This window comes from Oceaniferula marina (assembly GCF_013391475.1).
In the GTDB taxonomy this organism is placed as follows: Bacteria; Verrucomicrobiota; Verrucomicrobiia; order Verrucomicrobiales; family Akkermansiaceae; genus Oceaniferula; species Oceaniferula marina.
On the sequence record NZ_JACBAZ010000002.1, the window covers coordinates 865,073 to 973,251 of the forward strand.

At 52.4% G+C, this 108,179-nt stretch carries 79 protein-coding genes (1 of these 79 cut by a window edge); 38 read left to right on the top strand and 41 right to left on the bottom strand.

Features of this window, described 5'->3' with window-relative positions:
- Both HW115_RS07875 and HW115_RS07880 read right to left on the bottom strand, forming a co-directional pair.
- On the bottom strand, positions 1-284 hold the beginning of the coding sequence (locus HW115_RS07875; protein ID WP_178932037.1) for a hypothetical protein. Its footprint begins 3,016 nt before the window's first position; the window shows 284 of its 3,300 coding nt (coding positions 1-284); its start codon is at positions 282-284; the stop codon falls past the left edge of the window.
- 112 nt (positions 285-396) lie between these two features.
- Positions 397-2,208: a C1 family peptidase gene (locus tag HW115_RS07880; protein ID WP_178932038.1), complete on the bottom strand. Its 1,812-nt coding sequence runs from the start codon at positions 2,206-2,208 to the stop codon at positions 397-399.
- Between the two features lie 298 nt (positions 2,209-2,506).
- On the opposite strand from HW115_RS07880, the gene dinB reads away from it, so the two are divergent.
- Both dinB and HW115_RS07890 read left to right on the top strand, forming a co-directional pair.
- Positions 2,507-3,544, top strand: a complete 1,038-nt coding sequence (dinB, locus tag HW115_RS07885; RefSeq protein ID WP_178932039.1) for a DNA polymerase IV — start codon at positions 2,507-2,509, stop codon at positions 3,542-3,544.
- Positions 3,545-3,593: 49 nt separating this feature from the next.
- Positions 3,594-4,238, top strand: coding sequence for a hypothetical protein (locus HW115_RS07890; RefSeq protein WP_178932040.1), 645 nt, complete (start codon positions 3,594-3,596; stop codon positions 4,236-4,238).
- Between the two features lie 140 nt (positions 4,239-4,378).
- Here the strand turns inward: HW115_RS07890 and HW115_RS07895 are convergent, their stop codons facing one another.
- Positions 4,379-5,521, bottom strand: a complete 1,143-nt coding sequence (locus HW115_RS07895) for a lactonase family protein (RefSeq protein ID WP_178932041.1) — start codon at positions 5,519-5,521, stop codon at positions 4,379-4,381.
- Positions 5,522-5,739: 218 nt separating this feature from the next.
- The gene (locus tag HW115_RS07900) at positions 5,740-6,786 is read right to left on the bottom strand and encodes a helix-turn-helix domain-containing protein (protein WP_178932042.1); all 1,047 of its coding nucleotides are present in this window, start codon (positions 6,784-6,786) and stop codon (positions 5,740-5,742) included.
- Positions 6,787-7,382: 596 nt separating this feature from the next.
- On the opposite strand from HW115_RS07900, the gene HW115_RS07905 reads away from it, so the two are divergent.
- A complete protein-coding gene (locus HW115_RS07905) occupies positions 7,383-7,994 on the top strand; it encodes a nitroreductase family protein (protein WP_178932043.1) in 612 nt (203 codons plus the stop codon).
- Between the two features lie 140 nt (positions 7,995-8,134).
- Here the strand turns inward: HW115_RS07905 and HW115_RS07910 are convergent, their stop codons facing one another.
- Positions 8,135-9,325 carry a hypothetical protein gene (locus HW115_RS07910; protein ID WP_178932044.1) on the bottom strand — a complete coding sequence of 397 codons (1,191 nt, stop codon included), beginning with the start codon at positions 9,323-9,325 and terminating at the stop codon, positions 8,135-8,137.
- A gap of 93 nt (positions 9,326-9,418) precedes the next feature.
- Entirely contained in the window at positions 9,419-10,147 is a 729-nt protein-coding gene (locus tag HW115_RS07915; RefSeq protein WP_227021345.1) for an AIM24 family protein, read from the bottom strand.
- 148 nt (positions 10,148-10,295) lie between these two features.
- On the opposite strand from HW115_RS07915, the gene mnmL reads away from it, so the two are divergent.
- A complete protein-coding gene (mnmL, locus tag HW115_RS07920; protein ID WP_319609284.1) occupies positions 10,296-11,285 on the top strand; it encodes a tRNA modification radical SAM protein MnmL/YtqA in 990 nt (329 codons plus the stop codon).
- A gap of 142 nt (positions 11,286-11,427) precedes the next feature.
- Here the strand turns inward: mnmL and HW115_RS07925 are convergent, their stop codons facing one another.
- From HW115_RS07925 to HW115_RS07945, 5 genes are all read right to left on the bottom strand, one after another.
- On the bottom strand, positions 11,428-12,714 hold the full coding sequence (locus tag HW115_RS07925) for a TRAP transporter large permease (RefSeq protein WP_178932046.1): 1,287 nt from the start codon (positions 12,712-12,714) through the stop codon (positions 11,428-11,430).
- Complete coding sequence (locus HW115_RS07930) at positions 12,711-13,205, bottom strand: TRAP transporter small permease (protein WP_178932047.1); 495 nt, start codon at positions 13,203-13,205, stop codon at positions 12,711-12,713. Before HW115_RS07930 ends, HW115_RS07925 begins: the two co-directional genes overlap by 4 nt.
- 12 nt (positions 13,206-13,217) lie before the next feature.
- Positions 13,218-14,240 carry a TRAP transporter substrate-binding protein gene (locus tag HW115_RS07935; protein ID WP_178932048.1) on the bottom strand — a complete coding sequence of 341 codons (1,023 nt, stop codon included), beginning with the start codon at positions 14,238-14,240 and terminating at the stop codon, positions 13,218-13,220.
- A 20-nt stretch (positions 14,241-14,260) separates the two neighbouring features.
- Positions 14,261-15,658, bottom strand: coding sequence for a glucuronate isomerase (uxaC, locus tag HW115_RS07940; RefSeq protein WP_178932049.1), 1,398 nt, complete (start codon positions 15,656-15,658; stop codon positions 14,261-14,263).
- A 109-nt stretch (positions 15,659-15,767) separates the two neighbouring features.
- On the bottom strand, positions 15,768-15,947 hold the full coding sequence (locus HW115_RS07945) for a hypothetical protein (RefSeq protein ID WP_178932050.1): 180 nt from the start codon (positions 15,945-15,947) through the stop codon (positions 15,768-15,770).
- Positions 15,948-16,048: 101 nt separating this feature from the next.
- Between HW115_RS07945 and HW115_RS07950 the strand changes: the two genes are divergently transcribed.
- From HW115_RS07950 to HW115_RS08000, 11 genes are all read left to right on the top strand, one after another.
- Positions 16,049-18,940: a hypothetical protein gene (locus HW115_RS07950; protein WP_178932051.1), complete on the top strand. Its 2,892-nt coding sequence runs from the start codon at positions 16,049-16,051 to the stop codon at positions 18,938-18,940.
- Between the two features lie 223 nt (positions 18,941-19,163).
- A complete protein-coding gene (locus HW115_RS07955) occupies positions 19,164-21,380 on the top strand; it encodes a TIM-barrel domain-containing protein (RefSeq protein WP_227021347.1) in 2,217 nt (738 codons plus the stop codon).
- A gap of 57 nt (positions 21,381-21,437) precedes the next feature.
- On the top strand, positions 21,438-22,241 hold the full coding sequence (locus tag HW115_RS07960) for a glycoside hydrolase family 16 protein (RefSeq protein WP_178932053.1): 804 nt from the start codon (positions 21,438-21,440) through the stop codon (positions 22,239-22,241).
- A gap of 131 nt (positions 22,242-22,372) precedes the next feature.
- A complete protein-coding gene (locus HW115_RS07965; protein ID WP_227021348.1) occupies positions 22,373-23,620 on the top strand; it encodes a carbohydrate porin in 1,248 nt (415 codons plus the stop codon).
- Positions 23,621-23,688: 68 nt separating this feature from the next.
- Positions 23,689-24,930 (top strand): dipeptidase, encoded by a 1,242-nt coding sequence (locus HW115_RS07970; RefSeq protein WP_178932055.1) that lies wholly within the window; start codon positions 23,689-23,691, stop codon positions 24,928-24,930.
- Between the two features lie 106 nt (positions 24,931-25,036).
- Positions 25,037-25,387 (top strand): hypothetical protein, encoded by a 351-nt coding sequence (locus HW115_RS07975; RefSeq protein ID WP_178932056.1) that lies wholly within the window; start codon positions 25,037-25,039, stop codon positions 25,385-25,387.
- Positions 25,388-25,484: 97 nt separating this feature from the next.
- Positions 25,485-26,210: a putative 4-mercaptohistidine N1-methyltransferase gene (locus HW115_RS07980; RefSeq protein ID WP_178932057.1), complete on the top strand. Its 726-nt coding sequence runs from the start codon at positions 25,485-25,487 to the stop codon at positions 26,208-26,210.
- Positions 26,211-26,351: 141 nt separating this feature from the next.
- Positions 26,352-29,462, top strand: a complete 3,111-nt coding sequence (locus HW115_RS07985; protein WP_178932058.1) for a VPS10 domain-containing protein — start codon at positions 26,352-26,354, stop codon at positions 29,460-29,462.
- 73 nt (positions 29,463-29,535) lie between these two features.
- Positions 29,536-30,138: a phosphoribosylglycinamide formyltransferase gene (purN, locus tag HW115_RS07990; protein ID WP_178932059.1), complete on the top strand. Its 603-nt coding sequence runs from the start codon at positions 29,536-29,538 to the stop codon at positions 30,136-30,138.
- Positions 30,139-30,250: 112 nt separating this feature from the next.
- On the top strand, positions 30,251-34,042 hold the full coding sequence (locus HW115_RS07995) for a CotH kinase family protein (RefSeq protein ID WP_178932060.1): 3,792 nt from the start codon (positions 30,251-30,253) through the stop codon (positions 34,040-34,042).
- 117 nt (positions 34,043-34,159) lie between these two features.
- Entirely contained in the window at positions 34,160-35,095 is a 936-nt protein-coding gene (locus HW115_RS08000) for an AAA family ATPase (RefSeq protein ID WP_178932061.1), read from the top strand.
- A gap of 128 nt (positions 35,096-35,223) precedes the next feature.
- On the opposite strand, the gene HW115_RS08005 is transcribed toward HW115_RS08000, so the two are convergent.
- The 4 genes from HW115_RS08005 to HW115_RS08020 form a co-directional block, all read right to left on the bottom strand.
- Positions 35,224-35,676: a Dps family protein gene (locus HW115_RS08005; RefSeq protein WP_178932062.1), complete on the bottom strand. Its 453-nt coding sequence runs from the start codon at positions 35,674-35,676 to the stop codon at positions 35,224-35,226.
- A gap of 91 nt (positions 35,677-35,767) precedes the next feature.
- Positions 35,768-36,676: an SGNH/GDSL hydrolase family protein gene (locus tag HW115_RS08010; protein WP_178932063.1), complete on the bottom strand. Its 909-nt coding sequence runs from the start codon at positions 36,674-36,676 to the stop codon at positions 35,768-35,770.
- Between the two features lie 35 nt (positions 36,677-36,711).
- Positions 36,712-39,222, bottom strand: coding sequence for a sulfatase-like hydrolase/transferase (locus HW115_RS08015; RefSeq protein WP_178932064.1), 2,511 nt, complete (start codon positions 39,220-39,222; stop codon positions 36,712-36,714).
- A 306-nt stretch (positions 39,223-39,528) separates the two neighbouring features.
- Entirely contained in the window at positions 39,529-40,776 is a 1,248-nt protein-coding gene (locus tag HW115_RS08020) for a zinc-dependent alcohol dehydrogenase (protein ID WP_425498138.1), read from the bottom strand.
- Positions 40,777-40,933: 157 nt separating this feature from the next.
- On the opposite strand from HW115_RS08020, the gene HW115_RS08025 reads away from it, so the two are divergent.
- Together HW115_RS08025 and HW115_RS08030 are read left to right on the top strand one after the other, a co-directional pair.
- Complete coding sequence (locus HW115_RS08025; protein WP_178932066.1) at positions 40,934-41,905, top strand: L,D-transpeptidase family protein; 972 nt, start codon at positions 40,934-40,936, stop codon at positions 41,903-41,905.
- 64 nt (positions 41,906-41,969) lie between these two features.
- Complete coding sequence (locus HW115_RS08030; RefSeq protein WP_178932067.1) at positions 41,970-42,308, top strand: zinc ribbon domain-containing protein YjdM; 339 nt, start codon at positions 41,970-41,972, stop codon at positions 42,306-42,308.
- A gap of 46 nt (positions 42,309-42,354) precedes the next feature.
- Here the strand turns inward: HW115_RS08030 and HW115_RS08035 are convergent, their stop codons facing one another.
- Together HW115_RS08035 and HW115_RS08040 are read right to left on the bottom strand one after the other, a co-directional pair.
- A complete protein-coding gene (locus HW115_RS08035) occupies positions 42,355-43,017 on the bottom strand; it encodes a discoidin domain-containing protein (protein WP_178932068.1) in 663 nt (220 codons plus the stop codon).
- Between the two features lie 113 nt (positions 43,018-43,130).
- The gene (locus HW115_RS08040; protein ID WP_178932069.1) at positions 43,131-43,619 is read right to left on the bottom strand and encodes a hypothetical protein; all 489 of its coding nucleotides are present in this window, start codon (positions 43,617-43,619) and stop codon (positions 43,131-43,133) included.
- A gap of 221 nt (positions 43,620-43,840) precedes the next feature.
- Between HW115_RS08040 and HW115_RS08045 the strand changes: the two genes are divergently transcribed.
- Positions 43,841-44,743 carry a TIGR01777 family oxidoreductase gene (locus HW115_RS08045; protein ID WP_178932070.1) on the top strand — a complete coding sequence of 301 codons (903 nt, stop codon included), beginning with the start codon at positions 43,841-43,843 and terminating at the stop codon, positions 44,741-44,743.
- Between the two features lie 290 nt (positions 44,744-45,033).
- Here the strand turns inward: HW115_RS08045 and HW115_RS08050 are convergent, their stop codons facing one another.
- The 3 genes from HW115_RS08050 to HW115_RS08060 form a co-directional block, all read right to left on the bottom strand.
- The gene (locus tag HW115_RS08050; RefSeq protein WP_178932071.1) at positions 45,034-45,600 is read right to left on the bottom strand and encodes a fasciclin domain-containing protein; all 567 of its coding nucleotides are present in this window, start codon (positions 45,598-45,600) and stop codon (positions 45,034-45,036) included.
- 327 nt (positions 45,601-45,927) lie between these two features.
- On the bottom strand, positions 45,928-46,341 hold the full coding sequence (locus HW115_RS08055) for a hypothetical protein (RefSeq protein ID WP_178932072.1): 414 nt from the start codon (positions 46,339-46,341) through the stop codon (positions 45,928-45,930).
- Positions 46,341-47,894, bottom strand: a complete 1,554-nt coding sequence (locus HW115_RS08060) for a DNA recombination protein RmuC (RefSeq protein WP_178932073.1) — start codon at positions 47,892-47,894, stop codon at positions 46,341-46,343. Before HW115_RS08060 ends, HW115_RS08055 begins: the two co-directional genes overlap by 1 nt.
- A 128-nt stretch (positions 47,895-48,022) precedes the next feature.
- Between HW115_RS08060 and HW115_RS08065 the strand changes: the two genes are divergently transcribed.
- Positions 48,023-48,679: a superoxide dismutase gene (locus HW115_RS08065; RefSeq protein WP_227021349.1), complete on the top strand. Its 657-nt coding sequence runs from the start codon at positions 48,023-48,025 to the stop codon at positions 48,677-48,679.
- A 225-nt stretch (positions 48,680-48,904) separates the two neighbouring features.
- Here HW115_RS08065 and HW115_RS08070 read toward each other — a convergent pair whose 3' ends face one another.
- The gene (locus HW115_RS08070) at positions 48,905-49,492 is read right to left on the bottom strand and encodes a lipid-binding SYLF domain-containing protein (RefSeq protein WP_178932074.1); all 588 of its coding nucleotides are present in this window, start codon (positions 49,490-49,492) and stop codon (positions 48,905-48,907) included.
- 163 nt (positions 49,493-49,655) lie between these two features.
- On the opposite strand from HW115_RS08070, the gene HW115_RS08075 reads away from it, so the two are divergent.
- Together HW115_RS08075 and HW115_RS08080 are read left to right on the top strand one after the other, a co-directional pair.
- A complete protein-coding gene (locus tag HW115_RS08075) occupies positions 49,656-50,630 on the top strand; it encodes an amidohydrolase family protein (protein WP_178932075.1) in 975 nt (324 codons plus the stop codon).
- Between the two features lie 116 nt (positions 50,631-50,746).
- Complete coding sequence (locus tag HW115_RS08080; protein ID WP_178932076.1) at positions 50,747-51,376, top strand: HAD hydrolase-like protein; 630 nt, start codon at positions 50,747-50,749, stop codon at positions 51,374-51,376.
- A 10-nt stretch (positions 51,377-51,386) separates the two neighbouring features.
- Here the strand turns inward: HW115_RS08080 and nusG are convergent, their stop codons facing one another.
- A complete protein-coding gene (gene nusG / locus HW115_RS08085; RefSeq protein WP_178932077.1) occupies positions 51,387-51,956 on the bottom strand; it encodes a transcription termination/antitermination protein NusG in 570 nt (189 codons plus the stop codon).
- 59 nt (positions 51,957-52,015) lie between these two features.
- Positions 52,016-52,516: a GbsR/MarR family transcriptional regulator gene (locus HW115_RS08090; protein WP_178932078.1), complete on the bottom strand. Its 501-nt coding sequence runs from the start codon at positions 52,514-52,516 to the stop codon at positions 52,016-52,018.
- A gap of 347 nt (positions 52,517-52,863) precedes the next feature.
- Between HW115_RS08090 and HW115_RS08095 the strand changes: the two genes are divergently transcribed.
- The 11 genes from HW115_RS08095 (at position 52,864) to HW115_RS08145 (ending at position 71,345) form a co-directional block, all read left to right on the top strand.
- Positions 52,864-53,481, top strand: coding sequence for a MarC family protein (locus tag HW115_RS08095; protein ID WP_178932079.1), 618 nt, complete (start codon positions 52,864-52,866; stop codon positions 53,479-53,481).
- Positions 53,482-53,534: 53 nt separating this feature from the next.
- A complete protein-coding gene (locus HW115_RS08100; RefSeq protein ID WP_227021350.1) occupies positions 53,535-56,576 on the top strand; it encodes a hypothetical protein in 3,042 nt (1,013 codons plus the stop codon).
- A gap of 42 nt (positions 56,577-56,618) precedes the next feature.
- Complete coding sequence (locus HW115_RS08105; RefSeq protein WP_178932081.1) at positions 56,619-57,602, top strand: AAA family ATPase; 984 nt, start codon at positions 56,619-56,621, stop codon at positions 57,600-57,602.
- Between the two features lie 47 nt (positions 57,603-57,649).
- Positions 57,650-58,528 carry a DUF58 domain-containing protein gene (locus HW115_RS08110; protein WP_178932082.1) on the top strand — a complete coding sequence of 293 codons (879 nt, stop codon included), beginning with the start codon at positions 57,650-57,652 and terminating at the stop codon, positions 58,526-58,528.
- Between the two features lie 12 nt (positions 58,529-58,540).
- Positions 58,541-60,655 (top strand): vWA domain-containing protein, encoded by a 2,115-nt coding sequence (locus tag HW115_RS08115; protein ID WP_178932083.1) that lies wholly within the window; start codon positions 58,541-58,543, stop codon positions 60,653-60,655.
- 28 nt (positions 60,656-60,683) lie between these two features.
- Positions 60,684-62,933 (top strand): hypothetical protein, encoded by a 2,250-nt coding sequence (locus tag HW115_RS08120; protein WP_178932084.1) that lies wholly within the window; start codon positions 60,684-60,686, stop codon positions 62,931-62,933.
- Between the two features lie 41 nt (positions 62,934-62,974).
- Entirely contained in the window at positions 62,975-65,326 is a 2,352-nt protein-coding gene (locus HW115_RS08125; protein ID WP_178932085.1) for a hypothetical protein, read from the top strand.
- A 39-nt stretch (positions 65,327-65,365) separates the two neighbouring features.
- Positions 65,366-65,770, top strand: a complete 405-nt coding sequence (locus tag HW115_RS08130; protein WP_227021351.1) for a hypothetical protein — start codon at positions 65,366-65,368, stop codon at positions 65,768-65,770.
- Positions 65,771-65,792: 22 nt separating this feature from the next.
- Positions 65,793-66,377 carry a DUF4159 domain-containing protein gene (locus HW115_RS08135; RefSeq protein ID WP_178932087.1) on the top strand — a complete coding sequence of 195 codons (585 nt, stop codon included), beginning with the start codon at positions 65,793-65,795 and terminating at the stop codon, positions 66,375-66,377.
- Positions 66,378-66,496: 119 nt separating this feature from the next.
- Positions 66,497-70,549 carry a HEAT repeat domain-containing protein gene (locus HW115_RS08140; protein ID WP_178932088.1) on the top strand — a complete coding sequence of 1,351 codons (4,053 nt, stop codon included), beginning with the start codon at positions 66,497-66,499 and terminating at the stop codon, positions 70,547-70,549.
- A gap of 46 nt (positions 70,550-70,595) precedes the next feature.
- Entirely contained in the window at positions 70,596-71,345 is a 750-nt protein-coding gene (locus HW115_RS08145) for a polyamine aminopropyltransferase (protein WP_178932089.1), read from the top strand.
- Between the two features lie 12 nt (positions 71,346-71,357).
- Here HW115_RS08145 and HW115_RS08150 read toward each other — a convergent pair whose 3' ends face one another.
- Together HW115_RS08150 and HW115_RS08155 are read right to left on the bottom strand one after the other, a co-directional pair.
- Positions 71,358-72,131, bottom strand: coding sequence for a LamG-like jellyroll fold domain-containing protein (locus HW115_RS08150; RefSeq protein WP_178932152.1), 774 nt, complete (start codon positions 72,129-72,131; stop codon positions 71,358-71,360).
- 66 nt (positions 72,132-72,197) lie between these two features.
- On the bottom strand, positions 72,198-73,673 hold the full coding sequence (locus HW115_RS08155; RefSeq protein ID WP_227021352.1) for an arylsulfatase: 1,476 nt from the start codon (positions 73,671-73,673) through the stop codon (positions 72,198-72,200).
- A gap of 307 nt (positions 73,674-73,980) precedes the next feature.
- Here HW115_RS08155 and HW115_RS08160 point away from each other — a divergent pair, with 307 nt between their 5' ends.
- On the top strand, positions 73,981-74,835 hold the full coding sequence (locus HW115_RS08160) for a GumC domain-containing protein (RefSeq protein ID WP_178932090.1): 855 nt from the start codon (positions 73,981-73,983) through the stop codon (positions 74,833-74,835).
- 144 nt (positions 74,836-74,979) lie between these two features.
- On the opposite strand, the gene HW115_RS08165 is transcribed toward HW115_RS08160, so the two are convergent.
- A complete protein-coding gene (locus HW115_RS08165; protein WP_178932091.1) occupies positions 74,980-75,825 on the bottom strand; it encodes a CvfB family protein in 846 nt (281 codons plus the stop codon).
- A gap of 141 nt (positions 75,826-75,966) precedes the next feature.
- Between HW115_RS08165 and HW115_RS08170 the strand changes: the two genes are divergently transcribed.
- Complete coding sequence (locus HW115_RS08170; protein WP_178932092.1) at positions 75,967-76,206, top strand: YecH family metal-binding protein; 240 nt, start codon at positions 75,967-75,969, stop codon at positions 76,204-76,206.
- A 77-nt stretch (positions 76,207-76,283) separates the two neighbouring features.
- Here the strand turns inward: HW115_RS08170 and HW115_RS08175 are convergent, their stop codons facing one another.
- Both HW115_RS08175 and HW115_RS08180 read right to left on the bottom strand, forming a co-directional pair.
- The gene (locus tag HW115_RS08175) at positions 76,284-77,216 is read right to left on the bottom strand and encodes a hypothetical protein (RefSeq protein ID WP_178932093.1); all 933 of its coding nucleotides are present in this window, start codon (positions 77,214-77,216) and stop codon (positions 76,284-76,286) included.
- Positions 77,217-77,231: 15 nt separating this feature from the next.
- Complete coding sequence (locus HW115_RS08180) at positions 77,232-79,025, bottom strand: FAD-dependent oxidoreductase (RefSeq protein ID WP_178932094.1); 1,794 nt, start codon at positions 79,023-79,025, stop codon at positions 77,232-77,234.
- A gap of 176 nt (positions 79,026-79,201) precedes the next feature.
- Between HW115_RS08180 and HW115_RS08185 the strand changes: the two genes are divergently transcribed.
- Positions 79,202-79,735 (top strand): sigma-70 family RNA polymerase sigma factor, encoded by a 534-nt coding sequence (locus tag HW115_RS08185; RefSeq protein ID WP_178932095.1) that lies wholly within the window; start codon positions 79,202-79,204, stop codon positions 79,733-79,735.
- On the top strand, positions 79,732-81,141 hold the full coding sequence (locus tag HW115_RS08190; protein ID WP_178932096.1) for a FecR domain-containing protein: 1,410 nt from the start codon (positions 79,732-79,734) through the stop codon (positions 81,139-81,141). The genes HW115_RS08185 and HW115_RS08190 overlap by 4 nt, the downstream gene beginning before the upstream one ends.
- Before the next feature lie 10 nt (positions 81,142-81,151).
- On the opposite strand, the gene HW115_RS08195 is transcribed toward HW115_RS08190, so the two are convergent.
- Positions 81,152-83,254, bottom strand: coding sequence for a heavy metal translocating P-type ATPase (locus tag HW115_RS08195; protein WP_178932097.1), 2,103 nt, complete (start codon positions 83,252-83,254; stop codon positions 81,152-81,154).
- 563 nt (positions 83,255-83,817) lie between these two features.
- Here HW115_RS08195 and HW115_RS08200 point away from each other — a divergent pair.
- On the top strand, positions 83,818-86,916 hold the full coding sequence (locus HW115_RS08200; RefSeq protein WP_178932098.1) for an autotransporter-associated beta strand repeat-containing protein: 3,099 nt from the start codon (positions 83,818-83,820) through the stop codon (positions 86,914-86,916).
- A 430-nt stretch (positions 86,917-87,346) separates the two neighbouring features.
- On the opposite strand, the gene abc-f is transcribed toward HW115_RS08200, so the two are convergent.
- The 6 genes from abc-f to HW115_RS08230 all read right to left on the bottom strand — a co-directional run bounded on the left by abc-f (position 87,347) and on the right by HW115_RS08230 (position 96,301).
- Positions 87,347-88,951, bottom strand: a complete 1,605-nt coding sequence (gene abc-f, locus HW115_RS08205) for a ribosomal protection-like ABC-F family protein (RefSeq protein WP_178932099.1) — start codon at positions 88,949-88,951, stop codon at positions 87,347-87,349.
- A gap of 365 nt (positions 88,952-89,316) precedes the next feature.
- A complete protein-coding gene (locus HW115_RS08210; protein ID WP_178932100.1) occupies positions 89,317-90,078 on the bottom strand; it encodes an SDR family oxidoreductase in 762 nt (253 codons plus the stop codon).
- Positions 90,079-90,096: 18 nt separating this feature from the next.
- The gene (gene kduI / locus HW115_RS08215) at positions 90,097-90,927 is read right to left on the bottom strand and encodes a 5-dehydro-4-deoxy-D-glucuronate isomerase (RefSeq protein WP_178932101.1); all 831 of its coding nucleotides are present in this window, start codon (positions 90,925-90,927) and stop codon (positions 90,097-90,099) included.
- Between the two features lie 40 nt (positions 90,928-90,967).
- A complete protein-coding gene (locus HW115_RS08220) occupies positions 90,968-93,175 on the bottom strand; it encodes a glycoside hydrolase family 88 protein (protein ID WP_178932102.1) in 2,208 nt (735 codons plus the stop codon).
- A gap of 138 nt (positions 93,176-93,313) precedes the next feature.
- The gene (locus tag HW115_RS08225; protein WP_178932103.1) at positions 93,314-95,575 is read right to left on the bottom strand and encodes a BNR-4 repeat-containing protein; all 2,262 of its coding nucleotides are present in this window, start codon (positions 95,573-95,575) and stop codon (positions 93,314-93,316) included.
- A gap of 81 nt (positions 95,576-95,656) precedes the next feature.
- Entirely contained in the window at positions 95,657-96,301 is a 645-nt protein-coding gene (locus HW115_RS08230) for a PEP-CTERM sorting domain-containing protein (protein ID WP_178932104.1), read from the bottom strand.
- Between the two features lie 155 nt (positions 96,302-96,456).
- Between HW115_RS08230 and HW115_RS08235 the strand changes: the two genes are divergently transcribed.
- Complete coding sequence (locus tag HW115_RS08235) at positions 96,457-97,209, top strand: helix-turn-helix domain-containing protein (protein WP_227021353.1); 753 nt, start codon at positions 96,457-96,459, stop codon at positions 97,207-97,209.
- A gap of 9 nt (positions 97,210-97,218) precedes the next feature.
- On the opposite strand, the gene HW115_RS08240 is transcribed toward HW115_RS08235, so the two are convergent.
- The 6 genes from HW115_RS08240 to HW115_RS08265 all read right to left on the bottom strand — a co-directional run bounded on the left by HW115_RS08240 (position 97,219) and on the right by HW115_RS08265 (position 107,918).
- Positions 97,219-100,050 carry a tetratricopeptide repeat protein gene (locus tag HW115_RS08240; protein WP_178932106.1) on the bottom strand — a complete coding sequence of 944 codons (2,832 nt, stop codon included), beginning with the start codon at positions 100,048-100,050 and terminating at the stop codon, positions 97,219-97,221.
- Positions 100,051-100,069: 19 nt separating this feature from the next.
- A complete protein-coding gene (locus HW115_RS08245; protein WP_178932107.1) occupies positions 100,070-103,603 on the bottom strand; it encodes a hypothetical protein in 3,534 nt (1,177 codons plus the stop codon).
- 125 nt (positions 103,604-103,728) lie between these two features.
- Positions 103,729-104,214 carry a coiled-coil domain-containing protein gene (locus tag HW115_RS08250; protein WP_178932108.1) on the bottom strand — a complete coding sequence of 162 codons (486 nt, stop codon included), beginning with the start codon at positions 104,212-104,214 and terminating at the stop codon, positions 103,729-103,731.
- Positions 104,215-104,245: 31 nt separating this feature from the next.
- Positions 104,246-104,695, bottom strand: a complete 450-nt coding sequence (locus HW115_RS08255) for a hypothetical protein (protein WP_178932109.1) — start codon at positions 104,693-104,695, stop codon at positions 104,246-104,248.
- A 126-nt stretch (positions 104,696-104,821) separates the two neighbouring features.
- On the bottom strand, positions 104,822-106,546 hold the full coding sequence (locus tag HW115_RS08260) for a hypothetical protein (protein ID WP_178932110.1): 1,725 nt from the start codon (positions 106,544-106,546) through the stop codon (positions 104,822-104,824).
- Positions 106,547-106,589: 43 nt separating this feature from the next.
- Positions 106,590-107,918 (bottom strand): tetratricopeptide repeat protein, encoded by a 1,329-nt coding sequence (locus tag HW115_RS08265; RefSeq protein ID WP_178932111.1) that lies wholly within the window; start codon positions 107,916-107,918, stop codon positions 106,590-106,592.
- Positions 107,919-108,179 lie beyond the last annotated feature (261 nt).

A 108,179-nucleotide genomic window follows, 5' to 3' on the forward strand; every position in this document is an offset into this window, starting at 1 on the left:
ATGGAGGCAATGGGTTTGCCGTCAACCCTTGGCGCATCGTTTTCGTTATGCGAGGAAAAAAACGTATGTGCACGGTCGTTTTTATCGAGGAAGTGCTCCAGCGCTGTCAAGGGGTCTTCCCATGCACGGGCTGAGATGTGGGTATGATTGTTAGCGTGTAAGCCACGATCCGGGCGGGACGTATTCAATGGCTCGCTGGACGAGATGATCCCCCAACTGACCATGATGATGATCAGAAGATTGGGCAAAAGAAGGCCGCTAGAACTGTCGTTATGGTGAGCCATGGTGGTCCGGGGGGGTGGCCGGAGATCGAAACGATCTAAGGAGGGGGGATCAGGGTCACCGTTGTAAGCGGTGACTCCGGGTGATTTATTTTTCAGCAAATGGGGGCAATGTCTAAAAATCGAGATCGTCTGTTTTGAATGGCAACTTGACGCTGTGGCCGAGAATGGATTTCAGCACGTGGTTCATGGTGCGGGTATCGTTATCGAAACCACCGTGGGATCGGCTGCGTGTTGTGCTGCCGCTATTGCCATTGGAGTAGTGGATTTTGGGTAGTCCACCTGAGGACTTGATCTCCTTGACGAAATTCTCCATGCCGACGATGGGAGTCTCCCTGCCGTCGTGTTCGAAGGAATTGCTAACCAGATAAAGCAGCGATTTTCGATAGATGCCTGCAACATGGTCGTCCTCCTCGAGATGGTTTCGTAGTAGATAGAGCTCAAGGCTGTTGAGTTTAAGTTTTCGTTTCTTTTGATAGATCGGTAGGTAGTGGGAGTGGAAGAGTTTGAGCGATGCCGCTGGGGCCAGTAATGAGCAGGTGGCGATTTCGATGTTTTTATTCTGCAGTGCCCGCAGAAGGTGGGCGATGACGATGGCTCCCGTGCTGTGACCGCAAAGGTGAATTTTTTTCTTTTTGCCGGGAGATGCTTTTCCGAGGTGTTTGATGAAGCGGTTCAGGCTGTCCAGTCCATCGCCTTTGGAGGTGAAGGCAGATTGGGCACCTTGCTTCATTTCATCCCAGACCATGGTTCCCGGGCGGCGTAGTAGTCCTTCCAGAAAGCGGTCGGTCCAGTCTGAGAAACCTCCGACCCGTTCTGTGGAGGTTTTGCCTTTGCGTAGGATGAGGTCCTTGATTTCTTCCATCAGTCCGGTGTCATACATGATGTGGAATGGATAGACGCGGTTGCGTTTGAATCCATCCTTCATCGCACGGATACGTCGCGCAGAAGCTTTGGGTGAGTTGAGTCCGCCGTGGAAATAAAAGAGCACATGATCATAATCACTGCTGTTAGCTACGTGTTGGGCGGTTTGCTCGACATCGGCGGCATTGCTCCAATAACGTCCTTTGTCGTGGTACTGGCCATCATCGATATGAACAAAATGTCCAGCGATTTCGGCACGGTTGACTGTTTTAGTTAATGTGGAAGCGGGAGCGTTGGTTTCTTGGTATCCTTTATATGCATGGGCTTCCAGGCCAAAGATTTGAGGGGTAGGAAGGGCCAGGCTGACCACCCATGCATCCATGAGGGTGTCAATCCAGTCCTCGTATAACCAGAGGGCCGTACCTTGATCCCCCCATTGTTTTCCCCATGAGTTTTGAATGATAAATCCACGATCATTGTATCCAACAATGGCAAAGGCATGCCCGCCGCTTATGATGGGGTTTCGTTCAATCACTCCGTTCTTTGGCGATTGCCAGCCACGGTGAACCCGGGCGGAAACGGCGATGATGCCAGATTCGTTGATTGCGCTGTGGAAGTGTGCAATGTCAGGTTTGAGACGGTAGTAGGCACCGATGGTGTTGTGGCGGGCATTTTTAGCCGCATCAATGCTCAGGTAGTCGATACCTCCGTTTACGAGGTATGGCCAATGGTCTTCACTGCACACGCCCATGTTTTTCCAACCTTTGATGGCACCTCGCAAACTGGAGCCGTCGTAGTCTTCACCCGGCCATTCATCATTTTTTTTCGCCATTTCGTAAACCATCCTCGCACTGACCCGCAGATCGGATTTGCGTTTTTGGTTCAGGAAGTCGATGACGGCTGTGAGAGCGAAGCCGGTGCAGGCTCCTTCTTTTCCCTGGTTTCGAATGTGGAGATTCTCCGGTGTTGTTATTTCTCCGGACAGTTGTTTGAGTGAAGGTTGATAGATGAGGTCGCGTGTGTCAGGGACATCGGCTGTAGCATGGGTAATATAGGTTTTCATGATTGTGGAGGTTAGATCTAATCGATTATTGATAGGTAGTGTGTTAGGGTGTGTTGCGTCAATTGTTTTCGGTAAACAATGTTTCATTGACCGTTTGAAACTAGCTGAGAGTTGGGCTTTTCATGTGAAAGAAGGCGAGTGTTTCGGTCTTGCTGATTATGGCTGAGCGCGAAAGAAATGCAGATGCGGGTCCCCTCAACCTGTCATAGAGGAGGATCGGTCTAGGGGCACTCTTGCCAAAAGGTGGCCATCAAATCGGCTTTACGCTCGTGCGAGGCTGTTGCATGTTTTTCTGCGGATGGAGAAGTGCATTCACATCGATATGGATTGTTTTTACGCTGCGATTGAGGAGCGTGAAGATCCGTCGTTGCGTGGTAAGCCAGTTGCCGTAGGGGGCGGTAGCCCCCGTGGAGTGATTTGCACGGCGAACTATGAGGCCCGGAAGTTTGGGTGCCGCTCGGCGATGCCTGGGTTTAAAGCTCTGAAGCTCTGCCCACAGCTGGTTATTTTGCCGGTTCGTTTTGAACTCTACCAATCGGAATCGGCGAGGATACGGGCGATCTTTGGCCGGTTTACTGAGTTGATTGAACCTCTGTCATTGGATGAAGCGTATTTGGATGTCAGCCACTGGAAGAGTAGGGGCTCGGCGATTGCAAAAGAAATCAGGGCTCAAATCTTTGAAGAGACCGGATTGACGGCCTCGGCCGGGATTGCACCCAATAAGATGCTCGCAAAGATCGCGAGTGACTGGAATAAACCGAACGGCCAGTATGAGATTCAAGTAAATCAGATTGATGAGTTTATGCAGAGCTTACCCGTGGCCAAGCTATGGGGGGTAGGGAAGCGCATGCAGGAAAAGCTTCACGCTCTCGGTGTGGAAAGTTGTGGTGATTTACAGGGTTTGGACAAAATTGAGATGTCTCGTCGGTTTGGCAGGTGGGGCTTGGAATTGTATGATCTTTGTCGCGGTAGGGATGAGAGGGAGGTCAAACCGAGACGCACTCGGAAGTCGATCAGTAAAGAGCACACCTTTCCTGAAGATGTCAATCGGGTGGATGACTTGCTTCCGTGGATGAAACAAATGATGGAAGAAATTCGGCAAAGTTTGCAGAGACGCTACCGAAATCGTAAGATTCGGGCTCTGGTGGTCAAATTGAAGTTTTCAGATTTTTCACGCACGACCGCGGAGCGAGCGAACCCGGACCTTGATGAGGGAGTCTTGACTGCTCTCTTGGCCGATGCGTGGGCCAGAGGCAAAGGAAAGTCAGTCCGCTTGTTTGGCGTGGGCGTCCGCTTGGTGGATGAAAAAGAGGATTCCCAGTTGGAGATGTTTTAGTTCTGTTGGGATCTCGACAGCTACCCTCTATGAGGGTATAGGTTTCATTATGTTTAGCTTGATAGCCAGGGCGGTGTTGTTTGTGTTGGCTTTGTTGCCGCCGCTGATGGCTCAGAGCCATGGTGCTGGATCCGGTAAAGATCAGCTTGTTAAGGGAAAGTCGGAACTGCCCGTTGTGGCGGTATTGCCATTTGCAGGTTTTGATTCTGAGTTGACGAAGCTCGTCGTCAAGCAGATCAAAAGCGACTACGCTGTTGTGGTGAAGGTTCTGGCTGTGAAGCCATTGCCTCAAGCTGCTTACTATCCACCGCGGTCGCGCTATCGCGCAGAAAAGTTGTTGGCGTATCTGGAGGGTGTGGCTGGATTTCAGTATGACAAGATCATTGGTTTGACCCATAAGGATATTTCAACAAGTAAGGGGGAGCATCAGGACTGGGGGATTTTGGGGCTCGGTCGTATGGGGGGAAGCCCTTGTGTGGTATCGACGTATCGCTTGCGGGCCAGAGGCGCTGATGAGGCGCGCTTTCGCGAGCGTTTGGTTCGAGTGGCAACGCATGAGATCGGGCACACCTTTGGTTTGCCGCATTGCCCTGAACCTGAATGCAATATGCGGGATGCGATGGGATCTATTTTATCTGTGGACCAAGGTGACGGTAGGTTGTGTGTGAAATGCAAAGCTGCTGTTTCCCGGTAATTTTTCCGCTGTGTTGGCGGATGTGGTAAGACAGATTTTAACCTGTCGGCCGGTCGGGGAATGAGTTGTGCATGTTAGGTTCTTTGCCAAGTTTGTCGACAGATTGAAAATCCGTCCTACTTTGAATGAGTTCGGCCTATTCAAGGTTGGAATGAGATGCACATCGGGGTGGGGAGCGGGATGCGTTGGTGCGCTTCCTTGAGTGTGCCTTTGCCTTGATCGATTTTCATGATCGATACTTCATTGCCTCGTTGTCCGGCTACGAGAAGGAACGTTCCTGAGGGGGCGAGCTGGATGTGGCGTGGGAACCAAACGCCCGGGTGGATGGTCTGAATACGTTTGAGTAGGCCGTCTTTTTGGACTTCGAACACGCTGATGGCATCGCGTTGTTGTTGGCTGAGGTCACGTGTCGCACAATAGAGGAAGCGGCCGTCTGGAGAAATCTGGATTTCCGAGGATGTCATGTCTGTGTTGTCGGTCCCATCGGCAAACATGCTCAGCGACTGACGTGCTTCTAGTTTTCCGGTGGCCTTGATTCTTTTAAAAACCGAAACCGAGGTGTTGAGTTCATTGAGGACATAGAGCATGTTTCCATTTTTGCCGAACTTCATATGGCGTGGTCCGGACCCGGACGGAAGTTTGGTATCGGCAATGCGCTTGAGGGTTCCCGCTTTCGGTGTCATTTCATAGTGGATTACCTGATCGATCCCGAGGTCAGCGGCGTAGGCGTAACGGTTCTCTGGCCCCGGGTAGATCGAGTGCGCATGGGCACGGGTCTGGCGTTTCGGATGACTGCCTGAGCCTTTGTGCTGATGAATGGAGGTCAAGCGGCCGAGTTGGCCGTCGCTCTGCATTTGAAAGGAAACGACTCGCCCTCCACCGTAGTCTGCACCCATGAGCATGTTACCCGAGGTATCGGTGCTGATGTGGCAGAGTCCACGACCCATGGTGGATTGGCGGTTGAGTTCAGTGAGTGAGCCGTCGGCTTGGGGGGCGAATGCGATCACTCCTCCAGATTGGCCCTGCTTTTTTTTTGCCGGATCGAGTGTGGCCGTTGCATAGAGGCGGTTTTGCCGAGGGTGCCACGCTAGAAATCCGGCACCCGTGAGTTTGCTTCTCAGGATCGGAGGTGTGAGGGTTCCTTCGCTTTGATTGAGTTCGCAGCTGTAGATCCCGTCCTGGCCGCTGGCGATGTAGACCCGGGTTGTGGTTTCCTGAGCCAGTGTGAGCTGGGCACTGAGAAGCAGAGTGCTGCAGATGAAATAGTGGAGGCGTTTGAGCATGGCCTGAGAGTCTAGTCAGGCACTTGTTGAGAGCAAGGTCGAAGATGGGCTCGTTGAAGTCACACGCACGCATTGTGTCAGCGCCCTACGGATAGGGTGCGGATAGGATGCGGATAGGATGCGCATAGGATGTTGGTATCGGGTGAATCCCCCGGTTTTTTGGTTTGCAGAGGATTGGTATTTGTTGGGCTTGTGACGGAGCGTGTCTCTGGCGAGGGCTAGTCTGCGAGTGAACGCACCCAGGACTCGTATCCGCGGTCGGGAGCATCGTTGCCCGCTTGGCTTTCGGCGCTTGCCTGATGGTTATTGAGGGCTCCGAGGGCCCGTGCATCCTTGGGAAGCATGCCAAAGGTTTTTTTGAAGTTTCGGGTGAAGGTTCCCGCATCATTGTAGCCCCACTTAAAACCGAGTTCAGTAATGCTGAGGTGGCTTTGCCGTGGGCTTTGCAGTTCTTTCCAGCAACGTTTGAGGCGTTGGTGACGGATGTATTGCATGATCCCTTCAAGAGGATCGGTGATCCGGTAGAGGTGGGCTCTGGAGAGGCCGAAGGCTTTGGCGATGTTGTCCGGAGTGAGGTTGGGGTCGGCCAGGTGTTGGCGGATGTATTTTTTGATTTCCTGCAGCTGGGTGGCGGCAACGATCTCAGCTGAGCGATGCATGTTTTCCGCTGATGCCTGAAAGGCGGTGCTTGTCATGTTCAGGAGTGAACGTTGCAAGCCCGGGCTGGCCTCGATGGTGATGGTCGGTCCAAATTCATAGAGTGAGAGAATGTGGCTACGCAGCAGATTGGTCATCGGGTTGCTTCGTGGCAGGTGTTGTCCATGCCAGTTTGTCGCGGAGGGAACGTATTCATCGATGAGTTCCCTCGGGAAAAGCACGGACAGATTATCAAAGCTGGTATTAAAATTGTTGGTTGGCTTGCTAAGATCGTAGACGGCGATATCGCCGGCTTGAAGCTGGGTAATGCTTCTTCCCGCACAGAACTCGACTTCGCCTTTGATGAAGAGCTGCAGCATGATCATGTCGATGCCGTCGCTGCGGGTGTCTTTGGCTTTTCTTCGGTAGTAGGCTGCTTCTGAGCGAGTCCGGGCGAGCATGACCTGATCCAGCATAAAGGCGTCAAGATGTGCGTCAAAGGGGCGCTTGAGATCCTGCTTTTGTTGTTCGATATCAAAGAGCACGGAGATGGAGTCCCGCCAGACATCGAATCGATGCTCTTCGGGGACCATATCCGTTGAAAATTGAGTATGAGGGATCAACTCCATAAGCTTGGATGATCCTCAATGGTTGGGCTTGTGGCAAGGGGGAAGGCCACTCAAATTATAAAAAATGCATAGAAATGAGACGAATTGACGGTTTTTTGAGATATTTTGCCGAGAAAATATGCGTATGAGTCAGTATAATATGCGCAGATGTTGCCCCCGGAATAAGCCGTTGTATGACGGCTCGATTCTTACCCCCCTTCATCAAAGTTCCCCCCTATGGGACACCGCCAACATGACTGACGTGAGAAGTATTTGGGTCTTCAATACGTCAGTGATGTTGTGTGGTGTCCGAAGGGATTCATCTTTTTGGATTTGGCAGTGTTACTTTATGTGTTTCGTAATGCCTGCCACGTTGCTCTCTTTCATTTCCCTGAAAGGGAGCAACCATTCTCTGTCTTCCGAGTGTATGTGAGGTTCGTGTGCATGGCCGTTAGGTTGATGGTTGCGATCGGGCGCATGACAGGGATTTTTTTTTGACAAGTGCCAATGCTGCTTTAGATGTATTGGGTTATTGAAGCCGACTGGTATCGATTGAGTTGGTTTTGAGTTCTAACATATCCTGTAACAAACAACCCATTGATTGAAAGCAAACCACGATGAATACTCTTGAAGCCATAAGTAGCCGACGCTCTGTGAAACACTACGATCCGGAGCACCGGATGACTGAAGAAGAAATAGAACAGTTAATTGGGCATGCCATTTTGGCGCCGACCTCGTTTAATATTCAAAATTGGCGATTTGTCGTGCTCACGGATCCGGAGCTTCGGCAGAAGGTTCGGGCGGCAGCCTGGGATCAAGCCCAGGTAACCGAGGCTTCGATTACCATTTTGTTGTGTGCTGATTTGAATGCTCATCTCAAGGACCCAGCCCGTTACTGGAAGGATGCACCGAAAGAGGCCGCTGACATCTTGGTGCCGATGATTGAGCCTTTTTATGCGGATAAGCCACAGTTGCAGCGCGACGAAGCGATGCGTTCCTGTGGAATGGCAGGTCAGTCGATTATGATGGCGGCTCGGGAAATGGGATACGATAGCTGCCCGATGATCGGTTTTGACCCCGATGCGGTGGCCAAGTTGATCAATCTTCCGGACGACCATTGCATTGGTTTTATGATCACGGTGGGTAAGGCCCTTAAACCGGCTTGGCCACGTCCAGGGCAATTGCCCTTATCCGACGTGATGGTGCGTGACCAATTTCCCTCATCATAGAGGGTGAATGCTTCCCATACGGGAGGTGACAAAATCTGTGACCTTTTAGAGGTCTCCAAATAAGCGATTCGGCAGGCTGGCAGCCCGGACAGGGTGTCAGTCTGCCGGAGTTTTGTTCAGGCTTGTTTCTCCGATATCCATTATTTGAATTCGACGGTCAGTCCGTTGGCGGCACAATAGGAGGCAAAGGATTTTTGGACGGACTCGTAGCTGCGGCCGTTGAGAAGCGCTTTCTGGGCTTCCTTTTCGGATTTCCCGCGTTGTATGGCTTTGACGTAGTTTTTGATGTTGTGGGCCTGCGGTGAGCCGTCGCCATGATAGAAGTAGTAAGTGAGCAGCAGGGCCATTCCGTAGTTTCGGTTGACCTGCCTGCCACTGGCGAACTGTTGGTAGGACTGGTTCATGAAGGTTTTCAGCGGTGGCATACTCACTCTGGGTCCGAGTTTTCTGCTGGTGTGGGATTTGGATACCTTTTTGGAAATGACGCAGTCGAAGATGTGGCGTTTGCTGCCATAGACGTGGAAGGCGGCATGGGTGTAGCGGGTGTTGGCGATATACTCGGCGCTGCCTTCGATAAACCAGGGGGCTAAGAGGATGCCTTCCATCAGCTGATGGGTGATCTCGTGGCTCAGCACCGAGCTTTGTTTGCTTTTCAAGTATTTCCACTTTTTCCCCGATTTATAGACACCGACGGTGGCAAGTGGGACGATGATGGACTGACTGCGTAGCAGGTAGGCACCTGCCGAGCCGGGAGGGCCTCCGGCGCGGAGGTAGTTTTCATACTGGCCGAAGAGGTAGATAGGAAACTTATGCCCTTTGCTCTTGTATTGCCCCGGGATGTTGAGGGGCAGTTGCATGTTGTAGAGATACGTGGTCTCAAACAAGGTGGCGAGTTTTTGCACGGTTTGGGTATCGAGCTTTTCGTCGCACACAAAGCGGTAGTGGTCGCTGGCGAAGGCGTAGTGGCCGGGTTTGCTTTCTTGTTGGAGGATTTGAACACTGGGCGTGTTTGGTCCGTAGACGGTGCGTGGCCAGGCTTTGGAAAAGGCGCTGTCCGGGCATTTGATCCACGAGGCGTAGTCGAGGTTTCCTCCTTGTTGGCGTGCCCAGAGTTTGATGTTGCTCTGACTTTGATTGGAAAAGGCGCTTAATGGCACGGTGCCGTGGCGGCCGTCGGGTAGCTTGACTTCTACCTTCTTGTTTTGAATTTTATGTAACGAGCCTTGAAAGGATTTACCATTGTTCAGGGTGAAGGTGTCCGCGTGCAGTGGCAGGCAAGAAGCCAAGGTAAAGAGGCTTAACACCGTTCGGACTACCGGAATGCGAAACATGCCGGTAATTTGCTAGATTCGGAATCGCTTGTCAATCCTGCCTCAAGGTCCGTATGCCATACGGACACATGAGTTGGCGAATAAAGAAGAAGATTACGAAGAAGCTTGGTAAGCCACTTCTTCGTATGGCTGGATGGTGACAAATCCGGAGCCTTCGAAGAGCATTTGGAAGGATTCTCCTGATCCCCGGCCGAGGAAACTCTTCAAGCTGACGTCGGTTTTGATCTGAGGTTCGAGTGAGCCGCTCCAGGCAACGGTGGCATTGGGGTCGGTGACGACGGGTTTGCCCGGTTCGACAATCAGAGTGCGCGGTTCGTAGTGGCTGGTGATGGCGACCAGACCGCTACCCTGTAGCCGGATGTTGAACAGGCCGCCACTGAGCATGGCTGCGACCCGTTTCATCATTTTGATGTCGTATTGGATGGTTGGCTCAAAAGCGAGGATATCGTTGCCGTTGACCACGATGCTTTCGTTGCTGAGTTCGATGACGGAGATTTTTTTACCGGCATCGGCGAGGTAGACGGAGCCGACGCCTTCGGCATCGGTGATGCGTGCCCCTTCACCGGAGACTGCTTTTTTCAAGAGGTTGCCGACTCCGCGGCTGAGCAGGGTTTCGCGGGTGAACTTGACTTGTCCGTGGTAGGCGACCATGGAGCCCATTTTGGTGTGCACCTTTCCATTCAGGTTGAGTTCGAGAAGGCGCTCGGTTTCGAGTTCGAAAAGCCCCTGGCCATGATCTTTCTGGGTCGTGGCGTGGATAAACTCTTGCAGGGTGTGACGTTTGGGGAGTGCGGGGAGTGCGGGTGGTGTGGCGCTTGGCATATTCATTGTGTTGATACTTTTATTCGTTTTCTGGAGGTCTTCAATGAGAACCTGAGCTTGGTTTTATAATGGTCTTTTTTTGCTTTTCAGGTGCCGTGAATTAGCACGGGCTTGCGCAATCAGGGGCTCCGGTGCATCAGTGAATCAGGTGAGTGATCAAGAGAACATATCCGGAACGGGTGAGACCCGGTCGGGCAAGCAGGTCGAAGTTGTGGAACCCTACTACCGCGCTTACGGCCCGTGGCTGAGAAAGAAGTTCGGCGGGCAGCGGGTCTACAAGGTGATTGCCGATGCGGGGTTTACCTGCCCGAACCGTGACGGAAGCAAGGGGTATGGAGGCTGCTCCTACTGCAATGTGGATTCATTTACCCCCTCACTGACGCGTTCACTTCCAAGTTTAAAAGAACAGTTGCTCGCCAGTATGGCCCGAGCCAAAGGAAGGTTCGGCGCGGAAAAATTCATCGTTTATTTTCAACCGAATACCAATACCTATGCTCCGGTGGATCAACTGCAGTCGCTCTACGATGAGGCCTTGGCTGTGAACCCGGAGGAAACGGTGGGCTTGTCGGTTGGTACCAGGCCGGACTGCCTGGACCCGGAAAAAATTGCCTTGCTGGAGAGTTATGCTGACCGCTATGCCGTGGATTTGGAGTTGGGGATGGAATCGATTCATGAGTCCACCCTTGCGCAAATCAACCGGGGCTGCAGTCATGCCGAGTTGGTTCGGGTGCTGGAATCATTGAAAGGGTCACCGATGGACGTGTGCCTGCATATGATTTTTGGTTTCCCATGGGAGAGTCACGAGCAAATGTTGGCCTATGCAGAGGAGGTCAATCGCCACTCTGCGGTTGGTTTTGTCAAACTTCATCACTTGCACGTGGTGAAGGGATCCATTCTTGGGGCGCGATATCTAAAGGAGCCGTTTCCGGTCTTCAGCCTCGAAAAATACATGGAGTTTTTGGCTGATTTTCTGCCGCGTCTGCGGTCAGATATCGTTGTGCAGCGCCTGTTCGGCGTGGCAGAGCAGGATCTGTTGATTGCCCCCGATTGGGGGATGCGTAAGGCTGCGGTTCAGACTTATCTGGATAAGGAACTGACTGCACGTGGTGTGGTTCAAGGTGGTGCGGTTCAGAGCTAATCGGAGTGTGTCCGTTAGGAATGTGGGACAGGATTGTATCCTGTCGACAAGCTGTGCTCAGCGGCAGGTCAAGGGATTCGTGTTCCCAAGCTTGCCGACAGATTGAAAATCTGTCCTACGATGTTGTGCTCAGTGGAGGGGTTTAGCCGAAGGTATTGGGAAGCCACAGCGAGATCTCTTCGAAGAAGCTGATCAGCATCAGGGCGATGATCATGGCGATGTAGAAGGGGATCATGGCACGTGAAACCCGCGCGATGTTTCCCTTACCCACACTGCAGCCGACAAAGAGGCAGGTTCCAACGGGCGGGGTGCACAGGCCGATGCAGAGGTTGGTGATCATGATGATGCCAAAATGTACCGGATCGATGCCGAGGGCGGCGGTTACCGGAGCGAGGATCGGGGTGAAGATCAAGACCGCTGGGGTCATGTCCATGAAGATACCGACGATGAGGAGCAGGACGTTGATGGTCAGGATGATGACAACCGGGTTTTCACTCATGCCGATCAGGGCGGCGCTGCACATCTGAGGGATCTGTTCGGTGGTGAGGAACTGGCTCATTGCCCGGCTGGCGGCAACCAATAGCAGGACCACCGCGGTGGTCTTGGCTGCCCGGTAGATGATGCCCTTGAGCTCCACAATCTTGACTTCGCGGAAGAAGACAACGGCAAGCAGAAAGGCCCAGACAACGGCGATGGCCGAAGCTTCGGTCGGAGTGAAAATGCCCGCCATGATCCCCCCGAGAACGAGCACAACCAACATCAGACTGGGCAATGCCATTAGTCCGCTTTTGATGACGCTTTCGGATGTTGTCGATCCTTGGACGATTCCTTTTTTGCGGCTCACCACATAACTGATGACCATGAGCATCAGACCGACGAGGACTCCAGGGATGATGCCGGCCATAAACAGCTTGGCGATCGAGACGTTCCCCATCGACACGGCATAAACGATCATGACATTGCTGGGAGGGATGAGGAGCCCGGTGGTGGCTGAGCTGGTGGTTAGCGCGATATTAAAATCGCGGTCGTAGCCTTTCCGGTTCATTTCCGGGATCAGAGTACCACCGATCGATGACACGGCTGCTGCTGCTGAACCGGAAATGGCGCCAAAGAGCATGCAGGTCAGGGTGTTCACCCAAGCGAGTCCACCGGGGAAACGTCCGACCAGCGCAGAGGCAAAGTCGATTAGTCGGCGCGCCTGTCCTCCGGCACCGAGAAGCTCACCGGCGAGAATGAAAAAGGGAATGGCGAGCAGGGTGAAGCTCTCCGGTCCCGAGGCCATATCCGATGCCACGGTGACGAGCACTTGTTCATACCCCAGTGCCCAGGCTGCAACGACGGTAACGGCGGCGAGGACAAAGGCGATCGGGATATCGATCACCAGGAGAACGACGAAGAGGACCAGTAGAATGGTGATGGCGAGGCTCATGCGTCGGCGCTCCCTTCTGTTTTCGATTGGATGGTGTTGATCAGCATTTCGATATTAAACAAGGCGATGAAGGTTCCGCTGAAGGGGACGGAGAGGTAGAGCCACGCTTTTTGGATGCCAAGCGTCGACATCATTTGGCCGAAGTGAAGTCGCTCCATCGTGAGTTGAATTCCCCCGACGACCATGACGGCAAGGGTAAAGAAGAGCACGATGATCAGGGCGACGATCCGTAGTTTTTTTGCTGCTCCCGGGTGGAGTTTGGTCATGAGGAGGTTGATGCCGAGGTGGGCGTTGTCGCGGTAAGCAATGGCGGCGCCACAGAAGACCAGCCAGACCAGGAGGAAGGTGGCGAGCTCTTCCGTCCAGCGGATCTGGTTGCCTACAAGGTAGCGGGATCCGACGCCGAGCACGACATCGATGATGAGGATTGTAAACACCCCGATGGAAAACCAGGTGAGGATCGCGTGTAAGATGCGGTTGAGTGATTGCATGGTGATGGTGGATTATTTTCGGGTTGCCCGGATTCTGTCGTAAACGTCTTTGATATCACCGGTGGCGTATTTTTTGATGACCGGCTTGCAGGCATCCCGATAAGGGGTGGTGTCGACCGTTAGTATGCTGACGCCATCCTGTTCCATGGCTTTCAAGGATTTTTGTGTGGCTTCGACCCAGAGTTTTCGCTGGTATTCGGTGGCTTCAATCATCGCTTGTTTCAGCCATTGTTGTTCTTGGGCGCTTAATCTTTTCCAGACCCGGTCACTGACGACAACCATGTCCGGGATACGTGAGTGGGCATCCAGAGTGAGGTGCTTGCAGATCTCGCTGTGTTTTGAGGATGTGATGCTGGGAGGGTTGTTTTCCGCTCCATCCACGACGCCTTGTTTCAGGGCGGTGTAGAGTTCACCCCAGGGGATGGGGGTGGGGGAGCCGCCGAGAGCTTCCACCAGATCCATGGCGACGGGGTCGCGCATCACACGGAATTTTTTCCCCACCATGTCGGCGGGTGTGCGGATGGGTTCGGTGGCATAAAAATTGCGGCTTCCCGAGTCGAAATACCCGAGGCCGGTGAATCCGCTTTCTTTGCCGTTGTCTCTTACGGAGAGGCGCTGAAGAAGCTCTTGTCCGATTTCTCCTTCGAGAACTTCCCAGAAGTGGTCGGCATCGTCAAAAAGGTAGGGAAGGCTGAATACTTTCATCAAGCTGACAAAGTTTCCCATCGGGGCCGTGCTGGTTTTGGTCATGGCGAGTGACCCGCGCTGGACTTGTTCGATACAGCGGGTTTCGTCTCCCATCTGGCCCGAGGGAAAGATGACAAGTTTCATTTTTCCGTCTGAGATTTCTTCCAGTCGTTGTCCCATGAACTCGATGCCTTGATGAACCGGGTGGTTCGCTGGTAGCGAGTGGGCGCATTTTAACGTCCCTCGGTCCGGCAGGTTCTGGCTGCGCGAAACGATGGCCAGAATGATGCAGATGAGCAGGACGCCGAGAATGCTGCTGGAAATGATGTTCGAGGATGTTTTTTTCATGCCTTGGAAAAAAGGAGATGTTAGTCGAAGTAGTTTTGGGCGTTGGAGTAGGAGATGTTTTTGACCATCTCGCCGACCATGCCGATATCATGAGGGATCTTACCATCGGCGATATCCTGGCCTAGCAGCTCGCAGAGAAGGCGGCGGAAGTATTCGTGGCGAGGGAAACTCATCATACTGCGGGAGTCGGTCAGCATACCGATGAAGTGGGAGAGTAGGCCGAGTTGGGACAGGGCGTTGAGCTGCCACTTCATGCCGTCGGACTGGTCGAGGAACCACCAGCCACTGCCGAATTGGACCTTTGCCTTGGTGCCCCCTTCGAAGAAATTGCCACACATACTTGCGAAGGCGTAGTTGTCGCGGGGGTTGAGGTTGTAGAGAATGGTTTTGGGAAGCGCCTGGCGCTTTGAGAGTTCTCCGAGCAGGAGGGCAAGGGAGGGGATCTGTTGTTGGTCGCCAATCGAGTCGCACCCGATGTCGGGTCCGAGTTTTTCGAACAGTCCGGTGTTGACGTTGCGGATGGCCCCGAGGTGAAGTTGCATCACCCAGCGTTTTTCGGCGTAGCGTTCACCGAGGAAGGTGAGCAGATTGCCGGCAAAGCCTTCGGCTTCATCTGCGCTGAGTGATTTGCCATTTCTCGCTTTTTGAAAACTGAGATCGGCTTCGGCGTCATCCGCGATGCGGAGTGGGCAGCGTTCCAGCCCGTGATCGGATGCCCGGCAGCCGACGCTATCAAAAAAATCGATCCGTCCGGCCAGTGCACTTTTTAGGTCTTCCAGGTGATGGAGGTCTGAATGGGCAACGGCAGATAGCCGGTCGAGCCAGTGGTTCCAAGCTGTGGGTTGTTGGATGCCCAATGCCGGGTCGGGACGGAAGGTCGGAGCCACGGTGGCCGGGCAGTCTGAGTCCTTGAGAGTGATGTGATGTTCGAGTGAATCCGTAGGATCGTCGGTGGTGCCGATGAAGCGCACGTTTTGTTGTTCGAGGATCCCCCAGGATGTGTGGGACTCCTGCTGCAGCTGATCGTTGGCTTGTTCCCAGATCGACTTGGCGCTGGTAGGGGTGAGAGGCGTGGTGATGCCGAAGTAGCGGGCGAGCTCCAGATGGGTCCAATGGTAGATCGGATTGCGCAGGGTGTGGGGGACGGTGGCAGCGAAGGCTTGAAACTTTTCAAATGGCCCGGCGTCGCCGGTGCAGAATTGCTCCTCGGTGCCGTGCAGACGCATGGCTCGCCACTTGTAGTGATCACCCTCGAGCCAGATGTCGGTAAGGTTGTTGAACCTTCGGTTGGTGGCGAGATCCGCGGGGGAAAGATGGCAGTGGTAGTCGAAGATCGGCTCATCGACGGCATAGCCGTGGTAAAGCTCCCGTGCCGCTTGGGATGTGAGTAAAAAGTCGTCGTGGATGAATGGGTGCATAGCAATGGAGTCCAGCGGATACCAGTGGCTAATGCATACGGGGTTCCCCCCTGCGTGTTAACCAAAAAAAGTTAATTGGTCATTAAATGTTCATTTTTGGATAAAAAACTTAATTGGGGTTCGGATCTTGCCCGGTTTGATCGATGGCGGCGTATGCGGCGGAGGCTTTTTCCATGACCTCAAGCCATTCCTTGCGTTTATCTTTGCTGGTCATCGGGTCTTTGACTTTTTTTGCCGATTCCAACACTACATTTCCTAATTCCCCCAGCACTGTTCGTTTTGCAGCCATAGCGAAGATCTAACATAATGAGTGGATGGCCGCAAGGATTTCCTTTTTCATCAAAATGATATCAAGTCGAGGTTCTTTTTGTTGTTGATGGAGGTAGAATCATGATGATTAGCGCCACGACCTCTTCCCGTTTTACTCTGCTGCTATGTGCCGTATGTGTTCCCATGTTTGTTCCGTTGTCGGCGCAAGTGCCGGCGAACTATCAGCTCGAATCCGACTGGTTGTTGAAAAACGAGGCCTTTGTCGCCGAAGTGACCAAAGACCGGCAAGCTGGTCGGCTGAATTTCAGCAATGGATTGTTTTCGCGTTCGATTGATATTCGGCTGGGCACGACCGTTGAGTATACGAACCTGATGACAGGTGAATCGGTGATTCGCGCGGTGGAGCCGGAAGGCTATGTCACCTTGGATGGAGTTCCGTATGCCATCGGCGGCGCGGATGGCCAGAAAAACAAAGCTTTTTTGACAGAGCCGTGGTTGAAAAACCTGAAGCCGCGTGAGGGTGCCCTACAGTTGGTGAATGTGGCAACCGGGGAGCCGGAACCTCGATTGAAGTGGAAGCGGGTGCGCCACCATGCTCCCGATGCGGTCTGGCCGCCAAAGGGGAAAACTATTCGTCTGGATTACCGTTTACCTGAGTCTCAGACTGAACTGTCTCTACACGATGTGTTGGTGGATTCCGACTTTGGGCGGCCTGTGCTTCTGGTGGATGAGTTTCAGGTATTGGATGCGGCATGGAAGGTGCATGCTACCAAGGCCCATGCCCGGGCCAATTTTGAGAATGAGGGCAAAGCAGGCGAGATTTACACGTTGCCAGACACGGTGGTGTTTGCGGAGCGTCCGCTGCCAGCGGGGGTGGAGGTGGTTGAAGCGACGATTCATGCGGGAACCGATGGCTCGACCAGTTGGGGGCCGGGTATTGGTCTGGTCTTTGAAAATGGCAAGGTGATGAAGTTGAACATACGGCCGGGAGGTTTGGCCAATGTCAACCGGCCGGTGTTGGGTATGTATGACGGCCAGCGTGAGCACCCACATCTTAGCGGCGAGGAAAAGGTCGACGTCGGTAAGCCCATCACGCTCCGAGCGAGATTGATCGACGATAAGGTGCTGTTTGATGCTCAGCAAGAGGGAGGTGTCTGGAAGCATTACCGTGCGGTGACCATTCCGGAGAGCTTTGGAAAAGCAAAAGCATTTCGGGTAGGTAAAATGGCGCTTGATGGTGGCACGGCTGATCGGGGGAGGCAGGGCGAGTTGGTTCGTCTCCGGGTGAACAAGGTGGCAATGTATGGCGGCTTTGATCGCAGCCGATTGGATGATCTGGTAAAAAAACAAAAAATGCTGAGAAACCTGACCGTTTCGGTTCATTATGAAATCTATGATGGGGTGCCAGCCTTCAGTAAGTGGATTACAGTGAAGAATGAAACCGGGAAACCCGTGAATCTGGATCGCTTTTGTGCCGAAACCTTGTCGGTTGTGGAGTATGACAACCAGGTGGAAGTTCGCGACGGTGTGTCCGTTCGCCCGCCGAGAAGTTTGCATGTTGAGACCGATATGGCCTTTGGTGGCATGAGCCAACGCAACGCCAACCGGCACACCGTGCATTGGCTCACCGACAAAAGTTTTTCTACCCAAGTGAACTGGGCGAAGCAAAACCCGTGCCTGTTAAAAGTGCAGCCAACGTTCGGTCCGGATCAGACAATCGAACAGGGGGAGACCTTTGAAAGCTTCCGTATGTTCCAGCTGGTGTATGATTCAGAAGACCGTGAGCGACGTGGGTTGGCGCTCAAGCGCATGTATCGCACCGTCGCTCCATGGGTGACGGAGAACCCACTGATGCTGCATTGTAAATCGTCGAATGAGAAGGTGGTGAAAAATGCCATTGATCAAGCGGCCGCAACCGGCTTTGAGATGGTGATTTTGTCTTTTGGTTCCGGTTTTAATTCGGAGAATGACAACCCGGATTATCTGGCGAAGTGGAAAAAGATAAACGACTACGCTCTGCAGAAGGGAATTCATCTGGGAAGCTATTCACTTTACTCCTCGCGTAGTGCGGGGAAGGGAAATGACATCATTCCACCCAAGGGGATGAAGAACGCCCACGGGCGCTGCCCGGCGATCACCAGTGCGTGGGGGCAGAAGTACATCAAAAAATTGTATAACCTGTTTGAGCAGACGGGCTTTATGGTATTTGAAAACGATGGAACCTACCCGGGAGATGTCGATGTCACCGCACGTCCTCCGTTGCAAAAAGGAGTCAACGATTCACGCTGGGTGCATTGGCGGATTTGGACCGATTTCTACAAGTTTTTACGTGCCCGTGGAGTGTATTTTAATCTGCCGGATTACTACTATCTGAGTGGATCAAACAAGTGTGGCATGGGCTACCGCGAAGTGAACTGGTCGCTGCCGAGAGAGCAACAGCGGGTCATTGCCCGACAGAATATTTACGATGGAACCTGGGAAAAAACACCGAGTATGGGATGGATGTTTGTGCCCTTGGTGCAATACCACGGCGGTGGTGCTGCAGCGACGATCGAGCCACTGCACCAGCACCTCGACCACTACAAGCTGATGATGCAGTCGAACCTCGGACTGGGAGTGCAAGCCTGTTACCGCGGCCCCCGGCTTTATGATACGGAGGAAACCAAGCAGATGGTCACGGAGACGGTTGCCTGGTTTAAAAAACATCGTGAGATTTTGGAGTCGGATCTGGTTCATGGCCGACGGGCTGATGGCCGGGATATCGATTGGATGCTACACGTCAATCCGAAGTCGAAAGAGAAGGCCTTTTTGTCTGTTTATAACCCGACGGATGCTGAGGTCAGCAAGGAGATCTGGGTGCCCTTGTATTATGCAGGGTTGAAAGGCAAAGCTCAGGTGTCTGTTAATGGGGGCGCTGTGGCACCCGTTGCCTTGGATGGCTCTGCACGTGTTAAGCTAAAGGTGCGCGTTCCAGCCCAGGGGTATGGGTATTATGTGTTTGAGAAGCTTTAACGATGGTCCTTTTTTGCCAATGGGAGCTTTACGATCCAGGTAAAATATTGGCACTTCTTCGGTGGTCTTGTATTAGCTTATGCTACTTCGTCATTTTTATCAAGTTGTGACGATGTTTGCTGTTGGTAAGAGAGGGTGAAATCTAATTTTAGATAGAATACCCTGCAGATGATGTATCTGAACCAACGAACGCGTTAAAAATGATTTAAACATGAACAATCCAATGAATAGACATGATAGGAAGCCCTTGTGGCTGATTGCCGTAGTAGTCTTCTCTCTGGCATTTCCGTTACAAGCGGGATCCCCTGTGGGGGATAGCCGGGATTTGAAACTAGTTGAGAAGTGGGAGAAAGTCGCCAATGGGGTTTTTCGCACAGTGGTAGGAAACCACGATGGTGAGATGCATTACAGTGATCTGGCCGCGGCTTCACCGAAAATTGAGACCTTGAATCGCTTACCTGATGTTCCGATCAGCAAGGCCTTGAAGTCGGCCAGTTTCCGACTGCTTGCAGACGGTAAGGTGTTGGTGCGTATCCCGACCGAGCCGGGGGAGAAAATCTATGGTTACGGATTGCAGTTCGACAACACGATGAAGAGCGGGCAGATCGTCGAACTCAAAGTCGACCACTTTAAAAAAGGAGGTGGGGCAACCCACGCACCGGTTCCTTTCTATATTTCCAGCAAAGGTTACGGTGTGTTGTTCAATACGGCCAAATACATCAAAATCCACAACCAGGTAGGCAGTCGCAAGGATTCAAAACACAACCCGGAGGAAGTTGACCGCAACCCACCGGCCGATGAAAAACAAGCGGGGCCATGGTTGGCTTTGCCTCCGGGAGATGCCGTTGAAGCATTTATTCACGGTAAAGGGCTCGAGATGGTTGGATTTACCGGGACCAGCTTCCAGGATATTGTTGCTCGTTACAACCTGTTCAGTGGTGGTGGGGCAATGCCTCCGCTCTGGGGGCTTGGTTTCTGGCACCGCACGCCTGCCAAGTATTCGGCCGAGCAGACAGCCGCTGAAATTGCCGAGTTCGATCAACATCGGATCCCTCTGGATGTCATCGGGTTGGAACCCGGCTGGCAGAGCAAGTCGTATCCGTGCACCTACGAGTGGCAGAAGAAACGCTTCCCCGATCCCGGGAAGTTTGCCAAGCAGTTGTTGGATGACGGTATTCGCCTTAACCTGTGGGTGAACCCTTATATCTCGAAACACTCAAGGATTTATGAAAAAATGAAACCGCTGTCAGGTTCCCACCTTGTCTGGTTAGGGATCGTTCCCGATTACACTTTGCCTGAGGCTCGCCAGTTGTTGGTTGACCAGCACAAGGAAGATCATTTCGATATCGGGATCTCCGGATATAAAATCGATGAGTGTGACGGCTATGATTTCTGGCTCTGGCCTGACTACGCAACCTTCCCTTCCGGGACTTCTGCTGAGGTGATGCGCCAGACTTACGGTATGCAGTTGCAGAGTCTGATGCACAAGGAACTGTTTGTGAAGAACAACCAACGGACGTATTCGCAGGTGCGTGCCAGCAATGGGGCGGCTTCAAGCTACCCCTTTGTGATTTACTCGGATTCCTATGGACATAACCAGTATGTAACCGGTCTGTCTTCGGCCAGCTTGTCAGGCATTCTTTGGTGCCCTGAAATTCGTAGTGCACGTAACGAACGCGAATGGATCAACCGAATGCATACGGTTTGCTTTTCGCCATTGGCTCAGCTCAACGCCTGGGCAAGTAAAACCAAACCATGGAGCTATAAAAATGCCACGGACGCGGTGCGAAATACGATTGAGCTGCGTATGCAATTGTTACCTTATCTCTACACCGCCTTTGCCAACTACAATCAGCAAGGGATTCCTCCGGTGCGGTCGATGTTGTTGGAAACCGGCGAGGGGAAGGATCAGAGCAAGGAGCAGGAGCGTAAGTTGGACGGTGAAACCGACCCGTATGCCGATGGGTTTCATCAGAAAATTACCGAGGACAACAGCCTCTATATGTTTGGTCCGGATATTCTTGTGGCTCCCTTTCTTAACAACTCGACCAAACGTCAGGTTCAGCTGCCTGCCGGAAATTGGTATGATTTTTACACAGGTAAACTGCTAGGAAATGGCAACAAGATCACGATTACAGCCAAGCAATTCAACGACCTGCCACCGCTGCTCGTCAAGGAGGGTGCGCTGATTCCGATGCTGACAAAGTCGGTGATGAGAACCAAGGACATCCAAGGTGCTGCGATTGAAATCCGTCATTACGGAAAAAAGGACGGCACCTGCCAGTTGTATGAAGATGACGGTCAAAGTTATGACTTTGAGAAAGGGGCATACACCTTGCGCACCTTTGCTCTTGAGAGTGGTCAGCTGAAACAGAAGATCGTCAAGAAGGGGGCAAAGCCATTGTATGGTGATGTGTCCCTGCGCCAGATGACAAAGTAGAGTGTTGCCCTGGGCTCGGAGTGTAAGTTTTCCGGCGCCCTGGGCGTAGCATTGGGCATGACTAGAACGATAAACCATCCCTTCTTTTTTGTCCTGATGCTGATGGCCACGGCCATGACTTCGGCAGAGGCGGCCGATACCTTGGCTGGATGGAAGCTCCTCTGGCAGGATGAGTTTGACCAGAAAACCCTGGATGAAAACAAGTGGACGCGCTGCAAACGTGGCGGCGCCGACTGGAAAAATACCATGTCGGATGCTCCCGAGCTGTTGACCCTTAAGGATGGAGTCTTGCATTTACGAGGGGTGAAGAACCCGGACACCAAGAAGGATCCCGCTCCCTACCTTACTGCCGGCTTGACCAGCAAGGGGAAGTTTGAGTTTCAGTATGGCAAGGTGCAGATCAAAGCCCGCTTTAAAAGCGCCCAGGGAGCATGGCCGGCACTCTGGATGCTGGGTTCGAAAAAGGGTTGGCCCGCCAATGGTGAGATCGATCTGATGGAACACCTGAACTTCGATCATAAAATCTATCAGACGGTGCACTCGGAGTATACGTTCAAGGTCGATAAAACCAATACCCCACCCAAAGGTTCGACGGCCAAGATTGATCGCGACGTCTGGAACACCTATGGTTGTGAATGGGGTGCTGATCAAATTGTGTTCACGGTCAATGGCAAACCAAGCCATACCTACCCACGTGTTCCCGAAAAAGGAGACAAGCAGTGGCCGTTTGAGCAGCCGTTTTATTTTATCCTATCCATGCAGATCGGCGGTAAATGGGTGAATGGCTCAGGGGCGACCAACCCCGCTCATTACCCTGCCGGAATGGAGGTCGATTGGGTTCGGGTCTATCAAAAAAAATAAGTAAGTAACGAGCGGCGGAATCATTTGCTTTATGTTCGCTAGGCGGGAGTTGTTTTTTTGCTCGAAGTAGAGGCAAGACATCGTGCCTTGACGGAACACGATGAGCTGGGGTAGAAACTTCGCTCATGTGGATGAGCCGAGTAGAAGGAAAAAGAGCAGGTGTGTTGCTCGGAATATGCTTGCTGGCTATTGCCAATGAGCAAGTGGCAGACGCAAGGCCTTCGCTAGGAGGGCCGGGGTCGGTGGAGGCTTTGGAGGCAGATGATGCCAGACCGGATCAGTCGCACACCGGGAAAGACTTGCTCAAGGAGTGGAAAGATTACAAAACGTCGCTGAAGGATCGGACGGGTTTTTCATGGAGCACGGATTACACCGCTTATTACTTTGGCAGTTCTGGTGACTTTGGCCCCAATGAAGCAGGTAGTGGAATCTTTCGATTGTACGGATCCTGGGACTTGGTTGGGCGGGGGACTGAGAATCAGGGAGGGCTGGTCTACAAGGTGGAGCACCGTCATCGCTATTCTGAAAGCTCACCGTCGTCTTACAGTTTGGATGCCGGCAATGTTGGCGTGGTTGGCGGGCCGTTCAGTAATAACAACCTGCGGCTAACCAATCTTTACTGGAAACAAAAGTTTTGCGACGGACAGGGGACTTTCTTGTTTGGTTATCTTGATGCCACCGATTTTGTGGATGTTTATGCTCTGGCAAACCCATGGACTGCCTTTACCAACCTGGCATTCAGCACGGGGTCGTCATCCATTGCCTTGCCCAACGATGCCACTTTTGGCCTCGCAGCCGGCTATTGGTTGTCGGACCAAGTGTATGTGCTGGGTAGCATGACGGATTTGAATGCAGACCCGACGGATCCTTTTCAGAGCACGGAATATTTTTTCACCGAGCATGAGTATTTCAAGAGCATTGAGTTCGGGTGGACGACGTCTCAAGACCGGTCGTATGTGAATAATGTACATCTAACGTTTTGGCACGTGGATGATGTCGAGGCTGCGGGGACCCCGGATGGCTGGGGGGTGAATTTTTCCGCATCCTACTGGATCAATGATTGCTGGATGCCATTTTTTCGGGCTGGTTACACCGAAGACGGTGGCAGTTTGCTTGAAGCCTCTGTCTCGGCTGGTGTCGGGGTGAACCCTATCCGCGGTAATGATCTACTTGGGATTGCGGTGAACTGGGGAAAACCGAATGAGGACACCTTCGGCCCGGACCTTGATGACCAGTATGCCATCGAGATTTTTTACCGCTATCAGCTCACGGAGAACATTGCAATTACTCCGGATATCCAGTGGTTGATTGACCCCGCCTTGAACCCGGAGGACGATAGTTTGTTTTTGGCAGGTGTGCGGGGACGTATTTCGTTCTAACCCTGAAATACCTATTGCGATTCCGTGAATCTGATGCGATGATTGAGATTCTAACGTAATGTAGAAAGATGAAACAACTAATAGCCCCCATTTTACTGGCTGGTTTTTTTGCCGGTTTTAGCCATGCGAGCGAGGAAAGCAAAACCTGGCCTGCAACAGACAAGGCAAAGAAGTTTGTCAAGGATACCATTGTCATCGACATGTTTGCCAGCCCACACGGGACTGGATGGACGGAGGACAAGCATTTTCACAACTATCTGAACAGGGCCCGAGGTGCGGGTATTACCGGGAGTGAAATGACGCTTGCCGCGGGCAGCTACACCTTCGATCAGTTCTTGAATGAACATTACCAGTACCGGAGGGTCATGGCCCAGACCCCGGGTAAGTATGTGTTTGTTCGTTCGATTCGTGATATTGAGCATGCTCATATCACGGGCAAGACGGCTGTGATTTGGAATTCCCAGACGGCAACCATCCTCGATGGTGATTTGAAGAAGATTCCAGCGCTCAAGGAGATGGGGCTTGCCAGCATGATTTTATCCTACAATGACCTGTTCCGGACGGGGTCGGGCAGCTTGGCGGAATATAACGGCAATACCACCGGAGTAACCGCCTGGGGGCTCTCCATTGTCGATGAACTGGTGAAGTATGGCATTATTGTGGATCTCAGTCATATGGGGCCTCTGACCACCAAAGGCATTATGGATCACATGGATAAAAACCATCCGGGCGTACCTTATGTCTTTACCCATTCATTGCCGGCCGGGCTTTACAAGGATGTGCCAAAGGCCACACCCAAAGGCTGCTACCGGAATATTTCAGATGAGGAGGCCAAACGTGCCGCCAAATCCGGAGGATACGTTTCGCCAACCTTCACTGAGTGGATGATGGACGGGATTTGGCCGGATGACATCACGCCTGCTCATTGTGCGGATATGATCGATTATTATGTCAAGTTGGTGGGCGTGGATCATGTTGGTATTGCAACCGATGACATGTTTACTCTCAAACCGACGATGAACTTCGTGAACGCCAACCCGAATTTGTACAACGATGGCGGATACATGGTCAAAGCATTCAAAGCAGGGGCTGATGGGTGCGGTGAGTTGGCAAAAATTTTGCCAGCAATCACAGATGAACTTTGGAAGCGCGGATACAAAAATGAAGACCTCGTAAAAATCTACGGAGGAAACAAGATGCGGGTTTTCCAGCAGGTTTGGGAAGGTGTTTCTCCAAAGCAGCAAAAGGCTGATGAGGCGGATCGAATCAAGTTGCGTAAGGAACTGAAGCAACGTTTTGAATCACGTTGATAGAATATGACATGGCCATTGACCACGAGGGTGATGATTCTCATCGGTTGGATGTCGAGATAATCATTTGACGGTTAACGGCTCTGTGTGTAATTGTATGACTCTTATGAAAAAACATATTGTACTCGCTGTTGGTGTCGTTTGTTCCTTGGGGCTCGGTCTGGGCTCTGTTTCTGCTAAGGATAAAGGAAAGAGTGGTAAGAAAGCGAAAAAGGAACACAAGCATGATAAGGACCACAAGAAGCATCATGACAAGGATCACCCCGGAAAGCACAAGGGGCATGATAAAGATCACCCTGGAAAGCATAAAGGCCATGACAAAAATGGTAAGCATGACAAGGATTGGGATGACCATAAAAAAGATCTGGAGAAAGACATTCGCAAGGAAATCGACAAGGATGTGGATGATGCCAAGGATGAGGCCCGTAAGGAAATTCGCAAGGCTTTGAAGAACTAAATCTGAATGGATTGAATCAACCCTTCCGGGATATTCCTCGGGAGGGTTGCTTTGTTTGATTGCGTTTTACGAACACATATTGTCCACCACGGCTCGCATGTCAGTCCCATCCTACGAATCGGATCAGTTGTTGAATGAGTATTTGTTGATGCATTATGGCTCTGATGAGCAAGTGATGCCGTGGTCGTTTGGTCCGCAGGAAGCCCTGCATTTTCCCGTGCGTACGGTTGCCCGGTTCTCTGACAAGCCTGTGGCGCGTTCGCTTGATCTAGGCTGTGCTGTGGGTCGCTCCTCCTTTGAGCTGAGCCGAAGCTCCGGAGAGGTCCTCGGGCTTGATTTTTCAGCCAATTTTATTGCTGCGGCCCAGCACTTGAAGGAACAGGGTTGTTTGTATTATCCGGTGAAGGAAATTGGGGATCGCGAGTCCCAGGCGGTGGCCCGGGTGCCGGACGGTTGCCATTCCGAGCAGTGTCACTTTCTGCAGGGGGACGCGATGAACCTGCCATCGGATCTTGGATGTTTTGACCGTGTGCACGCGGCTAACTTGATTTGCCGCTTGTCGGATCCGGTGAAGTTGTTGGATCGTTTGCCATCTTTGGTCCGGACTGGGGGTGAGCTGGTGCTGGCGACGCCTTGCACCTGGTTGGATAGCTTTACGGCTCCGGATAAACAGCCTGGTGGAGATACCTTTGAGTGGCTGAGGCAAAAGCTCGATGCCAGCTTCGATTTGGACCTGCAGGTGGATGAGCCATTTGTTATCAGGGAAACGGCCCGTAAGTTCCAGTGGTCGGTTTCCTTGGTCACCCGCTGGCAGAAGAGGTAGCTTCAGGCTGTTGGTTGTTGGTTTGTTTGATTCGGTCAGGATTAAACGAAATTACACATGACAGATGTTGTGCCTTGTGCTGTAGTGTAAAACTGTATCGGGACTTCCCCTTGATTTGCTAACCATAACCTTCAAAATAAAATGAAAGCTTCTTATTTCATGCTCGCGGTCACCGCTGCGATAGGTATGATGACCTGTTCGTGGGTTGGTGCTCAGAGCGAGCCTTCCGCGGATTTTAAACAACAGATTCAAGCTCTTGAGTGGCGATGTGTCGGCCCTCATGTTGGCAACCGTGGAACGACGGTTGCCTTGGATCCAACAGATCGCAATGTATTCTATCATGGTCATTCATCCGGAGGTGTTTGGAAAAGCGAGGATGCCGGTCAATACTGGATTCCGATCTCCGATAAACATTTCAAGGTTGGCTCGATTGGAGCCATGGCGGTGGCACCGAGCGAACCCAAGGTTCTTTATGTGGGAACCGGAGAGCCTCAGCTTCGGGACTGTGTTTCCTGGGGTGATGGAATGTATAAATCCACAGATGGAGGTTTGAGCTGGAAGCATATTGGACTCGAGCAGAGTAGGAATATATCACGGGTACGAATTCACCCCACCAACCCTGACCGGGTTTATGTGTCGGTGATTGGTAATCCTTTTGGCCCGAGCAAAGAACGAGGAGTCTACCGGACGGACGACGGAGGAAAGACGTGGAAGCAAATCTTTTTTAAACATGAGCAGGCGGGTGTGATCGACCTGGTTTTATGTGAACACGACCCAAACATCCTCTATGCCTCGACTTTCGAGGTGATTCGGCGGACCTGGGGCTTGAAGGCCGGTGGACCCAACAGTGGCATTTTCAAGTCGACCGATGGCGGGGACACATGGACCGAGTTGTCGAAGAACTCCGGTTTGCCAGTAGGCGACTGGGGCAGGGTGGGCTTGGCTCACTCCAAGACGATGCCAAACAGAATATCGGCCTTGATCGATTCGAAGGAAAAGAACGGTTTGTATCAGTCGGAAGATGGAGGGGAGACTTGGAAGTTCGTTTCAGATGATATCAACATTACCCAGAGACCATTTTATTATCATCATTTGCATGCCAGCCCGCACAATGGGGACGAGTTGTGGGTATTGAGCAACAAGCTCTGGCAATCGATGGACGGAGGTAAGACCTGGAAGCAACGTTCGGGCACCAAGGATGATTTCCATGATATGGCATTTGATCCTACCGACCCGGATCGATTGATCATCACCCATGACGGGGGCGCAATGTGCTCATTGAATGGAGGCAAGACATGGTCGACTCCTTTCACCCAACCAAACCAACAGATTTACCGCATCGATGTGGATGATCAGTTTCCGTATAACCTTTATGGAAATTGCCAGGATTTGATTGGCTACAAAGTGCCGTCGGCTTCTTTGTATGGGGGTATTTCAATTGCAGAGGTTACGGTCATCGGTAGTGGCGAATCGGGGGCTACGGTTCCTCATCCAAAAGACCCGGATCTTGTCTATCACCTTGCGCAAAGTTCTTTTGCCGCAGGCGGGTGTCCGATCCAACGTGTCAATCTCAAGACCGGACAGTGGGAGCATGTCAACGTCTGGCCCATGCCCACCTTTGGAGAGGGGCAGAGTAAGGCGAAGTACCGGTTTAACTGGCACGCCCCGATTGTCATCGATCCCTTTGATGCCGAGACCTTGTATACGGCTGCCGAGTATGTGTTTCGGAGCCGTGACCGGGGGCAGTCATGGGAAGTGATCAGCCCGGTGTTGACCAAGGATGACGAGTCCAAACAGCAGGCCGGTGGATCGCCATCTTCGTTAGAGACATCCGGTCAGGAGGCCTACAATACGATTCACCGGATGGTGGCATCGAAGGTGAAAGAAGGGGTGCTTTGGACTGGTAGCGATTGTGGGTTGGTGCATGTTTCCGTTGATGGCGGAAAAAACTGGCAGAAGGTGACGCCTCCCGATTTGAAACCTGACTCTGACGTGTATGAGATTGAAGCTTCACCTCACGAGGCGGGCACGGCTTACCTTGCAATCAGCCGGTACCGGACGGCCAATGATTTTTTGCCTTACCTTTACAAGACGAATGATTTTGGAAAGACATGGGTGAATTTGAGTCCGAATTTCCCTCAGGACGAAATCACGCGAACCATCCGTGAAGATACGGTTCGCAGGGGCTTGCTTTTTGTTGGCACAGAAACCGGAGTGTTTGTGTCCTTGAACGATGGAGAGTCCTGGCAGCGTTTGAATTTGAACCTGCCAGCCGTGGCGGTGCACGATATCGAGGTGAAGCATGAGGACCTTTGCATTGCCACTCATGGCAGGAGTTTTTGGATCCTCGATGATATCAGCCCCTTGCGTCAGCATATGAGCGACAAGGATGAAAACAAAGCCTGGTTGTACCGTCCACGAGACCATACACGGATTGGGATCAATTGGTGGGCACTCTACGGAGGAGGTGTAGGAGGTGGGCAAAAGAATTACTTCGTGCAGAATGGCAGGATGGGTCACACGTTCATCGAGCTGGGTGTGGTGAACGGAGAGCGAAAGCGCCGCTTTCTGGATGCTGGAGATGCCCGTCCCCGTGGGGCCATCATTTACTACTCTCTCCCCAGGGGGGTAAAAGATGTAAGCCTGACGATTCTCGACAGTGAGCAGCGCGAGGTTTCTAAATATGAGGGTGAGCAGCTCGGCTCGAAGCCTGGCTTGAACCGGATGATTTGGGGCATGACCTATCCTGATGTTCCGCGGGTTCCAGGCAAGCCCCCGGCAGGTGTGCTGGTCGAGGCCAAGCCGGGAATGTACATGGCCAAGCTGACGGTTGACGGTAAGTCCCAGACCCAGTCGTTCCGTCTGAGCATGAACCCGAATGAGACGTGGACCCAGGAAGACGCCGATGCCCGCTTTGATCTCTGGTGGAGATTGCGTTCGATTTTTGAGCGCTCTCATCTCGCGATCAATGAGGCCATGAAGCTTGCTGAAGAAGCCGGAGAAGACTCGGAGATCGCCAAACAGGCGTCGGCCTTCAGCGGAAAGCTCGTTCCCCAGGGGGCCAATCTGTCCCAGATTGCCAATGAGCCACCCAAGCTTCTCTCCAAGCTGCAAACGGTGAATGCGATGCTTTTCCATAGTGAGGGCCGGCCAACCAAGTCGGCTTATGCCGTGGTTGATGAGATGGAAAAGAGGATCGATGAGGCGATTGCTGATTGGAATGCCGTGAGTCAGAAGGCAGGGAAGAAGTAGAGCTCTTCTTCCTAGGCCGGGGTGGCGGACATGGTGCTTGCGTTTGGTCATGGTTTCGGGCTAAGTCTCGGCCATGTCCGCACAGGAAACATCATCCAAGGGAAAACTCAAACTCGGCGTGCTCGGGTCAGGGTCCGGGTCGAATATGCAGGCGATTCTCGATGCCATCGACGACGGTTCTTTACAAGCTGAAATCGTCTTGGTGCTGTCGGATAACGAGGACGCTTACATCCTTGAGCGGGCTCGCAAGGTGGGGATTGCCGCTGAGGTAATCGACTGTGGCGGCTACGCTCAGAGATTTCCCGAGGCATCTCAACTGGAGGTTGCCCAAAGGCTGAAGCAGGCAGGAGTTGAAATGGTATGCCTCGCCGGTTTCATGCGCTTGGTTAAATCCCCCTTGCTGGATGCTTTCCCCCAACGGATTCTCAACATTCACCCATCCTTGCTGCCGGCTTACCCTGGCTTGATGGCTTGGAAACAGGCGGTGGACGATGGCGCTACCGAGTCCGGATGCACCGTGCATTATGTGGATGCCGGGATGGATACGGGACCGATTGTTTTACAGGCGAAGGTTCCGGTTTTGGGTGATGATACAGCGGACAGCTTGCACGCCCGCATTCAGGTGGAAGAGCACCGGATCTACCCCGAAGCGATTCGTGTGGTTGCCGGAGTTTAATGGTCTCTTCTATCTTTTCCTCCATGGCTCAAGCATCATCTTGCTTGGCTGAATCCTGTGCTTGTCATACAGGTTGCAGCAGTGTATCCCGCTGACAGTGAATGATCAACCCATGCGAGGGAGCTTTGGCCGGGTGATGGCGATGATCTGGCTGGGCCTGTGGCTTATCGCTGGTCCAACTGCGTGGGCTGATGTGCTGATCACGGAATTTCTGGCTGGAAATGACACGGTTCTGGCGGATGAGGATGGAGATTTTAGAGATTGGATCGAGATATTTAATTCGGGATCTAGTACCGCGGATCTGGGCGGCTACTATCTCACTGACGAGTCAGGCAACCTGACCAAGTGGCAGATCCCCGCGGGCACTTCTCTGGAACCGTCCTCTTTTCTCGTGGTGTTTGCTTCTGACAAAGACCGTGCTGTCGCTGGAGAAGAGCTGCACACCAATTTCAAACTGAGCACATCAGGAGAATACCTCGCCTTGGTTGCCGCGGATGGAAGCACCGTGCTGTCTGAATTTTCTCCTGAGTTTCCTGCTCAGTCGACCGATGTTTCCTATGGACTTCAGCAGTCGGGGGACAGGACGGATGAAGTGGTGGTGGATGTGGATGGCTCATGCCGAGTATGGGTGCCCGATAGCGATGTTTTGGGGCTTACCTGGACCGGCTTGGGGTTCGACGATTCTTCCTGGACAGCCGGGGCTCTGGGCGTTGGGTATGAACGAAGCTCAGGATACCAGGACTTGATTGAAACAGATGTCGAAGTGGCGATGTACAATCTGAATGGATCGGCGTATATCCGGGTGCCGTTTCAGGTGGCGGATGTGAATGAATTGTTAGGGTTGAGTTTGGAGCTTCAGTATGATGATGGCTGTGCGATCTATTTGAATGGAACCTATGTGGCTGGCCCCAACGCACCTGCTGCACCGGAGTGGGATTCACAGGCGCTGAATGATCACCCGGACCCACAGTCGTTGACCTTTGAAACCATCGACCTTGGTGATTATTTGCACCTTTTGCAAGAGGGTGAGAATGTGCTTGCGCTGCAGGGGATGAATAAAAACCTGAGCAGCAGTGATTTTTTGATTCGACCACGCTTGGTGGCCAGCCGGAGAAGTGAATCAACGATTGGGGCTCCCAGTTATTTTACCACACCGACCCCTGGCGCTGTGAATGGCATGGACCAGCTGATGTTGCAGCAGCAGGTGGTGATCTCCGAAGCCAGCCAGACGTTTTTCTCTTCGTTTCAAGTGACGCTCTCAGGTGCGGAGGTTGGTCAGGAGATCCGCTATACGCTGGATGGTTCTTTGCCTCAACGCGAGGGCCCATTGTATTCGGGACCGATCGAGATCACGGGTTCTACCCAGATTCGGGCGCGGGTGTTTGCGGATAGTGGTGCGTATGGGCCGACATCGACGGAAACGTATTTGTTCGTTTCGGAGGATTTGAGGGATTTTAAAAGTAACTTACCCATTATCATTCTGGATAACTTTGGTGGCGGTAGGCCGGACAACAAGACGGAGATGTTTATGGCGGTGATCCCAACGGATGAAAGTGGTATTGCTGCAATTGGCGCTCCGTTTCAGGTAGCGACCCGGGGAACGATGAAAGTCCGCGGGTCATCCAGCTCGAGCTGGAATAAGTATTCCATGAGCATTGAGGCGTGGGACGGGGATGATCAGGATCACAGCATTGCGCCACTTGGGTTTCCCGCGGAGGCCGATTGGGTGCTTGGCTCGAAATATCAGTTTGACCGCGCCCTGATGCGCAATGATCTGGCGTATCGCTTGAGCAATGATCTTGGTGAGTATGCGGCGCGCACCCGACATGTCGAGGTGCTTAATAATACCGGTGGCGGTGAGGTGTCTTATGCGGGGGCTTATTTCGGTGTGTATTCCTTGACGGAAAAGATCAAACGGGATGGAGACCGGGTGGATGTTGAACGGATGAGTGCCACCGACACGATAGAGCCCGAGGTGACGGGAGGCTATATCTTCAAAGAGGACCGACTGGACCCCGGGGATAGCGGCTTTACTGTGGACGGGGCTGGGAGGATGGCCCACGTCTATCCGAAAGAAGAGGATATTACGGCAGAACAAAAAGCCTGGTTGGTGAGTTATCTCAATGCCTTTGATGACGCCCTCAATGACCCTTCCTGGTCGCATCCGGAATCGGGGAAACATTTTACCGAATACATCAAGCAGGGAGCCTGGCTGAAACATCACTGGATCAACACCTTGACGAAAAATGTCGATGGCTTCCGGCTCAGTGGCTATTACTACAAGGATCGTGAAAGCAAGGTGGGGGCCGGTCCGGTTTGGGATTTTGACCGCACGATGCAATCGACGGATGGCAGGGATGACAACCCCGAGACCTGGGACGGAACGGGGGATTCGAGTAAAACCTGGAGTGATTCCCGGTTCCCATGGTGGGGGAGGGCATTGGAGAACCCGGATTTCAGGCAGGCCCATACCGATTTTTGGCAGTCGCAGAGGGCTGACGGGGCGTTTTCCTGGGCACACGTCGAGGCCGTGATCGATGAATTTGATCTTGTACTCAATACCGAGGTGGCCAACGATATCGGAATTGAAGGCACGGCACAGGAACGAAACTTTGCAAAATGGTCCGAAGTGTCGCCCCGCAATGGAAGCCATGCTGCCGAGGTGACGATTTTGAAGGATTGGTTGCGCAGTCGGATGGAGTGGATCGACACCCAGTACACGGCTCGACCTGAGTTCGACCGTTCTCCTGGTCAGGTAGCTCCCGGCACGGTGGTGTCCTTTGCATCGAGTGCGGCGACCATTTATTACACCTTGGATGGTTCTGATCCTCGCCTTCCGGGTGGTGATGTTTCTCCTTCAGCGATTACCGGGGTGCCGATCACCGTGGATGAAACAAGGGTGATTACCGCGCGGGCACGGTTGGGAACGGGCTTGACCTCCTGGAGTGGTCCGGTGCAGGGATTGTTTTTGGTGGGGCCGGTGGCAGATGCTTCCAATCTGGTTCTCTCGGAAGTGCATTATGCTCCGCGGCCACCGTCCTCGCCGGAGGAACTGGCCGTGTCCTCGGACGCCGCGGATTTTGAGTTCATCGAATGCCGAAATATCAGTGATGTGGATACGATCGATTTGCACGGGGTTCGCTTTATCGCGGGGATTGATTTTGATTTTAGCTCCTCGGCGGTGACTTCGCTTGCTCCGGGTGAACGAGTCTTGCTCGTCAGGAGCCTGGCTGCGTTTCGCGCTCGTTATGGAACCAGCTACAACGATTGTATTGCGGGTGAGTATGCATCCGATAAGTTGGACAATGCGGGTGAGCGGATCCATTTGGTGAATGCCTTTGACCAAACGATTGCTGATTTTACTTACAGCGATACATTTCCATGGCCGTCTGCCGCCGGGAACCCGGGCTACTCTCTGGTGATGCGTAAGGCTTCCCCTTCGCTTTCAGATTACCTCGAAGCCCGGTCCTGGAGATCGAGCGGTTGGATGGATGGTAACCCGGATGCTTCGGACAGCTCACGGCTTGTTGGTTCCCCGGGGAGTGATCACGATGGTGACGGATGGATGCATTTGCTAGAGTATGTTCAAGGGACGCGGGAGGATGAGGGTTCGGATTATCCCGAACCCTTAAGCGTGGCTGTGCAACCCTTGGAAGTGGAAGGTGTGGAGTCATCTTACCTGACAGTTACGTATGTCCGGAATCTCACTGCGGATGATGCCGAGATGGAACTGCAGGTGAGCGAGGATCTTGTTGGGTGGAATACCGGGGAGCCTCATTTATACTTTGTCACTGAAGTGAACCAGGGAGATGGAACCTCGCGGGTGACCTATCGCCGCCCCTCTCCACATCGTGGTGATGAGACTCCCGAGTGCTATTTCCGTTTGAGGGTTTGGATGCCCTAAGTGCCTTGGTGCACTGCTTGCTGGGAATCATAGCATGGGGTGAGGGTCGGTGCCTTTTCTAAAATCGAAAGGGAATCGGATTGATTCGTTTCTGGATTCTGCGAATGTGGGTGGCACATGGCAGCTGATGATGTTGATGACAAATTGGATCGCTTACTCTTGCTCAGAGATCGTTTGACCACTGCGGTCCTAGGATCAGAGCGAGCTGGGAATTTATTACTTACGGCATTGTTGGCTCGTGGGCATGCCTTGATTGAGGGGGCTCCCGGAGTGGGGAAGACCTCACTGGCGCAGACCTTGGCCAATGGCATTGGAGGAACCTTCAAGCGGATTCAGTTTACGCCTGATTTATTGCCGTCGGATATTTTGGGCTACCATTTATACAAGCAGCACAATGGAGACTTTGAATTTGTCCCCGGGCCAGTGTTCTCCAACTTGCTGCTGGCGGATGAAATCAACCGAACCTCTCCACGTGTGCAATCCGCTTTGTTGGAGTCGATGAATGAAGGTCAGGTGACGATTGATGGTTCGACCCGTGAGCTCGAGCAGCCGTTCCTCGTGGTCGCCACCCAGAACGTCACCTCATCGACAGGAACCTTCCCTCTTCCCGAACCTCAACTCGACCGATTTTTGCTCTCCATTCCCATGGAACTGCCTGATGTGGCAACCCAGCATGCCATTTTGAATGCGCATGCCTCGGGAGAAGTCAATGGCCCTACCCGCGATCCCTTGCTGGAACCCGAGGATATTATGCTGCTGCAGAAAATGAGCTCCGAGGTTCCGATCGCGCCAACGCTCAATGAATACATCATTAGTTTGTGTGAGTCTGTCCGTAGGTCAGCCGGAGGCAAGCACACGGTATCGGTGAGGGCCTCCTTGTCATTGATGCGTGCCGCCCAGGCGGCAGCTTATCTCGACCGACAAAGCGTGGTCCACCCGGATCATGTTCAGGATGTTTTCAGTCACGTGATGCGTCACCGGTTGTTGCCGGACGATGGCTCGTCTCCAGAGCCGATCCTGGAATCCGCTCTGAAAGAGACACCCGTGCCTTAGCCTGAATCGAGCCCCCGGCTATCAATAAAATCCAACAGCCGGTAGGAGGATTGGCCTCAATCCTCCGCCCGTTGGCTCAATTCCACGTTTTTGACGGGGGTAAAAAGTGCCGATTGTGAGGGTTCTCTTTATCCCTCCAGGAAGCTTTTGAGCATCCAGATAGTTTTTTCGTGGACTTGGATACGTGAGATCGCCAGGTCTTCGGATTCGCTGTCTTCGTTTTCGCCTGCAAGGTCTCTGGCTTTGCGTAAGCCATCGACGACGATCCCATTGGCGTTTGCCAGATGGTCGACCATGCTGTTGGCATCGGTGTCTTCAGGGATTTCTTGGATGCTGGATTGGCCAGCAAGATTGGCGAGTCCTCCGGGCGCGAGCGAACCGAGTGCCCGGATACGTTCTGCGATTTCATCGATGGCGGTGAAGAGCTCGGTGTATTGCTCTTCGAATGCGGTGTGCAGGGCAAAGAAGCCCGGGCCGCGAACATTCCAATGGCAGAGGTGCGTTTGCCCGAGCAGGGCATAACAGTCGGCAACAACTTGACGCAGGGCATCGACAACGGGTGTGGTTTCAGTATGGGTCATGATTTTAATAAGTTAGGGCATGAAAGATTACGTCCTAAACGCACGAATGCAAGTTGGCTGGGGTGAAATATTGGGGAGCTTCGGGGCGGGGTTATTTTGAGTAAATTAAGGGTTCGAGTTGTTTTACCTCGGCTGCCGCTTGGTCCAAAGTGTTTTTCATCGGAACGCCGGGACGTTTGGGTTTGGTTTCGAAGTGGATGGCATTACGCCAGAGGGTCATCCGTTTTTGGACTGCCTTGAGCTGTTGTTTGTCGAGGAGTTGATTCGGAGAGTGAAGCTTGGCCGATTCAGGGTCTCCGAAATAGCGGATCAAAGATTGGGTCATCAGCCAGTGTCCTTGGCCGTTGGGGTGGACTCGGTCATGCTGTACAGTAAACTTCGGGGCGGCTTTCTTTTTGCTTTCGATGGTTTGTTGCATCTCGCTGTGAAGATCACAGACCAGCCAACCATGAGAGCGTTGTGCGACTAGCCACTGGGAGTATTTGGTGAGGACCTCATTGTAGTTGAATCCGGATTTGCCGTGGTTATCGAAATACGGTGGGGTGATATGGATGATTTCCGATTGATGTTTTTTTGCCTCTGCGTGTAACTTTTTCTGTCCTTCCTGATAGGCATTGAAGCGTGCTTCGTTGAATGGTTGATAAATGCCGCAGTTCATGCCGTAGCAGGCGAGGATAAGGTCAGGTTTGGCTTTGGCCAGAACACGTCCGAGTCGTTCGTGTAGGTCGGGGCGGGGGAAACGTCCACCGGCATGGCCCTCTTCGCTGAGGCCGGAAACGGTTTCGCTGGCGACTCCGGCGTTGATCACCTTGTAGCGTCGGTCCGGAAACTGACGGACAAGCCAAGCATCAAAGAAAGTGACATAGTTTCCGGCCTGCGTGATACTGTCACCGAGTATGAGAAGAGTACGGGGCTTTTCCAACAAGGACTCCTTGGCCTGTGAAGGGAGAAGAATGCTCAGAGCCAGAAGGGGAACGAGAAAACGTTTGAGGAATGGCATCAATTTAAAAGTGTTAGCTTTGGTGTGTTGGCGGGTTAGTTCTGCTCCATTGGGATGGTGAAGATGCCGGTTTCGTTGCCTTTGCGGTAGCTGGAGATGAAGACCTCGGGTTGGTCGCTTGCTCCAATGTAGACGTTCGGGCGTTCCATCCGCTTGCCTTTGAAGGTCGATCCATCGGCAGATTTGAAGGCTTTGGGGGCGAAGTGGAATTGTTTTGCTTTTTGCCAGTGGATGCCGTCGGTGGAGGTGATCATGCCGAAGTAGGTGTGGGCGTGGAAATTGGCATAGTAGCGTTGGCGTGTGCGGTCGAACCAGATCGAGGCATCCTCGGTGTCGAAGTCTGAGATAGCGAGCTGGGGTTGGATCGTGAACGGGCCTTCGGGTTTGTCGGAGAGGGCGATGCCCTGAACGCGCTGGCCTCCTTTTTTCGGGAATTTGTCTCCCTTGATCAGCATCAGGAACGATCCGTCTGGTTTTTGGGTGACTGCCGGGTTGACGGTAATTTCGTGCACCGGGGGCTTGGGTTCGACACAGGGGTGGTCGAACCGTATCCAGGGGCCGTTTAAGGAATCGGCCACGGCGACGCCGCAGCGTTGGTTGTAACGCAGGGTGCGCCAGTTTGGGTGGCTGTATCCTTTTTTCGCGGTGGCGACGAGTGCCTCGTTGTTGAGTCCGGCGTTGGTGGAAATGTAGTAAAGGTAATACTTGCCGTTGAATCGTTTGATTTTCGGATTGTGGGCGGTGATTTCATCCCAGTGCTTGCCTCCCCGTCCCTTGAGGGCGGTGTATTGATAGGTCCAGGGACCACTGGCTGTGGGGGCTTTGGCCACGGCGACTTCGGAGTGGGTCAGCCAGGCGTAGAATGAGATGCTTTTCGGCCAGCGGGAGTAGAAGAGATAATAGTGGTTATCTTGACCTTTGATGATGGATCCTCCCCAGTTGAACCAGTCTTTACTGACAAAGTGGTTGTCCTTGCTGTAGGGTTTGAGCTTCGGTTGATAGGTGTCGGTCGTTACGGCTTTGCTTGTTGTTGTGCTGCCGGGGATGCGAGGTTTGACGGGGGAACCATCAGCTGTGGACACGGGGTAGGACGCTTGACGTTGGTCGAGCTCAGAGATCATGGCTGCGGCCATGGACTTCAGTCGTTCTGGCGATTGTTTGGCGAGGTTGCTTTTTTCGTAGGGGTCGCTGTTTAGGTGATAGAGCTCCCATTGTTTGTCTGGAGCGGCGGTGTAGTTGTAGATGACCTTCCAGCCGTCCCTGAGGTAGGTGCTGAACATGCTGTTGGTGTGACCGTGGGGGAAATGGACGAGAAACTCTTGTGGTCGTTTGGCGTCCTTGCCGGTGAAGTAGGGTGAGATGTCGAATCCGTCGAGCGTGTCGGGTTTGGGATGTTTGGCCCCGGCAATATTGAGGATGGTGGGTAACATGTCGGTGCAGGTAACCAATGCATTTTCCTTCGAGTTCTGAGGAATGGAGAGTTGTTTTTGAAATTGATTGTTAGGGTTGGGTTTTGCCCAGGCCACGATCAGGGGGACACGGGTGCCTCCTTCGTGGCGCGTTCCTTTTTTACCTCGCAGGGGGGAACTACCCATCGGGTTGGCACTGCCATTGTCCGAATAGAAGATCACCAAGGTGTCTTCTGCGACTCCCAGTTCTTCGAGTTTTTGCAGCATGTCGCCGAGCGATTTGTCCATGCCCTCGACGAGGGTGGCAAAAGCAAGGCTGTAACCTCTCAGATTTGGATAGTTTTTCGTGAAGCGTTTGTCCGGATAGAGGAAGGGAGCGTGAACCGCGTAGTGGCTCATGTAGGCAAAAAACGGCTTTTTCTCTCCGACCGCTTTTTCGATCGCCGCATTCATTTCCAAGGTGATGGCTTCGGTTAGGAAGGTGTCGGTTCCGTGGTATTTTTCGAGTCCGGGCACATCCCAGTCGTGTCCCCCATTGCGGTGGGCGGCGGAGTAATGGTTGCTGCCGTAGTAGCTGCCTGGCCCGCCGCCGCCGAAGCCGGCGATATTGACATCGAAGCCGAGATGGGTCGGGTCACCATTCGGTGTGTCATCGGGGCCGAAGTGGGCTTTACCGGCGAAGAGTGTGGCATAACCGGCCTTCTTTAGAATGGCGGGTAGCGTCGGTGTGTTGTCGGGGACTCCTTTGACGGCCCACTCCGGGTTGCGTATGGTTTTGGTTTTGACCGGGCCAGGCTGGGAGCGGTGAGTTTTTGGGTGAGTCCATTGGGTGACCTTGTGTCGAGGGGCATCCAGACCTGTCATCAGGCTGACCCGGGTCGGTGAACAGACCGAATAAGCGTGGGCTTGGGTGAAGAGGCGGCCTTGTTTTGCCAGTTGCTCCATATTGGGCGTGCGGTAAAGGCGGTTGAGCTTGGAGATGACCTGCGCATTGTGTTGATCCTGAATAAAGGAGACCGAGGTGTCCTGGGTGCCCATGTCGTCGACTAAGAAAAACAGAATGTTAGGGTGTTTGCTGTTTTGGCTGAACCCGGTGGCGGAGGCAAACAAGAATACGATGGTAGCGAGGCGGAACATGGAATCAATCGTGGGCTGAGGTGAAAGAATGGAGGTAAAAGAAGGATGGGATGTTGGAGTGCGGCTCCGTTAGAAAACATGGCCGATGAAATGACAATGAACAGCAAGAAAACGTGCATTGAATGCTGCAGCTACGTTGAGAGATGCAGCCTTGTTTCAAGCGATGACTCGAATAGCCTGACGGGCGACCCTTGTTGAGGGGCTGTGAAAGGGTGGCCTTGACGGAGGATTGAGGCCAATCCTCCCTACCGATGGCTTCGCGCTTAGCGATGGGGGTAGGTCTGACGTGCGCCCTACGTATCTGCCTCAGCGATGGTAGATCATGATTTTGACACCTTCCTGTCGGAGGTTGGTATCGAAGGCTTCCTGGATTTGTTCGAGTGGGAACTTGTGCGTGATCAGGCTTTCCATCGGCAGGCCGATGCGTTCGGCTCTCTGTAGGAAGTGGTAAGCATTTGGGTAATCGGTGCTGTTATAGACCCAGGAGCCGATGAGCGAAATTTCCTTTTTACAGATATCCTCATGTGGGTTGATGCTGGCTTCTCCGCCGTCGACAAAGTGGCCGATTTCGATGACGGTGCCGCCGCGGCGCACCATTTTGAAGATATTGGCAAAGGCGATGGGGACTCCCGTGACTTGGAACCCGAAGTGCACACCCACGCCTTTGGTGAGATCGCCAACCGCTTCGGCTACGGCATTGGCATCTGGGTAGTCTTTGTAATTGATGACGTGATCAGCGCCAAAGGATTTGGCCATTTCCAGGCGGTCGTTGTTTCCGTCCAGCGCAATGATGTTGTTGATACCGTGAGTGCGGAGCACGGCGATCATGAGGAGTCCGATCGGTCCGCAACCTTGCACCAGGATTCGACTGCGGAAGTTGAGTCGGCTGCTGCTTTGTTTCGCCCGGTCGAGAGCATGGCAAACCACGGCCGCCGGTTCAATCAGGGTGCGGAGTTCCAAGCTCATTTCGTTGACGACAAAGAAAGTCGAGCCCGGGCGGATGATCAGGTATTCACCGAAGTAGCCGTTGAAGTGGTTGTCCGGGCTGTCTGGGAGCAATCCGTAGATTTGGAGGTCGTCACAGAGGTTCGCACGCAGAGGGTTGTATTTGGCAATCATACAGTGCTGGGAGGTCTCCATGATGCTGGTGACGATTTTATCTCCCGCCTGAACCGGTTTGCCGACCGAGTCCATGGTGATGTTTTTTCCGACTTGAACGACTTCACCCGTTCCTTCGTGACCGAGCACAACGGGGGTGAGGTCGAAGGGGTCGTGGTTGTAGCAATGGATATCGGTGCCGCAGATGCCGCAGGCCTCAACCTTGACCAGGATTTCGTCGTCTCGGATCTCCCGTAGAGGAAATTCCTTGATGCTGAGGGTCTCCTTGGCTTCGAGCACGGCAGCTCGGCCTGAGTTGGGGAGCTTACCGATGGAGGTAGATGGAACGGTTTGCTGCTGAGCCTTCGGGGCGTTTGGCAGGCTTCGCTTATTGAACGCGTCTTCTACTACGGAGCGGATCAGCTCATTGTCGATCGGTGCAGACATGAGGCGCACCCTAAGATGGGGGTAGAGAAAACTCAATCCTTTATTTGGCAAAATCTTTACAAATTTGGGAATATCTTTGTTTTTGCGGCGGCTCTGGATGACATGGAGTATGATTGTGTTGCTTGTTTTTTGTCTTATTCTGGCATCTATGTGTGTAACATCATGGATGACTCGGGGGTCTCGCATTTTTGCAGTGGCAATGGTTTTGGCCTATTCGTTGATTGCTTTGGAGGCTACGGCTGAAGAACGTGAGTTCAATGAGAGTGCGTATCGCTGGCAACCTGAGCTGTCAAAATCCGGTCCGGTGTTGGTGACTGTCAGTTTGAAGACGCAGACGGCGGCGGTGTATCGTAATGGTATCAAAATTGGTAGCTGTGAAGTCAGTTCGGGCAAGCCAGGGCATGAGACGCCAAGCGGGGTGTTTTACATTCTCAACAAGGATGCGGACCATCATTCGAAAACCTATGGCAATGCCTCGATGCCTTACTCCGAGCGTTTGACCTGGGACGGGGTGGCGCTGCATGCCGGTTCCTTGCCTGGCCACCCATCTTCACATGGATGTATTCATTTACCGTATGCATTTTCCAAGAAGTTGTTTGGTGTTACCCACAAGGGGACCACGGTGGTTGTGAGTAAGGATTCTCCGGACGTGCACGTGTCCGGCAATCATAGCTGGAGTTTCAGGGCCGGCGGAAAAACGGATTTTATCTGGAAACCGGAAGCTTCAGCCGGTGGTCCGGTATCGTTGCTGTTTAGTAAGAAGGCTCAAAAACTGTATGTCATTCGCAATGGTGTGGTCATTGGTGAGTGTGTGGCAAAAACCAATTTATTCTCGAAGCGGGTCAAGGGAACTTCGGCCTTTGTGTTTGCCGGTTGGAAGGTGGATGGCAAAAAGGGGGAGGCCCGGTCGTCATGGATTCAGGTAAGTGGTAACAAAGGTCATCATTCGGATACTTTGGACGAGTGGTTTGAGGTGGATACCCGATTCCAGCACTTGTTACAGGGGATGATTACACCGGGGACAAACTTGGTAGTAACCAGTGAGCCTGTGACTGACCGGTCCCGCTCGGAGATGGGCTTTAGTCTTCTGCAGGGGCAGAAAGAGGAGAAGGCCATTCAGGGAGGGGGCAAAGGTTAGTTGCAAAGCAGGCTCATTTGACTTGAGCCTTGCATGAAGCGGGTGTTTCCGCTTTCTCTTGGCCATGTCTGAGATTTCCTGTCCAATCTGCACGGTGGATGACGTGCTGGAGCACCCCGATAAGTATGAGTGCATGACCTGTGGCCATGAGTGGGAGCGCGTTGTTGAGGAACCGGTTGAAGAAGAGCGTGTGGTTAAAGACGCCTACGGAAATGTTCTGCAAAGCGGAGACATCGTACAGATGATTAAGGATAAGAAGCTGAAAGGTACATCCAAAGTCCTGAAAAGCGGGATGAAATCCAAGCCCATCCGCATTGTCGACGGCGATCATGAAATCGACTGCAAAATGGACGGCATGTCGATTGCTCTCAAAGCCGAGTTTGTCAAAAAGGTGCAGCCCTAGGATGAGGATGGTTTGGGTGCCCACCCGGATGCCAGAGGATACGGTACTATCTGCGACGTTTTAGCAGGATCAGGCTGGTAAGTCCCAATAGGCTTAACGAACTGGGTTCGGGGACGGCGGTGCCTTCGATGCTGATTTCCGTTAGGCCGAATTTATCACCTCCATTGGAGTCGCCATCGAAATCAAATTTGACGTATCGGGCTTGTTGGTTGACGACTTCAGTGTGATTGACATCTCCGGTGGTGAAAGCAAACCCAGTGATCACGGGAGTAGGTGTCGTGAAGGTGATGTTGTCCGTACTGAATGAAAGATCGTAATCGTCCGGCGCTCCCAAAGCGAAGTCGGTGCGGACATAGCTGTTGATTTTGACGCTCGAGATATCAGCCAGAGATCCGAGGTCAAAGATAATGGTCACAGGGATGGGCGTGACGTTTACCGGATCCCAAGCGACAATGGGAGATCCTACAAATACGGGGTTGCCAGTTGTAAAAATTTCGCCGTCGTTGAGGTCGCCATTGTCATAGGCCCCAGGAGTGGTGTATCCGTCATGTTCCCCAGCAGTGGCATCATCGTCTCGATAATGCGTTCCCCCGCTGAATACGGGCATGGGAGAAGTGGTGTAGCTGTAGGTTCCCCCCAGAGCCAGGTTGGCGGCGTAGGCCGGAGTGAGGGAGGCGACGGCTAAGCAGGAAATAAGCAATGATTTCATATGAGGGCGAATAGGTTTGATTTGAATATTTCTTATATATGAGAAGCGATATCGTAGCATATATATCAATCTATGGTGGGAGTTGTAAAGGTCATAATGGCCAGTGTTGAAAACTATTCTCTGGATTCAACGATGAGGGTTCCTCGCCAGTCACGCCTCAGGGTGATGCTTTCACGAACGCGGTGCTTGGCGCTTTGTTGGCCGTATTCTATGATGAGTGATGCTCTGGTTCGGGAAATGTTCAATTCCTTGAACCTGAGTACGGGTTCGCGCCGTTCGCGTAGGAAGCAATAGAGTGGGATATCGCGTTGGTCGGCATTCCACAGGTAGGTGGACGGGGGGAAATCATCTATGTCGGAGAGGGCAACCATGACCTCGCGGATTTCGGTTTCGTTGTTGTCTTTTAGCAGGCGTCTGGCCGCTGACTTACACCGCCAACTTTCGAGGTTGGCGCGTTTTGGGTGGCGACGGTCTTCTGCGATTTCTTGGAGGGCCAGTTGGAATTGAAGCTGCATTCCGGCCAACCACTGCGCACGGGTGATTTTACCGGCCCGGTAATAGGCCAGAAGCCGTTTCGGGGAGATGAGGGAGCGGTTGGCCATACTTGTATATTTTCCGATTTCTTATTCAAGATGCAACGATTCTTTTCGCTTCATCTGTGTATTTTTCCGACGGGAAATATCCCGGCAGTTTCAGAGGGGGGCTGTGGATGGATCATTGAATCGGCACCCAAAACGGTAGCTCGGATAGTGGGTAGGGTTCCTGACATTTCCGGATTCATGCCTGCGTTTTGACGATGGCTGTGCTAGTGTGATTTATTCTTATGCAGATACTCATTACAGGATCCACTGGGTTGTTAGGTCGGGCCTTGTCCCGAAAGTTGCGTGCGGCGGGGCATAAGGTGATTGGACTTTCGCGAAGGAAAGCAGGCTCCGGTTCTACAGCATTCTGGGATCCGGAGCAGGGTGTGATTGAGCTTCCTGAGGGGCAGGCCTTGGATGCTGTGATTCATCTGGCTGGTGAAAATATTGCCGACGGTCGCTGGTCGGATGCGAAAAAAGAGCGGGTGGTGCAGAGTCGGGTTGCTAGCACACGTTTGTTGGTAGAGCATTTGGTAGCGATGCCCACCCCTCCCAAGGTGATCATATCAGCTTCCGGGATTGGGTATTATGGAGAAACGGGAGATGAAAGCGTGGATGAGTCTTCACCTTCGGGGGACTTGTTTATTTCCGAAGTGTGCAGGGACTGGGAACATGCAAGTATGCTTGCCACTGATGCCGGAATACGCGTTGTTCATGCACGACTGGGGATGGTGATCAGCGGTGAAGGGGGGGCGTTGGTAAAGATGCTGCCAGCATTTAAATTGGGGCTCGGTGGTGTGGTCGGCTCGGGTCGCCAGTGGATGAGTTGGATCGGGCTGAATGATGTGGTCGGTTTGCTTGAACTTATGCTAGAGGATGAGCGTTTGATGGGAGCGGTGAACCTTGTCGCTCCCGAGCCATCGACCAACCGGGAATTTACCCATGTGTTAGCCCGTGTATTGAAGCGGCCAGCTCTGGTGCCAATGCCGGTATTTCTGGTGAAGTTATTATTTGGTCAGATGGGGGAGGAGTTGCTGTTAGCAAGCTGCCGTGTCTCACCGCAGGTGGTGTTGGACTCTGGATATGATTACTGCCACCGGAGTTTGGAGGCTGCACTCACTGCCGCTGTGGCAGGTGAAATGTAGGGGGGTGAGGAGTTATTAGTTATTAGTTATTAGTTATTAGTTATTAGTTATTAGTTATTAGTTATTGGTTATTGGTTATTGGTTATTGGTTATTGGTTATTGGTTATTGGTTATTGGTTATTGGTTATTGGTTATTGGTTATTAGGGGGGGCTTGGGATGTAAAAAAGCAGCGATGTGCACGAAGACACACCGCTGCTGGTGGGGTTTGGGTAGTATGAACGAGGGGTTTAGAAGTGAGTGGGGGTTAGGGGCGGACCTGGGGGCGGACTTGGGGGGGCGGTTGCTTAGCCTAGGGGAGGATCACTTGGTCAATCACGTGGATCACTCCGTTGGAGCCGACGATGTCGGTTTTGATGACCTTGGCCTTGTCGACAGTGACGGTGCCTTCCTTTACGCCGATATCGAGGGTTGAGCCTTCGAGCGTTTTGGCTTCGCCGGCTTTGACATCAGCGGCCATGACTTTACCCGGAACCACATGATAGGTGAGAATTTTGGTGAGCTTCTCTTTGTTTTCGGGTTTGAGCAGCGACTCAACCGTTCCTTCGGGCAGTTTGGCAAAAGCATCGTTGGTGGGGGCGAAAATGGTGAACGGGCCGTCCCCACTGAGAGCTTCCACGAGTCCAGCAGCTTTAGCTGCGGCAACGAGGGTTGAGAAGTCTTTGTTTCCGGCCGCTATGCTAACCAGATTTTGTTGATTACTGGTTGATGAGGCTGTCATCACCGTGCTCTGCTTGGCGCTATTCTTGTGCGCAGCCGTTTCACCTCCTGATCCTCCACAACCTCCCGCAAGGGAAGCAGTCGTAATGAAGCTAGAGGCAAAGAGGGTCACGCAGGCGGTTTTTACTGTGGTGTTCATGGTCTTTATTTTGTTTTAGGGTTTTGGTTGCAGAGCAGGTGTTGCGCTGCGGTGATGAACAATTTGTACAAAAAATAGACAAGGTCAAATTAAAATCTAGATTTTGTCTATTTTTTTATAGCTTGTTGCATCTGGCATGATCGAGATTTAGGTGGTCAATTCCTCCATTATACCATGTTAAATATAGCTTTTTTCGTTGTTTCTTGTCCTTTGCTTAAGAGAGTGAAGCTCTCCGCTTAAATATAGACAAAAAATAGAAATTAATTTCAGTTTTCCTAAATAAGACCTCTTATTCGTCGGTCCTCAGCTTGTCATTTCAAGCGTGTTCTAGTCGGTTGGGTCCGAATTTTTTTTCAGATATCCTTTGGTGACAGACCAGAGCGCCCAGGAGCTGAGCAGGCCGTACATCAAAGCCAGCACCAGAACGGCGTGGGATTCCGTGAGGTTTTCCATCCGGCTCTCACCGGTGATCCAGCTGAGGATAAAACCCGCGATGAAGTAGAATGCACCGATGGCGGAGGGGCCAAAGTAGAGCCAGGCTCCCCAGAAGATGATGGGTTTGCTGCGTGGGCTGGTGGGGGTGGCGTAAGCGGACCCAGTGGCCGTTCCCATTTCCCAGGGGGTTCCGGAAGCGAAGGCGTCGAGCGGGGATCTGCAGGATTCACAACGGGAATCGCGCTCATCGTTGGCATGGCCGCAGCGGACGCACAGCAGTTTGACCGGGTGTTTGTCGTCAGCCATCACGATGGTTCCGGAGTTTCGGCAAAGCCGAAGTCTTCGAGTTGGTCGAGTTGATCGGGAGCGGGGACTGCAAAGTCCTCAGCAAACCCTTGATCGTGGTCACTCTGGATTGCGACCGACTCGCTGATTTCATTCTCTTTCTTTTCGCTCTGTAGCTTGTCGCCTAATTCAGGACGTTCTAGTCCTTTGCGGAGCTCTCGAGGGATGCTTTCGATTCCGGGGTTGTTCGGAAGCTCGGAAGCTTCCGGGGCTGCGCCGAGGGTTTCAAATTTCCTTGCGCCGCTGAGAATGCGGGTTTCGAAGGAGCCGACGGTTTTGTTATAGTCGCCGACCGCTGAGTTCAAGCTCCGGCCCAGCTTTTGGATGTGTCCGGCGAAGGCTCCGAGACGGCCGTAGAGTTCACGGCCGATGGTGGAGATTTCACGGGCGTTTTGGGCGAGCGCTTCCTGCCTCCAGCCAAAGGCAACGGCACGCAGTAGGGCGATCAAGGTGGTGGGCGTGGCGAGAATCACTCCTTGGTCGACACCTTTTTCAATCAGCGTGGCATCCTGGGCAAGGGCAGCCGAGAAGAAGGCTTCGCTGGGGAGGAAAAGGACAACAAATTCCGGGGTGGTCTCAAATTGTTGCTGGTAGTTTTTACTGCTCAGTTGTTGGATGTGGGTTCGCACCTGGGCGGCATGACGGACCATTGCGGCGTCTCGCTGGACATCGTCGTCGGTTTCAATGGCGTCGAGGTAGGCATCCATCGGGGCTTTGGAGTCGACCACGATTTGCTGTCCACCGGGCAGCTTGACCACGAGGTCAGGGCGGAGGCGTTTACCTTCGTCTGTGGTGGTGGATGTTTGGGTTTCAAAATCGCAGTGTTCCTGCATGCCTGCCATTTCGACTACGCGGCGGAGTTGTATTTCCCCCCATTGTCCGCGGCCGTGGGGCTGGCGCAGGGCTTTGACGAGTTTCTGGGTTTCTTGTTTCAGGCCGAGATTACTTTCGGTGATGTGGATGATTTGCTGTTTGAGGGATGCGTGGTTTCCTTCGCGGAGTTTTTCGCTTTCGCTAATTTGGAGCTGTACTTTTTCCAGTGTTTGGGATATCGGTTTGACCAGTTGTTCGACGGCGGTCTTTCGTTTTTCCAACTCGTTTTTAGCGGCTTCTTGTTGGTTTTTGAGTTTGCTCTGGGCGAGGGTGAGGAATTGGTCCTGGGATGATTTTAGGGCATCGGCGGAGAGCGCTTTGAAGGTGTCGGTGAGCTTGGTTTCGGCTTGTTTGAGCAGCGCTTGTTTTTCATCTGCGGCTTTGCGTTCTTCCTGCATGCGCACCTTGAGTTCCCCGAGTTGCCGTTTGAGGTCGGCTTCGTGTTGCTGTAGTGCGGAGCTCAGGGTTTCCAGTTCCCTGACCTTTGACTGGGCCTCGTCAGCGCGTGATTTTTCCGAGCTGATTTTTTCTGTATCGATCTCTTTTTGGGCTTTGAGTTTGCTGCTGCTGAGGAGGTAGCTGAGGACGGCTCCGGCAACGAAGCCTGCAAGGCCGATGAGAAAAGGTAAAATCTCAGTCATAATATCATGGTTTTTCTTGCGGAAAAGGAGAGCGGGGCCAGATTGGCGAATGTCATCCAGCGGCAAGGACAGCCATAGTCAGCGTCGAGGGGAATGACAATCTCATACAAACAACAACATCAATTATTATGTCTCATCAATTACCCGAACTCGGATATGCCTACGATGCGCTCGAGCCCCATATCGATGCCCGCACCATGGAAATTCACCATAGTAAACATCACGCTACGTATGTGGCAGGCTTGAATGGCGCCCTCGAAGGAGAGGAAGATCTTCAAGGAGTTTCCGTGGAGGCTCTGATCCAGAACCTCGACAAAGTGCCGGCGGCCATCCAGACCCCTGTCCGTAACCACGGTGGCGGTCACTTTAACCACAGCTTGTTTTGGAAAGTAATCGCGCCCGGTGGAGCTTCTGCCCCCGCAGGTGATCTTGCCGCAGCGATCGACCGTGATTTCGGTTCCCTCGACGCATTGAAAGAGCAGTTTGCCAAGGCGGCTGCCACGCGCTTCGGTTCCGGATGGGCCTGGCTTTGTGTCGACTCCGAAGGCAAACTTTGTGTTTGCTCCACTGCGAATCAGGACAACCCACTGATGGGTGAGCTTGCCGGAGCTTGCATCTGTAAGCCTATTCTTGGACTCGACGTCTGGGAGCACGCCTATTACCTCAATTACCAAAACCGCCGCCCCGATTATATCTCCGCATTTTGGAATGTTGTGAACTGGGATGTCGTCGCTGAGAACTACGCTTCCTCCCAGTGCTGCGGTGGTGGCTGTGGATGCAGCTAGGCCATCGTATTCAAACCACGATCAAACAACAAGACCTCGTCCCCATTGCAGGGACGAGGTCTTTTTTTGAATGGTAGGGAGGATTGGCCTCAATCCTCCGTTGGGTGACGGATGAATAGGAATGGAATGATGCTATTCTCCTGGTTATTTTATCGGAATGGACAACTTAGTTAAGAGCTAGATGTGGAAGCTCGTCAACGTAGCTGATGGGAGTGAGTCGCGGAATTAGGGGTGGATATTCAGGCGTGTGATTTTGGTGCCTTGAATATCGATGCCCGCCATCAGTCCTGTTTGATCGAAGGCGATCATGTAGGTTCCCTTATGGATGGTGGTGGTCGATAAGGTCCCGGATCCTCCTTTATCAACAACGACAAGATTCGGGTTGGATCCGAGGTCCCAGCCGCCGCTGTGATTCAGTGCCTGTAGTGCCTGATCGTCCATCAGGAAGAGGGCATAGGAATATTTTTGAATGCCAGCTTGCAGGCCCCAGGATGCAGAGAGCGTACGGTAAAAGCCGGTGGCTTTTCCTCGTTGATAGAGCGCGCCATCACCACCAGCTCCCCCGAAGACGAACCCGGCTTTGGTAATGGATGGGAAGACCAGCACTCCCTTGGCTTTCTTGGCAAGCTGCAGGGCCTTTGGGTTGCTTTTGTAAAGTTGGTCAAGGGCTACACGGGACTGGGAGTCGATTTTCCGGGCATCGGTTTTAGATTCAATACCTTTGGTTCCGTTAGGTCCGCTAGCGCAGGATCCCGCAAAAAAGGTGATGCTGGCAAGGGCTGCACATGTCAGTGGTTTGATAATGTTGAACATAATAGTCGGTGGTTTCTATGGTTACCATAATCTGAAATGTGCCGTTAGTTTTGTCGAGAAGAAAACCAAGCCGGTGTAGATGAAGTGGAGAGCGGGGGGATTCATTCATCTGACGGTGTGGGCTTGGGTTGACAGGTGATCGGGATTTCACTATCGCTAGCCCATGAGTTTGAGAACCATTGATTGTCATGTGCATCTTGTCGGGGATGGTTCGTCGGGTAGCGGGTGTTGGTTTGAATTGCCAACGTTGTGGAAGCGGTTTTTAGCGAAACAGATGATCAAAGGCTTGGGGCTTCCCATGTCGGTTTTGGAATCGGAGATGGATGAGCGCTATGCGGAAAATCTGGTCATGCAGATTGAGCTGAGTGATTTGGATGCGGCGGTGGTGTTGGCGCAGGATCTTGCCTATGATCGAGAGGGGAGGCCGCTTGACGGGGCTCAGTTTTACATTCCGAACGAGTGGGTGGCAGCGTTGGCGAAAAAGTATCCCGAGCAGGTGATTCCAGCTTGTTCGATTCACCCTGGGCGTTCCGATGCGATGGATGAACTGGAGCGATGTATTGATGCTGGGATGCCTGTGATGAAGTTATTACCGAATTGTTTGAATATTGATTACGATGACGACCGGTATCTACCGTTTTGGCAGAGGGTGGCGGATGCGGGGATGATTTTATTATCCCACACGGGTGGAGAAATGACGGTGAAGGTTTACGACCCTAGTTTCGGGGATCCAAAGAAATTGGCAACAGTCTTGGATTGTGGCGTCACGGTGATTGCCGCTCATGCGGCGGGCCGCAGTGGGCTGTTTGACCCGGACTGGACGGAGGATTTGATCGCAATGTTTGGTCGCTATCCGCATCTTTATACGGATAACAGTGCGTTGTGTACACCCAACCGGGCGAGAACTTTGAAGCATCTTTTTTCTGAAGACGTTCAATCAAGGGTGATTCATGGCAGTGATTATCCGGTCCCGGTGTCAGGGTTTGGCCCGTGGATGGTCGGGAAGCTAGGCTGGTCTCAGTACCGTGCATTGAGCCAGGAAAAAAACATATTGCAGCACGATTTGATGCTGAAACGCGAGATGGGATTTGATGCCGGGGTCTTTACCCGGATGGATGCCTTGTTGCAGCGGGGCTGAGAGCTTGGAGTTGATGCCGGAGCGGGCGATGGTGCCGGCCAACGGAGGCTGTCGGAGATGGATGTCATTTTCCATTCGCAGAATCTTCGAACGCGTCGATATTCATGCAAGCAAACATGAAACACAACGCTCTGATTTTTGATTTTGATGGCACTATCGCAGATACGCTAATGGAAGGTGTCGGTATCTACAACACGATGGCGGAAGAATATGGCTTGTTAAAAGTCGAGCCCGCAGATTTGCCCGAACTCAGGAACTTGAGTGCTGCTGGCTTGTTTCGTCATTTGGGCATTTCAGCCCATCGCGTGCCCAAGTTGTTATACCGTGGGACGCGGATGTTGCGTGGGCGGATTGCCAACCTTCCCTTGATCCAAGGGATGGCGGAAACGTTACCGAAGTTGCGGAGTCGGGTGAGTCATTTTGGAATTCTGACATCCAACTCAGTCGATAATGTCGGCTTGTTTTTGCAGTCCCATCGTCTCGACCCCTTGTTCACCTTTGTTTCTTCGACGTCCAAACTGAGTGGTAAGTCCAAGCATTTGAAGAGCATCCGGAAATCCTATAACATGGATCGATCCAAGATGTTGTATATCGGGGATGAGATCCGGGACATCCGAGCCGCAAAAAAAGCCGGAGTGGCAGTGGCTGCGGTAGCCTGGGGTTTTAACAGCAAACCAGCACTGGAGGCTGAGCAGCCGGATTATTTATTAAGCCACCCTGACGAGTTGGATCTGTTATTGGGTTAAGATCTTTTCCTTACTCGGGTTTTTCCGGTATGGGTTTGTTAGGAAGCAGCAGCGAAAAGAGGTCGGCATCGACGACTTGTTCGTTCCCGAGGAAGTCAATCAGCAGTTTGACCCGTTCGTGTGCGGGTCGGATTTCCACTACTTTTCCAGACATGCCTTGCAGGGCACCGTGGGCGATTTCGACTTCGTCACCGGTCTGGATGATGGGTTGCAGGGTGAGCATGCCTTCTTCTTCGGATTCACACTCGCTGATGTATTGGTGGAGTTCGTCGATGAAGGTGTCCGAAATGGCTGGGACTTCGTTGCCAAATCTGAGCAGGCACATCACTCCTTGGGTATGGATGACCGCGCGCTCGAACTCCTTGCGGATGAATTTGGCAAAGATGTAGCCCGGGAACATGGCTTCAACCCACCAGACTTTACCTCTTCGAGTGGCTTTTTTATAGCGGAGTCGGGGACAAAAGGTTTCGACGCCTTCGAGTTGGTTCAGGGCTTTGGAGGCAAGGTGTTCACGCTTGCTCTGGGTTCGGACACAGTACCACAGCGGGGAGTCTTCCTCGTTGGAATTGGATTCATCCATGCGAAAAGGAAAGGGAGTCTAAAAGTTGGTTAGGGTCTGTGTTGCCAGTGAAGTTTAGCTTATTTGCCAAGAAACTTCTGCAGGAGTGGAAGGACAAGATTGGCTTTTTTTGACCAACGTTCAAGCCTAACCACTCGCTCATCGTAAAATTCCCGGAGTTCGGGGTCGTCGATGGCCTCGACTTCCATTTCCAGTGTTTTGAGTTTTTCTTTTCCGCTTTTCAAATGGGGGCGGATCTCCTCGCGCAGGAAACCACCGACGATTTTTTTCAGCTCGACGTCTGCTTCGTAGTAGGTTTTCCGATCATCCGGCGTGGAGACTTCCCTTACGGCACCCAGCGTCCGGAGCATCCGCAATCCCTGACTGGTCGACCCTTTGCTGATGCCAATTCTGTCGATGATATCGAACATGGTCATGGGCTGCCGTGCGCAGTAGAGCACACCATAAATTTCCCCCACGGATTTCGGTAGCCCCAGCATTTTTACCCCATCCTGGAAAAAGGAAATCAGACGGGTGTCGATCGATAAGGTGTCTGGAGGTGGGCAGTCTTGGGTGCTCATGCCGTGAGTATAGCGGGCTTGGTATCATTGTTCAATTTTTTTTGAACAAGTTGTGTTTGTTGCCCCCTGCTTGCTACCGGTGTCGTTTGAGCTGGTGAAAAAAATCAATTGTAGGATTGCCAGTGGTGATTATTTGGCTAGATTTACACATTGTAACTATTCACATTATCAAAATACATTAACGAATGAAAACCGCACTTCAACTTGCTTTGCTCGCCTCGATCGCTCTCTTGACTGCTTCATGCTGCTGCATGTTCTGATGATAAGCGGTCTTTATGACCGGGGAGGTTTTGGCTGACAAATCCGGCAATGCTTGTACACTGCCTATTTGTCAGACTTTTAATTATATGCAAACTCCCCATGAAATGTTGGCAACCTTTGTGTTGCTATGGGCTGTCATTGATCCGGTAGGAACAGTGCCTGTGTTTATATCGGCCAGTCAGGGGCATTCGGCCGCTGAAAAAAGGAAAATTGCCAAGATTGCGGCCTTGTCGGCAGCTGGCATTTTGCTGTTTTTTGTGGTGATTGGCGAGGTGATGTTGCTTGCGATGGGGGTTCCCTTGTTGGCTTTCCAGATTGCCGGCGGCTTGATTCTGTTTCTCTTTGCGCTGACGATGATCTTTGGTGAGAGCAAGCCGGAGGGAGAAGTCAAGGCGATCGGTAAATTGCAAGATACGGCGGTGTTTCCGCTGGCGACGCCTTCAATTGCTTCGCCTGGAGCGATGATGGCTGTCGTGTTGATGACCGAGAACGGAAGTCACTCTTTGTTGCACCAATTGACGACAGTGATTTTGATGTTTGTGGTGATTGGCGTGGCCTACCTTCTGATGCGTTTTGCTGGAGAAATCTCCCGGATTATCGGCTCGGGAGGTGCCAGCATCGTGAGTCGGGTGATGGGGATGATTCTGGCTTCGATTGCTGCGACCAATGTGCTTGAGGGCATCAAGGAGTACTACCATTATTAAAATTTACGCCTGAGGGCTCCCTTTAGTTGGTTTTGCATAAAAACCAGAGTTTGATGCTTGCGTGGGATTTTGATATCGTTAGGATCCGCCGTGAAATGCGTTCCGGAATCGTTTGGTCCTTCCTGTTAGTTCAGACCTCTTCATGGATGGTGACAGCCCAGGAGGCTGTGCCAGCAAGGTCTGCTGGATCCCATTCGGAAGTGTCGGAGCCTCATCGCGAGCCCGCCTCAGGTGAGAAGGCTTCAGCTCGATCCAATTCTGCGGTTGTTGTGGATTATGGTCCGGCGTTTGAGCGTTTGATCAAGTTGGGGCTGCCAGACGCCAAAGGGGCGAAGTATGTCAAGTTGACTTTGCATGGTGAGGCCGGGCAAGAGGCGCAGATGATGCAGTATCAATCCGGTATGGGAGGACGGGCGAAAACCGGAGCGAAAGGGGATGCTTGGTTATTGCCGTCCGCCAAAGGTGATGATGGTTTGGCTCAATTGATTCACGCGGGTTATGGAACCGTCAAGGTGAAGAAAAAGCAAAAACGTGGGGGGCTGATGCGTTTGTTGGTGGGACCTGAAAAAGCCACGAAAGCAGGGGGGATTGCCGGTGATTGGACCGAGCAGGATGTGGCTGCTGATGCCAAGAAGATCATTGAGGCGATTGAGAGCCAGAGGGGGGAAAACAAGATGTTGGACCCTGACCGTTGGGAGTATTCCAGTGATGGTGCGCTTTGGTGTTCCGGGGTTTTGGTGCAGGCCTGCCATATGTATCGTGCCGGCCATACGAAGGAAGCCAATCAGATTGTAGCGAAGTTGATGGAGTTGGCTCCCAAGCCGGTCCTGGTGATCGATTACGTGGTTAACTCGTTGGCAACACGATCATACAAGGCATTGGCCGAGGAGTTTTTTAAAACCAAAGACTGGGTGGCTTACCGTGATGGGGCAAAGGAGATGCTGCAATCCTTTACCCGAGGCTGGAAGGCCAAAGAGGGGGTGGAAATGTTGGTCGAGCAGTTGGATCGGCGGATCAAGGGCGAGAAACCAAAGATCAAAGCGCTTAAAGGTGTTACGCTCAAGCCTCAGGCCATTGCGGTTCTGGACGGATTGCTGCAACGAGAGGATGAAATTGTGGTCGATGGCCCGATGATGTGGGTGTTTGGATCGGCCACCTTGAAGCAATGTGCGAGAGATCCCAATGTGGGGTATTATCTTCAACCATCGAAGCAGAAGTGGATCAATGAGCTGATTGAGATGGGACCTGATGCGGTGATTGCTTTGGCGTCTGCTGCGACAGATCACTCGCTGATGGCATCCCAACTCGGATCGGGTAATGACAGGTATTCCGACTACGAGCGTATGCGCTATTCCATGATGGGATCCTCCGATGGCGGCGCGGCTACAGCCCAGTACAATACCTTGTTGCGCCCCTGCAGTCGCGGTGAAATCGCGAGGAAGCTTTTAGTGAAAACCTTGCCCGACAGCGGCAATGACTTGTCGTCCAGCACTGCGGAAGAATTGCAATCGATCGCCTATCAATGGTGGTTGAAGCACCGGTCGGCATCCGAGGCTCAACTTGCGAAGCATTTTCTTGAGGAGGGATCCAGTAATCAAAGACGGATCGCCGTGGTGATTCTCATCAAATCCGGTGAGCCAAGTTCTTTCAAGCTGGTGGAAGAGTATATCCTTGGCTCTGAGGAAATGGATGACCAACTCGGGAATGCCACGCTGTATTTGAAAGCTCGGCGTGGGAAAGCACGCAAGTTTTATGATCAGTTTGCCAAGGCGCTTAAAGAGGAGGCGGATGGCCAGGATGAGGACTATCTGAGTTGGGAAATTCGTCAGGCTGGCGGAGTGGACAAGTATCTCAAAAAGCTGGAGGTCTATGTCAATGATGTTTCGGCTGAGAAGATTTTGGCAGACATGCGTTCTGGGAAGCTGCAGGGGAAGGAGGGCGTCGAAATGCTGAAAGCGGCTGAGACTGAGGGTGATTTACTGAAGCATTTACCAGCACTCGTGAGCATTGCCCGGAAGCAGAAGGAAGTTGAGCAGCAGGTGGAACTCATCGAGCAAGTGAACAACCATTTGAGTGCCCTTTATCGAGAGAAAGGCAGTGGGGAAGCCGTTGATCAAGCCAACGCCTATCAAACGTCGATCTTTGCCATGCTGGAACAATCAAAAGATGACTGGCAGTGGTTTCTGCAGCAGACTGAGCCGGTTTCAGGAGAGCAAAGGGCTGAGCTGTTGAATGGAGCACCGAGTGTGGCTGCCTACATGGCCTGGCAAATGGAGTTCCTGTATTTTCCGCAGCATCAGCGGGTGATGTATGCCTTGAATCGGGTCATTGAGGCTGACGAGTTGTGGGCCTTTGGATTGAAGCGTGCACAGGCCGTACTGGACGAAGGGGCAAGTGCTTATTTCCCGGATGTAGAATCGGTGAAAGAAAGCCGTAGAGCTCAAATCCGCAAGGAACTGAAATCTTTAAGTGCAGATGAAATTCTACCCTATCAGGAAAAACTGAGTATGGATGAAAAGCTTGCTTGGGGTGATATCCTGACTGGTTTCGGAGAAAACCTTCCGTCCGGGATTGTCGAATTACGCAAGCGGGTGATCAAGGTGAATTGGCCGGATGTAAAGGAACAGGATCAGGAGATGAAAAAATCTCTGGAATCTTTATGTGCTGGCAAAGAGGTGAATGAAGCAATGTTGGATGGCATACTGAAGTTGACTTTGGATCACGCCGCGACGCATTACCTCCATGCTGTCTTTATTCAGAGCGCGGGGGAGAATGGTTTTGGCTTCAAGGTGCAGGTTGGCAAAGGGGATTGGTCTCAGCAAATGAAGGACATTGCTTTTGATGATTTGGGAGAGGATTTGCAGGCTGGAAAACTTAAAAAGGTGGCGGTTATGTTTACTTACGGTGACGGGGAGACCTCCATGGCGCATTTGCGCGAAACCGATGTGAAAGAGGATGAGGCAGCGCGTAAAAAAATGAAGGATGAGTTTCTGAAAAAATCAGCCCAAGGAGAAGCCGCCTATCTCGTTTATATATCTGAGACATCCGAGTCATACGTCAAGCGCATGTCCGAAGAAGAGGAAGATGATTTTTAAATCCATCACAAAGCACCAACTACTAAGTCGAAATCAACAATCATGAGTGAAAGCAATGAACCCGCCGCCGAGTGGGAAAAAATCCAGGAATCCGTAGCCGAAATCCGGCGTCAGACGGCCCGTGTCATCGTCGGCCAGGAGGCCGTGGTTGAGGAGATGTTAGTCTCATTGTTATGCCGTGGGCATTGTCTGTTGACCGGGGTGCCCGGTCTGGCCAAAACCTTGCTGGTGTCGACCTTGGGCCAAATCCTCGGTTTGAAATTCAATCGGATTCAGTTCACCCCGGATTTGATGCCCACCGATATTGTGGGGTCTGAAATCCTACAGACCGGCGACGCTGGAGGCCGCGAGTTTGAATTTGTGCATGGCCCGATTTTTGCCAACCTCATCCTTGCGGATGAGATTAACCGGACCCCGCCCAAAACTCAGGCCGCTTTGTTGGAGGCAATGCAGGAAAAGCAGGTGACCGTCATGGGCCAGAGCCGCCAGTTGGATGAACCCTTTATTGTGTTTGCTACTCAGAACCCGATCGAACACGAAGGAACGTATCCTCTTCCGGAAGCGCAGCTTGACCGCTTTTTCTTCAATGTGATGATCGACTATCCATCGATCCAGGATGAAGAGGAAATCATCCACCGGACAACTGGTCGGGTGGCGGATCAGGCGGAAACCATTCTCGATGCCGAGGGTGTGTTAGCTCTGCAGGATGCAACCCACGATGTGCCACTGCCAGACAACGTCGTGAAGTACATTTTGAAAGTGGTTCATCGTTCGCGACCCCATACGGATGCTGCGACCGATTTTATTAATAACTATGTGGATTACGGTGCGGGGCCACGGGCATCGCAGTGTCTTGCCCGGGCATCTCGAGCTTTGGCCTTGTTGCGTGGTCGCAGTGCGGCATCGATTGAAGAGGTCAAGGATGTGGCCTTGCCGGTTCTGCGGCATCGCGTCATCCCTAACTACAATGCAACAGGTGAAGGGATCAGTGTGGAAGATGTCATTGGCAAGCTGCTCGCAGATTAGACGGCTGTCAGCCATCACGCGTCATTAGCCACTTATTATTCTCTAACGTGTCCCAGACCCAGTATCGATTTATCCGCCCGGAAGACATCCGGCGCTTGAGCCATTATGAATTTGGCGTCAAGGCGCTGGTCGAGGGTTATCTATCGGGGCGTCATCGCTCACGTGAGCGCGGGGCATCGATTGAGTTCAAGGAATACCGGCAGTATGTTCCAGGGGATGATCTGGCATTGGTTGATTGGCGGGTGTTTGCCCGGACCGACCGGCATTATTTGCGGACGTTTGAGCAGGAAACCAACATGGAGTGCCATATCTTTTTGGATAGTTCGGCATCGATGGGGTTTCAGGATGAAGGACCAATCACGAAACTGGAATACGCATCTTTTTTTGCCGCGTGTTTGGCCTGGTTGGTGGTTTCAAAAAACGACCGGGTTTCGCTGCAGTTGTTTGACGATAAGATCCGGCAGTTTTTCGAGCCAGGATCGACTCGTCGGCATTTACATCAGCTGCTGACGGCATTGGAGAATAATCAACCCGGCAACAAAACGTCGCTGGCCGAGGCCTTGCACCGTGCCCACCCATTGATTAAACGCAAGGGGACTTTGGTTGTGATTTCCGATTTCTTTGACGACCCCGAGGAAATTTTCAAAGCGCTGAACCCCTATCTACACCGTGGCTTTCGGGTGCATCTGTTCCATGTCCTTGACCCGGCGGAAATGAACCTGCCGGACCGTGGATTGTCCCGGTTCATTGATATGGAAACCGATGACCGACTGGTGGTGCATACTCAAACCCTCCGGGAGGCCTGGAAACAGGAAATGCGACGCCACACCCAGGTGTTGCGGCGCCTCTCAGCCAGCCGCCAAGTGGATTACGCTCTCACGAACACTCGTGACAGCTGGTTTAAGCTTTTTGATCGACTTGCCTAACGAAACTTTTACATGAACTTCCTTCTCGCAAATCCGGCATGGCTTTGGCTGCTTTCGTTAGTAGTCCTGCCGGTGCTGGTGCATTTGTTTGCCCGGAGTAATCCTCCGAAGTATGCTTTTTCCGATACGGCTTTCTTGCGTCGGATCATGAAAAAGACGGCCCGGATGCGCAAGCCTCAGGACTGGTTGCTTTTGCTTTTACGCACCTTGGCGGTGCTAGCCCTGTTGTTTGTGTTTTTGCAGCCTTTGCTTACCAGTGACAAGCCAACGGTCGGCGGGAGTAAAACCACGGTTTATTTGGTCGACCGCTCCGCCTCCATGGCATGCAAGGACGGGGCCTCCAGCCGATTTGCCTCGGCCTGTGGAAAAGTTGGGGAATTGTTAGCTGCGGGTGATGTGGATCAGGCGAATGTGGTGTGGATCGATGCCGAGCCCGACGCCTTGTTTCCCCAGCCTGGCCCCAATCTTGATTTTATTGGTGAATCGTTAAAGCGGACTGAGGTCAACCAGGAAGCCGGTGCCATTTCGGCGGCACTTAAGTTGGCGATTAATCAGTTGGAGCAAGTTCAGGGTGAGCGTGAGTTGGTGGTGCTTTCCGATTTCCAATCGTCGGCATGGAAGGAGTTTGCCTTGAAGGTGCCGAAGGATATTGAGGTGGTCAAAATCAAGGTGGGTGAGCAGGATGTCGAGAATGTGGCGGTGCACGAGTTGTTTGCCAAACCTTCCGATCCGGTGGTGGGGCAGGATGTGCTGATGGTGTGCCGGTTGCGGAACTATTCAGCGACGCCACGGCGGACGAGCTTGTATCTGGAATCGGATGGAGGCCGGCAGTCGCGCGAGGTTGAGATCCCGGCATGGGGTGAGGCAGAGGTGCAGTTCAAAACCCACTTTACCCAGCCAGGATTAGTGCCACTTGCGGCGTCGATTGCCGAGGATGTTTTTCCCGCGGATGACCGCCGGCATGCGTTGGTCCGGGTACGGGAAACCTTGAAGCTGGCATCGGTCGTGCCGTCGGAGGGAGGTTTGCATGTGAAGGCCCCTGCGGTGCTCCGCAAATTGGCAGATGCTTTTGAATGGTTAGAGTATCAGGAGGTTGCCGCAGGCAGTCTACCCGCGGCTGGCACGGTTGATTATTTGTTTTTACACGATTGGGACGGCGGGCAGGTTGATGCCTTACGCGTATTGGCTGACGCGGGAACGACCTTATTGATTCAACCCTCGACAGGTGTGAGCTTGGCGCAGTGTCATCAGCTTTTGGGTCTTGTTGCCGGAGGGAGCGAGGAAGCGATTCCTGTGGATAATAAAAGCAGCAGGAAGCCGGGCGCCACGGGTTCGGTATCGATTCAGCCAAGCCCGTTAGGGGCCGGCTGGAAGGCTGGGATTGCCCGTGGAGCGGGGGAGCGGGAGCCGGTATTTGCCCTATTCCGTTCCGGTGAGTTTGGAAATCCGGCCGAAGGGGTGTTTTTGCGTAGGCTTCGTCTTGCAGAGAAATGGCCTGCCGGAGTGATGTCGTGGATTGATTATCAGGATGGGGTTCCCGGCTTGTTGGTGTCGGCAACAAACGGAGGAGCTCCGGTGGTGTTATGGAATCTTCCCCTCTCTACAGATCTCAGCACCTGGTCAGGCCAGTCTCCCTTTGTGCCGTTCATGGGTGAGTTATTGCTACATTGCCGGCCACAAAATGTGGTGAGGGGGCTGGAGGTGATGCCTGGTAGTTTGTTGTCATGGTCTCCTGGAGATGAGGTTTCTGCTGACTCTGTGGTATTATCCCGCGCTAGCGGAGAGAGCTTAGCGATCCAAGTGGACATGACCGCGCAGGGTTTACGTATGACCAGTCAGGAGTCCGCAACTCCCGGGCTGTATCATTGGAAACTTGGCGACAGCGTGGCGTCCTTACAGGTTGTCAATTTTCCGGTGACGGAATCGGATTTGCGAAGCCTGGACCCTTCCTCTGTGCAGGGTGGAGATGTGGTGGACACCGGAGCTTTGTTGAGGCGCGCCGCACTGGGTGACGGCATTCCCTTGTGGCCTTGGTTACTTGGTCTGGCCTTGTTGTTTTTATTGTTGGAACAGTGGGTGTGCCTCTGGAAACCGAAAAGCGAAAACCAAAACCCGGCAGGGAGATAAGTTCTAAGATGCGAGTAATTTGATTACGATGAATCCAGTAATTTCCATAAGTCTTCTGATTCCGCTGGCCTTGATGCTGCTGGCTGCCACCGCTTGGATGGGCTGGCGTTCATCGGATGCCGTTTCTTCTGGTCTGCGCAAGCTACTCATGGGTTTGCGGATTGCGGCGGTGCTGATGCTGCTCATTTTTTTATTCAACCCCGGCGAATGGCGAGCGGTGGAAGACCAGCTGAGTAAGGTCTGGGCGGTGATGCTCGACCGATCGTCATCGATGTCCGTTGAAGAAGCGGACCCCGCGGAAGAGGGAAAAACATCAACCAGGATTGCGCAAGCGATGCGCCTGCGGGATCGAATGGAAGATCTGGCCGGTGACGCCGGAGTGGATGTAAGATTCTACAGCTATGACGACGCCTTAAAGGAAGTCGAGCCAGACAGCGCACCGACCCCCGATGGAAAGGCGAGTGATTTGACGAGTTCTGCGGATGAGTTGTTGACCCAGCTGAGCTCCCAGGGTGAGTCCTTATCCGGAGTTTTGGTATTGGGCGACGGTAGGCAGACGTCAAGCCCTCGGCATTCGAACTTTGAGCTACGGGCCCAGGCTTTGAACGTGCCCTTTTTTGCGGTGCCCATCGGTGGTGAGCAGGCGAGCAAGGATCTGTCATTGCATTTGCCTCGCAAGACGGTGACGGCTTTCCCCGGTCAACAGGTGCAGCTGACGGCGGTTTTGTTAGCTGACGGCCTGGGACAGGTGGACACCGAGCTGACGCTGAGTGATGCCGAAGGTAAACCGGTGGAATCCGTAAAGGTCAAACTCAAACCGGGGGAGCGTCATGTGCACCATTTTTCGATCGTCGCACCGGAGCAGTCATCGTTGTTCCGTCTGATGGTTCCGGCCCGTGACGGGGAGATGCGTTTGTCGAATAATCAGGCTGAGCTTCGATTGAGGATTTTGGATGAAAAGGCGAAGGTGTTTATTGCCGAAGGCGCGCCCTACTGGGATAGCAAGTTTCTGGCCCAACTGCTACGCCAGCAAAAGCATATGGAAGTGGTTTCGGTGCACCGCTTGAGTGAGTCGCGCTGGTTTCGTGTGGACTCCGGTGAGTCCAAACCTCACGAGTCGGAGGTGGATGTTTTCCCCGACACCCGGGAGGAATTGTCCCGCTATGACTTGATTATTTTTGGCAAGAACTCGGAACATTTTCTAACGCCCGAGCGGATTGCCTTGCTGCGGGGATTTGTGAAAGATCAAGGTGGAGCGGTGCTGTTTTCCCGCTCCAAGCCATACACCGGGGTGATGCCCGATCTGGCACCTCTGGAACCGGTGAGTTGGAAAACCGGGGTGAGTGGAAACTTCAGTATGCGGCCATCGGCAGATGGGCAAACCGCCGGCCTGTTTGGTCAGGCGCTTCCTGCTCCTGAATCACCGGTCTGGAAATCGTTGCCTGAACTCAAGGATGCCCATCGGATTGACGTGGTAAAACCCTTCACCCGGGTCTTGGCTTACGGTGAGCTGGGAAGTGCGACAGGCCAGGGGCGCTTTCCCTTGTTAATGGTCCGGCGTTATGGCCAGGGAGTGACCGGCTTGGTGAATGCTGATGGTTTGTGGAAGTGGGATTTTTTCCCCGAAGCTCGTGAGTTGGGGAACATGTATCAAGAGTTCTGGATTCAGATGATTCACTGGATGCTTTCCTACTCGGAGTTTTTGCCAGGTCAGGATTATTCGTTGAACGTTTCGGCCAGCTCCATCGAACCGGGGACGCCGGTGGCTCTTCGGATGTCTTACCGTGGGGGCGGTCAGCCGGATGCCCCGCAGGTGGAAGTCACATCCCCGGCCTTGGATGAACCTCTGCGATTGGCTCCCGCGGAAGTCCCCTCCGATGATGGTCGAGTGAAGTGGGGGGCTAGTTTCACCCCGACAGAGGCGGGGAACTATCAACTTCGGCTGATTGCCTCGGCTGACGTTCCTCGAGATGAGGCAAAGCCACAAGGGTCCATGCCCGAGGCGGTTGTCACGGTGGTTGCACCGCCCGGAGAGATGGATGAGCTCAGTGCGGATGCCGGGTATTTGAAACGATTTTGTGAAGGAACCGGAGGGAAGATCCTGACAGCAGAGCAGCTGGAGGCTTTTCTTAAGGAGCAGATGAAGCCTGTGGCTCCGGAGCAACGGGACCATGGTGTGGAGTGGCATTCACATTGGATGCATTGGTTGTCCCCGATCCTCTTGCTTGTATTTTTATCTTTGGAATGGTGGTTGCGCCGGCGCAACGGTCTTGCATAGAGTAACCGCCCATGATGTAGAACGAAAATAGATTACCGGATATGTCCACATTTCACCAAAGCCTGAACCGATTCCGCCGCCGCTGGTGTGTCGGGAGGATCGTTTTCGTGTTGCTGATCCTAGTCAGTGTATTGGGTGTCGGCCTGTTGTTACACGGATGGGCGGATTACAAATTGGCCTTGTCGGAGGATGTTCGATGGAGGGTGAACGTTTTGCTTGCTTCGGTTTTGGTTTTGCTTGCGGTGATTGCATTCTGGAGGGTTGTCAGAACCTCACGACTGGCTGCGGCTCGCTTGGTGGACTCTCTGGTTGATGATCCACGGCAGCGGGTTGCCGGTGCAACCAGCCTGGAAGAATGGAAGCCGGAGACGGCGATGCAGCAATTTCATTTGGACCGTGCGTTGGAAGATGCTGCCGGTGAGTTGGAAAAACTTCCGATGCGCAGCAAGATGCCCTTCAGGGCCATGGCCTGGGGTGCGGGTTCCCTGCTGTTGGTAGCCGCGGTGGTGTGGTCTTTGAAAACGATGGCACCTGAACCTTTTCGGGTGACGGCGGCACGGGTGATGGATCCGGGTGCAGATATTGCTCCTTATAGCCCTTTGGTGTTTGTTGTGACCCCGGACATCCTTTCGGCCGTTTATGGGGGGGAGGCTGTTGCTCAGGTGGAGATCAGTGGCGGAAAGATTGAGGACGATGTGGTGTGCCTGGTGCGTGACCCGGCGAGTGGGCGGGTTGACCAAACCACCGCCTATCAGGAAAGCCCGGGGCGGTATGCGACCAAGTTTACGAACTCGCTGAGTTCGGTTGAATTCGCCTTTGCCACTGGCCGGGCCCGCAGTGACTGGCATCGATTGGATGTCTTGCTTCAGCCGAAGTTTTCCACGGTGCAGGTGAGCGTGCAGCCGCCGGCATACACCGGCAGGGCGGTGGAAACCTATCCGCTCGATAGTGGTGAAATCAAAGTCTTGGAAGGATCGACCGTGACATTGGAGGTCGAGAGTAATCGTCCGCTTTCCGGTGGTGACCTCGCGATCAAAGCGATGGATCGAACCGGTGGAGGGCGCTCGAAGGTCGTGCAGAGCGACCATGTTTACGGTACGGATAGCCGTCGCTTGCGCTTTTCGTGGCAGGCGCATCGTTCGTCCCAAGTCGCTGCGATGATCCGTGATATTCGTTCCACGCCGGCAGAAAACCCGCTGGAGTTGAAGGTGAAGGTGATTCCTGATCAGGTCCCGGTGGTGGATCTGGAGTCGCCCCAGGCGATGGTGCTTGCCACACCCGAAACCCAGCTTCCCTTTACGGCCAAAGTGGAGGATGATCATGGTTTGGCCAAGGTGTCGATGGTGAGGGCCTTGGTGGGATACCGTGACCGAAACCGGGTGCTGGCCGATTCTTTGGTGAAGAGAGACTTTGAATTTGAAGAGTCTCTGAAGCTCGCTGAGCTGGGAGTTGAAGTCGGGCAGGTGCTTGAGTTTTATCTGGAAGCGATGGATCGGAACCCATCGTTGTTAGGACAGGGCGTCTCGGAAGTGGTTCGGGTGCAAATCATCAGCGTGGCCGAGTATGCGGAGAGGATTCGGTCGAAGGTTCAGTTGCGTGAGTTCACCGCTCGTTACCGGGCATTGGCCGAGTCGATACGCAAGGCACGCGAGTCACTGGACAAGTTGGATGCAGCGGCAGATGTCGGAGATGAAAAGGCATTCAAACAAGCTCAGAAAGAAGCGCAGTCGGCACATGCGCAAGCAAAGCAGTTGGCGGAGAAGCTGGCCAAGGACTTCAAGGCCTTTGCTATGGAAGAGCGCCTGGCGAAGGCTGCCGAAGAGGCGGCATCCACCCTTGCCAAGAACCAGCAGGGGATTGCCAAGTTGAGTTTACCATCCGGTGAGGCGGCAACGCGTCGTGCGATTGCGGAGATGCAAAAGAACCTTGGCGGTGCTCAGAAAAAAGCGGAGCAGGTCGAGATGGATGCCGAGGTGGTCAAGAAAGTAGGTGACGTGATGGCCATGGCTGCCCAGTTCCGGCGCATTCACAATACCCAGAAGTCACTGGTCGAGCGGATCAATGTGATCGCCAAGGAGGTGGCAATGGGGAATACCACCAACACCGCACAGCTAGCCAATCTGGGAAGACAGCAGGAGCTGAACCGTCAGGCGTTGATCAAGTTGGCCAAGGATTTGAAAAATCGGGCCGATGTTCTGCCGCGAGGTTTTGAGCAGATGCGGGCTGATGTCGACGGCTTCTTGAAAAAACTTGAGCAACTCGATATTCAGGACCCGATGCGTGCGGCGGCTGAGTCGGCAAAGGAAGGTCAATCTGTCGATGCTTCGGCCAATGCGATGTTGGCTCTTTCCCTGATGGAACAATTGATCAATCAGCCGGACAACGGGTTCTGACAGATGTGCGGTGACGGGGGAGGTCTCCCCCGCTTTCAAGTGAAGCAGGATGTTCAGCAAACGATGCAGGAGATGATGAATGCCTTGATGGGGCGGGTTCCACGCGGCTCTGGCAATGGTGGCGTTGGCGGAGCCGGTAGTGGCTCCGGGGGCAGTGGGAGTGACGGATACTCGGTTGCCGGCAACAGCACGAACGTTCCGATGTATGGCCCCGACCGCCTCGCTTTTTCCCAGTCGACCGGGATGGCTGGTGGACATGGGAATTCGGGTAGATCCCGGAATCTGGCGTCCAACCAGGGCGCGGGAAGCCAAGTCAAACCCGACCAGCACCGTGAGTCCGAGCAATCCAAATTACTACCTGAAAATATCCCGGCAAAATACAGGGATGCTGTAAAACGATACTTTTCCGATGACTCTGCCGAATCGAAGGAGTCCGACCAATAATCAAACGACAACCCAGAATCCAATGATGAAAAGACACATTTTAGCCTTGGCGATGGCCGTGCCCATGCTCTTGCCGGGTGGCCTGAGCGCCAAAGAGGGGGCCGTACAGTGCGGCAACCTGATCTACGCTGGCACCAAAACTTCGCGCTGTTTCAGTGATGAGTTCCTGAGCACGGTGCAGCAGAAAACAAGTATTGCCACGGAGCGACGCTTCAAGCCGGTGAAGCTAAGTTCCGAGGAGTTGTTTAAGTTCCCCTTTGTCATCATGACGGGGGAGGACGACTTTAACCTGACGCGCAAGGAGCGTGAGAATCTCAAGAAGTATCTCGAGAATGGAGGTTTTATGTTGGCTTCGCCAGGGTGCTCGAATAAAGCCTGGGCATCCGCTTTCCAGCGGGAGATCAAGCGTATCTTCGGAAAGGACTCCCTGAAGGACATTCCGATGGATCACGCAATTTTTAAAACCGTATTTACGGTGAAGGCGCTGAAGTTGAGCCACGGGGGAACCGGTAAGCTTCAGGGGATCACCCATAATGGGAAGCTGGTGGTTGCCTTTGCCTCCGACGGATTGAACGATACCTCGAACACAGAAGGGTGCTGTTGTTGAGGGGGGAACGAAATTGTTGGCTCGGTTCGAGTCAACGCTAACATTCTCGCTTACGCATTACTGCACTGATTTTTTAACCTCACCTTACCTGGCTTTTTTCACCCTACTGTTGATTTGTTGTGATCCGTGTTACCTATCTGATCGTTCTGCTAGCAATCAGTATCTTGCCTTCTCCGGCTGATGATGATGCTGCCTCCCGCCTGAGTCGTCTTGCTGGCGGCTCTGCTGATGAAGTGAGCTCCCAGGATTGGCAGTGGGCCGCACGGAACGTGGCCAACAAGCAGCTCAGGATCGATATCCGTGCTGCTATCATTGCGAGAGAACCATACCCGCGTAAAGAATTGGTTGCGTTGTTGGGTGATGAAAAATTGGCGGTTCGGTTGGGGGCCTTGGAGTTGCTCGAGGAGGCCGCAGGCGACGGGTTTGGTTTTAACGCCTGGGCAAGCCCCGCCGGGGATGGTGCTGACCCTCGCAATGAGCACGCGATGACAATGTGGAGCCGCTGGGCAGGCTCGGATGGGAAGATCAAGGCTTCGGCGAATCTGCTGTCTGATGAGCAAATGCAGTCGTATATCCGCGATATTATATCGGGTGATGCGGACCGCAAACAACGTGCGATTCGGATGCTTGAGCCTCACGGGATGAAGGGGGTTTCCGGGATTCAAGCGTTTTTGGTTCAAACCGAAGGTCTGCCCGATACCTCACGTATTCCGCTGAAGGAGGCTCAGTATCACTTGGTGCTTGCGCGAACGGCGGGTGAAAACGCTTCGGTTCTCGCTCGTGATTTGACGGTGGGCAACCGCGACCAGCAGTTGGGTGCGATTGCTGCCTTGAAAAAAAGCGGGATGCTGGCCATCCCGATCGTGCGCGATTTTCTTGGATCGGATGATGCCCTGGTGCGTGAGACGGCGGTGGACACGATTCTTATTCTCGGGGAGGCGCAGACTGTGCCCTTGGTGATTCCCTATCTGAAAAAGGAAGAGGACGTGAATGTGATTCACGCGGCGATGAGGCGTTTCCGGGAGATTGGAGGCACCGAGGTGCGCGAGATGGTGGCATCTTATCTGGATCGGGAGGATGAAGATTTGTTGGTGTCAGCTGTGGAGAGTTTGACAAAACTCTGCGGTGGCAGTTCGGATTTCGGATCGGATTCAGGAAGTGCCAAAGCCACACCCGAGATCAATGCCAAGATTGCCGGATTGTTGCAGGACCCGCGTTGGAGGATTCGCGCAGCGGCGCTGGAGTATGTGGCCAAAACCCGGAACAAAGAAGCGGGAGAGAAGGTGGTTGGTTTGTTGGCGGACGAGGATGAGTTTGTGAGATCGCGGGCGATTGAAGCCGCGGTGGCTCTGAATTTGAAATCAGCGAAGGAAAAGTTGTCGCAGATGTTTTTGTCGGATGACGATATGATTGCACCGGCAACCAAGGCGATGACTGGCATGGGGATGGTCTTGCCCGCTAATCTCATCGCCCATCTCGATACCCGTCCGCCGGATATCGTGGTGCAGGCATTGCGTGCGATGGACCGTGATAAAAAACCATTTCTGGAGATCATCGCTCGGTATGCTACCCATGATGAATTGGATATCGCCTGTGCCGCTCTACGGATACTGGCGAATGACTCTGATAAGGTGAAGCAGGAGTTTGTTGCGAATTATCTTACCTCGGCATTGCAATCGGGTGTGGATGAAAAAGTGGAAGCCGTCTTAGGTCAATTGCGGCTGCCATCCAACTCGTCCAGAACCTATTTTTCGTCCTCCAGTTCGGAGAACATGCCGAGTTTGCCGGGAACCACGCTTGACCCGCTATATGACGCTTTTATTGCTCCGAACAAAGGCAAGGAAGTCAAGCGGGAGGTGGTTCAACTCAAGCCGAGTAAAGAGGCAGAGGCAACCGGTGGGTTGAGCTCTTTGAAAGATGCGCTGGCTGCAACCATTGGGAATTGGGAAAAGCCAAGGCAGTCGTACCGCGCGGCTTTGGTTCTGGCCAAGGTGGATGATGCCCGGGGCCTGGTTGCCTTGACCGAGCGCTTGGACAAGATGCCAGTAAGTGAGCGGGCAGCGGTTGCCGAGGGCTTGTATTATGCTCGATCGAGTGAGGCAATTCCTCTGATCCGCGCACTGATGCAGGACAAGGTCTCCGATGTGCGGCGCGAGGCTGCGGATCAGGCATTCAATAGCTCGAGCAGTGTTGAGATGATTCGCATGGCCTTTGCGCAGTTGGATGTTGCTGACACACCGTTGCGGGCGTCCGAGATGTATGATTACAACATCGAGAGTCTGGCGCGGGACCGGAAGAAGGCTGCCCCCATCGTCGCCTGGGCACGTAAAACGTTGACCAATGAAAACGCAAACGATCAAAGCAAGGTGTTGGCATTGATTCTCATGCGCCAGACGATGAAAAGTTCGGACGTGAGCTTGCTCGAACCCTACACCAAGGCCAGTAGCCAGTGGTTGCGTCGGGCAGCGTGGTATTCCTTGAGCCGTGGGAACCCGCACTGGATGAGCGATCATGTGGAGGATCTGGTATCGGACCAATCGCCTCGCGTGAGGGAAGTTTTGCCAATGGCTCTGAACCATGAGTCTTCGATCTGGAACCATTATTTTACCGATAATAAAAAAGAACGTCAGAGAAGCTATTACAGTTCGTCGAGTCGTCGCCGCAAGGGGGTGAGCGAGCCTCAGGCGGAAGCGTTACAGTCCTTGGCAACCAAGGACCCATCACCACAGGTAAGATTCGAATCTTGGTTTGCTTTGTTGGCTGCAGGGCGCCCGATTGATCTTGCGGCGTTTCTTCAGTTGATCCCCGAACAGGAGAAGGAGTCCAATGTATCCAGCCGTCTGGCCGACCATTTGGAGAAAAACTACCGTAGTATGGGCCAGGGGATGAAGCCCTTGTTAGCCTATGCTAACATGAAGGAAATTTCGAAATCAAAGCTGCCTCTGGTGATCCGTCATTTTAGCACGGGGCAAAAAGGAAGCTCGTTTACTTCGTTTGACTCTCTGGCCAAGGCGACGGAAACCACCGCCGGGCCTCAGCACGTGAAGCCCGATGTGGATCCAGAAAAAATGGCGGCGATGCGGCAGAAGTTGCTTGTCATCGTGTTCGATAAACCGGGCTGCAAGGAGTGTGAAAAAGTCGGACGTTACCTCGAGGACATGAAGCGGGATTTTCCATTGATGGAAGTGGAGCATCGCAACATCACGGACCAGAGGGATATGTTGGTGAATCAGGCATTGTGTGATCGCTTGCAGGTCTACGGTGCGGGGAAGGCTCCGGCGGTGTTCACTCAGGCGGGTGGACTCGTCGCACCGGAAACCAAGCCAGAGGCGATTGCCGGCTTGCTGCAAGAAACCATGGAGATGCCGGATGACCCGGAATGGCATGTTTTTGGCTCGGAAGAAATCGAACAAGCTCAAGAGCATGTGGATGAAACTTTCAATGAAATGACACTCGGTATTGTGGTGTTGGCCGGCCTGTTGGACGGAGTGAACCCATGTGCCTTTGCGACCATTATTTTCTTTCTTTCGTATCTTCAGATTGCCCGTCGCACCCCGAGGGAAATTTTGATGGTAGGTATTGCCTTTATTTCGGCGGTGTTCCTTGCCTATTTCTCCATTGGTATTGTCTTTCATGGTTTGGTCGAGTGGCTCAACAGCCAAGAGGAATTCCAGTGGGCGAAAGTGGCGATGAAATATATCTTTGGAGGTTTTGCCCTTCTGGTGGCCATTCTGAGTTTCCGGGATGGCATCCGTGCACGTCGAGGAAAGCTGGATGAGATGACGCTGCAACTGCCGTCGTTCTTGAAAGATCGCATCCGTGGCGTGATCCGGAAGGGGGCAAAGTCGCGCAGTTTTGTGATTGCTGCCTTTGTCAGTGGGATCATTATTTCCTTTCTCGAGCTTGCCTGCACCGGCCAGGTGTATGCTCCGATTGTATTCAAGATCCAGCAGGGGTCGGTGGACGCGATGTTGTTCCTGCTCTACTACAACCTGGCCTTTATCACACCCTTGGTGGTGATTTTCATTCTGGCTTACAAAGGGATGACCAGTGACAGCCTGATTCAATTCCAGGCCAAGCACACGGCAACGGTGAAATTTGCCACGGCGATTTTGTTTATCCTGCTGACACTGGTGATTTTGTTTGGCGATCAATGGATTCAAGCGGGATAGATGGTGATTTGCCTATCTATTATCGAATCAGCCGTTATAAGCGGGCATGCATGCGAGCCCACGATTTGAAGAACTCGATTACCAGCAAACTCCGCTTGGGGAGGTGATTTTGCGTCGCCGGACGATGATGACTCTGGATGATCTGGAAGTGTATGAGATCATGCTCGGCGCGGATTTTTTAATGTCCTCTTTGTTTACTGTGGTTGAGGAGGCGCTTTCCGATCTGGGTCTCGCTGCCTGCGAAGCGGCCTTTCCGGGTGAAAAACTCGATGTGGTGGTCGGTGGACTGGGTCTGGGATACACGGCACAAAAGGCACTGGACCATCACTCGGTGGTATCCTTGACCGTCGTGGACTACCTCAAGCCTGTGATCGAGTGGCACGAAAAAGGACTGGTTCCTCTTGGAGAAGGGCTCACCAAGGATGGCCGCTGCCATTTCGAATATGGTGACTTTTTTAAACGAGCCACAGCCAAGCCAGATCAGCCGGGCTTCGATGCCTCACAGGCGGGGAAACAATTTCATGCTGTGCTGCTCGATATCGACCACTCGCCGGACCACCTACTCAATGAACAACACGCACATTTCTATCAGCCGGATGGCTTGCGGGCGATGACCCGTCAAATTCATCCGGGCGGTGTGTTTGCGCTTTGGTCAGATGATCCGCCGGAAGCCAGTTTTATGAACTCGCTTAACGAGGTGTTTGCCGCCTGTGAAACGCACGTCGTTCCATTTACGAACCCGATTCTCGGACGGGACTCGGAAAGCACCGTCTACGTGTGCCGGACGCACGGCTGAGACTAGGGAAGGTTAACGTCTACGACGCAATAAGAAGCCTGCGGCTCCCAGCCCGAACAAGGCGGCTGAGGAAGGTTCAGGAATTTGGTTCACCAGCAAATCAGTCGCAGGATCGAATTCTCCAGCATTGAAAGTGAACAGGCGGGCTTCGTCCAGACTGCCGTTGTAGTAGCTTGATCCTCCCGGTGATACGCCAATGTGGACTTCTTCATCTGTGGCGAGTCCTGCATTTGACGATGCTCCGAATGCCGCGCCGTTGACATAGAAGGTGGTGGTGCCATTGTCACGGACCAGCGCCAAGTGAACCCATTCGTCCGTTGAGGCGGGGAGGTAGGTATTGCCAACCCAAGCGCTGTTGGTTCTGGCTCCACCGAAGCCAAGTTGCCCACCGCCATTGCGCCAGCCGAAGTTCAGTCCGCCGAAGTTGAGGACGGATGAGCTACCAGCTGCCAAGTTTCCGATGCGTGCCCAGGTTTCCATCCCAAAATTATTCGTGGGGCGGCTGTCGTAGCTTGTGCCGTAATAGCCGATATTGCCGGCGGTGAAATCGAGGGCAGCGGTGCTGCCGGGTGCCGGGTTGCTATTGTCCACGGCGGCAGAACCGATGTTGCTAAGTAAATCATAGCCGTTGAGCGTGCTATCCAGGGGTTTGTTGCTTGTTCCCAAGGATCCCGACTCTCCCAGTTGCCAGTGAGCTTGCACTGTGATGACTGCGTGAGCCGAGGAGGTGATTCCTAGCAAAGAAGCCAATGTCAGAGCACAAAGCGGAGAGTTGTTTATCATCATGTAATGTATCCTAGAAAGAAGAATACGAGGGTGGCAAGGCAAAAAAAAGTGCAGGTGGATAACAACTCAGTTCCTTTTCTTGGAAAACGGTTTTTTATGATTCACCGGCGGGACGGGTAAATTGAATTGTTTCCAGAACATCAGGTGGAACGTATTGTGTCCTTCGAGCGGGGCATTTTCATTCACCATCAGGGGAACAGCCTTTTCCCACCACGCGTCATAGTAGGCTGTCATTTTCTGCACAACTTCAGGGTGATTTTTGATCACATTCTTTTTCTGCAACGGATCTTTCTGAATGTCGTAAAGGTGCTTGCCGTCTACGAGTCTCCATTGCCCAGAGCGCAGTGCATAGCTTTTGTTTTTGGTGGGTTGCTGCTTATAGCCCCAGCGTCCTTTGTGGAAGACGGTGATGCGATCTGCCCAGTCAGCTTCGGGATTCTCCAGCAGGGGAAGAAAGCTGCGCCCGGCCAATTGTTTTTTTTCCTTGGGGGTGGCTCCTGTGATGGCTGCCAAGGTGGGTAAAATGTCATAGTGCCTCACTAGTTTTTGACAGCGTGTGTCCGCACTTATTTTTTTGGGCCAGCGAATAAAGAAGGGAACCCTCGTGCCACCCTCATCCACACTTCCTTTTTTACCCTTCATTCCCGCATTCCAAGTATTGCCAGCACCGGTAGGACCGTTGTCCGACATAAAAATGAGAATGGTATCATCGGCGATCTTCCATTCTTCGAGTTGAGCCATCAAGGTTCCCATACGCTCGTCAATGTTAGCAATCATTCCATAGAAACCTTGCTGTTTTGCGTTGTATCCAGCTTTCGCAAAAGGCTTTTTATAATGCTCGGGGCTGATGAACGGGCCGTGGGGAGCGTTCGTCGAAAGGTAGGTGAAAAACGGCTTTTTTTCATCTTTCATCTTCTTCATCCAGAGAATCGCCTGGTTGAAAAACAGGTCTGTGCAAAAGCCCTCTGTTTTGACGAAGGTATTATTGTGCAGGATGTAAGGGTTGAAATATTGATTTCCAGGAGCATCTCCACAGGTCCCGCCGTAGCTCTGTCCTATGCCGCCGGCACCATGCATATAGACCTCATCAAATCCACGTTTGTCCGGGCGGTAAGCCGCTTCATCACCTAAGTGCCATTTGCCGAAGATCCCGGTATGGTAACCATTCTCCTTCAACATTTCAGCAAGTGTGGGAACATTCAATGCCATACGTTCGCGCTCTAGCACTGTGTGTGTGACCCCCACGTAAAAGGGATCGCGCCCCGACATAATGGCTGAACGAGTAGGTGCACATGTTGGGCTGGCATGAAAGCTCTCAAAGCTCATGCTTTCTGCGCGCAGTTGATCCAGATGGGGGGTCTTCAGAAGTGGGTGACCGTGAGCGCTTATATCTGCATACCCCTGATCATCGGTAATCACCAGGATGATATTGGGTTTTACCCCCTTCATGGGGGATGGCTCCGCATCGGCAGCCATACTGCTCAAGCTAAGGACGGCCGAGGTAACAGCCAGAAATGAGAAAAAAGGTTGGGTGTTCATCATCTTGCACATGGACGGTTGTGATCTTACTGGGACTAGCCCTATTCCTAATACTCACTATTTGGAAAGTGTTATCAATAAATCTCACACAATCAGGAGTTGATGTCGACACGTGTGGATGTAGTCTGGTTGAGTAAGGTTCGGAAGTGGCGGGGAGCATGGACTTTTTCTCTGATCTATTTGCTGTGCTAGTTGAGCGTTTATTTCATCGCTTGGCTGCTACAGCTTCCCAAATTGATTTGGCCATGGATTATAGATTTTATCTGTAAATGTATTGAACAGGGTGGATAGATAAATCTATCATCTAGTCATGGACTCAGCAGCAGATAAGTCGGGAAGCAAGTTACCTAAGTGGATTGTGATTTCCTTCATCGTGCTGCCTGTGTTAGGTTTGTTCATTTCTTCAGTGGTGTCATTTATGATGCCCAGAATATATGAAAGTCGAGCTTCTGTAGAATTGGTTCCATCAGGAGTAGATGTTGAAGCGTGGGGAGTGAATCAGTATGTTGAGACCGAGTTGGAAGTGATGCAATCCAGCGAGAATTTATATGTGGTTGCAGAGATGCTTCATTTGGATGCAAGATGGGGGATGGCGGATTCTCAATCAGTCGAAGTTCTTGGGAATGCTGTAAACACAGAGAGAGTGGGAGAAGGACGTATGATTGAGGTTGTTTGCCGCCATTGGAAGAAAGAAGATGCGCATGCTATATGTGAAGCCGTATGCCAAGCTTATGTGTATCGTAAGTCCGATCTACAGAAGCAACGTGAGGAGCTTTGCCTGACGGGGATCAAAGACGATTTAAACATCGCGGAAAATAACTATGAGGAATTGGCGTTGGAGTATTCCCACGTGAATGGAACGTATGAGGGGGATTTGGAATGGATTGGAGTCAAGAGGAGTCTGGAAGTTGTTGAGCCAGACTATAGAGCGGCTCTTAAGAAAAAGAAAGACTTGGAGCAAGAACTGAGGGAGGCAAGGAGAAACGTGATGACTCCGACCCAAGTAATGATCGTTCACGGTGCTCCAGTTATGCCACATTCTTCAGTGAGTCCTAATATTCAACGGAATCAGGCCATGGGCGTTGTAGCCGGTCTGTTATTGGCTTCTCTGATTGGTGGGGTGATACTCGTGGTGTCCCTGATTGATCGCAAGCACCGAGAGTGATTGTTACAATAGGCGGGTTGTTCTGAGCAACTTGCCATCAGAACTCATCTTCTCAATCCTGCCCGGCCCTGCTCAGGGGGGCGTGTCCGCTGGGCTTGTGTTGCTTTTTGATCGTAGCTGCTCCCATCAAAGCCGATTAGCTACCTACTCAATGAGTCGAATCCCATCCTTGCCGATGCTGATTTTCTGTTTTTTGAACAGCGCTCCGGTGGCTTGTTTGAAGGCTTTTTTACTGACCCCGAGAGCTGTCTTGATCGCTTCCGGTGAGGATTTGTCGCAGAGTGTCCAGTGGCCACCTCGTTCTTGCAGTTCGTTGAGGATCCGTTCTTCGAGCTGGTCGATACGTTTCCTTCCCGGCGGGTTGAGGGTAATGTCAATTTTTCCATCAGAGCGCACCTGGCTGATGTACCCCTTGCACTGATCCCCCGGTTTCAGAGGACGAAACACTTCGTTGGCAAAGATCAGGCCGGCGTGGGTGCTGTCGATGATGGCCTTGTAGCCCAGATCCGTTTGAGCAAACACCAGAAGGTCGACTTCTTGCCCAATCAGGAAGCTTGGGTGGGATTTTTCCAAGTGGCGGGCCAGTCGGCTGCTGGCCAGAATCCGGTCGGATGCATGATCAACGTGAACATGCACGACGTAGCGTTCGCCCACCTGCATCCGCTGGCTTTGTTCACGAAGAGGGACAAAGAGATCCTTTGGCAATCCCCAGTCAAGAAAAGCTCCAAACCCCGTGGTGGCAATGCAGTTGAGTACGGCAAATTCCCCGGGCTCGGCCAGGGGAGTGCGCGTGGTGGCGATCGGACGGTCCTCAGAATCGCAGTAGATAAAAACCTCCACGCTGTCTCCGATTTTCCATTGTTTTTTCGATGCCGGAATCTCCTTGCCCGGCAGCAGAAGCTCGCCGAGCTCTCCTTCGGAGTCGAGAAACATTCCAGATTTCGTCTCCCGTAAAATCGGAAGAGTCGCGCGTTCGCCAATACTTGCCATGACGAAACCTATACCGGATGCCCACCCGACGCGATGCTTATCTATGAGGAAGTTGACCAACACATCACCAGTTGCTCATAAACGAAAAAAAATTCTTTATTTTGCTTGTGTCGCTGGATGGGCTGGCGTATGGGTCTGTCCATGCAAGACACACACGTTCACGAGATCATGCACATGATGATGGAGTCCGGGTCCGTTTACACTCGGGAGAGTTTGAAAAAGGCAATCATCGACACCTTTGGAGTGGCAACGACCTATTGCAGCTGCTCGATGAGTATGATGACGGCGGACCAGGCGATTGATTTTTTAGAGGCCCGAGGTAAATTCATCCCAGCGGAAGATGGCTTTTACACTGATGAAAGTAAGAAGTGCTCTCATTAAGGCCTGACCATTTTTTCATAGCGTGAGCCGGGTGCCTTGGGGGGTGTCCGGCTCGTTTTTTATCTCCTTGGTTGATTTTACTTCCAGATGGTTTTGACCAAAATGCGTTCGACCTGGTTGATGCGGGCTGGCAGCTGTGAGATCTCGTAGTTGATTTCGCCATCCTTGAGGCTGCCGTGGCTGTGGCCAATGAGGTTCAACAAGGTGTAGGCATTGGGTGATTCCGGATCGATCCGGGAGGCATAGATGAGGGAGGAGTGCTTGTCCCCTGCGATGTTGATTTCGACGAAGAGGGTGAAGGGTTTACTGGTTTTGTTGAGATGGTGGTCGAGCAGCCATTGGTGGTTGATCGTGGGTTGTGAAATGAGGTCGGTGGCTCCGGTCGGTGCGATGCCGCAAACCGAGGTGTAGCGGTGTCGCCATATGGGAAGGATCTGGCCACGTCGTTGCCGCTTGCTTTCCCAAGGATGCTCGTCACTGAAGCTCAGTGATCCTGAGAGGTAGAGGGTTTCGATGATGGTGCCGGATTGGGTTTCGGCCCAGATAGCGACGGCATGGTGCTCTGCAGGGCAATTCCAAAGGAGCTCGATATCGATGGAGGCACCGGTGGATGTGAGTTTGCTTGTCCGGAGCCAACGGCTTTGATGATCGGATGCGACATTATCCTGAGCTCTAAAAATACTGGCGTGGTTACGTGATTCATAGCTGAGTCCCATCAGGTGGCTGACACCGGGGGTGCCAAACCAGGCGGCTAGTCCTACTCCGATGCATAAAGCCAATGTGAGGGCACTGGCCAGCCATGCCTTGCGTCCGTGTTTGGGTGCAATGATTCGTCGTAGCGTTTTGGCTTTGCCTGCCAGGTGGATCAGGACCAGTAAGCTCAGGATGATCCCTGAAACAATGTGGAGTCGGCTGAGGTTCAGGTTGAATGGGATCAAAAAGCGCAGCCCTCCGGTGACGATCAGCACGAGAAAGCTGATCGTCATGGAGGAATAGAAAAAGCGCTTCATAGGCAACACATGTGTTTATTCAAAGCCAATCAGTTGACGTAGCTCTTTGATGTGGTTTTTGGCAATGCCGCGTGGTGACGTATTGTGTTTTTTACAAAGGGCTGCGGCGTATCCGGTGGCGACACCCATCTGCCCGCAAGTAAGCATGACGCGAGGACCTCCCAAGCCGATGTGTGAACAACTGAAACACCGACCCGCCATCATGAGGTTAGGGATGTCTTTGGAGTAGAGGGAGCGGAAGGGGATGTAGTAGTGACCTTTGAGCTTCATAAAGAGAGCCTTGGAAATAAAATCGACAATGAAACCCTTCAGGCTTTTTTGATAATGCATATCGATGTCACGTTTTTCCATCGCCACAGTATCGGGGAAGTTGGTGAGGCTGGTAACGTCTTTCATCGTGTAGATATGATCGCCCATGATGCGGCGCGATTCACGTTTTCCACCAATAAAGGCGACCCACTCCAGTGCGAGTTGAGCATTGGCGGGGTTCTTTTTCACATTGGAGAAGTTGCCATACACGGCACGGAACATGTGATCACGTATAGCTTCCGCATCGTGAATTTGGTGTTTGTCGTTATCGGAATACTCCCAATACCACTCACTCTTCTTTTCCGCGTAGGTCTTGGCGACATCCTTTGCCCATGGTGTAGCAGGGAACTTACTTGCCTTTTTACCTTTTGTGCTACGCCACATCACCGTGGTTCCCATAACGCGGTTGTCTTCTTTTTCAGGACTCCAAAGATCACCAAACTTATCCCAGCCTTCATTGAATTCGTCTTTTGATTCACGGCCATAGCGGAAGGAGGCACCAGCTTTAAAGCCTACGATACCATCGCCGGAGCTGTCGATAAACTGACGACCCTTGACGCGGATGCGCTGATGGGAGGTATTGCTTCGGGCTGTGACGCTGCTGATCGATTTTCCATCCTTGGCAACATCAGTCACGGAGTAGTCCATGAACAAGGTGACGTTTTTGGCCGCTTCGAGCGAGGCGTGCCGTTTGGCATCATCCTTGATGGCATCAGGTGAGTTGTTGTGCCAGCGTTTGGTGTCGATTTTTTTGAGTAATCGGGCGACCTTGCCGTGAATCCCAATGGTGTGGACTCGAATTTCTTTACTGGCATTGCCGCCGAGCACAGGACGGTTTTGAATCAGGGCGACTTTGAGACCCAACTCATCCGCGGCAAGAGCAGCACCACAACCAGCAATACCGCCGCCAACGATAACGAGGTCAAAATCGTGCGTGTTGTCGACATCACTACTGAGACCGTGCTGGTGTTGTCTCCAGACGGCGAGTTGTTTGATATCATTCGGTGGTTGGATACTGGTGTCTTTGGTCAAATAAATAGCATCACAGCGTCCCTCGAACCCCGTGAGGTCAACGAGCTCAAGAGTATGAGTGCCTTTTTTTAATGCGACGACGGCTCCTTTTTGCCATGTCCAACCAGCCTCGGTACCGAAGACTGTTGATTGGAGCTTGCCGTTGATTTTGATTTGAAACCGCCCTGGTGCCTCCCAAGATCCAGGGCACCAGTTTTTGGTTCTCACCCAGAGGTTGTAGTTGCCATCCGATTTGGCAGTGATGGTGGTATTGGCGTTGTCAACCGGCTGTCCCATGCCATGGGCTAGTAGATAGGGGGAGCCCATCTGTTCGATGAATTGAGGGTCGACGAGCCAGCCGCCTTTGTTTTCAAAACTGACGGCATCGACGAGGATGTCATCCGGGTGGCGGGAGCTGTTGGCGGCAAGGACAGAGGCTGGCGCCAAGCTGGTGGCTCCAAAAAGTTTGAGGAAGTTGCGGCGTTGCATGGTGATTGATGCTTGTGGTAGTTGGCGAAACCGGCGTGTTGCCCGGAGTATCGGGCGATTATATCACTGGGTTACGTGATGATAAGTGCCCGGATGTCGGGATTTGGACAAAAAAGTGAGACGTATTTGACGAAGTTCATCATTTTGATGTCCAAATCCGCTGACTTTGGCACTGTATGCATGTGATTGATGATGCCCGTCACCCTGACCCGGAACCGTTTGTACGCTTGCTTGCCGAGCATGAACGTTATTTGGGTGGTTACATTTACCACTTGATTCCCCATGCGGCGGATGCCGAGGATGTGTTGCAGGATGTGAAACTGGCATTGTGGCAGGCATTCGATCAGTATGAGGAGGGTACGAACTTCGGTGCCTGGAGCCGGAAGGTGGCCTTTCATCGGGTGATGGCATTTCGCAAAAAAAAGGCTGTGGAGGGCAGGCGCCTTGTGTTTACCGACCAGTGCATCGAGTTCCTGGCGGAACAGTTTAAAACGGACCCCCATGTGGCGGATGAGGAAGCACATCGTTTGCGTGCCTGTATGGCTCGTCTAAAAAAAGATCAGCAGACTTTGATCGCTTTGAGGTATCGGGAGGAGTTTTCGATCGAAGAAATTGCCGTGCGAATGAATAAGACAGTGGCGGCATCGTACCGCGCTCTGAGCCGTGTCCGACTGCTTTTGAGAAAATGTTTAAGCAAGGAGGGAATATGAAAAGTAAAAAGGAATGGGAAATAGCGGAGTTGTTTGAGCGTGTTGTTGATGGTCGAGCGAGTGAGCAGGAAGTGTCTGATCTCGAGCAGCACCTGATGACGGATTCAGAGGCCTTGACGCTCTATCAGGATTTGGCCCGGCAGCACAGCCAGCTTCAGATGACCGATGGCATCGGACTGGATGCCAAGTTTTCCGATCCGTCGAAAGTGACGCCGAGGTTTCGGGGCAGGTTCTTCGTAGCTGCGGCCGCAGCGGCGTTGCTTCTTTTCGGAATGATGTGGATGCAATTGCGCTCTCTCGAGAATCGTGAATCCGATCCGGTGGTCGCGGAGCTTACGGCTGCCTCCTCGGCCAAATGGGGCGCTTGTTCATTGCCGACCACCCCGGGGGGTGATTTGACGCGAGGCCAGCTTGAGCTTCTGCAGGGGACGGCAACCTTGACCTTTTCATCGGGCGCGGTGGTCAGTCTGGAAGCTCCGGTGAAAATGGATTTACTCACAGGCATGAAGGCCCTGCTTCATTACGGGACCGCCGTGGCGGATGTTCCGGAACAGGCGGTTGGCTTTCGATTGGATACGCCTGATTGTGAAGTGACGGACTTGGGGACATCTTTTGCCGTTTCGGTGGATAAGGAAAGCCGAGAGGCTCGGATCGATGTTCTGGATGGTGAAGTGGAACTTTATCATGGATCCAGCGATCACCGGAAACGTGTGCTGAAAAACCAGAGTGTCGATATCAACCAGGATGGGGTTTCCGCCGGAAGAGGCTCTCTGGAGGAGTTCGGGCGAGTTTCAAGATCGGGGCCGGCATTCAAGGCCGGGGTGATCACCACAGAAAGGGGAGCCGGTGGACATGCTACGGTGATATCAGATCATAAAGATACCCACTTGTCCCCCGGTCTTTTGTTAGTTAAACATTCGAAGGATGGGAGGTATGCCCGGAAGAGTTACCTCAAATTCGACCTTCGTCATCAGGAGGTCGATCAAATTAAAAAGCTGACGCTCGTTTTGAATCAAGTGCAGAGCCCCTATGGTCTGGCTAGTTTTGTTCCCGACTGTGAGTTTGTCGTGTATGGTCTGCTCGATGGTGAGAGGGACCTCTGGGATGCCGGCACAATGGGTTGGTTGGATGCTCCGGCGAACCAAGCCGATTCACCATGGAAGGTCCAGTCAGATCAAGTGGTGGAGTTAGGTTCTTTTGTGATTCCCAAGGGGCAGCAGCAGGGTATGATCCGGTTTACAAGTGAGCGCATGGGCGAGTGGGCGCGTGCCGATGGCAATGGCTTACTGAGTTTGATTATTGTGCGCAAGACTTGTGAGCTGCGTGGAGAGGGACTGGTGCATGCCTTTGCCGGCAACCATTACCCTGAGGGGCAAGCCCCCCGATTGCTGATCGAGTTGGAATAGGGAAACTCAATCACAGGGCGAGCCTCTTGGTGCTTGCTGGTGCTTCCACTTTACGGTGGAAGAGGAGGCGCAGGCTATTGAGCACAACGACCACGGTGCTGCCTTCATGTCCGATCACGCCCAGAGTGAGGGGGAGGAAGCTACCCAAGGCCCCGAGCACCAGCACCAGAATGACGCCGAGCGAGATGACGAGATTCTGATGGATAATACTTCGGGCTTTTCGGCTCAGGGTGTAGGCGTAGTGGAAGTTTTCCAATCGGTCCTGCATGAGAATGACGTCAGCTTGTTCGAGCACGGCATCGGAGCCGCGCATGCCCATGCCAACGGCGACATCCGCAGCGGCAAGGCTTGGTGCATCATTGACGCCATCACCAATCATGGCGACGCGTTCACCCTGGTCGCGCCAGGAACGGATGGCGGCGACTTTGTCCTCGGGGTGGAGCTCTGCCAAAAAATCACGCAAGTGAATTTCATCGGCGACTTTGCGGGCGGATTCCTTGCGGTCGCCGGTGAGCATCGTTACCTTGAGTCCTGCTTGGTCGAGTTTGGTGAGCAAGTCGGCGCTTTGCGGTCGGATTTGATCACGCAGTAGAATACGTCCCCGGATCTGTTGATTGCCGACCAGAGTCTCGGTGATGCCGATACTGGGGAGTTCGGGCATGTTTTCCCATGATTCGATGAAGAGGTCGCGCCGCCCCAGACTCAGGTGTTGACCGTTGATGTGACCCTCGATTCCCATACCGGTAAGCGAGCGAAACCCACTGCTGGATGTCAGCTCCTTCTGAGGGAATTGCTCTTTCCAATGTCGGGTAATTGCACGGCTGAGCGGGTGGGTTGATTGGTGGGCTAGGGTGGCGGCAATGTTGAGCACCTCCTGTTCGTTCCCTGGTGGGAATGACTCCACCGTGACGATTTCCAGCTCCCCGGATGTTAAGGTGCCGGTTTTATCCATGGCGACGTGGTCGATTTCGGCGAGCTCTTCGATTGCTATCCCACCACGAAAGAGAACCCCGCCCCGGGCACCAGCCGCAATACCCGCTAGAATGGCGGAGGGAATGGACAAGACCAGCGCACAGGGTGAAGCAACAACCAGCAAGGTCATGGCCCGGTAAAAAGCGGATGATGTTGATTCCGTGCTGATGAATGCCGGTAGGCCAAAGCCAAAATGCCAGATCAGAAACATCAGCGTGCTGGCCGCCAGAACGGCATAGGTGTAGCCGGTACCAAATTTATCAGTGAAACGCTGTGAGGGAGCCTTGCTCTCCTGCGCGTCCCGGATCAGTTTGATGATCTTTGCCAGCGCGCTTTCGTTGGCTGGACGAATGGCGGTGCAATCAATCATCCCCCAGGTGTTGATGGTTCCACTGAATACTTTATCTCCGAGGGATTTGTCTACAGGAATGGATTCTCCGGTCAGGGTGGATTCATCCGCTGAGCTGGAACCTGAAATGACTTTGGCATCCACAGGGAATTGCTCGCCGGGGCGCACTCGAAGCAAGGTGCCCGTTGCAATCTTATCAACATCGATCGCAGACTCTTGCCCCTCCAGATCAATCCGGGTTGCTTGTTTTGGCGCTTCTTTGAATAGCCCTTGGATTTCCCGTTCGGTTCTGGCCATGGCCAGAGCTTCCATCGCACCACTCAAGGAAAACAAAAAAAGTAAAACCGCACCTTCTCCCCAGTGGCCGATGCTTGCGGCCCCGATTCCAACAGCAAGCATCAAAAAATGAATATCGACAATACGTTTCCTCAGGAGTTCCCAGACTTCCTGCGCCGGGAACCAGGCACCCGCAATGAAGGATGCCATAAACAAAACGATCGAGAGAATGTGGCGATCGGGTGTTGCCTGACTGCCGATGACCCAGGCGGCGACTCCCAATACACCGCAGATGACGGCACTCAGCAGTTGAGGTTTCCAATCGTGGTGGTGATGATGGTGACCGTGGTGGTGGCCATGGTGATCGTGATCTTCAATACCGTGTGAATGCTCCCGATTCGGGTTGAGCACGGTTTGTCGTGGTTTGATTTGGATGCCCGAGATGTCATTACATCTCCAGAATTTCGGTGCGGTTGGGCAGAAATCTTTCTCCAGCATGATGCCTGCGTCGGGCATAGTTATCATACGAATACCCACAGGTAAGCTTTGTTGATTACCATGTTTACACATTTCACAAAGTGCGTGCCACTGACCTTCCTGGAGGGCATCAGGGCAAGGTGGGAGTGAAGTGTTTTGGTGGCGTGTGAGGACTTTTTCGAGAAGTTCTCCCGAACCCGTGCTGTTTGCTCCAGGTTGAAAGGCATAGGAAACTTTGTGATGATTTATATCCAGCCAAATCGCTTTGAGGCTTGGGTCTCTGGCCATTAATTGAGCCAATTCTTGTAAAAGACATGCGTTGTGTTTCATCGTTTGTAGTCAAAACTTGCCATAGAAAATGAGCGAATCAAAGAAATCAAAATATGTTCGTTCGTAGGTTGAGATTGCATTTCAATTGCACGGAATCGTTTTCGAATAATGGGCAGGGGTAAGTTGAAGTAGCGGTTTCTATCGTCCATTATCAATGGATCTTGCACGAGAATGAGTTAGAAGGATTGTCTTGACGTGGTTGTTGATATTCTATGTAGTTCTAGCCGACTTTAATGGACTATATCAATCCCTCTCGTTCGAACAGATCCACTATGAAAAAAATACAACTCTCACCCTTCTTCAATCAGCCACGTAGGCCACGGATTTGGATTCTGTCCAGCGCGTCGCTTGTTCTTTCAATGGGAATGAGTCTTGCCGCAGACGTCGTCAAGGATGGAGCTGGAACAGATCTTAATGCCGGAGTTAGCTGGAGCGGCACGGCTCCCGGATCAGATGATATCGCTACTTGGCAGACTGGGTCTTTGGGGGCTGGCCTGACGATCGGTTCGAATGTCTCATGGTCTGGTATCAAGGTGGCCGATGCTCTTTCGGATATTGATGTAACCGGAGCAGGGGCTCTTACCATCGGTTCAGATGGCATTGAGATGTCGGCAGCGGCACTCAATATGTCCCTGGCAACCAATGTGGTGTTGGGGGCTGATCAAGATTGGGCTGTGGGAGACGGTCAGCAGCTCACGGTTTCCGGTCAGGTATCAGGGGCTCATGTGTTAACCATTAATGGAGCCTATGATACGACGACTTTTAATTCTACGTTGACCTCGACACCCCAATTGATATGGGCGGGAAAAACCTTGTCTGATATTGATGCCGCGGGTGGCATGTTGGGAGGTCCATCCATCAATTCAGGAACTCCTCTGACAGGGTCAGCCGAGTTATTTACACCGGGCGTCTCTACTACGTATCAGCTACAGGTCCATGACGATGTTTGGCTGAAAGGTGTGGGTGTGGAATTGACCCAGGTCGGTGATGATATTTATGCTCAGGCGAATTGGGCAAGGTACAAGCCTGACTCAAACTTGCTTGGGACGGATCTCAGTGACGGGAATAACTCAAGTTATTTGGCGGTTGAAACGACGCTTGAGATGAACTCAACCTCAAAGGGGGATGTTTTATTCAATCGGAGTGGTGGCAATGGAGGGACGATTGGAGGTCTGAGTATTAATGCCGGAACGGTTGAATTGGATGGAGGGAACATAGGTTATGCGAGCTCAGGAGGTTATTTTTCGGGAGCGGCGATTGAAGTAAGCGATCATGGTGTGCTCAAGTTGACAGGAGCTTTTAATGCGGGCTATTCAACCGATATGACGGTGAATGGTGGAGAGCTTCAAATTGTTGGGGATCAGTATATCAATAACCTTACATTAAAAAATGGGGGTGAAGTGACGGGTGGTGATTTCCGCATGGGTTTTCATAGCCATGCGGTATTGAGTGTAGAAGGCACCAGCGCCTCGACGATTACGTCGAAAGTCACTTTGGTGAGGAATGCTGGCACTGGGGATACGGTGACGTTCGATGTGGCAGATGTGGATGGTGGCAGTGGGGTCGACCTGAATGTTTCCGGAGGAATCGGGGATTTGGGTGGTTATGCTGGCAGCAGCTTGATTAAGACGGGTGACGGAACACTGCTTTTGTCGGGGAATGATGCGACTTATGGAGGTGATACCATCATTAATGGCGGGGTGTTTGCCATGAGTAAAAAACTGAATGCAGGATCGGAGGTGCACATTAATGCCGGTGCCACCATGGAGTTACGTGCTACCAATATCTTCCTTCGCAACAGTTCAAGCGCTGCTGTGATTATTGACAGTGGCACGCTTACAATGAGTAACGGTAATCACAATAAGTTTGGGGACATGAGCTTGCTCAGTGGAGCCACTTGGACAACTGAGGCCTCATCTGGTTCATACGCAGGTGAAAACTTTGTTATCCGTCCTAACTCAACAATCACAGTAGGAGGAACAGGAGCATCAACAATGAGCGCTAAAGACGGTGTTGCCCTAGAAAGCGGCATCATTACCTTCGATGTCGCTGATGCAAGTGGTGACTCCGCGGGAGATTTGATCGTCAACACCGAGTTGGAGAACGGTGGAGGCGTAACCAAAACGGGGCTGGGAACCATGGAGCTTCAGAAGGCTAGCACTTACACAGGCGGGACGGTCATCAATGAGGGCACTATCAGTCTTGGTAATGGCGGTACCGCAGGTAGCGTGGTAGGGGCAATTATCAATAATAGCGCCTTAGTTGTGAACCGGTCCAATACGATCACACTCGCTAATGATATCAGTGGATCAGGAACGCTGACTTTATTAGGGAACGGAACCAATGGCTCTCATGTGAATCTAACTGGAGATAATAGTGGCTTTGCCGGGAATACGACGATTGATGGAGCCCGGGCTAATGTGGATATGAGCGGCGGGAACCGTGTTGGTTCTGGCTCTGTAACGGTTGCCGATGGCGGACAGCTGTGGCTGACAGGAGGGGCCCTGAGTAACGCAGTGACATTGAACGGAGAGGGGGTCACCGAAGCCGCGGGTCAACTCGGAGCTGTACGCTTTAGTAATGACTCGAACATAAGTGGGGCGGTTACTTTGGCTGGCGATAGTCGTCTGACTCCTCATAGTTCGTCGGATACAGGAACTGTGAGTGGGGTGATCAGTGGTGATTATGGAATTGAAAAAACAGGATCAGGCACGTTGAATTTAACGAATGCGAACACGTATACCGGAGATACTCATATCAAAGCGGGATCGCTCGTTCTCGGAGCGAGTGGTTCGATTGCGAGTTCACCAACGATCGCCATCGATAGTGGAGCGGAATTTGATGTTTCAGCTGTTACAGACTTTTCACTTGGTGCTGGTCAGACTCTATCCGGATCGGGTGACATTGTGGGTGATGTCGGCGTAAGCGGAACCATTGCCCCAGGCATGAGCCCGGGCACGATGAGCTATGGCGGAGCACTGGTTCTCTTTGATGGCTCCACACTGGATATCGAATTGAATGGAGCAGACAATACGACAGGAAGTTCGGTGAACGACCTGATAACGGTTGCTGGAAATCTCGAGTTTGAAGGTACGGTTAAGGTGGATGTCACTGAGTTGGCTGCATTCAATGCTGTGGCTAAGGATACACGGTGGGTCTTCATCACTTATGAAGGAGCCTTGGTAGGAGGTGAAAATCTGGTTCTGGGTGATCTTCCTTCATTGACCCTTGATCCGGCTGTATTGAATCCTCATTTTGCATTGGATACTAGCACCATGGGTGAAATTGCCTTGATTGCTGTCCCTGAGCCAAGCTCAGCTGCCTTACTCGCATTGGGAGGTCTGGCCCTCACCCTGCGCCGCAGAAAGTAGCCCTCGTAGCACAAACGCATTTCATGACCCGCTTTTCATGGGAAAGCGGGTCATTGTTTTTAGCTGTGACCGGGCGTTGTAAAAAAGCCGCGGACCTGATTGGACTGCGGCTTGAAGAAATGATACCACTCTCCCAGTTAAATTGGCAGAATGGTTTGAGTTTAAGATGATGAATCAGTCAGCAAGCTGAATGGCAAGGGGGCACTGAATCTTTTAGATTTTACCGTTGTTGCGCGTTTGCTGCTCGCCGCCGCTCGCACCCTTCGGGCAACCCCTTCGGGATTGGCTATCTCGCTCCGCTTGGTTGTTGCATAGCCCGCTATGCGCCTTCCTTGCGCCTAGTTAAAATCGAAAACCTTCAGTGCCATTCAGCCAATTTAACTGATCAAATGGTATGATTGGCTCAAAAAGAGCGATGTGTGATGGCACTTTAGGAGGTTACCGCGCCGCGGTTGTCATCGAGTCCTGATTTTTCAAGGTAGTAGTCGTAACCGCCGGCGTAGCGGGTGAGTTTACCGTTATCGACGTGCAGGGTGGTATCGGCGAGGTTGCGGATGAAGTGGACATCGTGGGAGATGAACACCAGCGTTCCTTCGTAGTGTTTGAGTGCCTGGACGAGAGCCTCGATGGAAATGATATCGAGGTGGGTGGTGGGCTCGTCCATCAGCAGGAGGTTGGGAGGGTTCACCAGGAACTTGACCAGATTGAGGCGGGATTTTTCACCACCGGAAAGCACGCGGACTTTTTTGTGTACATCGGCGCGGCGGAAGAGGAAGGATCCCAGAATGGAACGGGCTTCATCTTCACGCATGTCGCCACCACTGGCCATGACTTCTTCGAGCACGGTATTGGCCTCGTCCATGGACTCGGTCCGGTGCTGGGAGTAGTAGCCAAGGTTGGTGTTGTAGCCGCATTTGCGCTCTCCGCTGTCAAATTCAAGCTGTCCGGCGAGGATTTTCAGCAGGGTGGATTTACCGGCACCGTTCGGGCCGACGAGCACCATGCGGTCGCCACGTTCGATGGTGAGGTCGAGACTTTCGTATATGACTTTGTCGCCGTAGGCTTTGTGGACTTTTTCCAGCTCGATGACTTTTTGGTTGGAACGTTTTGGCTGGGGGAAGGAAAATTTGAAGACCTTGCGTGGCGCGATGGGTTTCGGCAGGCGCTTCATTTTTTCGAGTGTCTTTATCCGGCTTTGCACCTGGGCGGCCTTGGAGGTGACCGAGCGGAAGCGGTCGATGAATTCCTGCACGCGTTCGATTTCCTTGTTTTGGTTCCGGTAGGCCTGCACCTTTTGCTGGTAGCGTTTGTTACGCTGTTCGAGGTAGGAGGTGTAGTTGCCGGTGTAGGAGATGAGCTTTTCTTCGTCGATCTCGTAGACGGTTTCGATGAGTTCATCCATGAAGTCGCGGTCGTGCGAAATCATCAAGAGGGCACCGGGGTAGTTTTTAAGATACCGCTGAAGCCAGATCAGGGCCATCAGGTCGAGGTGGTTGGTGGGCTCGTCGAGCATCAGCAAATCGGGCTCCTTGACCAGAAGCTGGGCAAGGTGGGCACGCATGATCCAGCCTCCCGAGAATTTGTTGGCGGGCTGGTCGTAGGCATCGGCCTCAAAGCCGAGGCCTGCGAGGATTTTTTTTGCCTTGGGTTCGAGAGCGTAGCCGTTGTTGGCATCAAAGTGGTCTTGGGCAGCGTGGTAGTCGGCATCATCCGTGGTGCCGGCCGCTTCGTGTTCACGCATGGTGCGGATCGCTTTGGCCATTTCGGGCGTGGTGCTGATGGCGATTTCGAGAATCGTTTCATCACCCGGGTCACCTGCTTCCTGAGCGAGGTAGCCGGTGATGGCGTATTCATCGAGGTCGATTTTGCCGCTGTCCGGCTTATCTTCCTTGAGAATCTGTTTAAAAAGAGTGGACTTGCCGGCACCATTGGGACCCACGAGGGCAACACGCTCGCCCCAGTTGATGGTCATATCTGCATCCTCAAAGAGGGTGCGTCCGCCGAGTGTTTTGGTGAGTTTACGTATGATGAGCACGGGGGGGTGCTAAGTGGAAATTGGGGCTTTGTCAACCCTATGAGCGAGGCTTTGTGACTGAGGCTGAATCGGTAATAGACCGCTGAGGATTAGTTGATTGTGGTTGGTCTGCTTGGTGACCTTGCGATTTTGACGGGAGAATACGAAATCATATGAGTTCACGCAAAGACTCCAAGACTCCAAGACTCCAAGACGCCAAGACGCCAAGACGCCAAGACGCCAAGACTCCAAGACTCCAAGACTCCAAGACTCCAAGACTCCAAGACTTGTGTTTAGAACCCAGGCAAGGCTCAGGTTTTTTCAACCTAGGGTTTTGCTTAAGTGAACGCTGGTTGAAGGAGGTCCTATGATTCCGCCATTCCTCATCAGCGCGCCATCCAGCCTCCGTCGACGACGAGGATTTCTCCATTGACGTAGTTGGCTGCCTCCGAAGCTAAAAACACAGCAGGACCGACAAAGTCCTCGGGTTTACCCCAACGCCCGGCAGGGATGCGGGAGAGGATTTGTTCAGAACGGACCGGGTCCTCCTGAAGGGCCTGAGTGTTGTCGGTGGCGATGTAACCGGGAGCGATGGCATTGACGTTGATGCCTTTGCCAGCCCATTCGTTGGCAAGGGCTTTGGTCAGTTGGCCAATGCCTCCTTTGGAGGCTGCGTAGCCGGGCACGGTGATCCCCCCTTGGAAGGTGAGCAGGGAGGCAGTGAAGATGATTTTTCCACTGCCGCGCTGGATCATGGCGGCCCCGAATTCACGGCTGATGACAAACTGGGCGTTGAGATTGACCTCAATGACTTGGTCCCAGAAATCGTCCGGGTGTTCGGCAGCGGGTGCGCGCATGATGGTTCCTGCATTGTTGACCAGGATGTCAGGAGCTCCGTGTTCTTTGAGGACTTGTGCGGTGAACGCCTTGACGGCAGCGCGATCGGAAAAATCGCAGGTATAAGCGGTGAAGGTACGACCCAGATCAGTCACTGCCTTTTCCACGGCACTACCGTCTTTTTCAAGACTGGCAGAGACACCGATGATGTTGGCTCCGGCTTCGGCGAGCCCTTTGGCCATAGCCATGCCGATGCCTCGTTTGCAACCGGTGACGAGGGCGGTTTTTCCTTCCAGATTAAATAGCTTCATGACTCTAGGATATTGAAATTAACGAAGCTCGGTGATGGCAAATCCGTCCATGTCGTCGAAGCGTTGGTTTTCTCCACCCATGCCCCAGGCAAACGAGTAGGAGCCGGTGCCGGCACCACTATGGATCGACCAGGATGGGGAGAGCACGGCATGTTTTTCCTGCATCCAAAGCACTCTGGTTTCTTGAGGTTTACCCATGAAGTGTGCCACTTGGTGGTTTTCGGCGATGTCAAAGTAGCAGTAAACTTCTGAGCGGCGGTCGTGGGTGTGTGGCGGCATGGTGTTCCAGACGCTTCCGGATTGCAGCACGGTGAAGCCCATGACAAGCTGGCAGGATTGGAGACCGTTTTCGTGGATGTATTGGTAGAGGTGGCGTTCGTTGGATTCTTCGGGCGAGCCGAGCTCGAGTTTGTTGGCATCCTCGATTTTTGCGTGGGCGGTCGGGTAGCTGGTATGTGCTGGGTAACTGAGAAGGTAAAACTGTGCTGGTGCTTCGCCATTTTCCGATTGGAAGCTGATCGTTTGACTTCCTTTGCCGACGTAGAGGCATTCCAGTTTTTCGAGTGGGTAGCTGGTTCCATCGACGGTGATCGATCCCTTGTTGCCGAAGTTGATAACGCCGAGTTCACGTCTTTGACAAAAATAGTCAGAGCGCAACTGGTCGCCAGCTTTCAAGGTCAGAGGTGTGTCCGTGGGAACGGCCGAGCCGACGATGGCACGGTCCAGATCAGTGTAAACGAGTTGGAGCTCATTGATGTTGAACAAATCTTCGAGGATGTAGGAGTCGCGGAGTTGCTGGGTATCAGCATGGCGCATGGCGTCGAAGCAGCGGGTGGTGTGGCTATTCATAATTAATGGGTTGTAAATGGTGTGTTGTCAGAGGTTCTGATTACTGGACAAGGATGGGGTGCGTAATGGCGTGCGCCTGATGAAATAGATGGCGTTCAAAGCCTGCAGGATCGAGGCCTTCGGCTTTACCCCAGATCGCTCCGGCATGGAAGCTTACTGGCTTGTTCAGGTCCTTGGCCAGAATTTGTAGGATGTGATTTTTATTTTTGTAGGAGGGGCTCTTGCCGGTGCTGTGAATGATAAAGGTGCCGATGTGCCCGTGATTCTCTTTTTCCATGATGGGGTCCCAGTATCCGAAGAAGTGTCCGCTATAGGCGCTGGCTTTCTGTTTCGGGCTGCGACGAGCGAGACCTGTGACAGGGCGGATCCCCTTGGCGTCGCCTTTGATTTGGAAGGAAGAGTTGACTTCAAAGTGGTGCTGACCACGTAACATGGTAATCGTGCGTGTTTCGGTAATTTCAGTTTCGCCGATTTGAATGGCAGGGTAGGTGAGTTTGAATTTTAGACGCACCGGGCCTTGCTCGATCGTTGTCTGTTTGGCAAACACGGGACTGGTATGGAGTTTGCCTTTGCTGTCGAGATAGCCGACGCCTCCGCAGCCAAGTGAACTCCCGACCTTATAGCCGTCGAGTCCGGTGCCGTTGTCGGTGTGGTAGTGGGCGTCACCTTTGGCATACCATTCGTTGGCCACCGGACGACGAACGGATTTGGTCCAGACATCAATGCCACCACGGGCATTTTCTGCGGCGAGTGCCGGCCCGTATGCTCGGTAGGCGATGCGGTCATTTTCCCAGACAAAGTCATCTTTACGTTCGGGAACAAAGCGGGCGAGCATCGGGTTCTGCTCGAGGCGGGGTTTGAGTTTTCCACATGCGAGGATTTGGAAAGTTCGTTTTTCGTTAGGGGTGAAATCGCTGATGAAAAGCAGGGCGTCTGGGCTTCCGTCCTGATTATTGTCCACCACCTGACAAGGCAGGAAATAGCTACTGACGCTGTCCCGGACGGCGATGTTCTCAGCGTTTGCCTTGGGCACCAGTGTGGTGATTTTTTTCCATGGTACGCTGACAACTTCATTGAGTCGGACATCCTTGTCCGGGTTTTGAGCTTGAAGCTTGGCGGTGCTGGATTGTTTGAGAATCAGGTGTTTGTGCAGTTCATGCGCCACTTGTAAAAAGCCTCCAACACCGTAAACCGCAGTTTGTTCATAGCTGACGGTTCGCGGGTCTTGGCCGATCGGTTGAACAAAGCCAAGCTTGCCATCGGGGTGGACATTTTGCACGAGGCGTTTCCAGCCTTTGACAACTGCCGGGAGGTAGGTCTTTTCGTCAAGGAAGCCGTTGTTCACTCCCCAGATAAAACCATAGGTAAAAAAGGCAGTTCCGGAGGACTCCGGGCTCGGGTAACTTGCGGGGTCTAACAGCGATGCTCGCCAAGACCCGTCGGCTTGCTGGATGGCTTTGAGTTTCGCTGCCATTTGCTTGAATTGTTCGATATACTTGGGGCGTGTCGGGTGATCATGGGGGAGGTATTGCAAAACGTGGCAGAGTCCGGCAAAGACCCATCCGTTGCCGCGTGACCAGAAGACTTTTTCTCCATTTTTTTCACGAGGTTCAAAGTACTTGGAATCGCGGAAGTAGAGTTGGCTCTCCTTGTCGTAGAGGTAGTCCGAGGTTTTCCACCAGAGTTCATCGAGTTTTTCGAGGTAGAGCTCATTACCTGTTGCCGCGTAGAGCATGGTGAGGGTTGGCGGAGACATATACAGAGCGTCGCACCAGGCCCATTCCCGCATATGGATGTGGTTGACCCAGAGTAAGGACTCATCGTGGGGTCGGTCTGCGAAGCGGAGCATGCCACGGCGTGTGGGCTCGAGCTGATGTGTCAGTTCGTCCCGGAGGTAGTGCCAGAGGTGGAGTTGGCCGACACAGTGGTCGTCACCAAAGTGGGGGCGGGGTCCGAGCTGGTAGTTGAGGTCGGCAGACACCTTGAGAAGCGCTTCACGGTATTTTTGGGCACCCGTTGTTTGGGCGTGGGCGAGCAGTCCGGTCCAGAGTGCTCCCTCGGTCCAGTCCCAGTCGGCTCGCTCGTAGGGGTTGGCGAGCTGCCAGTCGGCTACGGCACTGGCAACTTTCACAATCGTCTCAGGCTGGAGCTCGTCGGAGAAGGCAGGCTGAGGCGTAATTTCGGCCCATGCAGTGATGCTTGTACAGGTAGCTGCAATGATCGTGGTGAGTGTCTTGGGTGGTTTCATCTGGATAAAATACTGTGTGAGATTTAGTAAGGTGAGTTGTCTGCTAATAGGGGGTGCCTACGGCGAATGGGAGTTAATTCGCCCTACCTGTGACTCATGGAAATGGGTAAGCGTGGTGAGGATGGTAAGGGTGGCTAGCTATTCCAAGAGTTGAATGTTGAGATGGTAAAAGCGTTTTGTTGAATCGTTCTGGTCGATAAGGGTCAGGGTTTTAGAGTTTTTGTCGAGTTGGAAGTTAGATGATTGTGAGGAGATCAAGGTGTAGGGTGAGCCATAGATACTCGCAGCTACCTCGGTCCAATCGATGAGGTTGGTGCTTGTTTCCAAAATAGAGATCAGGGAGTGGCTTTCTGGGTGTGAAGGGAGAATAACATCACGGTTGCTTGTTGTGAGTAGTTGGTGTGGTTCCTGATGTTTGCTGGTGTGGATGTAGTATTCCAGCAGGTTGCTCAGACCGCTGTGGTTGTCATCATCGTCCGGTGATCCAGAGATGTTGTTTTGGGTTTTCCAATCGAGGTAGCTGGTTTGTTTGTCGCCAATTTTTGAGAGAATGCGCGTGTTGTAGTTGGTGTAAGTGGAATAGATACCTTTTAACCAGAGCAAGCTTTCACTACGTTGGTGGTTTTTGGGAACAAAGGGGCGGATGTTGTCCTCGCTGGAGTTTTGAGTGACGGACTCCCAGGAGAAGCTTAGGCCTCCATCGGTGGTGGTTCCTTTCCAAAGTTCGTAGCGTGAATCGGCGTTGAGCGGGACGTTGGTGGTGGAGCTTAGGTCAAAGGGAGAGGCGGCGTTACTGGAAATGTAAACGACGTTGGGACGTTCGGGGTCGATACAGATGCCGCCTGCATAGTCGTCTTCACGTTCATAGAGTGGTCGTCCCGCATGGGCGATAAAGCGTTTTTGCCATTCGGTGCCGGTCCACCGGGCGTAGTAATAGTAAATTCGGTCATGTTGCCAACCCGAGCCAGTGACGTTGTCCTTTTGGACAGTAAATGTGATGACTGGATCATTGTTCTTTTGTTGCTGGATGTCCCAGGTCCAGGCGCGGCCGCCGGGGATCCATTGGTTCGGATCGGTCTGGGCATCGGCGCTGTATTGATAGACGATGGTGCCATGTTGGCCGCTTGGGATATCATGAATGATGGGTGAATCACTCAGGGCTTTGATCACAGTGCCGTCGGTGTGGCGGATTTGACCTCCATGGATACGGGCGTGGTAGATTGAGTTGTTCTCATCCCTCGGGTGACCATCGGTATAAATGAAGTCGATGGCATTGGTGTTGTTTCCAGAATAGCGAACGTAGGGGCGGGTGCTGCCGTCACCGTTTTGGATGAGTACTTTGAGAGGTGTCCAATTGGTGCCGTTATCGCTGGAACTTGTCCAGTTAGGGTTCCATCCGGTGCCACGGGTGAAGGTGTAAAGCGTGTTGCTCTCTTCGCTCATGGCATAAGTGTTGGCATAGGAATGTTTGTAGTCGGTCCCGTGGGTTTGTTCGGTTCCCCAGTCGCTTAACTTGAGCGGGCTGTTGATGTCGGAAATACGGTAGAAGTAATGTTTGTCGGTGGAGTGGCGCGAGTACGAAGCAATCAGGTTGCCGTTCGGCAGTGCGTGCAGGGCGGGGTTGTTATGGTCGTCGCGTTCGGTGACGGAGCTGAGTTCGGCCTCGGAGTTGGTTCCGGTAGCGGGGTCGTGTCGGGTGACGGCGACCTTGCCGTTGCGTTTGACGTGGCCGACGTAGAGTTTGTCTTGGTGCCAGATGGCGCGCTCGTCATTGAACCAGGTCCAAACGCCGTCGCTGGTGATGAGTCCGGCTTCGGGTTCGGGGACAGTCACGGGAGTTCCATACGAGACGCCGTCGAACCAGCTGCGATTACTGGTGGTGGTTGCGTTGGTGTCGTCGATGTAGATTTGAATCTCTCCCGCAGCGTTGGCGTGGGTATTGGTGATGAATCCACGTAGTTGGTTACGGTTACTTCCGGAGACGCTGCTGAGTCCGAGGTTTTCGACGCCATTGGAGCTTGGTGTGAAGAGGTTGAGTGAGTCAGATGTCAGACCCGCTTGAAGTTGCCAGTTTGCATTGCTGGCACTTAAAAAATTGACGTAAACCGCGTATTCGGTGTTCGGGGTGAGACCGGTGATGGTGGTAACCAGCATGGCGGCATCGCCGTAACCGCCGGAAGCGCCATCTTTTTCATAGATGCCATTGTTGCCAGCGACGTCGAACCCAAAGCCTGCACGGAACCTCCAAAGCGCGTCACTTGTGGTGGCGGTAGTTGACCAAGGGTTAGGCGTTCCATCGATTGCCTGCGTATTGGAACTGTTGGCATCAACATAGGTTTGTGCGTTACCCGTGATGGGCAACAGTCCGAATAAGCTGAAGAACAAGGTAGTGGTTTTCATCGCAGGTTTACTGATTGTCTAAAAAAGGGTGCTGGCTATTCAGCCAACACCCTAGAGAAGAATGACTCGGTTTCAAGGTGCCTACTTGCGGCGGCGCAGAATGAGCGATAGTCCGCCAAGTCCAATAAGCGCAGCCGAGCTGGGCTCTGGCACGGTTTGGTAGCCTACGCCATCGTACCAGGTGCGGTCGTCGTTACCTGGGTTGTCATCGATGTAGATGGCAAGTTCGCCTGATCCATCAACAGCCACGTTGCCTAAATCAATCATAAAGAGGCGTCGGTTGCCCTCCTCGACCATGACGGTTCCTGCAAAGTCAGAAGCCTGTGTTTGTGTTCCTTCATTCCACAAATATTCGCTTGTGTTTCCGGATGCTAAGCCTGCGGCGAAGTCCCATTGGTTGTTGCCTGTAGGGTCATTCCCGTCAACCCATCCAGCAACCCAGTAGAAGGCGTATGCGTTGTATGTGCCGGCCGTGAGTCCAGAAATGGTGGTGCGTAGTTCAGGAGAATCTTCATCAGCTCTGGATGTGTAGATTTCGCCGCCATTGCCAAATACCGTACGGCTTCCCCAATGGCCATCGGTATCGGCTCCTCCTATGGGAGCGAAGGCTGAGCCATCTCCGAAGGTGGTGTTTGCCGTTGTGGCATCTACGTAAGTGATCGCAGCGTGGCCCGTGGTTGCCGAGAGAGCAGCCGCGAGTAGGCTTGATGTTATGGTCTTTTTCATATTGTTGTATAGGTTGGATTAAGGGTTCTGCTGTTTTGCCAGACAGGCTGAATGGCCATGAGAACAGCTGAAGCTTACAATGAACGTATTGGTTGATATAGTGTGAATGCGACATGTTGATTGACAAATTGGCTTTAAATTGGTATTTTTGCGGCATGATGGACGATTTTAGGCATTTGTTCCCCAACGGCAGTTGTGATCCGGGCATCATTGGTCCGGCGTATCACTTGCTTGAAAAGATGAGTGGTATCCGATTTGTGCTGAAGGATCTGGAGGGACGTTATCTTTACGTGAACCGTTGTTGGTTGGAGACCAATGGACTGAAAGAATTGGGCCAGGTCGTAGGTAAAACGGCGGCTGATTTATTCCCGGTTTGGCGGGCCGGGCGTTATCTTCGTGAGGATCAACGTGTGATCACGGAAGGGATGATTTACGACTACGAAGAGTTTTTACTCAACTCGGATGGTGAGCTTGAGCGGTGGCGGACGGTGAAAGCTCCCTGGATGGAAGAGGATGTCATCCGTGGCTATGTTAATATCGGAACCCGACTGGATTCCTTGGAGATTGAGCAGCGGAGTGATGAGATTCCAGATATTATCCGGATGGTAGCGAGCCGCGCTTGTGAACCGATCAGCATCGAGGAAATGGCCAAGGAATTCAATGTTTCAAAGCGAACGCTGGAGCGGAAGTTCAAGGAAGAGATGCAAGAAACGCTTGGCTCGTTCAGGCTCAAATGTCGAACCTTGCGAGCGAAGCGCATGTTGCGCGAGGGCAAGACGGCCGCAGATGTGGCTACGGCATGTGGGTTTTGCGATCAGAGCCATTTTTCCAAGGTGTTTAAAAAACAAATGGGTCAGAGCCCCAAGGCGTATCAATTATCTTTGTCACGAAAACGCAAGGAAGAGTGACATCGCGCGCTATTCAGGAAGGGGTGGCAGTTTGCCATTTTGGGCATCGATCATTTCTTGTGGCAGCGGCAACGTCTTCCAATCGAAGTTTTTCCAGCCGGATTTTTGGGCAATCTTTTGGATGCTGGATTCGGCATCATCATATCCAGCACGGATAGCGACAGCGAACCATTGGCAGGCAAGCCGAGGGTCTTTTTTGACGCCATTGCCATTGCGGTAAATGACACCGAGCGAGTTGGCTGCAAGGTCAATTCCGCGGGTGGCGCTACAGATCAGCCATTGGCGAGCGAGGGTGAGGTTTTGTTTTCCGCCGTCCCCGCGGTAATAGGAATTGCCGAGATTACACATGGATTTGGGGTTGCCGAGTTGAGAGCCTCGAAGATACCACTTTCTGGCGGTGGTTTTATTTTTTTTCACTCCTTCACCATTGGCATAAATATAGCCCATGTTGTGGGCGCCTTTTGGGTGACCTGCATTGGCCGCTTTAAGAAACCATTCACGTGCCTTGCTTAAACTTTTACTGACTCCTTCGCCGTGATCATACATGTAGCCGATGGCAAACATCGCTTTGTTGTTGCCTTTGTCTGCGGCCATTTTGAACCAGCGCATCGCTTGTTGGGTGTTTTTCTGCACTCCGTCTCCGCTTAGGTATAAACTGCCGACAGCATTCATGGAGTCGACCTGTCCTCGTTTGGCTAACATCATAAAGGTGGCAAAGGCTTCGGATGCGGGGATTTTATCCGCTTTATAGTCCGTGCGTGTCTGCAGGAAGAGTTGACTGTCCTTGCTGACTGGTTTCGGGACTTCCTGACGATGACTGGTAGTTGTGGGTGTGTAATCCTCACCAATGAGTCGGCAGACGTAAGCGAGTTGTTTGCCATTGAGCTGAGTAGCATCCCAGTCGGTTACTCCGTTTTTACTGAAGACCTCAACGATGTTGTTTTTAAAAACATCGGTAGCAGAAAAAATGGTGATGGTTAGGCGATAGCGTTTGCCTGGTTTGATCTCGTAGGATGCCTTGGTGAAGGGGATACCTTGGAATTGGAGCTTTTCCCCGGGAGTGAATTTTTGATCCAGAGTGGCGATCGCCTCTTCTTCCATGTATTGGGGGCCGTATTGGTCGACGATTAAACTGACCGCTAGCTTTTCATTGTTATCGTTGAGTTTTTTGAGGGCTGCGGGGCTGTATTCCATTTCTATGGAGAAGTGGGTATTGAACATCCCAGCGGCGGCCTTTTCAGCTGATGTGGATGCTTTGCTGTTTGTTTGTGGATTGTTATCTACCTGTGGGGATGGAGACTTTAAGGGAGTCAGCCACCGTTCTACGCTGGCACCTTTGTTGTGAAAGCGCAGCAGAGCGGTGCCACTTTGGTAGTCTCCAGCTTCCGTAAGGCTGGTGACTTGGGCTGTCACCAAACCTTTGTCTGAGACCTTGCCAAACTCGGACACCCAAATGCCAAAGGAATGATCTCCACCTTTCCAAGTGAATTGCTGAGCACGGCTTGATTCTAACATCAAGGCTCGAGAGGGAAGCCGTTTAAATACTCCATGTTGCCAGCTGAGAATCCTATAATAGGTCGCGGAGACATCACTTTGGGGGACGGGGGTGATGAGCTCGACAAATCCATCACCCGTGATGTCATGCAGCAGTTCAGGTAGTGAGATGCCGAAGTCGGATTCAAAGAAGGCATGCGCGTGTTCTGTGGATTCTGTTTTAAGGCTCTTCCAGAGGACGGACCCGTTGTCGTCTATGACAGAAAGCTGATAGAATTTGTTTGCTGTGGAAGATGGATAGGCCTTCCAGCGCATCATTTCCCATTTGCCATCGTTATCGATATCCGCGGAGAGTTCGTTTGCTGCCAGGGTGGGCCTTTTTGTCGGGGGGGAGACATCCATGTTGGTTTCACCGACATGCCTTGATTTCAGAAAGTCCGTTGTGCTGAGCCACTGATCAGAGATGGGGTTGAGCCATTGGGTGGTTTTTCTATCCGATGAAACGCGGAAGACCCCTATCATGGGTGAAACACCGAGGTCGAAACCTGATTCAGGACGGCGAATTTCACGGATTATAACGGATTTCCAGTTGGCATCAGTTTCAGACGAAAGGCTGATTCCCGGAGTGACTCCTTTGGGCATCGAGGCACTGAGTTGTTTGAACCAAGGTTGTGCCGTTACCCAGTCGTCGATGGCTACGGGTTTGTTTGGAATCGGAGCTTTTGGTGTGATGGGGGATTGAGGGTCCGACGATGGTTGAGGTTTTTTGTTTTGGGTTAAGCTTGGATCGATGGCTTTTTCTTTGACCGTTTCCAAGGTCCATTTTTGAGTGTCTGGAGCTAAGCTTAGCCGGCGCATAACGAGGTCGGTGTCGTCATTGGGCAGGAGGATGAGGCGCTGGACACCAGGGGAACCGTCTGACGGTTCGAACCGTAGAGTGACGGAAGGCTCCGTGCTTGGGATAGCGCTTGTAACAATGGGGGACGTTGCCGTGGTTTGAGAGAGGACCTTGTCACTGCTATCAAGTAGGGTGAGCGTGCCCGGGGTGTTGCACTGCACGGCGACTTCAGGTCCTGATGGTTCTTGGACTTTTCTAAAATCGGTGAGTTCGGGGGCTGTGGAAACATCGGCTTCTTTTTCGATGATGGCGGGAGAGGGGGCGTTGGTCTCGCTTGTTCCGTCGGTCGTGCTTCTATTGGTGTTGCTGGTGGTGTCCGCAGGGGCTTCGCTTGATCCGCTGTTACTGCGACGGGCGCTCCTCCTTTTTTCACATCCTATGAGGCTGATCATGAGGGCTGGGATCAGGGCGTAGGTTGCCGTCCGCTTCATGTGGGGTGAGTATTTCATAATCTTAAGTGTTGAGCTTTCAATCGAGCCAGATGGTGAACCTCTCCGTAGGTTGATCTGTTCGATCAGTTCCGTACTTTGTTTTTGCATAGTTCTTGCCTAGTCGAGGTCTCTTTTGTTCGAAATCCATACCGGCCATTCCGTTATAGATCCAACGGAAACCTGAAAGCCTTTTTCCCTCATTGTATGTGATGCACGATTCCATTTTTCCTGGAAGCCGGTTGTTAAAGTATTTGCAGACGCCGTGTTCTTTATCGTTTTTCCAGTTGGTATCGGCATAGAGCCACCCGTCGATGAAATGCTTGGAGTTTCCATCCTTTTTTCCATCTTTATAATGGGTGATTTCGGTTATCGATCCCAGCGACTGCTGCCGACGTGTTTCATAACGTATCCATTTCCCATGTTTTTTGCCATTTCGGTAGTGGCCTGTTTGATCTAACATGGTCCCGGTGTCGTAATCGTATTCGGTGTATGGGCCGTGCTGTAATCCATAAATTTGATAGATGTTGGTGTCCCAAGCTTCACCTTCAATGTAGTCACCCCTCGCTCGTTGCTCTCTGTAGTATCGATTGACCTCGGAGGCTTTGGCTCTGGCTTCTTTTCTGGTATACGCTTGAACGTCTTTACAGGTGAAGCGTTTCCAGACTTGTGGTTTTTCAGGGCTTCCTCGGTCGTTGATGATGACTTTGGTTCCTTTGAGGTTTGAAATGTTGATGGTCGCTTTATCCTCGGCTAAAAATGATCCAGTGAGTCGGTCACCCAGAACGACGGTGATGGTATCCGTTTTTACAGCCTCTGCACTGTAGCGGAATACCGGGGTTTGGGTGATGGTGCTGCTATTGCCAGTTTTCCATTGATAGTAATAATCCACCCCATCCTGTTGTCCTGTGACAGTGGCGGTGATTTCTTCATAATCACCTTCATAGAATTGGTAGCTTTCTTTTGATAGAGCGATGGATTCGGTTCCCTGTTTGAGGGTGATGGATCCTCTGATGACACGGCGGATCGTTCGGGTCATAGCCGTAAAGTCACCCGTAAGCCCCGTGATTCGAATCTCTGCCATAAGACCGACCGGATAGGTGTCCGGGACGGTAGGTAAGTTGATTGTCCACTTTCCGGAATCGGTCATTTTTGCAGATTTCAGTGAGCATCGGTACGTCGCACTGATCGTTGGCGTTTGTCCTGTGATGGAAGTGATTTCCGCGCGGATGCGTTCGACGGCACTGATGAGGCTGTCATCAAAGGCCACAGTCAACTCAATGCCTTCTTCCGGGGAGGTTCCCTTCGGGATCGGGATGGGTGAAGACGGATCGCTTTGTAAGCTGAGAGGCATAAAACGGAGGTCGGTTATTTTTTTGAGGCAACCATCCACCCTTTGCTGGAATGCCATGCGTTCCTGTTCGATGCGTTCTTTTTCGACGCGTGCTGCTTGATAATTTTTACGAGCTTCCGCGCTGATCGTTTTGAGGTAGCTGCCACCATCCTGAACCGCTTTGAGGGCGCGTTTGGAGTCGATGCCACCTTTTTTCAGTGACCGGAATAATCGTGTTTTGATTTCACTTTCAGCGGTTTTACTATTGTAGTCCAATGTGGCTTCTTTGAGTTCGCCTTCCCCCCAAGCGGAAACGGTGCGGTAGGGGGCGGTAACAATGTAGGTGACACCCGTTTTGGCTCCTTCATACATACCGACGCCGAGCTCTTTGGTGTTTTCCCACATGTACCATGATCCACCATCGGGAGCAGGACCGTCTTCGATGACCAGTTTGGGGGACTTGATTGTTTTGCCTTTGGCCCGGAGTTCGGCCGCTTTGGCTTCGAGCACTTCAAGGTTACCTGAGAGGATGGCGTCAGCGACATATTGTTTTGCCTCTTCTTTGGACATGTCTGCTTTACGGAATCTTAATTCCCACTGCGTAAGGTATGCCGTCATGTTGCTTTCGTTGGCATCTTTGATGCTTTGGGATGATTTGTAATAATCGACGCCTGAGGTGGCTATTTTTTCCGAGGTTCCAATGACCGTGCCAACGGGAGTCATATCGACAACGGTGCGAACGACATCTTTGAGTTCTGCTTTTCCTTCCTGGTAATCCTGGAGTTTTTTACAGGCATTTCCGATATCGGCGATGTCCATGATGTTGCCAAATCCATCGACTGCTTTCAGAGCCTTACTTTTGATTTTTGTTTTGATGTCTGGAGCGTCTGCGATGTCTACCTTGCGTGGTTTGGTTTTGCCTGATGTGTGAGGGTCGCTTGTGGCGTTGGTTTTTCCTGTGGATGGCTCGGCGGCCATTTTTTGTTTTTTTGGTTTGGCTCGGAATTCATCATTGGCCGCTTTGGTGGCTTGCATTTTACTTTTGGAGTCGATGAGTTCCTCGCGTATTCTTTTTGCTTTGTTTTCTAAATCTGACTGTAGTTTTTTTCGGCGTTCCGCTGTAGCGGGGGTGTCCTTCATTTGTTTGACTTTTTTCAGGTTGGCCTCGGCGGTGTCGAGCTGTTGTTTTTTCGCTTTCAGCTCATCTTTTGCGCGGGCGTAGGTTTTTTTCTCCGCCTGAGTCATGATATCTTTACTGGCTTCACGGATGCGTCCGGCTTCAGCGGGGTCTTTGATTTTGGTGCGCCGCTCTTTGATTTGCTTGAGTTTTTTGCGGAACCCCTCAGGGGTATCATCGATGCCGTTGCGTTTTAAAATTTTCTGTAGTTCGTCATCCGAAACATCTCCCATATCGAGCGTTTTGTTGGTGCTCTTGACCATGGTTTGCATGTTGTCCGGGTTCTCGACGAGCTGCTTATTAGAAGAAGTGTGTCCATCGCTGGCTTTTTTCATGTGGTCCTGCACCTCCACGTAATCGGTGCCTGCTTGTTTGCTTCCTTCCGCTCGGTTTCTCATGCGCTCGGACATAAAAATCTCATGGTTTCGAGCATCCACTTGGTTTTTGATATGATGAAATTCGGTTCCCACATCGGCCTTGACTCCTCCTTTGTGGATGGTGAGGTCAAAGTCACCTTGAATTTCCAAGGTTCCTGCGTTGTTGCTGACCTTGAGGTCATCGAGCCCCATATCACTGAGGGTTTCTTTGACTTTCTGAGCTGTCCGTGTCCCGCCTTGGGCATCGAGATCACTTTTCATGCCCGAGTGGGCTGGGTCATCAATCTTGGTGCCGAGTGAGGCTTCGATCCGATCGCTGACCGCTTGTTTTCCCCTGCCTGCTCGAGCATTGGCTTCGTCGATCAGGACGTTGTGCACTTGATTGCGTTTGGCCGCCAATACTTGAGATTCTGCACGATGGAGTTTAGCTTCCTTTTGTCGGTAGAAGTCTTTGTGCTTTTGGGACATGGGAGAGGCATCGATTTCCTTGAGTCGGTTGTTATAGCGCAGCTGTTCTGCATCCCAGCGGCATTGCACTTCCTTCCAAAGGTTGCCTACGGCCCAGAGTTCTTTCTCTGTATAGAGAACTCCGGCACTGACAGGTAGAATGGTCAGCAGTGTGAATAGAACGACGATGGCTGATTGATGTCTTTTGAGCGGGTGAGCCAATGGCATTAAAATTCTCATTTTAAAAATGAAAGGTTAGGATCAATGATTAACTCTTTCTTAGAGATGAGACAATAAAAAAAGACTGCCCACTTGAAAGGAATTCAAGTGGGCAGGTGTGTGATGATTTATATGGAAGATGGAGGTTATTTAACGCCGAACTTTTCGAATGTGGGTTCTAACTTGTCCATGCGCTCTTTGAAGTTTTTCATAATCGGCTTTAGCGTTTCCATTACTTCAGTATTGTCTTTGAAGGATTGGAAAGACTCACTGAGCTTTGTATCGAGCTCGGACTCGACTTTATCCATTTTTTCTTTGAGCTGCTTTTTCTCTTCCGGGCTGGGGTCTTCGAGTTTGTCGAAGCGTGCGGCCAAGGCTTCTAGTTCTTCATAGATCGTGTCTATTTTTTCTCCCGCTTGAGTAGCGGATTCTTTGTCTTTAACTGCAGCCAAGGTATCGGCAAAGCGATGCATGATGTCGGTCATTTCATCGGTGAGGGATTCGGCTGTATCAACCGACGCGGCTTCAGAGCTCGAGTCATTTGATGAGCTCCGCTTTTTATCTTCACATGAGACAAATAAAGAAGAGCATAATCCGAAGATTGCGAGGTAGAGGAACGTTGTTATTTTCATAATGTTGTATGGGTGAATGAGTAGAGCAGGATTAGATTTGAGTCAGGATAAATCCTAATGCCACGAGTGCTCCAAGCTTTTCATGTGAGCAGCCTTTGGCAGCGATGACGAGTAGTCCGAGGGAAACCAGTGATAAGCCGGTGAAACGCATCATGCTGATCAGCCAAATGCCGCTTTTGGCATCCACGCGTTCAGCTTCGGCTTCGAACCGAGCATCAACGAGCTTCTCTTCTTTAAGCACCTTGATCTCTTCGCGTAGTTCTTTTTTCTCGGTGGCATCATCGGAGTCAGCAATGACTCGTTCGATATCTTTGATCTCAAACTGTATCGCATCGATGTCTCCAGCTGCATCTCGTTCTGCGGCTCTTTTCCACGTGAGGGCACTTTGGCTAATGAGCAGAATGATGATTCCGATGAAGAGAACGGCGTAACGCATGAGAGGGTTGCCGAGGGCGAGTGTGGTTTCTGTTTTTTGGTCCATAGTTGTATTTAGGGTGATGATTGCACTGTGCATATTTTGCTCTTTAAGGCAATCTAAAACTTGATTTCAATAGGTAGAACCCCTTTTTTGGAGGGCATCATCATGGCATTCGACTGTTTCAGCTGATCAGCGATTGAGGTCGCTTTCATTCTTTTTCTTACCTGGTGGTGTGACATCGAGGCGGAGCCTCACCTCGATACTTTTAGATCGGTCATGCCCGGAGTGGCACATAATATAGAGCATCATGTACTTTCCTTCGACCTTCGAGACAGGGAAGGACCTATCGAAAGACTTTTTGAATGAGTCCGCTGTTTGATGTTTGTAGTCTTCCCAGTATATACGACTTTGTGGCGTGCCGTCAGGGCATATAACGACCGAGCTTTTGCCGAAGCGCCCTTCACCTTGGCAGACGCCCTTGACGGATAAACGATCTTCGGTAAACACACCCTCCAAGTGGAGTTGCGAGCCATGAAGGGTGCCGCCTTTGCCCTTGTCGCTTCGCCAAACCGAGGTCACGCGAAAGCCGGACAGGTTAAGATGGACTTCGGCTGAACCATTTTTGACCATGGTGGGGTAGACTTTTCCTACTGCCGCTAGAGGCTCTTGATTTTTCGGGTTCTCGCTCATCCAGATGGATCCGTAGGCGTTTCTTATCCTGCCGTCGGCATCGGTCACTCGAACCGCTAACCCGTAGGCTCCTGGCTCCTTCGGCGTATCAAAAGCGAATGTGATGGTTTGAGGTTTTTGAAGTGGTCCGTAGAAATCTCCCTGCACATCATAGGGAGGTGTGCCTCCGGTGATCGTAAAGCCAGCTTCACCTTGCTGGCCGAGTTGAATATGGGGTGTGGCAATGATCAGGCGAACATCGAACTCAGCTTTTTCTTTGGCTTCCTTTTCTCTCCTCCTTTTGATTTCCTCGTTAAATTGATGAATCCGGGCGAGGTGCTTTTTTTCACCGAGAGATCGGGCCTCAGCAATCGCCTTCTTTTTTGCCTTTTCCGCCTGACTGATTTTAGTTTGCAGGTCGTAGCTCAGAGCATTTAAATCAGCAATCGCAGGGTCGCCCGCTCCTTGCCGTTTTCTGGTGAAATCATAGAGCCCCTTGTTCAACTCTCGAGCACGTTCGTAATCGCCCTTGGTTACGGCCTTGTGAATTTTATGTAGCAGTTCATTAGCCAAACGTACTTCGTTGGCTTTCCAATTTTTTACGGTTTGATTGGCTTCTAGTTTGGCATCCCAAGCGCTCAGGCCATCTTCTATTGCTTGCTGAACATTGTTGCCTGTCCAGGTCGCCAAGAGGCCGACGCCAAAGCCTCCGATAGCTCCGACTCCTATTTGCCCTCCAATGTAACTTGCTCCAAGTCCCAATTCTGCTGAAATGGTCGCCCCGATGACTTGGTATTGGGCTTCACTAGCTTTACCTTCTCCAGTGTAGGCAACATAGATGACGTCGCCCATTTTTTTGATTTCCCAAATCGATGTGAGTTTCATGGCTGTTTTATCGGCCTTGACGATTTTGGACACCCGGTCTTTCACCGACTGGGTCGCGTGTTGAGCTTCGACGGCTCCATTGGCCCAAGATGCCGGGACCATTCGATAGCCGTATTTTTTCCCTTGAGCGGCGATGACTTGATTTGAGACGCCCCAAGATAATTTGGGCCCGGCCGGCTTGAGTTGATAAATATTGCCGAGGGAATCTTTTACATACTGTATGGCCACCCCTGAGGCCGTGTCCTTAAAAACCTGGAGGTGGAGATCTTTTTGTGGGTCAGGCGGGGCGGCGCTGATGGGAGCTATGAATAAAAAAAGAAGGGGCACGAGACAAACTGAGTGGGATATCTTCGCTTTCATCTTATTGTTAGGTTGTTGGTTTGCGGTAGAGGCCAAGCATTTGCTAGGGCTCAATTTTTTTGCCAATCTTATCTGCGAAGGCTCGAAGTTTGGTGTTGTCGGGGTGGTCTTTTGCTACGGCATCCAGCACGGCGTAGGCTTCTTTGTATTTTTTCTGCCCTATGAATGCGAGACCCATATACCAGCGGGCTTTCAAGTCCTGAGGCTTGGCTTTTACAGCCTGTTGGCTGGCTTTGAGGGCGAGGTCGTAATTTTCTTGATCCAAGGCGTCAGAGGCTTGGGTGATCAGTTGCTCGAAGGGTGGTTGTTTGACGGCTGGTTCCTTGGGGGCTGATTCTTTGTCCTCGGGCTCTTTAAACAGAGGTTCTTTGGCGGCCGTTTTTTTACTCTCGGGATCTTTAAACAGAGGCTCTTTACTCACGGGTGTTTTTTCAGAAGGGGCATCGGGTGTTTTGGCCTGGGGGCTACTGGGCATCACGGGTGGTTGGACCTCCTTTGGCCAATGATACCATTTCATAAAGAGTATCGGATTCGGGTTGCGAAAATAACTCGCATTGAGTGGGACATCAGCACCTTGGGATTTAAGAAACAAATGAAGGACCTCAAGGTAGAGTGTTAAGCCTTGCTCATAGGCTGCTGAGACTTTCTTTAAATCAGCTTCGAATCGCTGGAGTTTTTCTGCGCCTTCTTTCTGAGCTTTCGATTTGAAGGCTTCCCATCGAGGAGCTGCAGCGGGTGTCCAGGTTTTTGGATTGGAACTCCAGCTGGCAAGTTGGCCTGCCTCACCCTGAATGGCGTGTGCTGCGAACCATTCTGGTGGTGCGTTCGCAGGGAAATCCGAGCATTTTATCCGGAGGGTTGCCGCTGCCCAGGCTTTTTTATTTTCTTGATAGAAAACAGCAACGACCATTGGGTTGGGATAAGATCTCCTGTAGTTCAGGTTGGTGTTACGCACGACGTACGTTTTCATCTTCCACGGTCCAGCTGTTGAATTGCCCACAAAAAAGCCGTTTTTTTCTGCGGCTTTTTTGTCGAGTTCAGCAATGAATTCTTTACCAGCCTTCGCAAATTGTTCTTTCTCGAAGTTATAGGCGGTTGGTGAGAAAGCCCGCTGGGATAGCTTAACAGATAGATTGATCTTCGATTTGGAGATGCTGGTAGAGCTCCAGTAGTATTGGAGGTGCCACGGATTGGAGACGTCTTTCCAGCCCGTCGGGGCTACTGGGTGGGGCTGCGAGGTGAGATCCGGTGATTTTACCTTTGCTTCCTCAGCGATACAAAAGAGGTTTGTGACTCCTAGCAAAAAGATAGCGACTAAAGCAATGTATAAAATGTTAGATTGCTGCTTTTTAAGTGGGACGTGCGAGTTCATGGTTTTAGGGTGGGATAACAGGTATAAAATCAAGAATACCTTACTTGCTCCTATAGATATCTTTCCATTTATAGCAAGCATATTCGAAAGCTGAGTCATATACAGGGCGAATACACCAGGGACTAATACCATTTGATCAGTTAAATTGGCTGAATGGCACTGAAGGTTTTCGATTTTAACTAGGCGCAAGGAAGGCGCATAGCGGGCTATGCAACCGACGCGCAACAACGGTAAAATCTAAAAGATTCAGTGCCCCCTTGC

What these genes read in the sequence shown, in the direction of transcription:
- HW115_RS08145 (WP_178932089.1), top strand. Translation starts at nt 70,596, where the DNA reads ATGCATGCGAGCCCACGATTTGAAGAACTCGATTACCAGCAAACTCCG.
- purN (WP_178932059.1), top strand. Translation starts at nt 29,536, where the DNA reads ATGTCCGCACAGGAAACATCATCCAAGGGAAAACTCAAACTCGGCGTG.
- HW115_RS08200 (WP_178932098.1), top strand. Translation starts at nt 83,818, where the DNA reads ATGAAAAAAATACAACTCTCACCCTTCTTCAATCAGCCACGTAGGCCA.
- HW115_RS08170 (WP_178932092.1), top strand. Translation starts at nt 75,967, where the DNA reads ATGCAAGACACACACGTTCACGAGATCATGCACATGATGATGGAGTCC.
- HW115_RS08040 (WP_178932069.1), bottom strand. Translation starts at nt 43,619, where the DNA reads ATGGCCAACCGCTCCCTCATCTCCCCGAAACGGCTTCTGGCCTATTAC.
- HW115_RS07955 (WP_227021347.1), top strand. Translation starts at nt 19,164, where the DNA reads ATGAATAGACATGATAGGAAGCCCTTGTGGCTGATTGCCGTAGTAGTC.
- HW115_RS08070 (WP_178932074.1), bottom strand. Translation starts at nt 49,492, where the DNA reads ATGTTCAACATTATCAAACCACTGACATGTGCAGCCCTTGCCAGCATC.
- HW115_RS07915 (WP_227021345.1), bottom strand. Translation starts at nt 10,147, where the DNA reads ATGCCAAGCGCCACACCACCCGCACTCCCCGCACTCCCCAAACGTCAC.
- HW115_RS08240 (WP_178932106.1), bottom strand. Translation starts at nt 100,050, where the DNA reads ATGAAATACTCACCCCACATGAAGCGGACGGCAACCTACGCCCTGATC.
- HW115_RS08235 (WP_227021353.1), top strand. Translation starts at nt 96,457, where the DNA reads ATGATGGACGATTTTAGGCATTTGTTCCCCAACGGCAGTTGTGATCCG.
- HW115_RS07970 (WP_178932055.1), top strand. Translation starts at nt 23,689, where the DNA reads ATGAAACAACTAATAGCCCCCATTTTACTGGCTGGTTTTTTTGCCGGT.
- HW115_RS08100 (WP_227021350.1), top strand. Translation starts at nt 53,535, where the DNA reads ATGCTTGCGTGGGATTTTGATATCGTTAGGATCCGCCGTGAAATGCGT.
- HW115_RS08250 (WP_178932108.1), bottom strand. Translation starts at nt 104,214, where the DNA reads ATGAAAATAACAACGTTCCTCTACCTCGCAATCTTCGGATTATGCTCT.
- HW115_RS08120 (WP_178932084.1), top strand. Translation starts at nt 60,684, where the DNA reads ATGAATCCAGTAATTTCCATAAGTCTTCTGATTCCGCTGGCCTTGATG.
- HW115_RS07895 (WP_178932041.1), bottom strand. Translation starts at nt 5,521, where the DNA reads ATGCTCAAACGCCTCCACTATTTCATCTGCAGCACTCTGCTTCTCAGT.
- HW115_RS08150 (WP_178932152.1), bottom strand. Translation starts at nt 72,131, where the DNA reads ATGATGATAAACAACTCTCCGCTTTGTGCTCTGACATTGGCTTCTTTG.
- HW115_RS08035 (WP_178932068.1), bottom strand. Translation starts at nt 43,017, where the DNA reads ATGAAATCATTGCTTATTTCCTGCTTAGCCGTCGCCTCCCTCACTCCG.
- HW115_RS08075 (WP_178932075.1), top strand. Translation starts at nt 49,656, where the DNA reads ATGAGTTTGAGAACCATTGATTGTCATGTGCATCTTGTCGGGGATGGT.
- HW115_RS08055 (WP_178932072.1), bottom strand. Translation starts at nt 46,341, where the DNA reads ATGGCTGACGACAAACACCCGGTCAAACTGCTGTGCGTCCGCTGCGGC.
- HW115_RS08000 (WP_178932061.1), top strand. Translation starts at nt 34,160, where the DNA reads ATGGCAGCTGATGATGTTGATGACAAATTGGATCGCTTACTCTTGCTC.
- HW115_RS07960 (WP_178932053.1), top strand. Translation starts at nt 21,438, where the DNA reads ATGACTAGAACGATAAACCATCCCTTCTTTTTTGTCCTGATGCTGATG.
- HW115_RS08010 (WP_178932063.1), bottom strand. Translation starts at nt 36,676, where the DNA reads ATGCCATTCCTCAAACGTTTTCTCGTTCCCCTTCTGGCTCTGAGCATT.
- dinB (WP_178932039.1), top strand. Translation starts at nt 2,507, where the DNA reads ATGGAGAAGTGCATTCACATCGATATGGATTGTTTTTACGCTGCGATT.
- HW115_RS07950 (WP_178932051.1), top strand. Translation starts at nt 16,049, where the DNA reads ATGATGATTAGCGCCACGACCTCTTCCCGTTTTACTCTGCTGCTATGT.
- HW115_RS08185 (WP_178932095.1), top strand. Translation starts at nt 79,202, where the DNA reads ATGCATGTGATTGATGATGCCCGTCACCCTGACCCGGAACCGTTTGTA.
- HW115_RS08080 (WP_178932076.1), top strand. Translation starts at nt 50,747, where the DNA reads ATGAAACACAACGCTCTGATTTTTGATTTTGATGGCACTATCGCAGAT.
- nusG (WP_178932077.1), bottom strand. Translation starts at nt 51,956, where the DNA reads ATGGATGAATCCAATTCCAACGAGGAAGACTCCCCGCTGTGGTACTGT.
- HW115_RS08220 (WP_178932102.1), bottom strand. Translation starts at nt 93,175, where the DNA reads ATGAAACCACCCAAGACACTCACCACGATCATTGCAGCTACCTGTACA.
- HW115_RS08135 (WP_178932087.1), top strand. Translation starts at nt 65,793, where the DNA reads ATGATGAAAAGACACATTTTAGCCTTGGCGATGGCCGTGCCCATGCTC.
- HW115_RS08005 (WP_178932062.1), bottom strand. Translation starts at nt 35,676, where the DNA reads ATGACCCATACTGAAACCACACCCGTTGTCGATGCCCTGCGTCAAGTT.
- HW115_RS07980 (WP_178932057.1), top strand. Translation starts at nt 25,485, where the DNA reads ATGTCAGTCCCATCCTACGAATCGGATCAGTTGTTGAATGAGTATTTG.
- HW115_RS08090 (WP_178932078.1), bottom strand. Translation starts at nt 52,516, where the DNA reads ATGAGCACCCAAGACTGCCCACCTCCAGACACCTTATCGATCGACACC.
- HW115_RS07880 (WP_178932038.1), bottom strand. Translation starts at nt 2,208, where the DNA reads ATGAAAACCTATATTACCCATGCTACAGCCGATGTCCCTGACACACGC.
- kduI (WP_178932101.1), bottom strand. Translation starts at nt 90,927, where the DNA reads ATGAATAGCCACACCACCCGCTGCTTCGACGCCATGCGCCATGCTGAT.
- HW115_RS08160 (WP_178932090.1), top strand. Translation starts at nt 73,981, where the DNA reads ATGGACTCAGCAGCAGATAAGTCGGGAAGCAAGTTACCTAAGTGGATT.
- HW115_RS08165 (WP_178932091.1), bottom strand. Translation starts at nt 75,825, where the DNA reads ATGGCAAGTATTGGCGAACGCGCGACTCTTCCGATTTTACGGGAGACG.
- HW115_RS07905 (WP_178932043.1), top strand. Translation starts at nt 7,383, where the DNA reads ATGAATACTCTTGAAGCCATAAGTAGCCGACGCTCTGTGAAACACTAC.
- HW115_RS08030 (WP_178932067.1), top strand. Translation starts at nt 41,970, where the DNA reads ATGTCTGAGATTTCCTGTCCAATCTGCACGGTGGATGACGTGCTGGAG.
- HW115_RS08045 (WP_178932070.1), top strand. Translation starts at nt 43,841, where the DNA reads ATGCAGATACTCATTACAGGATCCACTGGGTTGTTAGGTCGGGCCTTG.
- HW115_RS07930 (WP_178932047.1), bottom strand. Translation starts at nt 13,205, where the DNA reads ATGCAATCACTCAACCGCATCTTACACGCGATCCTCACCTGGTTTTCC.
- HW115_RS07965 (WP_227021348.1), top strand. Translation starts at nt 22,373, where the DNA reads ATGAGCCGAGTAGAAGGAAAAAGAGCAGGTGTGTTGCTCGGAATATGC.
- HW115_RS08050 (WP_178932071.1), bottom strand. Translation starts at nt 45,600, where the DNA reads ATGAACACCACAGTAAAAACCGCCTGCGTGACCCTCTTTGCCTCTAGC.
- HW115_RS08125 (WP_178932085.1), top strand. Translation starts at nt 62,975, where the DNA reads ATGTCCACATTTCACCAAAGCCTGAACCGATTCCGCCGCCGCTGGTGT.
- HW115_RS08060 (WP_178932073.1), bottom strand. Translation starts at nt 47,894, where the DNA reads ATGACTGAGATTTTACCTTTTCTCATCGGCCTTGCAGGCTTCGTTGCC.
- HW115_RS08025 (WP_178932066.1), top strand. Translation starts at nt 40,934, where the DNA reads ATGACTCGGGGGTCTCGCATTTTTGCAGTGGCAATGGTTTTGGCCTAT.
- HW115_RS08230 (WP_178932104.1), bottom strand. Translation starts at nt 96,301, where the DNA reads ATGAAAAAGACCATAACATCAAGCCTACTCGCGGCTGCTCTCTCGGCA.
- HW115_RS08225 (WP_178932103.1), bottom strand. Translation starts at nt 95,575, where the DNA reads ATGAAAACCACTACCTTGTTCTTCAGCTTATTCGGACTGTTGCCCATC.
- HW115_RS08095 (WP_178932079.1), top strand. Translation starts at nt 52,864, where the DNA reads ATGCAAACTCCCCATGAAATGTTGGCAACCTTTGTGTTGCTATGGGCT.
- HW115_RS08210 (WP_178932100.1), bottom strand. Translation starts at nt 90,078, where the DNA reads ATGAAGCTATTTAATCTGGAAGGAAAAACCGCCCTCGTCACCGGTTGC.
- HW115_RS08155 (WP_227021352.1), bottom strand. Translation starts at nt 73,673, where the DNA reads ATGATGAACACCCAACCTTTTTTCTCATTTCTGGCTGTTACCTCGGCC.
- HW115_RS08190 (WP_178932096.1), top strand. Translation starts at nt 79,732, where the DNA reads ATGAAAAGTAAAAAGGAATGGGAAATAGCGGAGTTGTTTGAGCGTGTT.
- HW115_RS07925 (WP_178932046.1), bottom strand. Translation starts at nt 12,714, where the DNA reads ATGAGCCTCGCCATCACCATTCTACTGGTCCTCTTCGTCGTTCTCCTG.
- HW115_RS08265 (WP_178932111.1), bottom strand. Translation starts at nt 107,918, where the DNA reads ATGAACTCGCACGTCCCACTTAAAAAGCAGCAATCTAACATTTTATAC.
- HW115_RS08260 (WP_178932110.1), bottom strand. Translation starts at nt 106,546, where the DNA reads ATGAAAGCGAAGATATCCCACTCAGTTTGTCTCGTGCCCCTTCTTTTT.
- HW115_RS08180 (WP_178932094.1), bottom strand. Translation starts at nt 79,025, where the DNA reads ATGCAACGCCGCAACTTCCTCAAACTTTTTGGAGCCACCAGCTTGGCG.
- HW115_RS07995 (WP_178932060.1), top strand. Translation starts at nt 30,251, where the DNA reads ATGCGAGGGAGCTTTGGCCGGGTGATGGCGATGATCTGGCTGGGCCTG.
- HW115_RS07890 (WP_178932040.1), top strand. Translation starts at nt 3,594, where the DNA reads ATGTTTAGCTTGATAGCCAGGGCGGTGTTGTTTGTGTTGGCTTTGTTG.
- HW115_RS08175 (WP_178932093.1), bottom strand. Translation starts at nt 77,216, where the DNA reads ATGAAGCGCTTTTTCTATTCCTCCATGACGATCAGCTTTCTCGTGCTG.
- HW115_RS07910 (WP_178932044.1), bottom strand. Translation starts at nt 9,325, where the DNA reads ATGTTTCGCATTCCGGTAGTCCGAACGGTGTTAAGCCTCTTTACCTTG.
- HW115_RS08065 (WP_227021349.1), top strand. Translation starts at nt 48,023, where the DNA reads ATGTCTCATCAATTACCCGAACTCGGATATGCCTACGATGCGCTCGAG.
- HW115_RS08255 (WP_178932109.1), bottom strand. Translation starts at nt 104,695, where the DNA reads ATGGACCAAAAAACAGAAACCACACTCGCCCTCGGCAACCCTCTCATG.
- HW115_RS08105 (WP_178932081.1), top strand. Translation starts at nt 56,619, where the DNA reads ATGAGTGAAAGCAATGAACCCGCCGCCGAGTGGGAAAAAATCCAGGAA.
- HW115_RS07975 (WP_178932056.1), top strand. Translation starts at nt 25,037, where the DNA reads ATGAAAAAACATATTGTACTCGCTGTTGGTGTCGTTTGTTCCTTGGGG.
- HW115_RS07985 (WP_178932058.1), top strand. Translation starts at nt 26,352, where the DNA reads ATGAAAGCTTCTTATTTCATGCTCGCGGTCACCGCTGCGATAGGTATG.
- HW115_RS08115 (WP_178932083.1), top strand. Translation starts at nt 58,541, where the DNA reads ATGAACTTCCTTCTCGCAAATCCGGCATGGCTTTGGCTGCTTTCGTTA.
- HW115_RS08245 (WP_178932107.1), bottom strand. Translation starts at nt 103,603, where the DNA reads ATGAGAATTTTAATGCCATTGGCTCACCCGCTCAAAAGACATCAATCA.
- HW115_RS07935 (WP_178932048.1), bottom strand. Translation starts at nt 14,240, where the DNA reads ATGAAAAAAACATCCTCGAACATCATTTCCAGCAGCATTCTCGGCGTC.
- HW115_RS08015 (WP_178932064.1), bottom strand. Translation starts at nt 39,222, where the DNA reads ATGTTCCGCCTCGCTACCATCGTATTCTTGTTTGCCTCCGCCACCGGG.
- HW115_RS07900 (WP_178932042.1), bottom strand. Translation starts at nt 6,786, where the DNA reads ATGGAGTTGATCCCTCATACTCAATTTTCAACGGATATGGTCCCCGAA.
- uxaC (WP_178932049.1), bottom strand. Translation starts at nt 15,658, where the DNA reads ATGCACCCATTCATCCACGACGACTTTTTACTCACATCCCAAGCGGCA.
- HW115_RS08195 (WP_178932097.1), bottom strand. Translation starts at nt 83,254, where the DNA reads ATGCCCGACGCAGGCATCATGCTGGAGAAAGATTTCTGCCCAACCGCA.
- HW115_RS07945 (WP_178932050.1), bottom strand. Translation starts at nt 15,947, where the DNA reads ATGGCTGCAAAACGAACAGTGCTGGGGGAATTAGGAAATGTAGTGTTG.